This is a genomic window from Arenibacter amylolyticus (assembly GCF_002150785.1).
Classification (GTDB): domain Bacteria; phylum Bacteroidota; class Bacteroidia; order Flavobacteriales; family Flavobacteriaceae; genus Arenibacter; species Arenibacter amylolyticus.
Window position 1 is genome coordinate 57,672 of record NZ_MTAZ01000014.1, and the last position, 115,343, is coordinate 173,014.

110 protein-coding genes (2 of these 110 cut by a window edge) are annotated in these 115,343 nt (G+C 39.5%); 48 read left to right on the plus strand and 62 right to left on the minus strand.

Annotated elements, in window-relative coordinates:
* The 3 genes from BV214_RS06820 to BV214_RS06830 form a co-directional block, all read left to right on the plus strand.
* A protein-coding gene (locus BV214_RS06820) for a zinc-binding alcohol dehydrogenase family protein (protein ID WP_086476747.1) crosses the window boundary here: on the plus strand, positions 1-759 show its 3' portion. Its footprint begins 255 nt before the window's first position; the window shows 759 of its 1,014 coding nt (coding positions 256-1,014); its start codon lies off the left edge, out of view; its stop codon occupies positions 757-759.
* A gap of 475 nt (positions 760-1,234) precedes the next feature.
* Positions 1,235-1,555 carry an Hsp20/alpha crystallin family protein gene (locus BV214_RS06825; protein WP_223883330.1) on the plus strand — a complete coding sequence of 107 codons (321 nt, stop codon included), beginning with the start codon at positions 1,235-1,237 and terminating at the stop codon, positions 1,553-1,555.
* A 182-nt stretch (positions 1,556-1,737) separates the two neighbouring features.
* The gene (locus BV214_RS06830) at positions 1,738-2,262 is read left to right on the plus strand and encodes a hypothetical protein (protein ID WP_176328472.1); all 525 of its coding nucleotides are present in this window, start codon (positions 1,738-1,740) and stop codon (positions 2,260-2,262) included.
* A gap of 107 nt (positions 2,263-2,369) precedes the next feature.
* On the opposite strand, the gene BV214_RS06835 is transcribed toward BV214_RS06830, so the two are convergent.
* The gene (locus BV214_RS06835; protein WP_217868658.1) at positions 2,370-3,671 is read right to left on the minus strand and encodes an MFS transporter; all 1,302 of its coding nucleotides are present in this window, start codon (positions 3,669-3,671) and stop codon (positions 2,370-2,372) included.
* 179 nt (positions 3,672-3,850) lie between these two features.
* On the opposite strand from BV214_RS06835, the gene BV214_RS06840 reads away from it, so the two are divergent.
* Both BV214_RS06840 and BV214_RS06845 read left to right on the plus strand, forming a co-directional pair.
* Complete coding sequence (locus tag BV214_RS06840) at positions 3,851-4,390, plus strand: CIA30 family protein (protein WP_245806759.1); 540 nt, start codon at positions 3,851-3,853, stop codon at positions 4,388-4,390.
* Between the two features lie 349 nt (positions 4,391-4,739).
* Complete coding sequence (locus tag BV214_RS06845) at positions 4,740-6,122, plus strand: transglutaminase-like domain-containing protein (RefSeq protein WP_086476751.1); 1,383 nt, start codon at positions 4,740-4,742, stop codon at positions 6,120-6,122.
* Positions 6,123-6,142: 20 nt separating this feature from the next.
* Here BV214_RS06845 and BV214_RS06850 read toward each other — a convergent pair whose 3' ends face one another.
* Positions 6,143-6,391, minus strand: a complete 249-nt coding sequence (locus BV214_RS06850; RefSeq protein WP_086476752.1) for a hypothetical protein — start codon at positions 6,389-6,391, stop codon at positions 6,143-6,145.
* Positions 6,392-6,867: 476 nt separating this feature from the next.
* On the opposite strand from BV214_RS06850, the gene BV214_RS06855 reads away from it, so the two are divergent.
* The 6 genes from BV214_RS06855 to BV214_RS06880 all read left to right on the plus strand — a co-directional run bounded on the left by BV214_RS06855 (position 6,868) and on the right by BV214_RS06880 (position 14,714).
* Positions 6,868-8,181 (plus strand): DEAD/DEAH box helicase, encoded by a 1,314-nt coding sequence (locus BV214_RS06855; protein ID WP_086476753.1) that lies wholly within the window; start codon positions 6,868-6,870, stop codon positions 8,179-8,181.
* Between the two features lie 99 nt (positions 8,182-8,280).
* The gene (locus tag BV214_RS06860) at positions 8,281-9,327 is read left to right on the plus strand and encodes an ArsO family NAD(P)H-dependent flavin-containing monooxygenase (RefSeq protein WP_086476754.1); all 1,047 of its coding nucleotides are present in this window, start codon (positions 8,281-8,283) and stop codon (positions 9,325-9,327) included.
* A gap of 200 nt (positions 9,328-9,527) precedes the next feature.
* Positions 9,528-10,412, plus strand: a complete 885-nt coding sequence (locus BV214_RS06865) for a DUF4382 domain-containing protein (protein ID WP_086476755.1) — start codon at positions 9,528-9,530, stop codon at positions 10,410-10,412.
* A gap of 223 nt (positions 10,413-10,635) precedes the next feature.
* Entirely contained in the window at positions 10,636-10,827 is a 192-nt protein-coding gene (locus BV214_RS06870; protein WP_026814272.1) for a cold-shock protein, read from the plus strand.
* A gap of 433 nt (positions 10,828-11,260) precedes the next feature.
* A complete protein-coding gene (locus BV214_RS06875; RefSeq protein ID WP_086476756.1) occupies positions 11,261-11,860 on the plus strand; it encodes a DUF6642 family protein in 600 nt (199 codons plus the stop codon).
* A 916-nt stretch (positions 11,861-12,776) separates the two neighbouring features.
* Positions 12,777-14,714, plus strand: a complete 1,938-nt coding sequence (locus BV214_RS06880) for a CHRD domain-containing protein (protein WP_140157734.1) — start codon at positions 12,777-12,779, stop codon at positions 14,712-14,714.
* 116 nt (positions 14,715-14,830) lie between these two features.
* Here BV214_RS06880 and BV214_RS06885 read toward each other — a convergent pair whose 3' ends face one another.
* From BV214_RS06885 to BV214_RS06895, 3 genes are all read right to left on the minus strand, one after another.
* Positions 14,831-15,169 carry a hypothetical protein gene (locus BV214_RS06885; RefSeq protein WP_086476757.1) on the minus strand — a complete coding sequence of 113 codons (339 nt, stop codon included), beginning with the start codon at positions 15,167-15,169 and terminating at the stop codon, positions 14,831-14,833.
* A 393-nt stretch (positions 15,170-15,562) separates the two neighbouring features.
* Entirely contained in the window at positions 15,563-16,345 is a 783-nt protein-coding gene (locus BV214_RS06890) for a hypothetical protein (RefSeq protein WP_086476758.1), read from the minus strand.
* A gap of 249 nt (positions 16,346-16,594) precedes the next feature.
* Complete coding sequence (locus tag BV214_RS06895) at positions 16,595-17,674, minus strand: metallophosphoesterase (RefSeq protein ID WP_086476859.1); 1,080 nt, start codon at positions 17,672-17,674, stop codon at positions 16,595-16,597.
* 219 nt (positions 17,675-17,893) lie between these two features.
* Between BV214_RS06895 and recQ the strand changes: the two genes are divergently transcribed.
* The gene (gene recQ / locus BV214_RS06900; RefSeq protein ID WP_086476759.1) at positions 17,894-20,017 is read left to right on the plus strand and encodes a DNA helicase RecQ; all 2,124 of its coding nucleotides are present in this window, start codon (positions 17,894-17,896) and stop codon (positions 20,015-20,017) included.
* Positions 20,018-20,128: 111 nt separating this feature from the next.
* Here the strand turns inward: recQ and BV214_RS06905 are convergent, their stop codons facing one another.
* The 10 genes from BV214_RS06905 to BV214_RS06950 form a co-directional block, all read right to left on the minus strand.
* On the minus strand, positions 20,129-20,737 hold the full coding sequence (locus tag BV214_RS06905; protein WP_086476760.1) for a nucleotidyltransferase family protein: 609 nt from the start codon (positions 20,735-20,737) through the stop codon (positions 20,129-20,131).
* Positions 20,737-21,747, minus strand: a complete 1,011-nt coding sequence (locus BV214_RS06910) for an XdhC family protein (RefSeq protein ID WP_086476761.1) — start codon at positions 21,745-21,747, stop codon at positions 20,737-20,739. Before BV214_RS06910 ends, BV214_RS06905 begins: the two co-directional genes overlap by 1 nt.
* A 2-nt stretch (positions 21,748-21,749) precedes the next feature.
* Positions 21,750-22,949 carry a molybdopterin molybdotransferase MoeA gene (locus BV214_RS06915; RefSeq protein WP_086476762.1) on the minus strand — a complete coding sequence of 400 codons (1,200 nt, stop codon included), beginning with the start codon at positions 22,947-22,949 and terminating at the stop codon, positions 21,750-21,752.
* A 178-nt stretch (positions 22,950-23,127) separates the two neighbouring features.
* Positions 23,128-24,204 carry a HesA/MoeB/ThiF family protein gene (locus BV214_RS06920; RefSeq protein ID WP_086476763.1) on the minus strand — a complete coding sequence of 359 codons (1,077 nt, stop codon included), beginning with the start codon at positions 24,202-24,204 and terminating at the stop codon, positions 23,128-23,130.
* 97 nt (positions 24,205-24,301) lie between these two features.
* The gene (locus BV214_RS06925; protein ID WP_086476764.1) at positions 24,302-24,910 is read right to left on the minus strand and encodes an NTP transferase domain-containing protein; all 609 of its coding nucleotides are present in this window, start codon (positions 24,908-24,910) and stop codon (positions 24,302-24,304) included.
* Positions 24,911-24,928: 18 nt separating this feature from the next.
* Positions 24,929-25,912, minus strand: a complete 984-nt coding sequence (moaA, locus tag BV214_RS06930; protein WP_086476765.1) for a GTP 3',8-cyclase MoaA — start codon at positions 25,910-25,912, stop codon at positions 24,929-24,931.
* A 15-nt stretch (positions 25,913-25,927) separates the two neighbouring features.
* Complete coding sequence (locus tag BV214_RS06935) at positions 25,928-26,182, minus strand: MoaD/ThiS family protein (RefSeq protein ID WP_086476766.1); 255 nt, start codon at positions 26,180-26,182, stop codon at positions 25,928-25,930.
* 1 nt (position 26,183) lies between these two features.
* Entirely contained in the window at positions 26,184-28,412 is a 2,229-nt protein-coding gene (locus BV214_RS06940; RefSeq protein ID WP_086476767.1) for a xanthine dehydrogenase family protein molybdopterin-binding subunit, read from the minus strand.
* A gap of 90 nt (positions 28,413-28,502) precedes the next feature.
* Positions 28,503-28,964, minus strand: a complete 462-nt coding sequence (locus tag BV214_RS06945) for a (2Fe-2S)-binding protein (RefSeq protein WP_086476768.1) — start codon at positions 28,962-28,964, stop codon at positions 28,503-28,505.
* Between the two features lie 93 nt (positions 28,965-29,057).
* On the minus strand, positions 29,058-29,798 hold the full coding sequence (locus BV214_RS06950) for a 6-phosphogluconolactonase (protein WP_176328473.1): 741 nt from the start codon (positions 29,796-29,798) through the stop codon (positions 29,058-29,060).
* A 285-nt stretch (positions 29,799-30,083) separates the two neighbouring features.
* Here BV214_RS06950 and BV214_RS06955 point away from each other — a divergent pair, with 285 nt between their 5' ends.
* A complete protein-coding gene (locus BV214_RS06955) occupies positions 30,084-31,190 on the plus strand; it encodes a vWA domain-containing protein (protein WP_086476770.1) in 1,107 nt (368 codons plus the stop codon).
* 154 nt (positions 31,191-31,344) lie between these two features.
* A complete protein-coding gene (locus BV214_RS06960; protein WP_086476771.1) occupies positions 31,345-32,172 on the plus strand; it encodes an OmpA/MotB family protein in 828 nt (275 codons plus the stop codon).
* A 124-nt stretch (positions 32,173-32,296) separates the two neighbouring features.
* Here the strand turns inward: BV214_RS06960 and BV214_RS06965 are convergent, their stop codons facing one another.
* The 7 genes from BV214_RS06965 to BV214_RS06995 all read right to left on the minus strand — a co-directional run bounded on the left by BV214_RS06965 (position 32,297) and on the right by BV214_RS06995 (position 40,293).
* Positions 32,297-33,769, minus strand: coding sequence for a M14 family zinc carboxypeptidase (locus BV214_RS06965; RefSeq protein WP_086476772.1), 1,473 nt, complete (start codon positions 33,767-33,769; stop codon positions 32,297-32,299).
* Positions 33,770-33,773: 4 nt separating this feature from the next.
* Positions 33,774-34,433, minus strand: a complete 660-nt coding sequence (locus tag BV214_RS06970) for a peptidoglycan recognition protein family protein (RefSeq protein ID WP_086476860.1) — start codon at positions 34,431-34,433, stop codon at positions 33,774-33,776.
* 539 nt (positions 34,434-34,972) lie between these two features.
* Positions 34,973-35,590 carry a DEAD/DEAH box helicase gene (locus tag BV214_RS06975; RefSeq protein ID WP_086476773.1) on the minus strand — a complete coding sequence of 206 codons (618 nt, stop codon included), beginning with the start codon at positions 35,588-35,590 and terminating at the stop codon, positions 34,973-34,975.
* 213 nt (positions 35,591-35,803) lie between these two features.
* Entirely contained in the window at positions 35,804-36,649 is an 846-nt protein-coding gene (locus BV214_RS06980; RefSeq protein ID WP_176328474.1) for a 1,4-dihydroxy-2-naphthoyl-CoA synthase, read from the minus strand.
* Positions 36,650-36,730: 81 nt separating this feature from the next.
* Positions 36,731-37,972: a glycosyltransferase gene (locus BV214_RS06985; RefSeq protein WP_086476774.1), complete on the minus strand. Its 1,242-nt coding sequence runs from the start codon at positions 37,970-37,972 to the stop codon at positions 36,731-36,733.
* Positions 37,973-37,987: 15 nt separating this feature from the next.
* Positions 37,988-39,499 (minus strand): DEAD/DEAH box helicase, encoded by a 1,512-nt coding sequence (locus BV214_RS06990; protein WP_086476775.1) that lies wholly within the window; start codon positions 39,497-39,499, stop codon positions 37,988-37,990.
* Positions 39,500-39,783: 284 nt separating this feature from the next.
* On the minus strand, positions 39,784-40,293 hold the full coding sequence (locus BV214_RS06995; RefSeq protein ID WP_086476776.1) for a DUF6155 family protein: 510 nt from the start codon (positions 40,291-40,293) through the stop codon (positions 39,784-39,786).
* Positions 40,294-40,503: 210 nt separating this feature from the next.
* Between BV214_RS06995 and BV214_RS07000 the strand changes: the two genes are divergently transcribed.
* Positions 40,504-41,367 carry a sigma-70 family RNA polymerase sigma factor gene (locus BV214_RS07000; protein ID WP_086476777.1) on the plus strand — a complete coding sequence of 288 codons (864 nt, stop codon included), beginning with the start codon at positions 40,504-40,506 and terminating at the stop codon, positions 41,365-41,367.
* Positions 41,368-41,651: 284 nt separating this feature from the next.
* Here the strand turns inward: BV214_RS07000 and BV214_RS16655 are convergent, their stop codons facing one another.
* Positions 41,652-41,807, minus strand: a complete 156-nt coding sequence (locus tag BV214_RS16655; protein WP_217868669.1) for a hypothetical protein — start codon at positions 41,805-41,807, stop codon at positions 41,652-41,654.
* Positions 41,808-42,202: 395 nt separating this feature from the next.
* Here BV214_RS16655 and BV214_RS07005 point away from each other — a divergent pair, with 395 nt between their 5' ends.
* The gene (locus BV214_RS07005; protein ID WP_086476778.1) at positions 42,203-43,492 is read left to right on the plus strand and encodes a dipeptidase; all 1,290 of its coding nucleotides are present in this window, start codon (positions 42,203-42,205) and stop codon (positions 43,490-43,492) included.
* A 167-nt stretch (positions 43,493-43,659) separates the two neighbouring features.
* Here the strand turns inward: BV214_RS07005 and BV214_RS07010 are convergent, their stop codons facing one another.
* Entirely contained in the window at positions 43,660-44,049 is a 390-nt protein-coding gene (locus BV214_RS07010) for an acyl-CoA thioesterase (protein ID WP_086476779.1), read from the minus strand.
* Positions 44,050-44,320: 271 nt separating this feature from the next.
* On the opposite strand from BV214_RS07010, the gene BV214_RS07015 reads away from it, so the two are divergent.
* Entirely contained in the window at positions 44,321-44,734 is a 414-nt protein-coding gene (locus tag BV214_RS07015; RefSeq protein ID WP_086476780.1) for a glyoxalase, read from the plus strand.
* Here BV214_RS07015 and BV214_RS07020 read toward each other — a convergent pair.
* Positions 44,731-45,429, minus strand: coding sequence for a DUF2461 domain-containing protein (locus tag BV214_RS07020; RefSeq protein WP_086476781.1), 699 nt, complete (start codon positions 45,427-45,429; stop codon positions 44,731-44,733). The two genes, BV214_RS07015 and BV214_RS07020, sit on opposite strands and share 4 nt — an antisense overlap.
* 92 nt (positions 45,430-45,521) lie before the next feature.
* Here BV214_RS07020 and epsC point away from each other — a divergent pair, with 92 nt between their 5' ends.
* Positions 45,522-46,316, plus strand: a complete 795-nt coding sequence (gene epsC / locus BV214_RS07025; RefSeq protein ID WP_086476782.1) for a serine O-acetyltransferase EpsC — start codon at positions 45,522-45,524, stop codon at positions 46,314-46,316.
* Positions 46,306-47,190 (plus strand): cysteine synthase CysM, encoded by an 885-nt coding sequence (gene cysM, locus BV214_RS07030; protein ID WP_086476783.1) that lies wholly within the window; start codon positions 46,306-46,308, stop codon positions 47,188-47,190. Before epsC ends, cysM begins: the two co-directional genes overlap by 11 nt.
* Positions 47,191-47,219: 29 nt before the next feature.
* Here the strand turns inward: cysM and corA are convergent, their stop codons facing one another.
* Together corA and truA are read right to left on the minus strand one after the other, a co-directional pair.
* Entirely contained in the window at positions 47,220-48,326 is a 1,107-nt protein-coding gene (gene corA, locus BV214_RS07035; protein ID WP_086476784.1) for a magnesium/cobalt transporter CorA, read from the minus strand.
* Positions 48,327-48,510: 184 nt separating this feature from the next.
* Positions 48,511-49,296 (minus strand): tRNA pseudouridine(38-40) synthase TruA, encoded by a 786-nt coding sequence (gene truA, locus BV214_RS07040; protein ID WP_086476785.1) that lies wholly within the window; start codon positions 49,294-49,296, stop codon positions 48,511-48,513.
* Positions 49,297-49,718: 422 nt separating this feature from the next.
* Between truA and BV214_RS07045 the strand changes: the two genes are divergently transcribed.
* Entirely contained in the window at positions 49,719-50,195 is a 477-nt protein-coding gene (locus BV214_RS07045) for a hypothetical protein (protein WP_086476786.1), read from the plus strand.
* Between the two features lie 14 nt (positions 50,196-50,209).
* Here BV214_RS07045 and BV214_RS07050 read toward each other — a convergent pair whose 3' ends face one another.
* Positions 50,210-51,679: a sigma 54-interacting transcriptional regulator gene (locus BV214_RS07050; protein ID WP_086476787.1), complete on the minus strand. Its 1,470-nt coding sequence runs from the start codon at positions 51,677-51,679 to the stop codon at positions 50,210-50,212.
* 69 nt (positions 51,680-51,748) lie between these two features.
* Positions 51,749-52,897 carry a vWA domain-containing protein gene (locus BV214_RS07055; protein WP_086476788.1) on the minus strand — a complete coding sequence of 383 codons (1,149 nt, stop codon included), beginning with the start codon at positions 52,895-52,897 and terminating at the stop codon, positions 51,749-51,751.
* A gap of 399 nt (positions 52,898-53,296) precedes the next feature.
* Between BV214_RS07055 and BV214_RS16885 the strand changes: the two genes are divergently transcribed.
* The 4 genes from BV214_RS16885 to BV214_RS07065 all read left to right on the plus strand — a co-directional run bounded on the left by BV214_RS16885 (position 53,297) and on the right by BV214_RS07065 (position 56,134).
* A complete protein-coding gene (locus BV214_RS16885; RefSeq protein WP_217868660.1) occupies positions 53,297-53,623 on the plus strand; it encodes a hypothetical protein in 327 nt (108 codons plus the stop codon).
* Positions 53,623-54,663 carry a hypothetical protein gene (locus BV214_RS16890; protein WP_217868662.1) on the plus strand — a complete coding sequence of 347 codons (1,041 nt, stop codon included), beginning with the start codon at positions 53,623-53,625 and terminating at the stop codon, positions 54,661-54,663. Before BV214_RS16885 ends, BV214_RS16890 begins: the two co-directional genes overlap by 1 nt.
* A gap of 6 nt (positions 54,664-54,669) precedes the next feature.
* Positions 54,670-55,044 (plus strand): hypothetical protein, encoded by a 375-nt coding sequence (locus BV214_RS16895; protein ID WP_217868664.1) that lies wholly within the window; start codon positions 54,670-54,672, stop codon positions 55,042-55,044.
* Positions 55,045-55,315: 271 nt separating this feature from the next.
* The gene (locus BV214_RS07065) at positions 55,316-56,134 is read left to right on the plus strand and encodes a DUF1853 family protein (protein WP_140157737.1); all 819 of its coding nucleotides are present in this window, start codon (positions 55,316-55,318) and stop codon (positions 56,132-56,134) included.
* Positions 56,135-56,249: 115 nt separating this feature from the next.
* Here BV214_RS07065 and BV214_RS07070 read toward each other — a convergent pair whose 3' ends face one another.
* The 19 genes from BV214_RS07070 to BV214_RS07160 all read right to left on the minus strand — a co-directional run bounded on the left by BV214_RS07070 (position 56,250) and on the right by BV214_RS07160 (position 76,433).
* A complete protein-coding gene (locus BV214_RS07070; RefSeq protein ID WP_086476790.1) occupies positions 56,250-57,662 on the minus strand; it encodes a Gfo/Idh/MocA family protein in 1,413 nt (470 codons plus the stop codon).
* A 257-nt stretch (positions 57,663-57,919) separates the two neighbouring features.
* Positions 57,920-58,537, minus strand: a complete 618-nt coding sequence (hisIE, locus tag BV214_RS07075; RefSeq protein WP_086476791.1) for a bifunctional phosphoribosyl-AMP cyclohydrolase/phosphoribosyl-ATP diphosphatase HisIE — start codon at positions 58,535-58,537, stop codon at positions 57,920-57,922.
* An 82-nt stretch (positions 58,538-58,619) separates the two neighbouring features.
* A complete protein-coding gene (gene hisF / locus BV214_RS07080; protein WP_086476792.1) occupies positions 58,620-59,375 on the minus strand; it encodes an imidazole glycerol phosphate synthase subunit HisF in 756 nt (251 codons plus the stop codon).
* 74 nt (positions 59,376-59,449) lie between these two features.
* A complete protein-coding gene (hisA, locus tag BV214_RS07085; RefSeq protein ID WP_086476793.1) occupies positions 59,450-60,178 on the minus strand; it encodes a 1-(5-phosphoribosyl)-5-[(5-phosphoribosylamino)methylideneamino]imidazole-4-carboxamide isomerase in 729 nt (242 codons plus the stop codon).
* 16 nt (positions 60,179-60,194) lie between these two features.
* On the minus strand, positions 60,195-60,782 hold the full coding sequence (gene hisH, locus BV214_RS07090) for an imidazole glycerol phosphate synthase subunit HisH (RefSeq protein ID WP_086476794.1): 588 nt from the start codon (positions 60,780-60,782) through the stop codon (positions 60,195-60,197).
* Positions 60,783-60,814: 32 nt separating this feature from the next.
* On the minus strand, positions 60,815-61,993 hold the full coding sequence (gene hisB, locus BV214_RS07095; RefSeq protein WP_086476795.1) for a bifunctional histidinol-phosphatase/imidazoleglycerol-phosphate dehydratase HisB: 1,179 nt from the start codon (positions 61,991-61,993) through the stop codon (positions 60,815-60,817).
* 2 nt (positions 61,994-61,995) lie between these two features.
* Positions 61,996-63,054, minus strand: coding sequence for a histidinol-phosphate transaminase (gene hisC, locus BV214_RS07100; RefSeq protein ID WP_086476796.1), 1,059 nt, complete (start codon positions 63,052-63,054; stop codon positions 61,996-61,998).
* Between the two features lie 69 nt (positions 63,055-63,123).
* The gene (gene hisD / locus BV214_RS07105; protein WP_086476797.1) at positions 63,124-64,404 is read right to left on the minus strand and encodes a histidinol dehydrogenase; all 1,281 of its coding nucleotides are present in this window, start codon (positions 64,402-64,404) and stop codon (positions 63,124-63,126) included.
* 55 nt (positions 64,405-64,459) lie between these two features.
* Positions 64,460-65,317 carry an ATP phosphoribosyltransferase gene (gene hisG, locus BV214_RS07110; protein WP_086476798.1) on the minus strand — a complete coding sequence of 286 codons (858 nt, stop codon included), beginning with the start codon at positions 65,315-65,317 and terminating at the stop codon, positions 64,460-64,462.
* 263 nt (positions 65,318-65,580) lie between these two features.
* Positions 65,581-66,396 (minus strand): prohibitin family protein, encoded by an 816-nt coding sequence (locus BV214_RS07115; protein WP_086476799.1) that lies wholly within the window; start codon positions 66,394-66,396, stop codon positions 65,581-65,583.
* Positions 66,397-66,408: 12 nt separating this feature from the next.
* Positions 66,409-68,442 (minus strand): vWA domain-containing protein, encoded by a 2,034-nt coding sequence (locus BV214_RS07120; protein ID WP_086476800.1) that lies wholly within the window; start codon positions 68,440-68,442, stop codon positions 66,409-66,411.
* 111 nt (positions 68,443-68,553) lie between these two features.
* Complete coding sequence (fabG, locus tag BV214_RS07125; RefSeq protein ID WP_086476801.1) at positions 68,554-69,303, minus strand: 3-oxoacyl-[acyl-carrier-protein] reductase; 750 nt, start codon at positions 69,301-69,303, stop codon at positions 68,554-68,556.
* Positions 69,304-69,488: 185 nt separating this feature from the next.
* Positions 69,489-70,361 (minus strand): succinate--CoA ligase subunit alpha, encoded by an 873-nt coding sequence (gene sucD, locus BV214_RS07130; RefSeq protein WP_086476802.1) that lies wholly within the window; start codon positions 70,359-70,361, stop codon positions 69,489-69,491.
* Between the two features lie 76 nt (positions 70,362-70,437).
* Positions 70,438-71,370 (minus strand): UDP-3-O-(3-hydroxymyristoyl)glucosamine N-acyltransferase, encoded by a 933-nt coding sequence (locus tag BV214_RS07135; RefSeq protein WP_086476803.1) that lies wholly within the window; start codon positions 71,368-71,370, stop codon positions 70,438-70,440.
* Positions 71,371-71,402: 32 nt separating this feature from the next.
* Positions 71,403-71,966: an elongation factor P gene (gene efp, locus BV214_RS07140; protein WP_086476804.1), complete on the minus strand. Its 564-nt coding sequence runs from the start codon at positions 71,964-71,966 to the stop codon at positions 71,403-71,405.
* A 5-nt stretch (positions 71,967-71,971) separates the two neighbouring features.
* Positions 71,972-72,757 (minus strand): acyl-ACP--UDP-N-acetylglucosamine O-acyltransferase, encoded by a 786-nt coding sequence (gene lpxA, locus BV214_RS07145; RefSeq protein ID WP_086476805.1) that lies wholly within the window; start codon positions 72,755-72,757, stop codon positions 71,972-71,974.
* Positions 72,758-74,167: a bifunctional UDP-3-O-[3-hydroxymyristoyl] N-acetylglucosamine deacetylase/3-hydroxyacyl-ACP dehydratase gene (locus BV214_RS07150; RefSeq protein WP_086476806.1), complete on the minus strand. Its 1,410-nt coding sequence runs from the start codon at positions 74,165-74,167 to the stop codon at positions 72,758-72,760.
* Entirely contained in the window at positions 74,164-75,180 is a 1,017-nt protein-coding gene (gene lpxD, locus BV214_RS07155) for a UDP-3-O-(3-hydroxymyristoyl)glucosamine N-acyltransferase (RefSeq protein ID WP_086476807.1), read from the minus strand. The genes BV214_RS07150 and lpxD overlap by 4 nt, the downstream gene beginning before the upstream one ends.
* Positions 75,181-75,203: 23 nt before the next feature.
* On the minus strand, positions 75,204-76,433 hold the full coding sequence (locus BV214_RS07160; RefSeq protein WP_086476808.1) for an HD domain-containing protein: 1,230 nt from the start codon (positions 76,431-76,433) through the stop codon (positions 75,204-75,206).
* 30 nt (positions 76,434-76,463) lie between these two features.
* Between BV214_RS07160 and porX the strand changes: the two genes are divergently transcribed.
* The 4 genes from porX (at position 76,464) to BV214_RS07180 (ending at position 80,282) form a co-directional block, all read left to right on the plus strand.
* Positions 76,464-78,008 carry a T9SS response regulator signal transducer PorX gene (gene porX, locus BV214_RS07165; RefSeq protein WP_086476809.1) on the plus strand — a complete coding sequence of 515 codons (1,545 nt, stop codon included), beginning with the start codon at positions 76,464-76,466 and terminating at the stop codon, positions 78,006-78,008.
* A 14-nt stretch (positions 78,009-78,022) separates the two neighbouring features.
* Positions 78,023-78,448 (plus strand): tRNA (adenosine(37)-N6)-threonylcarbamoyltransferase complex ATPase subunit type 1 TsaE, encoded by a 426-nt coding sequence (gene tsaE, locus BV214_RS07170; RefSeq protein ID WP_086476810.1) that lies wholly within the window; start codon positions 78,023-78,025, stop codon positions 78,446-78,448.
* A gap of 250 nt (positions 78,449-78,698) precedes the next feature.
* Entirely contained in the window at positions 78,699-79,898 is a 1,200-nt protein-coding gene (locus BV214_RS07175; protein WP_086476811.1) for an alanine dehydrogenase, read from the plus strand.
* Positions 79,899-79,901: 3 nt separating this feature from the next.
* Complete coding sequence (locus BV214_RS07180) at positions 79,902-80,282, plus strand: hypothetical protein (RefSeq protein WP_086476812.1); 381 nt, start codon at positions 79,902-79,904, stop codon at positions 80,280-80,282.
* Between the two features lie 113 nt (positions 80,283-80,395).
* Here BV214_RS07180 and BV214_RS07185 read toward each other — a convergent pair whose 3' ends face one another.
* On the minus strand, positions 80,396-81,562 hold the full coding sequence (locus tag BV214_RS07185; RefSeq protein WP_086476813.1) for a proline dehydrogenase family protein: 1,167 nt from the start codon (positions 81,560-81,562) through the stop codon (positions 80,396-80,398).
* Between the two features lie 92 nt (positions 81,563-81,654).
* Between BV214_RS07185 and aroB the strand changes: the two genes are divergently transcribed.
* Positions 81,655-82,716, plus strand: a complete 1,062-nt coding sequence (gene aroB, locus BV214_RS07190; protein WP_086476814.1) for a 3-dehydroquinate synthase — start codon at positions 81,655-81,657, stop codon at positions 82,714-82,716.
* Positions 82,717-82,972: 256 nt separating this feature from the next.
* On the opposite strand, the gene BV214_RS07195 is transcribed toward aroB, so the two are convergent.
* Positions 82,973-83,452 (minus strand): Lrp/AsnC family transcriptional regulator, encoded by a 480-nt coding sequence (locus BV214_RS07195; protein ID WP_086476815.1) that lies wholly within the window; start codon positions 83,450-83,452, stop codon positions 82,973-82,975.
* A gap of 110 nt (positions 83,453-83,562) precedes the next feature.
* A complete protein-coding gene (locus BV214_RS07200; RefSeq protein ID WP_086476816.1) occupies positions 83,563-84,666 on the minus strand; it encodes a M14 family metallopeptidase in 1,104 nt (367 codons plus the stop codon).
* A 294-nt stretch (positions 84,667-84,960) separates the two neighbouring features.
* Here BV214_RS07200 and BV214_RS07205 point away from each other — a divergent pair, with 294 nt between their 5' ends.
* Together BV214_RS07205 and BV214_RS07210 are read left to right on the plus strand one after the other, a co-directional pair.
* On the plus strand, positions 84,961-85,329 hold the full coding sequence (locus BV214_RS07205) for a helix-turn-helix transcriptional regulator (protein ID WP_086476817.1): 369 nt from the start codon (positions 84,961-84,963) through the stop codon (positions 85,327-85,329).
* A gap of 109 nt (positions 85,330-85,438) precedes the next feature.
* Positions 85,439-85,816, plus strand: coding sequence for a DNA topoisomerase IV (locus BV214_RS07210; protein ID WP_086476818.1), 378 nt, complete (start codon positions 85,439-85,441; stop codon positions 85,814-85,816).
* A gap of 103 nt (positions 85,817-85,919) precedes the next feature.
* Here BV214_RS07210 and BV214_RS07215 read toward each other — a convergent pair whose 3' ends face one another.
* The 5 genes from BV214_RS07215 to ychF form a co-directional block, all read right to left on the minus strand.
* Positions 85,920-86,876, minus strand: coding sequence for a sterol desaturase family protein (locus BV214_RS07215; protein WP_086476819.1), 957 nt, complete (start codon positions 86,874-86,876; stop codon positions 85,920-85,922).
* Positions 86,877-86,989: 113 nt separating this feature from the next.
* Positions 86,990-87,421 carry a large-conductance mechanosensitive channel protein MscL gene (gene mscL / locus BV214_RS07220; protein ID WP_086476820.1) on the minus strand — a complete coding sequence of 144 codons (432 nt, stop codon included), beginning with the start codon at positions 87,419-87,421 and terminating at the stop codon, positions 86,990-86,992.
* Between the two features lie 17 nt (positions 87,422-87,438).
* Positions 87,439-90,096 carry a DNA gyrase/topoisomerase IV subunit A gene (locus BV214_RS07225; RefSeq protein WP_086476821.1) on the minus strand — a complete coding sequence of 886 codons (2,658 nt, stop codon included), beginning with the start codon at positions 90,094-90,096 and terminating at the stop codon, positions 87,439-87,441.
* Between the two features lie 25 nt (positions 90,097-90,121).
* Positions 90,122-91,984 carry a DNA topoisomerase IV subunit B gene (locus BV214_RS07230; RefSeq protein ID WP_086476822.1) on the minus strand — a complete coding sequence of 621 codons (1,863 nt, stop codon included), beginning with the start codon at positions 91,982-91,984 and terminating at the stop codon, positions 90,122-90,124.
* 370 nt (positions 91,985-92,354) lie between these two features.
* Positions 92,355-93,449 (minus strand): redox-regulated ATPase YchF, encoded by a 1,095-nt coding sequence (gene ychF, locus BV214_RS07235; RefSeq protein WP_086476823.1) that lies wholly within the window; start codon positions 93,447-93,449, stop codon positions 92,355-92,357.
* Between the two features lie 167 nt (positions 93,450-93,616).
* Here ychF and BV214_RS07240 point away from each other — a divergent pair, with 167 nt between their 5' ends.
* The gene (locus BV214_RS07240) at positions 93,617-96,292 is read left to right on the plus strand and encodes a TonB-dependent receptor (protein WP_086476824.1); all 2,676 of its coding nucleotides are present in this window, start codon (positions 93,617-93,619) and stop codon (positions 96,290-96,292) included.
* A 127-nt stretch (positions 96,293-96,419) separates the two neighbouring features.
* Here BV214_RS07240 and BV214_RS07245 read toward each other — a convergent pair whose 3' ends face one another.
* Positions 96,420-96,770, minus strand: coding sequence for a 4Fe-4S dicluster domain-containing protein (locus tag BV214_RS07245; RefSeq protein ID WP_086476825.1), 351 nt, complete (start codon positions 96,768-96,770; stop codon positions 96,420-96,422).
* An 84-nt stretch (positions 96,771-96,854) separates the two neighbouring features.
* On the opposite strand from BV214_RS07245, the gene BV214_RS07250 reads away from it, so the two are divergent.
* The 8 genes from BV214_RS07250 to BV214_RS07285 all read left to right on the plus strand — a co-directional run bounded on the left by BV214_RS07250 (position 96,855) and on the right by BV214_RS07285 (position 104,854).
* Complete coding sequence (locus BV214_RS07250) at positions 96,855-97,916, plus strand: acyl-CoA reductase (RefSeq protein ID WP_086476826.1); 1,062 nt, start codon at positions 96,855-96,857, stop codon at positions 97,914-97,916.
* A gap of 101 nt (positions 97,917-98,017) precedes the next feature.
* Positions 98,018-99,082, plus strand: a complete 1,065-nt coding sequence (gene serC / locus BV214_RS07255; RefSeq protein WP_086476827.1) for a 3-phosphoserine/phosphohydroxythreonine transaminase — start codon at positions 98,018-98,020, stop codon at positions 99,080-99,082.
* 100 nt (positions 99,083-99,182) lie between these two features.
* On the plus strand, positions 99,183-100,133 hold the full coding sequence (locus BV214_RS07260; protein ID WP_086476828.1) for a D-2-hydroxyacid dehydrogenase: 951 nt from the start codon (positions 99,183-99,185) through the stop codon (positions 100,131-100,133).
* A gap of 150 nt (positions 100,134-100,283) precedes the next feature.
* Positions 100,284-100,919 (plus strand): DUF937 domain-containing protein, encoded by a 636-nt coding sequence (locus BV214_RS07265; RefSeq protein WP_086476829.1) that lies wholly within the window; start codon positions 100,284-100,286, stop codon positions 100,917-100,919.
* Positions 100,920-100,983: 64 nt separating this feature from the next.
* On the plus strand, positions 100,984-101,442 hold the full coding sequence (locus BV214_RS07270) for a DUF6146 family protein (protein ID WP_176328475.1): 459 nt from the start codon (positions 100,984-100,986) through the stop codon (positions 101,440-101,442).
* Between the two features lie 32 nt (positions 101,443-101,474).
* Positions 101,475-101,795 carry a DUF6787 family protein gene (locus BV214_RS07275; RefSeq protein ID WP_086476830.1) on the plus strand — a complete coding sequence of 107 codons (321 nt, stop codon included), beginning with the start codon at positions 101,475-101,477 and terminating at the stop codon, positions 101,793-101,795.
* 54 nt (positions 101,796-101,849) lie between these two features.
* On the plus strand, positions 101,850-102,176 hold the full coding sequence (locus BV214_RS07280; protein WP_086476831.1) for a hypothetical protein: 327 nt from the start codon (positions 101,850-101,852) through the stop codon (positions 102,174-102,176).
* Between the two features lie 395 nt (positions 102,177-102,571).
* Positions 102,572-104,854, plus strand: a complete 2,283-nt coding sequence (locus tag BV214_RS07285) for a TonB-dependent receptor (protein WP_086476832.1) — start codon at positions 102,572-102,574, stop codon at positions 104,852-104,854.
* 23 nt (positions 104,855-104,877) lie between these two features.
* Here BV214_RS07285 and BV214_RS07290 read toward each other — a convergent pair whose 3' ends face one another.
* The 5 genes from BV214_RS07290 to folE form a co-directional block, all read right to left on the minus strand.
* A complete protein-coding gene (locus BV214_RS07290; protein WP_086476833.1) occupies positions 104,878-105,762 on the minus strand; it encodes a sterol desaturase family protein in 885 nt (294 codons plus the stop codon).
* A gap of 14 nt (positions 105,763-105,776) precedes the next feature.
* Positions 105,777-106,256, minus strand: a complete 480-nt coding sequence (locus tag BV214_RS07295; protein ID WP_086476834.1) for a monoheme cytochrome C — start codon at positions 106,254-106,256, stop codon at positions 105,777-105,779.
* A complete protein-coding gene (locus tag BV214_RS07300; protein WP_086476835.1) occupies positions 106,257-107,477 on the minus strand; it encodes a sulfite oxidase in 1,221 nt (406 codons plus the stop codon).
* A 236-nt stretch (positions 107,478-107,713) separates the two neighbouring features.
* Complete coding sequence (locus tag BV214_RS07305) at positions 107,714-108,019, minus strand: hypothetical protein (protein ID WP_086476836.1); 306 nt, start codon at positions 108,017-108,019, stop codon at positions 107,714-107,716.
* Positions 108,020-108,084: 65 nt separating this feature from the next.
* Entirely contained in the window at positions 108,085-108,684 is a 600-nt protein-coding gene (folE, locus tag BV214_RS07310) for a GTP cyclohydrolase I FolE (protein ID WP_086476837.1), read from the minus strand.
* Between the two features lie 338 nt (positions 108,685-109,022).
* Here folE and BV214_RS07315 point away from each other — a divergent pair, with 338 nt between their 5' ends.
* The 8 genes from BV214_RS07315 to BV214_RS07350 all read left to right on the plus strand — a co-directional run.
* Positions 109,023-109,685 carry an ABC transporter ATP-binding protein gene (locus BV214_RS07315; protein ID WP_086476838.1) on the plus strand — a complete coding sequence of 221 codons (663 nt, stop codon included), beginning with the start codon at positions 109,023-109,025 and terminating at the stop codon, positions 109,683-109,685.
* Positions 109,686-109,687: 2 nt separating this feature from the next.
* The gene (locus tag BV214_RS07320) at positions 109,688-110,245 is read left to right on the plus strand and encodes a CPBP family intramembrane glutamic endopeptidase (protein WP_086476839.1); all 558 of its coding nucleotides are present in this window, start codon (positions 109,688-109,690) and stop codon (positions 110,243-110,245) included.
* A complete protein-coding gene (locus tag BV214_RS07325) occupies positions 110,242-111,006 on the plus strand; it encodes a TIGR02757 family protein (RefSeq protein WP_086476840.1) in 765 nt (254 codons plus the stop codon). The genes BV214_RS07320 and BV214_RS07325 overlap by 4 nt, the downstream gene beginning before the upstream one ends.
* A gap of 203 nt (positions 111,007-111,209) precedes the next feature.
* Positions 111,210-111,707, plus strand: coding sequence for a hypothetical protein (locus BV214_RS07330; RefSeq protein ID WP_086476841.1), 498 nt, complete (start codon positions 111,210-111,212; stop codon positions 111,705-111,707).
* A gap of 99 nt (positions 111,708-111,806) precedes the next feature.
* Entirely contained in the window at positions 111,807-112,499 is a 693-nt protein-coding gene (locus BV214_RS07335; protein WP_086476842.1) for an SGNH/GDSL hydrolase family protein, read from the plus strand.
* Between the two features lie 98 nt (positions 112,500-112,597).
* Positions 112,598-113,692: a family 20 glycosylhydrolase gene (locus BV214_RS07340; protein ID WP_086476863.1), complete on the plus strand. Its 1,095-nt coding sequence runs from the start codon at positions 112,598-112,600 to the stop codon at positions 113,690-113,692.
* Entirely contained in the window at positions 113,658-114,725 is a 1,068-nt protein-coding gene (locus BV214_RS07345; RefSeq protein WP_317045169.1) for a glycosyltransferase family 2 protein, read from the plus strand. Before BV214_RS07340 ends, BV214_RS07345 begins: the two co-directional genes overlap by 35 nt.
* Before the next feature lie 134 nt (positions 114,726-114,859).
* A protein-coding gene (locus BV214_RS07350) for a BatA domain-containing protein (protein ID WP_086476843.1) crosses the window boundary here: on the plus strand, positions 114,860-115,343 show its 5' end (the start). The gene runs 1,436 nt beyond the window's last position; 484 of the gene's 1,920 nt are visible here — the first part of the coding sequence; the start codon lies at positions 114,860-114,862; its stop codon lies off the right edge, out of view.

Here is a 115,343-nt window from a genome sequence, read left to right on the forward strand (position 1 = left end):
GGGGACCAGGTGTATTATGCGGGGGACCTAACCAGAAGTGGAAGCAATGCTACTTATCAATTGGTAGATGAGAGAATTACTGGTTTTAAACCACAAAAGCTAAGCCTTGCAGAAGCTGCTGCAATCCCATTAACCGGATTAACGGCATGGGAAACGCTATTTGACCGTATAAGGGTAGACCCAATAACCGATCAGGGGAAAACTGTATTGATAATAGGAGGTGCCGGTGGCGTAGGGTCTATTTGTATACAATTAGCCAGAAAGGTGGGAAATTTAACCGTAGTTGCTACCGCATCTAGGCCCGAGTCTGCACAGTGGTGTACAGCTCTAGGCGCTAATCATGTAGTAGATCACCGCTCGTTACAGGAAGAGTTGGACAAATTAGGGCATAGCCAAGTAGATTATATTTTAGATTTTGTTGATCTAAAAGCCTATTGGGAAGTGGCCGCAGAAATTATTAAGCCTCAGGGACATATAGTGTCCATTACCGGTAGTACTGAACCCTTGCATTTAAATCTGCTGAAAAATAAAAGTGTTACTTTCTCTTATGAGTTTATGTACACCCGCTCTATGTACCACACCGATGATATGGACAAGCAGCATCGGATTCTTAATAAAATTGGCCGACTATTAGATGCTGGTAAATTAAAGCCCACCTTAAATACTACCCTAACAGGTTTTACTGTTGCTAATCTAAAAAAAGCACATCAACTACAGGAATCTGGTAAAAGTATCGGAAAAACTGTGATTCTATACTAATATAAAGCCATCTTCTCTATTAAGGTAGATGGCTTTTTTAATCCTATCATTCAAAGAAGTTTAGCCTAGAAAGGTTAGGTATACGACAATATCTCAAATAGGCAAATTGTTTAGAGGAAGAAACTGTAAAGGCGTCAAAATGACAGTGTTACGAGGTTTTTATGCCTTAATTACACCGGTGTTTTCTGCAATTAAGTCAGCTCAACTCTAAAGAAATATTAAAATCCGTATCCGTTTCCGTCCTATGCCAATTTGGTATTTATTTTGCTTGTAATAGTAATGAATTTATTGTTTAACTTAAATCTTAATTATTATGAGCACTTTAGTTAATGTTCCTAAGAACGGAGGTTTGACAAGCAGAAATTCATCTAAAACTTCAAACCTTCCAGTCTGGTCTTCTTGGATCGACGAATTTTTTAACGGTGGGTTACCTTCAGTACTTTCCCAAAATTTCAATTCGGGTATAAGTCTTCCTATGGTAAACATCAAAGAAACTGCTGAAGCATATTTTGTTGAGATGGCCGTACCTGGTCTAAATAAATCCGATTTTAAAATAGACATCGATAATCAAGTACTTTCCATTTCCGCTGAACTAGAAGAGGAGAGTGAGGATAAACAAGAGAATTACACCCGTCGTGAATTTGGTTACTCCTCCTTTAAGCGAAGTTTTAACTTGCCCGAAACTGTAAACGAAGAACATATAGAGGCTAAGTATAACGAGGGAATCTTAAGCGTTCATCTCCCAAAAAAGGAAGAGGCAAAACAAAAACCTGTAAGAACTATCAAAATCTCCTAAGAAGAGAGGATTCAAGGGAGCTACTGAAGCTCCCTTTCCCTCTTTTATAAAATGTTTTACCCTAATCGGTACTAATTTTAAAGGTGACAAGGAAGTAATTGGGGAGTTTAGTCCACCTGCTTCACTCGTTTAAAAGTATATCGAAAAGACCCCTTTGATACGTAATGCTAAAATAATTTATTATGAAAAAATTAATCGTACTAATAGTATTCGCATTGTTAACTACAGCTTGTAAAGGACAAGAGAAAAACAAAATTGCCGACCACAAAAAAGAACAAATCGAAAAAATTACTGAACAACCAAAAGGAACTTGGAGGGTAGATAAGGAATTTGATGAACATGGAAACCTAATACGATACGATTCCATTTATTCTTGGTCGTCCATAGATAATTATGGAGGCTGGCCCCAAACCCATCCGGATAGTATATTACAGTCTTTCCGTTCCAAGTTCAATAGGAGCTTTAAAGAGTGGGAGGGATTTGGAAACCTATTTGTTGAAGATTCCCTCTTTACCAATCAATTCTTTAACGAAGGGTTCTTTGAAAGCGAATTTGGTAAAGATTTCATGGACTTGGATAGGGTTAGGGAGCGTATGGAGACTTTGCAGCGTCAATTCATGAAAAGATATGGGGCTCAATTAGATTCCATCCAAAATATTGAGTCTCAAACTGGGGATAAACATTCAAAGACATTTTTGGGCATCTGATTAATTGCACCTATTCCTTAGGAAGATCAGGTGCACCCATCAATGTTAAGGGAAGGGATAAGGTTAACATAGGTCATTCCTTAAATAAACAAGTTAGCTGACTTCACTTATTCTACGTTTGGAAGTTTATAACTTTTATAGGCGCCTAAAATTCCGAACAAGGAAAGAACTAAAACCACTCCTTCTGTGGAAATTATAGATGCTAAAGCACTAATTCCCCCTGTTACCAAGAGAATAAGGCCTATAATGGTATTACTTACTGATACATAGTCGGTACGTTTATTTCCTCCTGCCATGTCCACAATATAGGTCTTACGTCCCAGGCGTACTCCACTATGTGCTATTCCCAATAAAAAAAATGCCGTAGGATATAGCCAAGAGGCATTTCTTAGGAAGGGAACATAAGAGATTAGGAAGAACATTATTACTCCTAGCATGGAAGCAATTATGGCAGAAACCACCATTACATTCTTACTGGAAACATCGGCCATCCTTCCCCAGATAGGAGCACTTAATATGGAAGCTAGTCCATTTACCAAGATAAATAACCCCAATAAATAGCCTTCCTTTCCCAATATTTCTTGTGCAAGCAACACATAAAAGGGCGCGGTTAGCGCAGAACAAAGTAAAAGCGATCTTGCAATGATAAAGTTTCTGAAGTTTTTATCGCTGCGTACAATATTCAATCTTTCCATAGCTTCTTTCCATCCGTTTTTCCCTCCTGAAGTTTCTCCGGGAAACTCCCTGATCATGGCATAGATTATTGCAGCAATCAACCACATACTAGCTGCGAAAAATAGGGTGTAGCTATAAAAGGTAATGTCTGCGCCATTTTCGGATTGATACATTAAATAGAGTCCGGCCAACAATACCAAAATCCCAGAGGCGGAAGCGGTATATCCCTTTAGCTTCCCTCTTTTTTGTTTCGGAATGGTCTTTCCCAATACATCTTTGGAGGCAACAGAACACAGTCCCCTGGACAAACTGAAAAGGATTAGAAACAACATAATTATCCAACCGGCCTTGCTACCCGTAGTATAAAGTGTAACTAAACCAATAGCCGTTACACTAAGACATTGCAAAATACTACCCATCACATAGACCCACTTTCTTCTTTCTTTGGTTCTAATATAACTTGCAATCACAATCTGAGGAAGCATAGAACCCGATTCACGTACTGGTACAATAAAACTGATTAGATAAACCGGGGCATTCACATAGCTCATTACCCAAGTTAAGACCGTTTTGGGATTGCTTAGGGTATCACCAAGTTTGGTAAAGGTATTGCTGAGCATTATTAAAAAATAATTTTTGGGCGTGTATTGACAAGCTTCCTCATTGATCTCTTTACAAGATCGTGCATCCTCCTCGTTATTCAAGTAATCATATAAATCTTCGGTCCAACGCATTTTGTTCATTTGATAAGTAAAATGGTAAAGTAGCTATATTTTAAATTCGCCCTAAAATTAATGCATTTGACCCTTACCCGTACGGTAGAAACTTTAAATGCACATATAGACGCATTATTCAAGTAAATATGTTATGATATCTTTCTAGTAATCAATATATTAAACTAATCAAAGTTCAGATGAAAATTTTAATAGTTCTAATGGTTAGTATCATGTCTCAAGTAACCTCCATGCTTATCTTTGATTTTAAGAACACCAAGGATCTTTCAAATTGGGTTGTAGTAGATGATGGGGTTATGGGCGGATTGTCGCAGGGGTCAATAAAAATGAGTGCTGCGGGGAATGCAATTTTTACAGGTACGGTTCGCTTAGAAAATAATGGCGGATTCTCCTCTATGCGTTATGAGTTTACCTTAACGGAAGCTTCTAACTTTAAGGGGGTTAAACTTAGAATTAAGGGAGATGGAAAATCCTTTCAGTTCCGGATAAAGGAAAAAAGCTCCCAACGATATTCCTATATCCAAAACTTTATCACCTCTGGAGAATGGGAAACTATTACTATCCCTTTCTCTGAATTTTATCCGGGTTTTAGGGGAAACCGATTAGACATTCCTAAATATTCCGGAAAGGAAATGCAAGCGATTTCAATTTTAATCGGTAATAAAATTGAGGAGTCCTTCTCACTGGAAATTGAGAAAATATTGCTGTATGCCCACTAGCTGTTCTAAAAAGAGATTTAAATATAAAGTATTACCATCGCAAGGGGAATCCATGAACTAGACGCGGTTGTGATGCCATAGAATTAGTTTATTACAGGATAGAGTAAAGACCTTCTACCAATTTTAGAGGACCTTTATTGTAGTTTATATCTTGATTAATCCATTCAAATAATTCATTTTTCGGTAGTTATAATAAACAAAACTTCACAAAATACTTCTGCTAAACTTCATCGTACCCACCTTCAAATTCAGCGGTTTATGAATAGCGCCAGCAAATGAAGCGGTTGTAACCTATTTCTATTGGGAGAACCGTAGAATTATTGTAAATTCAGACAAATATCTATCGCTTATGAAACGTCATCCACTATTTTGGGCATTGTTCCTTGCCATTTTCACTGCTTGTAATTCCTCCGAAAAACAAAAAAAAGGCGATAATCCGACAGTAGTAAGGGAGGCTCCCAAGGTGGTTACAGCAGATATAGAAGAAGGAATTAAAGCGAATATTGCTAAAAAAGTGGCCGAAGGGGATGGCTATTTTCATATGTCTACAGAGGATAAGGAGTTACGCCTACAATTGGTACGTGTACATACGGAATATCTTTCTAATTTAGGTCCCCAGCGGCATTTTGCTTGTGTAGATCTAGCCGATATTAACGGGGATGTATACGATGTTGACTTCTTTTTGGACGGGGATCCGGGAAATATGTCAGTAACAGAAACCACCTTACACAAACTAAATGGAAAACCATTTTACAGTTGGAAACAGCGGGAGGATAAAACTTGGTACAGGGTTCCGGTGCAAGATGCCTCTCCAGATTTATTGGGTGTAAAGGAAGGTAAAGATCAATTTGAATTTCATTACGAAGTAACATTTCCAGAGATTAAGGAGGCTGCTAGAATATGGGTACCTATGCCCCAGACAGATCGCTTTCAAACGGTAAAATTGCTACGTATAGATACTCCAGTAGAACCCCAGCAATTGCGTGATAAACAGTACGACAACTCCGTGCTTTTTTTAGCCTTGTCCCCGGAGCATAGCGGAAAGACGATGAAAATAGTCTATGAGGTAGAAAGGCTAGAGAAAATGCCTTATGAAGAGAGTGCGTCTCCCTCTAGATATTTAAATCCAAGTTTATTGATGCCGGTGGGTGACCGATTCCAAATCTTGGCCGATTCTATTATTGGAAGCAAACGTACGGAGGGCAAAATAATGCAGGCCAGAGCATTGTACGACTATGTTATAGATAATATGCGTTATATGAAGTCGGGCACCTATGGTACTGGGGATGCCGTATATGCCTGTGACGCCCTTAGTGGAAATTGTACAGAGTTTCACTCCTTATTTATATCCTTGGCACGCTCTGCAGGAATTCCATCTAGATTTGCTGTAGGAGCTTCCATTCCATCAGATCGGGATGAAGGAGGAATAGACGGGTATCATTGTTGGGCAGAATTTTTTGCGGAAGGAAAATGGTGGCCTGTAGATATTAGTGAAGCTAATAAATACACAGCACTTGCCACCTACTACTTTGGCCGACACCCAGCCAATAGAATCGAATTCAGTAAGGGACGGGACCTTCTTTTGGAACCTGGACCTTCTTCTGGCCCCATTAATTTTTTGGCATATCCAGTTATGGAGATAGGCAATAGCCCCGCTTTCCCTAAAACGTTTTTCTCATTTTATAGGAAAGTGGTGCCAGATGCCACGGCCAAAACATTAAGCCTAAGATAATAAATCAGGATGGGGTTTTCCTAACCTTCTGGATGCTCTCCTTCCTCTTTGGTAGGATGATCTGTACTATCTTTTGCGGGATGCTCATCAGCTTTTTTGGCGGGGTGTTCGTCCTCCATGTGCTGCTCTTCACCTTCAGGGTGATCTGACTGCACTTCCGTGTTTTCCTTCTTCTTTTGGTCTCTGCAAGAGCTTAAGGATACTGCAGCAACAAAAGTGAATAAGAGCATTACCAAAAGGTAGGATTTAAATTTTTTTAACTGGCTCATAACATTTAAGTTTTAGTAATAAATTCTTCAGGTACCTCCTGAATTAAGCACTTAATTATGTTAAATATAGGGAATTTTAACAGATTCCGGGTAGAAGTGATGAATTAATAATAGTCTGACCTCGACTAGGGTACAGCACTTATTTTAATATTTTCCATATTATTCAAGTTAGCTCGGGCGGGGAGTATATCTTTGACTAAATTTAGTTCTTGTAAAAATAATCATTAGGTTGGTCAGATTAGTAGAACTTCCGTTTATCTAGATGCTCAATAGGGTTTGGTTGACGCTATGAAAATTGGATATCTTCCATGTCCTAAATTAGTAAGAGTATAAACTTAAGTTAGATTCCCTAGTTATCCTTTTAATGGGAAGAAGCGTGGGAACAACTAAGAGGGGAGGGAGCCTGTAACCTATGGGCAAGTTGGTAATTTAATAATTTAAAAAGTCCTCCCAGAAATTTAATATAAATAAGCAGTATGCTAATTAACCAAAAGACACAACAAGAAATTTTATCGAAATTAAATATACCTGCCTTGAACCCTATGCAGCTAGAAACGATTTCAGTAATTGATTCAACCGCTAACACGCTGTTATTATCTCCCACAGGAACAGGGAAAACAATCGCTTTTTTGTTGCCTTTATTAAAGGGTTTAAAGCCGGAAGCACAAGAGATCCAAGCCTTGATACTGGTTCCTTCTAGGGAGTTGGCCATACAATTGGAACAGGTAATCCGTTCCATGGGGTCTGGGTATAAGGTTAACGCAGTATATGGGGGAAGACCCATGTCTAAGGACAAGATAGAGTTAAAGCATCTCCCTGCAATATTAATTGGTACCCCAGGTAGGGTTTTAGACCATTTTGACGCCAATAGATTTTCCAAAAAATCTATTTCAACCCTTGCTTTAGACGAGTTTGACAAGTCGCTTGAAGATGGTTTTGAAGAGGAGATGAGAGCTATTATCAATCAATTGCCTCATATAGAAAAAAGAATATTAACATCTGCCACACAGGCAGTTAAAATCCCAGGTTTTGTAAACTTTGATAAGCCGAGCACAATAAACTATTTAACAGTAGGTACTCCCTCAAAATTATCAATTAGCACGGTAGTATCCCCAGACAAGGACAAATTACAAACCTTGGTAACTTTGCTACAACATATCGGAAATAAATCCGGAATAGTATTTTGTAATTTCAGGGATAGCATAGATTTGGTGAGTAGCTTTTTAAACCAACACAACATTGATCATGCTTGTTTTTCCGGTGGGTTAGAGCAAAAAGAACGGGAACGGACGCTTATAAAATTTAGAAACGGAACTGTTCAGTTACTAATTGCCACAGATTTAGCTGCTAGGGGATTGGATATTCCGGAGTTAGACTTTATTATCCACTATGAACTACCGGTGCATGAGGAAGAATTTACGCATAGGAATGGAAGAACAGCAAGGGTTAATTCCAAAGGAACAGCCTATGTGTTAAAGTGGAAAAACCAGTTGTTACCACTATTTATTAAAGCGTCCACCGGTATTGATATATCCAATAAGACTGCGTACATCCCTCCGTTTTGGGAAACGTTATTTATTTCTGGTGGGAGAAAGGATAAAATCTCCAAAGGGGATATTGCAGGTTTATTCCTTAAACGGGGAGGCTTGAAAAAAGAAGAATTGGGAACTATAGAATTAAAACAAGACTGTGCTTTTGTTGCTGTACCCGTATCTATGGCCAGGGAATTAGTGACAAAACTAAATAATACCCGATTAAAAAATAAAAAGGTACGTATCTCGGTTTTGTAATACGGTAGGGTAGGTAGATGCCTCCTAGCTTCACATACACCTTACCATCCGTACATTCACTAAAACAATATTTCAAAATATTTAAACAATACAACAAGCTTGAAAATCTATGATACCATTATCATTGGTGGGGGGCAGGCCGGACTTTCGGTGGCTTACTTTTTAAGAAGGAGCGGTCTAAACTATCTCATTTTGGACGATCAAGAAAAACCAGGAGGGGCTTGGTTGCAGACCTGGGAGCGTTTGGTGTTATTTTCTCCTACCCAATACAACTCATTATCTGGATGGCAAATGCCTATGGGAAAACGGGAATACCCCACTAGAAATGAGTTTATCAATTATCTTACGGCCTACGAGGAGCGCTATAAGTTTCCAGTAGAAAGACCTAATAAAGTGAGGTTGATTGAAAAGGAAGAAGGCACCTTTAAACTACATACCCAAAAAGGGCACTTTTATGCTAAAACGGTGGTAAGTGCAACCGGAACAGCCCAAAACCCATTAATCCCCCAGTATCCAGGACAGACTGATTTTAACGGACTGCAAATCCATTCAGTGGATTATAGAAATACGCAACCCTTTATAGGAAAAAAAGTTTTGGTGGTAGGAGGGGGAAATTCGGGAGCTCAAATATTGGCGGAAGTATCCAAGGTAGCAGAAACGAAATGGGTAAGCTTGCAACCGCCACATTTTCTTCCTGCAGATATTGATGGCCACCACCTATTTAACCAAGCCACCCATAGCTACCTTAACAAGGATACGGATACGTTTAGGCAACAAGTATCTCTAAGCGATATTGTTCAAGTAGAAAGCGTAAAAGACGGATTAAATAGAGGCGTTTACCAGTCGGTAAGACCATTTAAAGTTTTTTATAAAGAGGGAGTAGTATGGGAAAACGGGGAAAAAGAGAAATTTGATGCGGTCATCTGGTGCACTGGATTTAGACCATTCCTACCGCATTTAAAAGGATTAAATGTTATGGAAAATAATCGCGTAAGAACCCAAAAAACCCGCTCCGTAATAGAACCTAGCCTCTGGTTGGTTGGCTATGGCAATTGGACCGGCTTTGCCTCTGCTACCATTTATGGTGTGGGAAAAACAGCCAGGGACACGGCAAGGGAAATTGAAGCTTACTTAAAATCGGTTTGATGCTATAAGCCATAGGGAGCATCTTCTTACATGCTGTATAATACTACACATAAAAAAGATTCTATAAACATCTAGCATAACAAGGATTTTTCTGAATTATAAGTACTATTTCCTATATGTTACTTATCGAATAAAACCAAAACTGAGTAGGGTTTAATTACTCCTAGTTGTTTAGGGTGTAACACTACACTATAAACCTTATGGAAACTAAACCAACCAATTTCATCATATGGTCAATCGTATTAGTTACTTTAAACCTCTTTTACATAGGATGCTCAGAGAACCCTCAAGAAAAAGTAGGTTATGGTCAACTTAACATTCAATTAACGGATGCCCCGTTTCCCCATCATTTAGTATCTGAAGTTAATATAACCATTTTTAAGGTAGATGCCAGGTACAAGGAAGACAGTGGGAAAGGGGAGCAAATAATGGCTAAGGATCAAGTTGATAATTTTGTAATACTGATGACCGAGGAAATACCCATAAACTTGTTAGAGTTTACCAATGGTATTACCAAACCACTTGTAAATACTGAGGTGATGGCAGGCTATTATGATATGATCCGGGTATTTGTTGCCGGGGTTAAGGTGGTACTTACGGACGGTACAGTCTTCAATCTAGAAGTTCCCAACGGCATACATACCGGAATTAACGTAGCCGTTACACCTGGCTTAAGAATTAAGGACGGACTTACAGCTGATCTTTTACTGGATTTTGACCTAAAAAGTTCGTTTGTTCCTAAATATAATTCCAGGAACCTAGATAGCATTACAGGATTTAATTTTAATCCAGAAATAAAAGCAAGTAATAGAACTACTTCGGGCCCACTCATGGGGGTAATCACAGAAAACCGGAACGGAGTACAAGTAGGTGTTAGGGAAGCTAAAATATCGGTTTATGCTGCCGATACGATCCATGCTTCCACTAGTTCCGATGTAGGTGGTAGTTATATGATGATGGGCTTGGAGGCTAGCAATTACACCCTTAAAATTGAAAAAGAAGGATTTAGAACAACATCCACCCAAGAAGTTATAATAAACCCAGCCAACATAACGGTAAAAGATTTGGAGCTAGGTTCGGAGTAAATGCAACATATGAATTTCATTTATTTGAAAGATTCTAAAGAACTTATGACGCCTCTGGTCCCCGTAGTAGTTTTGATACTATCTATAATAATTAGATGCAAATAAACCGCCAATATTTAGTGGTTGAAAAGCGAATCTGAATTATTTTAAAAAAACTTAAAATAAAAGCTTGTTTATTGAAAAAATCGCATCACCTTTGCACTATAATTTAATAAATATTAAGATGAATAAAGGAACAGTAAAATTTTTCAATGACACTAAAGGATTTGGATTTATCACTGAAGAAGGAGTTGAAAAAGATCACTTTGTACACATCTCAGGATTAATTGACGAAGTACGCGAAGGCGACGAAGTTGAGTTTGATCTTCAAGAGGGTAACAAAGGCTTAAACGCAGTAAACGTAAAAGTTATCTAATACATATACTTCAAGTTTTATAAAGCCCATCTATTTATTTAGATGGGCTTTTTTACTATGGGGTAAGTCAACTTACCTAGATCACAGTAGGAGGGGAGTGAACCCCAAAAGAGGATCACTTATGCTAATATTTAGCTTTAGCCTTTATATTTTTTACTCAGCCTCGTTAATTCGTTTAAAGAATATAACCATTTACTAAAATTATGGCACTAGTAGCCAATGCTTGAAAACGGGCAAAGATTCAGCCAGACTTAATCTTTGAGGTTTACTTCCTATTTGACATAATAATAGATGCGTATCTAGAATGTGTTGATACAAAGGAGAGTGCTAAAAAAGGATACAGATGTTTTTCTTCTTTATATGAAAAACACAGAAAAGAATAGAAGAGTTACATTAATTTTGTATTTCGTATATTTTACATAAAATCAGAAACTTGTTAGAGAAAAGACAACAATTACCCCAAGAACAATTTACGGATGCAGAGTATTTCATTTATTGTTTAGAAGGGGTTCATGAAATAGAAACAGACAAGGTTACCGAAGCCCAAAAAAACTTGGAACAATTGGCCATGAAATATGGAATAGCTAGTATATATAAAACATGCGACACCATAGAAGGGCTGGAAGATAGCTTAAATGCACTAATTCTGGATGATCATAATTTTAAAGACTATGAAATAATCTACTTGGTTATAACAGGTGAATCAAATAGTATTTGTTTAAATGACTACTATTATAGTTTACAGGAAATTGCAGAAATTTTTGAAGGAAGGTTAAAAGGAAAGATTTTACATTTTTCAAATGCAAAAATTCTAGATTTAGACGAAGAGGAATCACAATATTTTTTAGATATCACAGGCGCAAAAGGTGTTTCTGGCTATGGAAATGAATTTAATGGAATAAGCAGCTCAAATCTTGATATAGCATTCTTTAACTTATTTAAAGAAGATGACAATATGTTGGATGTTGTAGAAGAATTGCATCAAAGACATTACAATATCTGCAAATTACTTGATTTTAGATTATATTATTAAACGTTTAAAGCGACTGATATATAAATAGAATATAAAAAGCTAACTATTATTTTGGCGCCCGCTAGAATGTTGTTTTAATGTACGAGCAGGATGTCGATCTTTGGATAATTTCTTTCTGAGGATAAATTTATCCTATTAATTGCCATCAAAATAATCTCATTCAAAATCCTAAATTTTATAGATCCTCCAAATTTTTGCCTTCCTGAGAATCGCGTATTTGAAAAATTATGGGCGTTGGTACGGAATAAGAGAATTATGAGCAGCGTCTTATTTAAGGATTCTTAAAAGATCTGAGGTGATGTTTCATGGAATTATAGCTAACACGTGTTAAATAAAATTATCCGGCGGATGATTTTATTTGACGGCGAGACGGCGTGCTGGCAAAAGAACATTCTAGTAAAACGGCTTTTACATACGCGATAAAAATTGATGACCCTGTGGGTGATTAATTTTTTCGGCGGGTTGATGCCGTTGGCCTAGTATACAAAATGTTTAATGGAAACGAACACTCTAGTAAAACGGCTTTTACATAATGGCTGACGATATAGAACACTGGCGTGTCACTATATCTGCAATTATGTAAAATGCAAGCATACGCCGTTTTACGCCATAAACATATTTGCACTATAATTTACATTATGTTAAATAGAGTTGATTATTACCTTCTAGCTACATTGTCCGCCGCTTCATCTCGCCGCCCCTTAAAATTATCCATAGGATAATCTTAATGGATTGCGTATGTAAAATAGAAAATGAACAAAACAGCTAACTACCTTATTTCCAAGATTGGTAACCGCATCGTTTCGCCGACTCCAGTACACGTACATGATTTGCGTTAATAATTCTTTTTTCTCAACTAATCCGGGGAATTCATTAAGAGTAGCTTTACTTCATTAATTAACGTAAAACCCCAATTATGAGAAAGATTCTTTATTTATTTATGACAGCTACGGCAATTTTTGCCACAAGTTGTAGCAACGATGATGACGTTATCCCAGAGGATTTTAATGGTGATAACAAAGTATACCAATTAGAAGCCCGTTCTAATTCTTCTATCACCGGGACCGCAACTGTAGTTGAAAACTCAGATGGTACCGCTACTATTAACCTAAAGCTTAATGGTACTACTTCTGGTAGCCACCCAGCACATATCCATGCTAATTCTGCTGCGGAAGGCGGAGATATTATTGTAGATCTAAATCCAGTAGATGGAGCTACAGGAGAAAGTTCTACCACAGTTTCTACCAGGAAGGATGGTAGTAACATAACTTTTGCCCAGATTTTGGAACTAGACGCCTATATAAACGTGCATCAAAGCTCTAGCGATTTGGGTACACTTATCGCCCAAGGTGACATTGGTATTAACGAGCTTTCTGGTGAGTCCAAGGAATATGAAATAGACGGCGGGGATGATTCCGATATTGAAGGGACTGCTACCCTACGTAAGCGAGTCAGCGGAGCAGCTCTTTTAGAAATTAACCTGGAAGGTACTCCCGAAGGTGGTGAACATCCTGCGCATATTCACGTCAATTCTGCTGCTGAAGGTGGTGATATTGCTATCTCCCTTAGTTCCGTAAATGGTGACGATGGGAAAAGTTATACCCATATTGAAGCTTCAAATGATGGTACCGCGCTTACCTATGAGGATTTGTTGGAGTTTGACGGTTATATAAACGTTCATTTATCTGCCGAAGAACTTGGGGTGATTGTAGCTCAAGGTGATATAGGTGTTAACGAGCTTTCTGGTGAATCCAAGGAATACGATCTTAATAGCGTGGCATCACCTTCTATTAAAGGATCTGCCACCTTCTATAAGCGTGTTAGTGGTGCTACCCTTTTAGAGATTGAATTGGAAGGTACTCCTAATGCTGGTGAGCATCCTGCACATATCCATGTCAATACAGCCGCAGAAAGTGGCGATATTGCTATCTCCCTTAATTCCGTAAATGGTACAAACGGGAAAAGTTATACCCATATTGAAGCCTCAGATGACGGTACCGCGCTTACCTATGAGGACTTGTTGGAATTTGACGGCTATATTAACGTACACTTATCGGCCGAAGAACTTGGGGTGATTGTAGCTCAAGGTGATATAGGAACTAATGCACTAACCGGAGAATCTAAGGAATATGCTCTTAACAGCGTAGCCCTTCCCTCTATTAATGGTACCGCTACTTTTCACCAACGCGTAAGCGGGGCTGCCCTTTTGGAGATCGCATTAGAAGGAACTCCCATAGAAGGGGTGCACCCTGCCCATATCCATGCCAATACGGCCGCCGAAGGTGGTGATATTGCCATCTCCCTAGCCTCTGTAATTGGAGAAACTGGGAAAAGCTGGACTCATATAGAGGCTTCCGATGACGGTACGGCCCTTACCTATGAAGAGTTGTTGGAGTACGACGGGTATATAAACGTACACTTATCGGCCGAAGAACTTGGGGTGATTGTAGCTCAAGGTGATATTGGTGCAAATGCTCTTACTGGGAATAAAAAATCCTACGACTTGGCAAGCGTAAGCAATACTGCTATTTCTGGGACCGCTACCTTTTATGAAAGGGTTAATAAGGAAACCTTGGTTACCTTGGAGTTAACTGGTACCACTACTGGTGCAGTTCACCCGGCGCATATCCATATGGGAAGTGTTGCCGATGCTCCAGGAGCAATTATGGTTACCTTAAACTCTGTTGTAGGAGAAACAGGAGTGAGCCATACAAATGTAACCCAACTTAATGGAGGTGATGCTTTGGATTACGAAGCAATGTTAGCCATAGATGGGTATATAAATGTGCACTTAAGTACCGACGATCTGGGAACTATAATAGCCCAAGGAAATGTGGGTGTAAATGTAGAATAAGTCCCCTCCCTCCCATTAATTAATGAGCCTTGAATCCAGCTGGATTCAAGGCTCACTTTTTTTATAACTAATCAATACTCGTTACTATGAAGAACTTGGTTATCCCTGTACCCCTCTTAATACCTTAATTGCTTGGTGTAATCGTCAAACAGTTTTTTAAGCTCCATAAAAGAATAGATCTGTTCCTTTGTTTTATGAATTTGTTGAATTTTTAATGCTTTTTTCTTTTGCAAATTAGCCAATAACTCAGCATTCCCTTTTTTTAAATTACTCAAACTGGTTCTTATAGTCTCCAGTTTAGTAAATAGGCTATACGTATTTGGTTCATATATATAAGAGGAAAACTGCCTTTCCATTTCCTGTAAGGCCTTATAGTTCTTTTCCAGTTTTTTAATACAGTAGTTTTTTGTGTATCTAGTGGATAGGTTTATGTAGGTAGCCTGCGTCGTTTTCATAGGGAAGAATATTGAAGTTAAACATGATTCATATTCATAAGGATAAACCATTACAAATGCTATATAATATACGATAAAAATTTCATTACCATGAGTTCACACCGCCTTTTAACATTCATTTTGAAAATTCACAATTACAAACATTGTCACCATTAACCCCCTAAAAATTAACCATTCAATTCTAAAAACCGTGATTTTTGTCACTCACCCCCTATTTTTTATCCCATTTTGGTATTTAATATGATTTTTAAGAATTGAGGCAATTACACAAAATCCCATGTTTTTGGTACCCTCTTCCCTTGCTATGCTTAGTGGGCATAGAGAGAATTTTGGTTAAATAAATAAAAAAACCCGAGGCAATGCTCGGGTTATAAATTCGCTTACATTTTGAATTTACCAGCTTACATCCTTGGTATCTCCATTGGGGAAAATAATGGTGCCTGCTTGGTCACATTCTCCCGTTCCAAAGTCTAAAGAAGCTTTCAATCCGTGTACCTCCAAGGCAACTACACCACTTATAATGTAGGGGCAGTGCAATTTCCCTCCTAACGGGGAAGTAACCTCAAATTGATAAGTAATGTCTTTATGCATAATGTCCCATGCTCCCACACAGGTAAAATCTGGCTCCTCTGTGTTAAAATTATCCATATGCCAGGTAAATATCTTACTTCCTTTATGTGTAGTAACCACTTCGTCTTGGTCTACAAAGGCCATATCGGTATCTATAGTGATAGTAGGTTTTCTAGGTTCAGAAAAATCAAATACCATACTTTTGGTACCTTCCAATACATAATTATTATAGGTAAAGGCCTTAAAGCTAATGGCGAAACGCCCCGTAGTTCCTTCCTCATCACCTTCCATGGCGGTGAGTATTATACTGCCATTAAGGGTCTTGCCGTCAATAACACATTGATCGTAGACTACAGAAATGTTGTTTTCGGTAAAAGTAATACTAACACATTCGGAACTGGTTTTATTAGTAGACCCAGATTTGTTGTTAATCAATAGTTGGGCAAGCATTTCATCTAACCCTTCGGTAGTTTCATTTACTTTCATTTGAGCCTGTACCTCCTGGGAAGATAGACTTTCATTATTTGGGTCGTTCATAGCATCTTTGCTACAACCAATAAATAAGAGTATCCCTAATCCCAGAAGTAAACTAGAATATTTTTTCATTGCTTTTTGGTTTTATACTTCTTTAAACGTGTGAAAATAAAATGAATTATAAATCTTCTGTCAAAAACTAAAGATATTCGACCTAATGCGTTATTTTGTCCGATTATACCTGCAAAACAATTCGCTATACTTGGTTCTTTTGTAGGCATCCCTGGTACAAATAGAGTAATTCCTACTTGGGTTTACGGAGTGCCAGTTATCCCCTAGCCTACGCTCCATTTATTCAATAAAAGTGACGGGCTATAAATGTTAGTCGAGTTGAATTTCAAAATTATTATAAGCCTCTTTACTATATGACAGCTTTTGGGTGCTGGGCGACAGGGCAAAATGCGGAGAAAAGGTGCGCATAATCACTGTTTTTCCATCGGGCAAAAATTCCATAATTCGCAGCCATCCATCTCCGCCGTTCCCATGCCATCCTCCGCCCATCGCTTGGGCATTAAAGGTAATCTGATTCACCTTTTTTCCAGCTGCATTCCTATCCAACCTGTAGGCGGTATGAGCCTTAAAATCATCCACCGCTCCAATATGTCCAGAAAAAACCATTTGCACATTCTTGGAAGGTGCTACCAATTTTTTCCAAATAGCTTTTCCATAATTTCCATCCTGTATAGGATAGTTTTCTTTTTCTATATGTTGGTGTTCTGCATTTAAATAGGAATGGGTTAATACCACTGCAGTATGCTCTTGAAAGCGATCTTGTGCAAGCACTTCCTTAGCCCATCCCAAGATGGTATCACGAGGGGCAAATTCTAAGTTCAAAAACAAAAATTTACGATTGTGTGGAGAAACAAACTCGTAGGCAGCATTCTCCACGGAAGGCATTTCATCCTTGTTTTTGCCAACCACCCTTAGGGCTTTCTCATTTAATAAATTTCTATGGGCTGGGAAATATTTGTTATAGTTAGTATTTCTATTTTCCACATTTTTATATCCGTAATCGTGATTTCCAGCAGCTAAAATATAAGGAACTCTCCCATCTAGGTTTTCAAAGGCTCGGGATATCGCCCGCCATTGGTCCCTACTTGGAAGGTTCCCATTTTTTCCATCGGGAACCAGTAATTCATTTTGCTCTACAAGGTCGCCCGTACACAAGACCATTTTAATATTTAGTTCATCAATATTTTCACTTATCCACCCAGTCATGCTCTCCAAAATTCCATGGTTTCTTTTAAATTTCACATACGTTTGGGTATCTGGAAGTAAAATAATGGACCAGGAGTCTGGATGTGACAATTTTGGAGGAGCGTAGGATTCTTGCCCTAGGGCAGATTGAAAAACAAAGAGTATTGCCAAAAACAGCAGGGAACCGGAGTGAATTAACTTCATTATTTTCATCGATTAAGTGAGGATTATTATAAAAGTATCTAAACATACAATTTTTTGCAATTACAACATTCCTAACACAGCGGAAGCTTGTTCCCAACCAACCCTTTGTAAATGATAATGGGGTAGCAACTCCTATAAATTAAATCCCCTCTTTTATTAGGGCTATAAGCTTATATAATTTATATTTTTGTCCACTTGTCCATTTCTAAACTTTATATGATGTCTATTACCCCATCCAAGGACGTTTTGCATTCCCATTTAAAAAAATATTTTGGTTTCGACCATTTTAGAAGCCAGCAAGAAGCCATAATAACCACTCTTTTGGAAAAGCGTGATTGCTTGGTGATTATGCCCACAGGTGGGGGTAAATCCATCTGTTTCCAATTGCCTTCCTTGTTATTTGAAGGTGCTACTTTAGTAATTTCACCTTTAATAGCACTTATGAAAGACCAGGTAGATGGATTGCGTGCCAATGGTATTCCTGCCGCCTTTTTCAATAGTAGCCAATCTGCCGAAGAGCAGCAGAAAATTTTAGATCAGGTAGCTAAAAAAGAATTGAAATTGCTGTATGTGGCTCCAGAAAGTTTAGCCGGACTCTCCCCTGTTCTTAATCAGTCCTATATCAGTGCCATTGCAGTAGATGAAGCACACTGTATTTCTTCTTGGGGACACGATTTTAGACCGTCTTACCAACAGTTGGGTTTTTTAAAGAAGAGCTTGCCAGAAACCCCGATTATAGCGCTGACTGCTACGGCAGACAAGGCAACTCGACAAGATATTTTGGAACAACTTAGTATTCCAGAGGCCCAACAATTCCTTTCTTCCTTCGACCGAAAAAATATATCCCTAGAGGTACGGGCAGCACACGATAGGGTGTCTAATATATTGCGTTTTATACAAAGGCGTCCTAACCAATCTGGGATTATCTATTGTTTAAGCAGAAAATCGACAGAAAACTTAGTTGCTAAATTGAAGAATAGTGGCATAAAGGCCAGTGCTTATCACGCGGGACTCGATTTTGATAGTAGAAACAAGGTGCAGGAAGACTTTATTTTTGATAAGGTACAGGTGGTATGTGCTACCATAGCCTTTGGGATGGGAATAGACAAATCTAATGTGAGATGGGTAATACACTATAATATGCCTAAAAATATTGAAGGCTATTACCAGGAAATTGGTAGGTCTGGGAGGGACGGATTACCGGCGCACGCCCTACTTTTCCATAGCTATGCCGACGTGATACAGCTTCGAAAATTTGCCGAAGGGGCCAGCAATGAAGAGGTTCAGATAGCGAAGTTAGAACGAATGAAACAGTTTTCGGAAGCACCTACCTGTAGAAGAAAAATTTTGCTAAGCTACTTTGGTGAATTTTTACAAGAAGATTGTGGCAATTGTGATGTCTGTGAAAATCCACCTCAGTTCTTTGACGGTACTATTCTGGGCCAAAAAATATTATCTACCATTGCACGCTTAAAACAATCAGAGCCTACGGGTACTATCATTGACGTATTGCGGGGAGCACAAAATGCAGCCATCTTGGACAAGAATTATCATCTACTAAGCACTTTTGGAATTGGTAAGGATATTTCATGGAATCATTGGCAGCATTATATTATTCAAGTGATTAATCAGGGATTTGCCGAAATAGCCTTTCATCAAAACAATGCGCTGCGACTAACTTCTTTCTCCAAGCCAATATTATTTGGTAAGGCTAAATTACAACTTAGCAAACCCATGGAGAAAGAAGCTAGAACAGTAATTGATAGAACCAAAAAAGCTAAACCAATTGGGGAGAACTCCTTGTTTGAGCGTTTGCGAAAATTGAGGTTTCAAATTTCCTTGGAGGAAAATATTCCAGCCTACCTGGTATTTAACGATGCTACTTTAAAGGAAATGGAGGCAGAACGCCCTAGCTCGGAAGAAGAGTTTAAACAGATTAATGGGGTGGGCCAACGAAAACTGGAAGTGTATGGGGATCTCTTTCTTCAGGAAATAAGGGATTTCCAAGCTGAGAAGACCAAAAAGAAGCAGCGTAAATCCAATACCGTGAACGAGACTTTTGAGTTGTATAAACAAGGGAAAAGTATCGCAGAAATTTCAAAAATCAGAAAATTGAAGTCGACCACTATATTTTCTCACCTTGCAAAATTATATACCGATGGGAAGGAGGTAGACATCTACCAGTTTGTGGATAAGGAGGAAGTAAAAAAAGTGGCCAAGGCAAAAAAAGATTTGGAAAGTCCGGATGCCTTAAAGCCTTATTATGAATATTTTGAGGAGAAAATGGAGTATTCCACCATCCGATTGGCTCTAAGCGTAATAGAGAAGGAAAAGTTAGGATAATGGCCACAATGAACTCCCCTGATTAAGGTGATTACAATTAGCAATTAACAGAAATCGGTCAACGCTAATCAGGGAAGTTCATACACAATACTAACTACTTAATACGTTGTACTATATACTCTTTCCCCCCATCCTTAGATATTCCTCATAGGTGTCCACATCGGCAGTCTTCCCCTTGGGGTCTAGGCTTAGGAGTTTGTTTTTATTAAGTCTAATAATGTCCTTTGCCCCATGTTCGGAATTTAATTGTTGTAGTTCTAGAAAATGTGAGGCTCCAAAAATGGCAGGAACGCCATTTCCCTGTTTGTATTTGGTAGCTATTATACTAAAGTCCGAATAATAAAATTCGGTAATCATTTGGTTTAGATAGGACGCATCAATCAATGGTTGGTCTGCTAACATCACTAAAACTCCATCATAATCCTCCGATTGTGTCAAAATAGCTTTGGTGGCATGCGATATGGAACTGCCCAATCCAGATTCCCAGTCCTTATTATAAATAAGGTCTTTTTCCTTTAGTCCGATGCTTTTTTTAATGACATCGGCATACGCGCCCAACACTACAAACACCTCGCATGCATCGGAAGCTTTGGCATTTTTAATGGCGTTTCCTATTAAGGTAGTCGTCCCCCAAGGCAAGAGCTGTTTTGTCCTTCCCATACGGGAGGATGCCCCGGCAGCCATAATCATTATAGCAATTTTGGATTTATCCTGTTCCATTAGTCGTGAATCCCTGTTTTTTTATCCTTTAAAGGAATCGGATCTTGTTTTCTTTTCACCGACAATATTTCGGCGATTATAGCAACTGCTATTTCTTGGGGTGTTTCTGCCCCTAAATTGAGTCCGGCCGGACCGTGGATACTATCCAAAAACTCAAAAGAAAGTTCGGGACTGCGCTCCAATAATTCGTTAAAAAGCTTCTCCCTACGGCTATGTGGTCCTAAAAGGCCAAGATATATGGGCTGTGTCTCTTTTAAGACCATAAGATAGTTTAGGTCCTTGGAGTAGCTATGGTTCATTAAAACAATTGCGGTGCGGTCATCAATACTATGGATGGGAAATTGTTCGGGGACTATTCCTAAAAATTCATGAGCACCCTTAAAATCAAGAATATTCTTTTCTTCAGCGGGAGGAGCAATTATAGTGACTTCCCAACCAATTTGAGAGGCCAAGGCATTTAGCTGCACGGCATCGTGCTCTGCACCAATAATAAAAAGCTTAAAACAGGGTTCCATTTCCTGTTTAAATAATTCCAATCCCTCCCCTGGTTCAAAATTAGGATGCATTGGCAGCACCGTATCCCCAAAATCTATCGTAGAGCCAAACTGCTTATTGGAAGCTTCCTTCTTCTCAAAATAGGAGGTTACCTTAATTCCTCGACGTTGTTTTAGGATTCCTGTAAAGGCTTCTAAATATTTTAGGTCAGGGCGAAAAGGTTCCAATAAAATATAAAGAACCCCTTCACATCCCAGTCGATATCGGCCATCATACGTCATAATTTTGGCCGTATGATCGTTAAACACCGATTGTGCCTGTCTTACCACCTCCTTTTCTACACACCCACCACTAACAGCCCCTACCATATGGCCATCTTGTAGAATTAACATTCTAACCCCTGGTCTGCGGTAAGAAGAACCGTCTAAGGCCACTACCGTTGCCAATACGCACTCTTGCCCCTTTAAAGTGGCTTGCTGATACTCCTTAATAATATTTTTGAGTTCGTGTGTCATAATCACCAAAGTTGTTTTGTTGGGACAAACAAAACTGGTGTTCCAGCTTTGTAAACTTCCTGCTCTGGATCTAAAATAATAAAACCATCCGTAAGCGCTAAACTTGTGAGGTCTCCAGAGCCATTCTCCCTAACCTCGGAAGCCAATAGTTGTCCGTCTATACAATTTACTTTCACCCTTAATAGGAGAGTTAAATCGCCCTTTAAAGGTATATCCTCTTCCAAAACCACAGTGAATATTTGATTGGGAAGACCTAAAGAACTTTTCAGCCATTCTTTAAAATACACCTGATAATTGGCAAAGGTAGATGCCGGATTCCCAGGAAAAGAAAACACCAACGTTTCCTTTTTAGGCTGTTTACCAAACCAAAAGGGCTTTCCTGGTCTTTGCAGCACCCTATGGAACACTTTTTCTACTCCCAACTCCGCTAACACTTCTGGAATATAATCGTACTTACCCCTAGACACCCCACCACTAAGCAGTACCACATCAAAATTATTTAGGACAATGTTGAGCTCCTTCCTAATTATATCTTTATCATCCCTAAGGTGAAATTCACCCGGAACAATGCCCTCCTGCGACAAGGCGCTATAAAGTGTATGTATATTGGACTTCCGTATTTGATATGGCAAGGGCTGCTCCCCTACCTCTACCAATTCGTTCCCAGTAGATATAATCGCAGTTTTAGGAAGCTTTTTCACCACAACGGTAGATTTCCCCACAGAGGCCAAAACTCCTATCTCCGAAGCGGAAATCTTGGTGTTTTTTTGCAACACTGTCTCACCCATTTTTCGATCGCTGCCTTGTCTGTGGATATCCTGGCCTTTAGTTGGATTTTTAATTAAGGATGCCCAACCGTTTTCAATAACCAAATGCTCATACATTACTACGGTGTCGGCATTATCCGGAACAACGGCACCAGTCATAATTTCTATTGCCTGCTCCTCGTTGCTCAATAACTTTGGTGCCACGCCCGCTGGAAGTATTCCTTCTAATTTAAAGGTGGTCTGCCCACTAGCAATAGCTTCGTAATTTATGGCAATGCCGTCCTTGGTTGCCCGGTTAAATGGTGGGAAATCCCTATCGGCAGTAATTTCTTGGGCAAGAACCCTTCCCATGGCGTTTTTTAGTGGGATTTCCTCTGTTCCATAATCTTGTTTATGATCTAGTACTTTTTTGAGGGCTTCTTTAAATGAAATCATAGTTGCAATTTACTCACTAAATGAATTTTGATTGTTCTACACCTGCCCGTTCCGTTCAGGCAGGCCTGCCCGTCCTATCAGGGCGGCGGATTGAATATTATCACTAACTCCTACCTAATACCTCCTGGGTATGCCCTTAGAGAATTCACAGCTTCTTATCCAAGGCTTTACCCCCATATTATTCCTGATGCATCCATATTTTATTCATTCCCCCTTCTACATTATAGAAGGAAAGATTTTCATATTTTTTATCTAGGAGTTTCAAGGCAATTCTACTTCTTTTCCCTGATTGACAGACCAGGTAAATGGGTGTATTAGGATCCATACCCAATGGAACCTCCAACAGTTCATCCAAGGGAATGTTTATCGCCCTGACTACAGCCTGTTTATCATTCTTAAACTCCTCCTTTGTCCTTACATCTATAAGTTGAATTTTGCTGTTGGCTTCCATCAATTTCAAAAAGGCTTCACTACTTATGGTGGGTATAGCATCACAACTTTCGTTTCCGTAACTGGCTTTTAATTCGGTGATGTTGATGTTTTCCGGATTTGCTTTAAATTTTACAGTTTGAAAGCTATGCATCAACCCATTGAACAATAGCAGCTTACCTGCCATAACCTCACCTATCTGTGTAACTATCTTGACGGCTTCCAAGGCTTGGAGCGACCCGATAATTCCTGGAATAACCCCAAGCACCCCATTTACATTACAGTTAGGGATTTCATTTGGGGACGGCATATTGGGAAACAAACATCTATAAGTAGGTCCGCCCAGATAGTTGTATACGCTAAGCTGTCCCTCAAAACCCTGAATAGCGCCAGAGACAAAGGGTTTTTTAAGAATAACACAGGCGTCATTAACTAAATATCTTGTAGAAAAATTATCCGAACCGTCTATTACAAAATCAAATTTTGAAATAATTTCCAAGGCGTTATCCTTGCTGAGAAAAGTTTCAAAGGTTATAAAATGGGTTGCAGAATTCTGGGATTTCAAATGGGCTACCAAGGTTGCTATTTTAGACTTCCCTACATCTGCTTCTGTATACAGTACTTGTCGCTGTAGATTGGTAAGTTCTATGACATCCTCTTCAATAATACCTAGGGTTCCCACTCCCATGGCATTGAGGTAAGACAGAACCGGAGTTCCCAGTCCGCCAGCCCCAATGACCAAAATACGGGCATCTTTTAATTTTTGTTGCGCTTGGGGACCAAAATCCGCTAAATTGGTCTGCCTTAGATATCTTTTGAATTCCATTTATAGCAATACTTGTGGTGTTTTAATGGGCGAAATGGGAAGGAGAATAGCATAGTTACTGCTCAATTTTCATTCTTTTTCCCATTATCCGAATTGATTATTTATCGGTTGGAATCTGTGATAATTTTGTCATTACTTTTTCGTAATCATCCTTGTAATTGGCATTTAATAACACCTCCTCATTTTCAGGGTATAGCAAAAGGATGTCCTCGTTGATTAAAAATTTACGCGGACAAGATCCATTCCCAGCGTTTAAGTAGGCTATGGATTTTTCTAATCCTGTAGGTTCCCAAATGGCGCAAAGTGGTTCGGGCAAACCGCTATCTCTGGTAGCAAAAGCAGTAGCCAGTTTATTGGAATCTCTTTCTTGGATTAAGTATTTCAATGCATTTTGGTCCATTAATGGCAAGTCGCAGGCCAAGACCAACCAACTTGCCGTAGGATCCATATGATAAGCACTTAGGAGCCCATTATAAGGTCCCTTATATTCATCTCTATCTACAATTAGTTTATATTCTTCAGAGAATTCGGGTACTTGCTCCTCCCTAACACTCATATAAGTAGAAGTACACAGTGGTTTTAGTAAGTTGTAGAGATATTCGCGTTGTGGCATCCCATGATAATCTATCATACCCTTATCCACACCCATTCTAGTACTTTTACCTCCGGAAAGTACAAGTCCGTAAATTTTATCGACTTTTAACATAGTATTCTTATTCAATAATTACCCCCCAATGGAGGTCATGGAATTTTGGAATATTCCAGTGTATCTTTCCTGTTCTTCAAAGCCCGTCTTAGACCTGCTTCCAATAGCCTTTAGGATGTGTTCTTTAATTTTCTCCTCCACATTGTCGCCTCTCATTATATCCCTTAAATTAAGTCGAGGTTTTCCGTAAAGACAGGTAATTACATCCCCGGTAGCTGATATCCTTAGTCGGTTACAACTCCCACAGAAAGTTCTAGAAAAAGAAGGAATGAGTCCGAAGGTGCTTTTATGCCCTTTAATTTGATAATTGATGGAGGTAGAAGTTTTTGGCGATTCCAATTTAGTGATCTCAGGAAATTCCGTTTCTATATGGGCCAGTATTTTTTTATAATCCCATGCAATGGTATTAAAGGATTTACTCCCCCCGTTAAAAGGCATTTCTTCCAAAAATCGAACGGATACCGGATAATGCCGCATCAAATTTAACATTGGAATAATATCTTGTGTATTCTGTCCCTCAAGCGCTATAAAATTGATGCGTACGTTAAAACCCTCGGCAATTAACCTGGTAAGGTTATTATAAACCGTATCATATTGATTTCTACGCGTAACCTTTTCAAAAGTATCCTTATCTATAGCATCTAGGCTAACGTTTACATTAAGAATACCCAGGGTCTTTAGCTCTTCAATATAAGGCCCAATCAAAGTGGCATTGGTGGTGATAGAGATATCGTTTAGCCCCTTTAATTGTGAAAGCTTACGCAACAGCACCATTAAATCTTTCCGTACAAATGGCTCCCCTCCCGTAATTCGAATTTTATCTATGCCCTGAGCTACCATAATTTCACATAATTGGCATAATTCCGCAATGGTGAAAAGGTGATCTTTCTGGGCAAAATTTATTCCTTCGGAAGGCATACAATAATTACAACGCAAGTTACAACGGTCTGTAACTGCCAGCCGTAAATAATTGATTTTCCTATTATGATTATCTATTAACATGTATTTGCTTTTTTCTTATCCCCCACTTACTGGCGGAATGAGGGCAATTTCATCAAAACTATTGATAATAGTATCATCATCCGCATAGGAATTATTTACCGCAACGGCCAAAGAGGATAATTTATTTAATTCCGGGTACATTTTACCCAAATAATCTTTTAATTCTTTAACGGTTTTGGTGTCTTTTGCACCAAATTCACTGGAACTAGGCATGGATAAAGTAGCACTACCTACGATGTCCTTGGTAATTCCAAAAAGTAATATCGTCATTTTAACCAATAATTGATTTTTCCGGGACTTTCATTAGTTCCGGGAATTTTGAAAATGGCTGCGCGGTAAATCTATTACCTGTTGCAGCCTTTAAAGCGTTAGCTACTGCAGCTCCAGCTGGTGGTAAAGTAGGCTCTCCCAACCCTGTGGGCGCCACATCACTTTTAATCATATGTGTTTCTACTATAGGCACTTCTTTCATTCTTATTAAACGGTAACTATCATAGTTTTGTGAATTAGGTTTCCCATCCAAAAACTCCAAATCCCCGTACATTGCATGGCCAACACCATCTATTACGCCACCTTCAATCTGGTTAATGGCCCCTAGTGGATTTACCACTATCCCGCAATCTACTACACAGGTTACTTTCTTTACAACGGGAATTCCATTTTCTATTGCTACATCTGCCACCTCGGCAACATGTGAATTATGGCAATAATAGGAGGCAAATCCTTGATAGATTCCAGCTTCTTTTTTTCCCCAACCGGATTTCTCAACGGCTACATTAATCACATTTGCTAAGCGTTCCGGCGAATACTCTATACGCTGGTCGGTAGTCCCCTTTACTTTTTGCAAAAGATCTAATCGCAATTGTATAGGGTCTACCTCCATGGTTTCTGCCAATTCATCAAAGAAGCTTTGCTCTGCAAACGCCAAGAAATTGGTGTAAGGCGCCCTCCATGCCCCCGTAGTAATATTACTCTTATAATTGGCAACATCTACCTGGTAATTATCTATGGCCCCTGCAGGAAAGAAATTGGGAATTAATCCGTACATATTTGCATTGATAGCAGCTTCCTTTAAATAATAGGCAGTAACCGCTCCATCTTTAATAGCCGCCTTTATTCTATATTTTATTGCAGGGCGATAGGTTCCGGCTGTCATATCATCTTCCCTAGAATAGATCAACTTAACCGGTTTCTTAATAGCATTGGAAATTTCTGCTGCTTCATAAACGAAATCGCCATACAGCCTTCTTCCAAATCCGCCTCCCATACGGGTCATTTCTAGATGCACATCCTTTACATCCCTTCCCAGCATACCAGCTACAGCGGTGGCAGCGAACTCAGGGGTTTGTACCGGACCCACCAAATGAATTTTTTCATCGGTAACATTGGCAAAGTAATTCATAGGCTCCATACAGTTATGGGGCAAGAAAGGAGACTCGTAGGTACGCTCAAGAATCTGATCGGCTTGGGCAAATGCTTTATTTATATCGCCGTCTTTCCTTAAGGTCTCAAATTTTTTCCCATCTAACAATCCCAGAAGTTGTTTGTCCTGATATTCCGTACTTTCCAAAGGGGTGTTTTCAATCCATTTTGCTTTTATAGCTTCCTTGGCCTTAAGGGCTTCCCAAGTAGTTTTTGCAATAACAACCACTTTGTCGCTATTTGCTAAGGCCACGGTCCAGTTATTACTTTCGCCAGAAGTTAATTGTTTCGCCTTCTCTCCTATTCTGATTACATCTATAACTCCCGGCATTGCTCTTGCAGCTGTATCATCAAAGGATTCCAATTGCTGACCAAAAGCAGGTGGTCTTAACACTGCTGCATATACCATCCCATCTACCTTATAGTCTAGACCAAACAGTGGTTTCCCGGTAATAATGGCGTCTAGGTCCACATTAGGAGCATCGGTTCCAATAATTTTGAAGTCCTTATAATCTTTTAGGGTAACGTTTTCTGGCACCTCCAACAGGGCTGCGTCTTTTACTACGTCGCCATATCCCAAGGTTTCCCCTTGGCTATTGGTAATTACTCCTTCGGAGGTTGTACAAGTGGATGGATCTACTCCCCATCTAGCAGCAGCGGCATTTACCAACATTTGTCTTGCTGTGGCCCCTGTCTGTCTTAAGGGATCCCAACCAAGTCGGATAGATTGACTCCCTCCAGCGAGTTGGCGGGTATAGTTTTCAGTATCCAATATTCCCTGTTGTACGTATACATTTTTCCATGCCACATCCAATTCCTCCGCAATTAGCATAGGCATAGCCGTTTTTACCCCCTGCCCAATTTCTGGATTGGGAGCAAAAATGGTTACGGCACCATTGTCTGCAATTTTTATATAGGCATTAAAATCATTGAAATTAAGTTGTGATATGTCTATGGGCGGTTTTACTTTAGGCTTACAGGCCGTAAAAAGGTTGAAACCTATTAGGAGTCCGCCACTAGCTAGGGAAGACGTTCTAATAAAGTCCCTTCTATTAAATGATATTGCAGATTTTGACATAGTGCTTAGATTTATATCCCCTGGTTAAAAAGGATCTATGATTTTGAAGTTATTGATTGCGCAAGAATTAACAATTGCCGTATCTTGATTTTAACCCATTTTACTGGCTGCTAGTGCTACCGCCTTTAGAATTCTGCTATAAGCGGCACATCTACAAATGTTTCCGTGCATTGCAGTTTTTATTTCTTCTTCGTCCGGACTCGAGTTTTTACCTAAAAATGCAGAGGCGGTCATAATCTGTCCAGCCTGACAGTAGCCACATTGGGGTACATCAACTTCTTTCCAAGCCAATTGAACCGGATGATCGCCATTTTGGGACAAGCCTTCTATAGTAGTTATTTCTTTTCCGTCTAAACTAGATATGGGCAGGGAACAACTCCTAACGGCATTCCCGTCCATATGAACAGTACAAGCACCACATTGGGCTATTCCGCAACCAAACTTTGTGCCTACTAAATTTAAATGATCCCGTAGCACCCAAAGTAAAGGGGTGTCACCTGCTACATTTATACTCTGGGGGGTTCCGTTTACTGTTATGTTGATAGTTGGCATAGCTTTTAGTTAGTTTTCATCAATACCTTACAAGTTACCAAATTTAAAAATAAAAATAACCAATTTAACAGATTCTTATATATGGCATAATTTCTACTTATTGTTGTAAGGTGTTCCCTCCCATTGTACGCTATCCCTATCCAAATAACAATGTACGTTGGGATGCAGCCATAAAAAGGAGGCTGGCAAGTATGGCGTAACTTCTTTTTTTAATAGCTCTTTAATGGCTTCTTTTTTGCCTTCACCGCTGAGCAGAAATATGATTTCCTTGGATTGCAGAATTGCTGCCATTCCCAATGTAAGTCCATAATTTGGTGGGTGGGTCATGTTTTTTGTCATGCTGCCCATAAGGGAGGTGGGACTTAGTTCTGCAATATGACAATGTGGAATAAGATGTTTTGCTGGTTCATTAAACCCTAGATGACCATTTTTTCCCATCCCCAAAATACACACGTCTATAGGGCCCCTTTCCTGTATTTCATTATCCATCCGGTTCGATTCCTTTTTGGCATCTACAGGACTGCTTTCAAACGAGATGTACCTATCCTCAGAAATCCCTAAAGGCTCTATAAGAAGGGTCTTTAGATAGGTTTCACAGGAATTGGGATCGGAAGCTGGAATACCGCCCCATTCGTCTTGTTTAATAATGGCTAATTCCTTAAATATATGCGGATCCTTTTTGTAATGGGCTACTAGTTGGCGGTAGAATCCCATGGGAGAAGCTCCCTTTGTGGGACAAAGAAGGGTATTCGGTTTATCTTTTAGTACAGTTATTAATCGGTCGCAGGCGCGTTGACTCATTTCATCATAGTCGGTACAATAATGTATTTCCATAGTTGGTCCATGATTTAATGTCCAGCAATGTACTGGTGAAATTACCCCAATCATTAAAAATAGTCTTCCGTTACATCATAAGGACAGGTTGATCAATTATTTAGCTTTTGCTTATCGCTACAGAAAGTATGGCCTTGTAGTTAAGACATACCGCCATTGTGTATGTAAGCTACAAAAAATTATGCGAATAATCGTCTTAACAATTATTAACACCGTATTTTTATTCGATTATAATTTTAAATAATTTTGATCGTTGTGCTAGATGAACCTAATACGTATTTGAAAATGAAATTTTACACTAAAATTGCTGCTATAAGCTTTATTATAGCCTTGTTTATATCCTGCGGAAATGCGGATGATGATGTTAGATACGGAGTAAACCCGGGAGAAGATGAGGTTAGTGGTGACCTAGGCCTGGGGAAGCCCGTAGATGATTGTTTAAATCTAGAGGATGGGGAATTGGTGCTATCAATTCAGGATCAATACACTACCCTCCCAGGAAAGATCTCTATTTTCTTCAGGGTATCCGATACTGAAGGAAAACCGGTGGCAGGCTTAGAGGCCAATCAGTTTACTATTTACGAACAAGGAAGGAACGATGCTTGTTTCAATACCATTTCTACCTCCGAATCTTTTGCTCGGATCTCCCCTAACACACAGATTTTTTCCAATAATACTGTTTTGGTGCTCGATTTAAGTAATAGTGTATTGGATAATAGTTTGGAAGAGTTGAAGCAAGCCTCCATCAGCTTTATCAATAATACAATGCCTACTGAAGATTCTGAGGCTATTAAAATGGCTATCTATTGGTTTAATGGAGAGGATAAGCTTCATTCCCTAACTCCTTTGACCCATGTGAGGCAAGACTTGATCAGTTCTATCGATGGTATTACCAAAGACATTAGTAAGGATCCATCCACCGATCTTTATGGCGCAGTAATAAAATCGACGGACATTGCCGAAAAACTTTTAAAGGATAGCAATACCAACAATAAGATTGGAGCAGCTTCCGTAGTTATATTCACGGATGGATCGGACCAAGCGGCACGTTACACCCAAAACGCGGCACTTCAAAAGGTGAATGGTGCTAATAAAAACATCGCGTTTTTCAGTATTGGTCTTGGGGATGAGATAGAACCTACCGTTCTTAAAAGTATTGGAAAGACCTATAGTGTATTTGCCAGGGATAAAGAGGAGCTGGAAACTACCTTTAACGAAATATCAGATCGTGTTTCCGAAAGGGCCAATAGCTTCTATCTTTTTGAGTACTGTAGTCCAAAACGAGATGGAAGTGGAGAGAATAATTTGGCCATAAAAGTGGAAAGTGGTAACAGACATGGAGCGGTACAGACAAAATTTAACGCAAAAGGCTTTACCGGAGGTTGCAAATAATAGCGCATTAGTTTACTGATACTCAAGAAATAGGGCACGTAATTAGAACGATGCCCTATTTTTTTGTCCGATTTTACGCCAAGTCCAACAACTATTTTGGCAAAGTGTACGTATAACTAGACAGAGAACAATTTGTAAAATTTAATTAAGTAAAATGAAAAAGACGATCTTAGTAGGTGTATTGGGAACAGCAGTACTAGCTTCCTGTGTATCCAAAAAAAAGTATGTAGCCTTGGAAAGTGACCTTTCCAATACAAAAAGTGTTTTAATGAAAACACAGGTGGAAAAAGAGGAGCTACAATCTAAAATGGCCAAAATTGAAGCAAGGGTTACCGAATACAACGAAAAAATAAATTCTTTACAAGAACTAAACGATGCGCAACTTACACCCGTTGGTGATGTTGCTGTAATGAGCAACAATACCAAAGCTAAAATGAGAGCTACCCTAGCCAAGGTAGATCCAAGCTTATTGGCTGAAGCAAAAACGTTGGAAGACTCTATTAACCTTGCAATTTCCTACAACCTAAAACAATCTATCTCCGATGAGGAAGACGATGTGGTAGTGGATATCAACAAAACGGTAGTGATGATCAATATCTCCGATAAGCTATTGTTTAATACAGGGAGCTACAGAGTAAGCAACAAAGCCCATTCTATTTTAGGGAAGCTTGCAGAAGTGATCAACTCCGAACCCAGTATGGAAGTTATGGTAGAAGGTCATACCGATTCTAGATCCATTAATACGGCTATGTTTCAGGACAACTGGGATCTTAGTGTAAAAAGAGCCACTTCCGTAGTAAGATTGTTGCAGGATAAATACAAAGTGAATCCGGCTAATTTAATTGCTGCAGGGAGAAGTAGTTATTTGCCTTTGGTAGATAACGACACCAAAGAAAATAGAGCTAAAAACAGACGCACTAGAATAGTTATCATTCCTAATTTAGACAAATTCTTTGCCTTGTTGGACTCAGAAAGTATCTAAATTAAATTATACCAAATTAAGTAGGGAGGACGCTTTGCGCATCCTCCCTTTTTTTATGCTTTTCCAGAATTATTTTCTAGATCATAGGTTCTCTTACAAGCCTGAGGGAAATAAAAGTAGTAACCTATCTATATATCAAGGCATTTTTGACCTCTCCTTCCCCAGTATTTAGATCTATTAGGAAGCCATTGATCACCGCATAATCTATATTTCCATTCTTTTCCAATAAAAAGGTGGGGTTAATTCCCACTTGCAAATTAAAATTTGGCAGCTGGTACTTGGGACCTAGAATATGAATTGGCCATTGCCCAAAGGGTTTGTCTTTTGGGATGCTATTGACGCGAACGTAGGTATATCCCGCTTTTAAAAGATCCTTAACTTTTAATTGGTCCAGTTCTTTGATGTGCTGCAGGGTGTCCGTATATACTTTACCTGGTTTAATAGTATAGCCTTCCGCTTCCAAAACATCGTAACCATAGAAGGTGGAGAGGTCCCCCTGGTCTGCTACCCTACTGCTGTAATAAAAATCACTATTGCTGGCGTTATCCACTTCTAAGCGATGGATACCAATATCCAGGGTATATTTCCTACCCAATAACTCATAGCTAACCCCTCTTAACTTAAGATCGAATAACTTTCTATCGTTCTGCGGAATCTCCTCATACTCCGCTAGGGGAATTTCCCTGTAGGTTTCTTTGGCTATGGTATAAATTGCTGAAAGGATGGAAACATAATTTAACTTCCTTATAAACTGTTTCTCCACATCGTCCTTAAAGCCTCCAGATTCGATTAAAATAGCACTGGTTCCCCATTTCTGGATATTATCCCCAAAGGCTCTAGGCTCAAAATCATCATTGTACCTACCTACCTGTCCAGGGGCATATTTTTGGATAATGCGATTCATAAAGACAATTACCTTCATGGCGTCTCCCCGTACCTGGTTAATATCCTTTTCATAATTAAATGCTGGTGCTAAATAGGATATCGTAGCAGGCTTATCGGTACGCTCTGCATTGTAATAAGTACTTTGATCGTGCAAATTAAAGCCAAATCTAGCATCTAAACTGTCGCGAACCCTTTTTAAGGTCTCTCCTTCCGGGGACTGTAGCATTAAGGCGTCCCTATTAATATCTATCCCCAAGGCATTTCTGCGATTATATTTTTCAGCTCCATCAGGGTTTAACATGGGCAAAAAATGAAGTTTTAAATTCTTAAGAATCTCCTCTTTTTCGGACCGTAGGTCGTCACTGGCCAAAAAATTAAGGATGTCAAATATAGCTTGGGTTGCCGTTGGTTCGTTTCCATGCATTTGCGACCATAAGAAGACATTAGTACTACCTGTCCCTACACTTATCAAGGAAAGACTTCTACCCTCTATGGACTTCCCTACTTTACGGACTTCAAACCTTGGGTCCTCCCCTATCTTGGCGATAAGAGGCTGAATGTCCGCATGTTTTATACGTCTTTCGCCTAGGGAAGGTTCCTTATAATTTTCATAGCTAGAGAAGAGCTTATCAGTAATATCTCTTTCCTGCCCCAGGACAGAAAAAAAAGTAAAAATCGTCAAGATACTGATACAGTAGAATTTTTTTTTCATGGTATTATTTAGTGTTGGGTAATGATTTTAGATTAAGTGATTTTGTGCCTCTTCTTACTCTTTTCATAAATTTGTCACCAGGGTCTGTTTTAATGGTGCGATAGTCGGCATTTTTCTCCAACCAGAGCGGAGTTTCTTCAAAAAGAGTGTATTCTAAATGCCCGATTACATAATCGATGTCGTATTTTTCTTTTAAATATTGAACCAACCATATGTTAGATTTCAACTGCGCCTTAGTTAGTTTTTTCTCCTTGGTTCCTCCTACATTTTCTACCCCTATAGCACAGTGGTTAAGCCCTATCACATGCCTTGCCATTACCGTTTCTGGCATTAACCGATAAATAGTACCATCCTGATCTACCAAAAAATGGGCAGATACATTTAAGGCACCTGCCGAAGCAATTTCGGGCCGCCAATTGGGTAATTTAGGGTTGTTGAAAGCCTGAAACGATTTTTCCAGCGTAGGGATTACCGTCCAATGTAGCACTACCATTTTGGGGACTATGGTAGGTTCATTCTGATCCAATCCATACCTTTCGGATAAATACTCCAAGCTAAGGGCTTTGCGTTCATCGTTAAAAATAATGGGCGTGTCTACAATTTCCCTTTTTACTGCACAGGACATCATTAGCAGAGCCCCAATACTCAAAATTATATATCGCATAGTATTTATCATTTTGCTGTGGTTAAAACTACAAAATCATTCCAGTTTTAGGGAATCTTTCTTAACTCATTAAAAATCAAAGTAGTTTATAGTTATTTCAGACTACAAAAAGTCCTATTAGCTAGAAACCGCTTTTAAATAGAGAAGGAGGTAGCCGTTGCACTAGCACCTCTATTTATTTCTAGGTCAAAATGGTCCTTAATAGAATAAAAATTGTTAATGGTATTGGGGAGTTTCGCTCTGAAGGCAGGGTATAATTAGAAACAACCTACTTAAAAAAGATGGAAAATGTTGAGTGCTTACGCCTGTTTTAGAATCACTCACCACAGCAAATGGCATTTTCACCATCATTTTAGGTGCTTACGCAACATTATTTCAATATAGATGGGATTGAAACCTATATTCACAATGTAGTTAAAAAATAAGATTTTTCATTTTCATATAGTGTTCTCGTAAAAGAGCCTTGTCTTTACAGATAAGGCTCTTTTTAGTTATTCACTATATATAATAAGGGCTTCTATTGAGACCTCTGCTTCCCTCTAACTTTTTTGTTCAATAAATTGGGCGTTTGGCATAAATAGCTCCTGCATCCGTTCCATACGCTTATGTCGTTCAGAGGAGAAAATAGCATATTGACATCGATTTAAGCTTTCCGGAATACGTGCCATAAAAGAAAACTCCTTGGGATTCGATAAAAATTCAGCATCGTCTACCATGAATAGTTTTAAACTACCCAGGTTAATACCGTTGAGATAAAACAGCTTGTTTAATCTCTTTGGAGTTGCAATTACAATATCGGTACCTGCAAAAATTTCGCTTCGCTGCGTATCTATGTGCATTTCTTCATACACGGAGTAAACCCTCAGATCCATCCGAAAAGTAAACCGCTCAAACGCCTCTTGCAACGCCAGAACAGCAGCTTTATCCTTTACAAGTATTAAGGCACGAGGAGCATCCTCAAATTGAGCGCAGTTAAGTTTTTGCAATGTTCCAATGATCATGGCGGTAGTTTTCCCTGCTCCGTCTGGCGCAATCCCAAAGAAATTGGCCCCTCCCTTAATTTTAGGGAGTACTTTTTTTTGAAATTCCGTTGGGGAGGTAACCTCTAAGCGCTCCAAGGCTTCGTTTAATGGGGGCAGTAATTTTTTAAATGCCATTTTCCTTTATTTTTTGTGAACTATCAGTTTTCTCTCATTACACCACAGACTTTCACCTTTTGACAACAATTTCTTTCAAAAAGTGGAATTGTAGCCTACTTTGGTAGGGAAGCTAACGATAAGCAGCTTTCATTTTCATGTAGTGTTCTCGGAAAAGAGCCTACTCCTAAGGGAGGGGCTCTTTTTTTATTGTAATTAACTAAACCTCAAGGGTTATGGAATCCAATTATCTTTTCCGAAATTGGGTTTTCTTTTTTCCAAAAATGCATCCCTTCCTTCTTTGGCCTCCTCTGTCATATAAGCCAATCTAGTAGCCTCACCTGCAAATACCTGTTGCCCTACCATTCCATCATCGGTAAGGTTCATAGCAAACTTCAGCATCTTTATAGAAGTGGGTGATTTCTCCAAGATTTCTAAGGCCCATTCATAGGCGGTATCCTCCAATTCGTCGTGAGGAATCACAGCGTTTACCATTCCCATCTCGTAGGCTTCCTGCGCGGAGTAGTTGCGTCCTAAGAAAAATATTTCCCTAGCCTTTTTCTGTCCCACCATTTTTGCCAAATAAGCCGATCCATACCCTCCATCGAAACTGGTAACATCGGCATCGGTCTGTTTAAAGATGGCATGTTCCTTACTAGCCAAGGTTAAATCGCACACAACATGCAAACTATGTCCGCCTCCAACTGCCCAACCTGGGACAACGGCTATAACTACTTTTGGCATAAAACGAATTAACCGTTGTACTTCCAATATATTTAAACGATGCATTCCATCCTCTCCTACGTAGCCCTTGTGTCCCCTTGCCTTTTGATCTCCACCGCTACAGAAAGAATAAACTCCGTCCTTGGTAGACGGACCTTCGGCCGAAAGAAGAACTACCCCGATACTAGCGTCTTCCTGAGCATCATAAAAAGCTTGATATAGCTCACTGGTAGTTTTAGGCCTAAATGCATTCCTTACATTAGGTCTGTTAAATGCTATTCTTGCTACCGCGCCACATTTTTTATAGGTGATATCCTCAAATTCCTTTGCGACTTTCCAGTCGATTTTATTTTGCATGATTACATTGGTTTAATATTTTTCAAAGATAATACACTTTCACAAACCACTAGGCGGTAATAAGGATAGCTTGATCCCTATTTAAACCTTTTTATTTTTCTCCGCTATCCATTTGGAAAGATATTTGGTGCTGGCCATACTATGATGACATAACATAGACCCAATAAAATTCTGTGCCCGATGATTCTTTAAATTCAGCTCTATTTGACAAATCCTTGTTAACAATCGCTTTTGAAGGAGTTTTTTATCATAAAACGTATTAATTATAGCCACCCCATTCTCCTGCGCCTCCTCCCATTTCAATTTATTGCTATATAGGTCAATAGCAGCCTCGGCAAATGAAAGATCATCCTTGGCGATTGTTCCGCTCCAGGGTAAATCCTTGCAAATTCCTTCGGCACCAATGGAAGTGGTGATGCTTGGAGTACCACAGCGCATTCCCTCTAAAAGCTTTCCTTTAATACCAGCACCAAAACTAATGGGAGCCAGATTTAGTCGGGATTTAGATACCACCTCCCTACTGTCTTTGGCATGTCCCATAATATAAAACCCCTCTTTAGGTTTGTGCAATTGCGAAATTCCTATAGGCATGTAGGCTCCGTAGATATATAGACTGGTATTGGGAAGTTTTTTACGTATTAAAGGCCATATTTCCTTCTTTAGCCGTTTAATTGCATCAACATTTGGAGCGTGCTTTCCATTTCCCAAACAAATAAAGTCTGACCTATCATTGAAATCCAGCCACTGGGCACGATCTTGATTTTCTATGGTCTGAAACATCATGGGTAGATGAAGAAGGATGTCTGCACTCACCTTAACTACTTCTTCTAGAAGCTCCATTTCATAGTGAGAGATAATGAGACTGAGATCGGACCTGTATATACTAGCTATTTCCCTTTTGGTGATTTCCATTTCTAACCAATCCTCTTCCGAGAAGGCTCGCTTTTTCTTATGAGCATGCTCCCTAGCCGCTCGTAAAGAATGTAAATCTTCCGTATCTAAGATCCTTAAGGCATTGGGCAGCTGTTGGGCTACTTTCCAACCAAATTGTTCTTCGGTAATAAAGCGATCAAAAAGGACAATGTTAGGATTAAGAGTTGTTATAAATGTTTCGAAACTGGGATCGTTCAGTTGTATTTCCTCCCTATCTATCCCTAAAGATTCCAAATTAAAGGAGTATTCACTTTTAGCGGCCGTACTGGCAAAGGTAATTTTATACCCCTCTTTCAAAAAAAAGTGAATTAACTGGAGCATTCTACCGCCGGCAGCGGTAGTGTTTGGCTCTGGCCAAACATACCCAATAATCAATAAGTCTTTTTTCATTTAACTAGAGGTGCTCTATATTTTTTGGGCAAATTTCTGAGAAATGCGAGAACGCAGTTTACGTTGGTAATCCTCTTCTAGCCATTCCTTATAGTTCTTTGTATTGTTCATAATACAATACGAATATTGCCTCACCCTATAGGCAATCTCCTCCTTTAGTTCCTTGGCCAGCATACGGGCATCGAATACATCTTCACTATTTTCCACACAAATGGTAGCGTGTTGCTCTATACTATTTTCTAGCACGGTCTTGGACTTTTTCCCTTGGGCAAAGATGCGTTTGTATTCTGCCTTAACATCAAAATCGATGTTTTTAGAGTTTCTAAAAAGCTTTTTTATTTCGGGCGGCATTTCATACACAAAATCACGCTCTATTTCCTCATCATTCTTAATGTTTTCTAAATAGAAATCGGGAAAATGAAATATCTCCTGCCAATCTATAGGGGCATTCCAAAGGCCAAACCTTGCAACGTTATTCCCCATATCTATCACGTTAAATTCGTTTTTGTTAGGCAGTACCCTAGACCCCCTACCGATCATTTGGAAATATAAGGTGAGCGATTTTGTAGCTCGGTTCAATATAATGGTCTCTACAGTAGGCTCATCAAAACCAGTGGTAAGAATACTTACCGAGGTTAAAATGGCATCTGGGGTCTTGGAAAACCATTTAAGGATCTCCTTTCTCTCCGAAGCACTACATTTATTGTCTAGGTGCCGAATATTATAGCCCGCTTTTTTAAAGGTTTCATATACGTAAATAGAGGAGCTAATACCGTTGTTAAAAATAAGTGTTTTGGTACCCTTGGCAATTTCCTCATAGGCGTTCACCAATTTAGAAAGCATATTGTGGTTCCCATAAAGTTCATCTGAGGATTTTACGGTATAATCGCCATTAATCCCTAGTTTTAAACTTTTAAGGCTTACGTCATAATTATACATATTGGCCTTAGCCAAAAACTGCTTTTCAATTAGAGAAGGAATAGATTCTCCCACAATCAATTTCTGATAGTGGTCCTTCATAGGTAGTTTTATATTAGAACTCAGCGGTGTAGCAGTAACCCCTAAGATAATGGAGTTTTTAAAGTACTTAAAAAGTTTTCTAAACGAATTGTAGTGGGCCTCATCTATAATAACCAATCCAATATCATTTATTTTCACCTTATCTTCTTGTAGCCTATTGTTAAGGGTTTCCACCATGGCTACAAAACACATAAATTGATCTTGATCTTGCAGTTCCTTTACCTCACTGTTAATAATCTTGTTCTTAACCCCAAAGCCATGCAGCATCCTTGAAGTTTGATTGCTCAACTCTATTCTATGGGTAAGAACCACCACTTTCTTGTGGTGTTTCTGAATATATCTTTTCGCTATTTCGGAAAAAATAACGGTTTTCCCCCCACCCGTTGGCAACTGGTACAGGAGGTTGAAATCTGGCGGGGAGGCATCTAGACAGTCAAATATCTTTTCAAGATCCTCCTCTTGGTAATCATAAAGTGTTTTATCTATATTCTTTTTAGCAATCTCCAAATTGGCATGTAATTTTATTGTTGAAAAAACTCAAATCTTCCAAAATTAAGCGTTTTTTGACCTTGTATGAAATTATTGAGGCAAAACATCCGTAATGAGGTCGATTTTAACCTAGAAAAAATAGAAGTTACTCAAAAAAATGATTCCTAAATCATCTAATTTAAGAAAGGAGAAGGAATGGAGGTAAGGTTGATACCTTATAAAACTGGGGCATGACTTAATTATGATTTGATGGAAACGGTAAGCAGATTGCTCTTTCCATCATGGCCAACGGCCCTAATTATTTAATCTAGAATGTCTAAGCTTTTGGAAAAATCTTCTAATAAGGGCCATTCATTTTCCTCAACAAAACGATAGCACCCCACAATGCGCTCTTTAAATTCGGGTAACAACCCATTGATAGAGATATACTGAACCAATTCGTTAAAAGATTTCTCCATACTCTTATAGAAAGCCAATGGCAAATTGTTTTGCATGGAAAAGGTTTGTGCAATTTCCAAATTATACAACATAAGATCGGCAGTAATAGGCGGATCTACGCCTAAAGTGATAAAGTGTTTGATGAATTTATGGGCTACAGACCTCCTTGCCTTGGCCCGCCTTCTCTTCTGAGGGAAGTACTCATTAGAGATTTTTATTTTAGCGTCCTGCAACAACTTATCTTCCCTAGGATTAAATACAAAGTTGTAATATTCCTTAACGATGGGAAACCTAGTGTATAAATCCATCACCTGCAGCTCTAGCTCCTCTTTATTTAATTCAGACAAATACTTTGTCAATGCTCTTTTGCTCATTAATCACAAATTGATTTCGTACAAATTAAGAGAATCTTTTTGGTATTGTAAACTGCACAAGAAAGGAAATTAGCAAAAAAATTGATGATATAACGCATCAAACTCTTAAAGTTGTCACAAATTAGCATATACACCCCCTAAATACTTGGAAAATAGGTAATAATAACGTATCATGAGAGATTAACAGCTTAATTTTTAAGACAGATATATATGAGGCAACTAAAGATTATCAAGCAGGTTACCAATAGGGAGTCAAAATCATTGGATAAGTATCTGCAGGATATCAGTAAGATTGATTTAATTACGGCCGATGAAGAGGTAGAATTGGCTCAAAGAATCAGAAATGGGGATCAATTGGCGTTGGAAAAATTGACCACTGCAAACCTAAGGTTTGTTGTTTCGGTGGCAAAACAATATCAGAATCAAGGGCTAACCTTGCCCGACTTGATCAACGAGGGAAATTTAGGATTAGTGAAAGCGGCTAAAAGGTTTGATGAAACCCGTGGATTTAAATTTATTTCCTATGCTGTTTGGTGGATTAGACAGGCAATTCTACAAGCACTGGCAGAACAGTCGCGAGTGGTAAGACTGCCGTTAAACAGAATTGGCTCTATCAATAAAATTAAAAGGACTTTTTCCTATTTGGAACAAGCCCATGAACGTCCACCATCTGCAGACGAAATTGCTAAGGAATTGGATATGACTATCGCCGAAGTGGAACAGTCCATAAAAATTTCTGGAAGACACGTATCTATGGACGCTCCGTTGAAGGAAGGTGAAACCTCTAATCTATACGACGTATTGCGATCTGGGGAATCGCCAAAGCCAGACAAGAAATTATTGTTACAATCCCTAAATATCGAAATCAATAGAGCATTAGATACCCTCTCCCCTAGGGAAGCGGATGTTATTAAATTGTATTACGGTATTGGAGATCAACAATCCATGACCTTAGCTGAAATTGGTCTTACATTTGATCTTACAAGGGAAAGAGTACGGCAGATTAGGGAAAAGGCAATTAGAAAACTACGCCATAACTCAAGAAACAAAATGCTGAAAGCCTACCTAGGATAATGCTTTAATACAAAAGACTATCTAAAGAAGATAAGCTATTACTACGGTTTAAAAGAGGATTTAATTTATGCCAGTGAAGAATGTATCTTCCAACGGCGCTCCCCCTCAAGGTACCACTAGCTCTTTTTTAGATAGTCTTTTTTTTCAACTACAGGTTGGTTAAGTTTCTGATATTGAAATCCGATAAAATTTGGTTTAAATCATCAATAAAGTCCATATAGGCTGCATTGTCATAATGTTGATTTGCCATAATAAGGGGGTTTTAGATTTAATGTGGCGCTAAACTACATATAGTCTAGTTCTACCAACTCATTTAAGCTTAAAATTTCATTTAAATCCTGAAGAAATGCTAGGTATTCTTCTCCGTAGGTGTCATAGAGCATGGTAAGACAGGTTTTTGTTAATACTAGGTTTAGGTTGATTATTACTATAGTAAACATATCACTATTCCACAATACTTCAATTGAAATGTGGTGAAAATGCCATTTTCTGTTGTCAATTGTACTTCCCTTATACATTATCTCCAAGGTAACCGATCCCCATTAAGGTATTAGGGCCTCATTTTAGCCATCAAAACAGCTTCTAACAATGGGAATATGCAACCTTTTCATCCTATTACTCCACACCATGTATTGCCTACTACTCGTAAATTAACCCCATTCTATTTAGGTTCTCATTATGGGGTTTTCCCTAGAACTAGTCCTATTGTTGCCCCAGGTTGCAAAGGAAGAAAAATTAAAACTCTAGGAGCCCTTTATGCTCCCAATTAAATGTTCCCTAGGTTTCGTTTTGTGTTTTCAATTGGCGTTATTTGTAGGTCTTAAACCAAATTATTATGAAAAAAACAATCGGACTATTATGCTTACTGGCTATAGTAGGCTGTAAGGAGAAACAAGTGGAAAAAGAAGTTTCCCTGGAAGAAAAAGCCTTGAAAATTCATGACGAGGTAATTACCATTGATACCCATATAGATATCAATGTTGCCAATTTTACAGACACCGTTAACTATACGCAGCGGTTAGACAATCAGGTAAACCTACCAAAATTGAAAGAAGGAGGCGTAGATGTTTCTTGGTTAATTGTATATACCGGTCAAGGAGAATTAAATGCTGAAGGCTATGCCAAGGCAAAGGAGAACGCCCTGTCAAAATTTGATGCTATTCATAAGCTTTGCAACGAAATTGCACCAGATGAAATAGAGCTGGCCTACAATACCGAGGATGTAAGAAGAATTGTTGCTTCGGGAAAAAAAGTGGCCATGATTGGGGTAGAAAATGCCTATCCCATAGGGGAGGATCTATCCGAATTTGAAAATTATTACAATATGGGGGCTAGATATATATCCCTTTCCCACAACGGACACAGTCAGTTTTGTGATTCTAATACTGGGGAATCAGACAACGTATGGCTCCATAATGGCTTAAGCGAACTAGGCAAGCAAGCGGTGGCAGAAATGAACAGGTTGGGGATAATGATAGATGTATCACATCCTTCCGCGGAGGCCATGAAACAAATGATAGCCTTGTCCAAGGCTCCACTAATTGCTTCACATTCTTCCGCTAGGGCACTATGTGATCATAGTAGAAACCTAGATGACGAGCAGTTATTAATGATAAAAGAAAATGGCGGGGTGGTACAAACCGTTGCTTTTAGCGCCTACCTTCATACGGAAAAGAACGAAGCACACCGTGACTATACCAGAAATCTAAATAGACAGGTAGCAGATTCTCTAGGTGTAAATTGGTATGAGAGATGGCAATTGTCTGGCTTATCGGAAGAAGAGCGAGCCAATTATAGAAAACACTATCCCACAGTAGTAGAAATTGCCAAGGCTAAGGCCGCCAAGGATCCAAATGCTCCTGAAGGTGTTAGTGTGGCCGATTTTGTAGACCATGTAGATTATATGGTAGATTTAATAGGAATAGACCATGTAGGTATTAGTTCTGACTTTGATGGTGGCGGAGGAATCATTGGGTGGGCCGACGCCTCGGAAACCAAAAATGTGACGCTAGAATTGGTGAAAAGAGGATATACCAAAGAAGAAATTGCTAAACTCTGGGGAGAAAACCTACTAAGGGTAATGGATGAGGTTCAGAAAGTGGCTGAAGCTAGCTCTAATAATTAAATAGCATTATACCATAAAAGGTGGAAGAATAAAATAAAAAGGGTTGGACTTTAAGTAAAAGTTCAACCCTTTTTATACATCGATATATAAAAAACTCATTTCAGATGAAGGTGAGCGTTAAGCCTCATCCTTATGTATTATTTACAGCATCAGAATAAAATTTATTGTTAAGAGGATAAACGATCCCTTACATATTCTACTTTGGTTTTTCCATGTGGTTTGGGTTTCCCATCATCCCCTAAATTTACCATAATAATATTTTCTACAGTAATTATAGTTTCCCTGTTCATCTTATTTCGGACTTCACATTTTAGAGTTAAGGAAGTTTTTCCAAATTTAACCACTTCTATACCTATTTCAACAATGTCGCCCGTTAAAGCGGTACTAGTGAAGTTAATTTCTGACATATATTTGGTTACTACCCGCTTATTCTCTAATTGAATAATACTATATAGAGCGGCTTCTTCATCTATCCACGCCAAAAGCCTCCCTCCAAATAAGGTATTATTAGCATTTAAATCTTCTGGTTTAACCCATTTTCTTGTGTGAAATCTCATTTTTTCAAATTTTTTATTAAAAATAGGTAAAGTAATTAGTTTAAGAGAAGTGCAAGGAAGAAAAGTATGGAGATTTAGAAATAGCTCAATTACACCTCCTTATTTTATTGGTAATGAAGATTTGTCGGGAACATAACTAAGAAAATAATAAGCTTGTTAAGCTTTAGATAGTTATCCTATCCTAAATGTTTACAACCTCGTTAAAAACTATAACGCTCCTACCCTTTTCCCATCAAGGTTTAACCCTATCTTTATAAAAAACACCCTTGCTATGAAGTATAGATCGCATTATCTTTTGGAGATTAGACCAGTACTCCCCAACGCTGTAGTAACCGAAAATATGAGTATGGGCGAGAAATTTCAAAATAAAACCTTACGTCCAATCCTTAAATTGCAAAACCCCTTGCTGGTATTGGTTCTTAAAAATTACATTGCCAAACACAAGAACGGTTTTTATGACCTAAGTCCGGAGAAACGACTCCTTTTTATAGAAAATTCCATTCAAAAGGACATTAAATTCAGAAATTCCCTAAAAGGCATCCTAATAGGGCAATTTACAGAGGAGGAATACGAGTTATATATCCAAAACTCATCTGCTCTAAATAAAAGGATGATGAATATGGTCATTGCCCGATTGCAGGATCAGATACAACAATTTGACCATCAGCCTTTACCTTATGTCTAATGATTTTGGTCTATTAAGGATTCCCCATTGAGATTAGTGGTTAAAACCTCGCTCATATAGTTGAAGAAGGGCCGTATTTTTTGGAAGGAATCATCAATGAGATTCATAAAGTTATCGGAGAAAACTTCCTTATCCTCTATCTTTCTAAGGAAGATAAACTGCTTTCTTTTTATTAAATCGATGTTTTCATGCTCCCTGTCAAAACCCATTGGGGCTGTTTTTAAAGCTTCCCCTTGCAGGGGCCCCCAAACCTCTTTTAAGGTAGGCTGATTAATAATAGCCCTAATTTCTGAACTATCTTGTTCAAATTCCTTTCTTATTCGAAGTAGATCCTCTTTATTGGGATTCCAGAAGCCAACTGCCAAAAAAGAATTTCCTGGAGTAAGCTGTACGTAATACCCCCCTCGTAAATGGAGTCCAGCACGTGAATAAGAGGCTGCAAAATGGGTCTTATAGGGGGTTTTATCTTTGGAAAAACGCACATCCCTATAAATACGGAACATCTTTAGTTTTTCAATATCATCGTGTTGTTCCAATCTATTTTTAAGGAGCGCGAAAAACTCCTTGGCCACAGCTTCCTGCTTTTTAAATACTATTTTGTGTTCGGCAAACCACTCTCTAGAATTATTATTTGTAAGGTCTTCTAAAAATTGAAATACTTCTTTCGTAATTACGGCCTGTTGTGTACGACTCATTTGATGTTAACTTTGTGCTAAAGTTAACCTTTTTGGCATCAAAGGGTTTTGAAATAATAGTTAATTTTGAGTTTCTACAATCAAACTAGCAAATGGATAAAGCAGTAATCATAAAAAATATTAAACAACACAAAAAGCAACCCAACCTACGTTTTGTTCTAAAGGAGAAAACCGAAGAGTTTACGGATCGGCTGTTTTATACCTTGTTCGATATTGACACTCCTGTAGAAAAGAACCTAGATCTTCTAGAGCAGGATTTTAAGGAATTGGTAGAGTTGGCTTGCTGGAAGACAGATAAACCATGTAAGGAAGTCTGGGAACATTACGTTAAACGACTACCAGAAGTCCTTGAAAAATTAAATTTGGACGCCCAAGCAACCGTAGATTGCGATCCCGCCTCCTTATCCATTGAGGAAGTATATTTGGCCTATCCTGGTTTCCATGCCGTTGCCATCTATAGGTTAGCCCATGAGTTATACAAGAAGGGATTTCCGTTGGTCCCCAGATTAATGACGGAATATGCGCATAAAATAACAGGAGTGGATATAAATCCCGGGGCAAAAATAGGAAAGTCATTTTTCATTGATCACGCAACAGGCGTGGTTATTGGGGAAACCGCTGTTATTATGGATAACGTTAAGATTTATCAGGGGGTAACCTTAGGTGCTTTATATGTAGCCAAGAATCTTCAAAAAACGAAGCGTCATCCCACCATAGAGGATAACGTTACCATCTATGCGAATGCCACTATTCTCGGAGGGGAAACGGTTATAGGGAAAAACTCTATAATTGGAGGTAACGCATGGATAACCGACTCTGTACCCGCCAACTCCACCGTATTTCACACACCAGAAATTAAAATAAAAACTACACCACATGTCTCATAGCTTGTTGGACACCATTGGGAATACCCCTTTGGTATTGTCCAAAAATATCAATCCCAATCCCAACGTGTCCCTATATTTTAAAATGGAAAGCCATAACCCTGGTGGCAGCGTAAAGGACCGGCCCGCTTTTAACATGATAAAAGCTGGTTTGGAAAGGGGCGATTTTAACCCTACTTCCAAATTAATTGAAGCCACTAGTGGAAATACTGGGATAGCCTTGGCTATGATTGCCGGACTCTATGGATTAAATATAGAGTTGGTGATGCCAGAAAACTCTACGAAAGAACGAATTCAAACAATGAGGGCCTATGGAGCCAAGGTAACCCTTACCCCAGCAGAGGTAGGTATTGAAGGAGCAAGGGATTATGCAGAGTTAAAAGTAAAAGAGGAAGGTTACCATATGATCAACCAATTTTCTAATCATGACAATTGGAGAGCTCATTATAATAGTACCGGACCAGAGATTTGGGATGCTACCCAGGGTAAAATCACACATTTTGTATCATCTATGGGGACTACGGGAACCATTATGGGGACGTCTACCTATTTAAAAGAGCAGAATTCTAAAATCCAAATTGTAGGTGTACAGCCCACTGATGAGGCCAAAATACCAGGAATACGAAAATGGCCGGAAGCCTATCTGCCTAAAATATTTGACCCTAATAAGGTAGATACCGTACTGGAGGTAAGTGAATTGGAAGCTATAGACGTAACCAAACGCTTAGCTAAAGAGGAAGGAATTTTCGCTGGAATGAGCAGTGGAGGCGCCGCCGCAGCTGCCATACGATTGGCAGAAACATTAGATAGTGGGGTCATTGTTTCCATAGTCTGTGATAGAGGAGACCGTTATCTATCTTCGGATCTTTTCCTGTAAATTAATAAACATTAGGTGGCTGCATATTATTACAACCACCGCTTTCTTTTAAAAAAAACTAGTAAGCCAACAAAAACCAGAAGCATTAACCCCCATACATAGAAGTAGCCATATTTAAATTGTAATTCTGGCATATAGTCGAAATTCATACCATAAACACCTGCTATAAACGTAATAGGGATAAAAATAGAGGCCATAATGGTAAGTACCTTCATCACCTCGTTCATTTTATTACTGATATTACTTATGTACATATCCATAAGGCTCATGGACATTTCCCGGTATACTTGAAGCGTTTCGTTTATTTCGGTACTATGGTCCATGGCATCCCTTAGAAATAGCTTGGTGTCTTTAGTGATTAGCGGGTGTTCTGAATCTATGAGTTTACTTACCATTTCCTTTACTGGGAAGATCCACCTCCTTATTTTAAGAACTTCCTTTTTTAATTCTAAGATATTCTTACCGTGATCGGGCCTAGGATGTTCATAAACCTCGTCTTCTAATATTTCAATTTTCGCGTTTAAATTCTCTAAAACCACAAAATAGCTATCTATAATGGCGTCTAACAGCGCAAAGAATAAATAATCGGCTCCCCTTGCCCTAATCCTACCCATCTTATTTTTTAACCTATTATAGACACCATCAAAAACATCGTCCTTAAGTTCTTGTAAAACGAGTACGGTATTTTCCATTAAGATAATGGCCACATGTTCTTGAACCAATTCATTGTTATGATCTAAATAGAGCATGTTAAACACACTAAAAATGTAATTATCGTACTCGTCTACCTTAGGTCGTTGATTGGTATTCACGGCATCTTCAATAGAAAGCATATTAAGATCAAAGGATTTTCCAAGATTCTCTATCAGCGCTTCATCGCTAATACCAATAACATCTATCCATGAAATGGAGGGACTATCTTTGAGCGCTATAATTTTATTGTATTCCTTCTCTTGATACACATCTAAATCTAGCTCCTCAATTTGATTTTCATTGTATTCCAACACATGGACACTGCTTTTTGCCCCTTCCCTATTTCCCATATAGATGACGCTTCCAGGAGCTTTCCCCATCTTTTTTGAGCGTTTGGAGGTTCGTTTTGGTGGTGCCTTTTGCTGCTTTTTCTTTTTACTCATAAAATTCCTTAGTATATAACCTAGCTTATGCGGGTCTTTGGATTACTAATGTAAGCATTTCAATATAGGAATTCGATTATAAATACGACATTAATGACCGAAGTACTACAGCGAGATGGTACGTATTAAGGCTTACACATCTTTCAAGGCTCCTCATAATAAGCTAAGTATTTGGATGGGGCTATTAAGTGAAATCCAAATTGTAAAGCATTAATCCCGAGCCTGGAGCTACGAAAGTTAAGGGTTTTGAATGCTTGTTTTGGAGCGCCTCTTCCAAATCTGATGGGAGAAGTTCCCCTTTACCTAATTGGATTAAGGCTCCCATAATCATCCTAATCTGGTATCGCATGAATCCAGCTCCGGTAATATGTAAGGCGTAGCTTATCTCTGGAAAAAAGTTAGCCTTTAAAATGGTGTTTTCTTTTATTACACAGCTGTCAATAGTCCTAACCACCTTGGTATGGGGCTGTAATCTAGCGGTAAAGGCAGAGAAATCATGGGTGCCAATAAACATCTCAGCGCATTTCTTCATCAATTCAATATCTAGATCCTCTATAATATTGGTGAGATATGGGGCGCAATAAGGGTGGTTTTTATCACCAAACGAAAAGAGATAAACATACTCCTTGTGGGTCCCATCCTTAATTATATTAAACTCTTTGTCTACCTCTTTAAGAGCAACTACTCGAATATCGGAAGGCAGATTTCTATTAAAGTCCTTAATGAAATCCTCCTCATTGTCAATTGGGGCATCGTACAAAAACAACTCAAAGGCCATATCCAAGGCCGAAACCTTGGCATCCGTTCTCCCAGCCCCCAAAATTTTAAACTTGGTATCCGGTAAAATAAATTTCAACGTTTTAGTCAGCATCCCTTCTACTGTCTTATGTTGGGGTTGTTTTTGCCACCCACTAAACCTAAATCCTAAATACTGTATGCGAATTAGGTAATAATATCTCTTAGTATGCATATTAACCTTTAAATAAACTCTTGTCCAATTCCTATGGGTAATATTCCATAGGGCCAGATTACAATATTACTACTAATCAATCTAAGGAAACCTATATAATAAAGGAAAAACCTTTAGTAAGAACTACTTTCAATCAAAAATTTTACACATTTAAACGGTGAGCTCTCCTCCTCATTCGTAAAGGCAGTTCTTAGACTAAGACATTGTTACAATATTCTTTTATCATCTATCCAGTGGTTTGTAGATATTTCTTAACTAGCATATTAATTAAATTACCTATTTTGTAGGAAGAAATATGAATAGAGTAGCTGGGAAAAGGGAATATTCTGACTTTAATTTTCGTCATTATGTCGATATTTTAACTGTCAGCCATAATTATACCGTAACTATGCCTAAAATATTCTAACAAGCATTACACCTATATGGGAGTTAAAATAAAAATAGGGGCTATAAGGCAAAATCTCATTATATCGATTAGTATTTTATTTGTATTGATGATATTTAGTTTTTATGGTTTGTACAGCAACCACTTTCATTTCAATCAATTAGAGCGCTTTTTATTTCCTATAATATCCGTGATTCATTTTATCTATCTCTATATTCTATGGTTTAAAGTATCGGAAAACGAATATCCAGATACGATAATGAGAAATATAGAGTATACAATGTACGGGGTAGTGTTATTCTATATCTTTAAAATAATTGAAACAGCATTACTCTTGGGTACATACACTAAATTTGAAGGCTATATAATTCCAACTACCTTTTTACCCTTGGGAATTATTAAGATTAGCCTTCAAATTCTTCTTCCTGTATGTACTATTTGGTCTTTTTCCATCAGGAAAAAGAAAGTAGGCAACTATAATTTTGACTACCTAAACGAGCATTCGGACCATTAAGATTTTATTTTCCTCTAAAGTCCGCGAATAAAACTTCCGTATACATCCTTAATTTGATATCCTTTTACAAAGCGCTGTTTGCTTAGCTTCTTATAACCCACCAGCCCCCAAAGCAGTAGTTCTTTAAGGAAATAGATATCTTTTTCTTCCATTTCTGGTTGGTATTGCTGTATTAATTGGTTTAGAGCGGGAATGCTATCCAATTTCTCTTTATAAACATGATCCTTGTCGTCATCCATCAACTCAAATCCATCACCATCAAAGAACCAGCTAACTAGCTGGTCGTAGGGTCCTTCTTCATCCTTGTGTTCTAGTTTTTGGATTATAGGGAAGTACTGCGCAAAAAGGGTTTTAATGGCCTCTTCTATCAAGATTTCTGCAACCTTGCCGGCGCCCTCCTGTTCGCCTTCATATACCAGCTCGATTTTACCGGTTATAGCTGGAATAATTCCCATAAAATCCATCAATCGGACTTGGGTATAACCATCGCCATTTTTTAAGGTTCTTCGCTCAGCTGTACTTAATAAATTTTCCAATGCCGTGATGCTCATCCTGGCACTAATTCCGCTTTTGGGATCTACATACTCGCTTTTACGGGCTTCTATACTAATTTGCTCTAATAGGTCCTTTGCCATATCGGGAACATACACCATTTCTTTCTGTTGTTCGTCCAGTTTAGCTTCTTGTTCGGTAATCTTACGTGCGGTTTCCAAATCCTCTGGATAATGGGTAAGAATCTGTGACCCTATCCTATCTTTCAATGGAGTTACAATACTACCTCTATTGGTATAATCCTCTGGATTTGCAGTAAACACAAACTGCAGATCTAGGGGTAAACGCACCTTAAATCCTCGGATTTGTATATCTCCTTCCTGTAAAATGTTAAATAGCGACACTTGTATCCTGGCTTGTAAATCTGGCAATTCATTGATTACAAAAATACTTCTATTAGCCCTTGGGATCATTCCATAATGGATTACCCTTTCATCTGCATAGGACAACCTTAAATTTGCTGCTTTTATAGGATCTACATCCCCAATTAAATCGGCAACGGTTACATCCGGGGTGGCCAATTTTTCAAAAAAACGTTCACTACGGTGAATCCAGCTGATGGGAGTATCTTCCCCATGCTCTTTAATTTGTTCTAAAGCGTATCGCGATATTGGTTTTAAAGGGTCATCATTGATTTCAGAACCCGAAACTATGGGAATATATTCGTCTAGTAATCCAACCATTAGTCGCGCTAAACGGGTTTTCGCCTGCCCCCTAAGTCCAAGTAAATTGATGTTATGCCGAGATAGGATGGCGCTCTCTAGTTCGGGAATTACGGAGTTTTCATAGCCCCATACCCCTGGAAAAGCATTTTCGTCCGATTTAATTTTTTGTAATAGGTTATCCCTTAATTCATCCTTGATGGATTTTGTTTTATAACCCGATTTTTTAAGATCTCCTAAGGTTAGAATTTCCTGGTGATTCAATTTCATATGTTTAAGTAATTATTTTATTGGTTTAAATAAATCCTTTTATTATCCAGATTGGTTTTCTAAGAATATTTAACCTTTTAATCTTTTTCTTCTATTCTGTTCATAATCCTCAAATATCATTTCCCCCAGACCCTTTAATCCTGTGAAGAACGCCTTGCCTCTATTTGCCTCTGTAAAATGCCTAACAAATTGCGTTAAATATGGATCTTTGGCAATCATAAAGGTAGTGATGGGAATATGTAATTTTCTGGCTTGTTGCGCCATATTATAGCACCTTTCCACAATATAATCGTCCAGTCCAACACTGTTTTTATAATAGGTGCCATCAGGCAATTTAATGCAACTTGGCTTACCATCGGTTATCATAAAAATCTGTTTATTGGTATTTCGTTTTCTACGGAGCATATCCATAGCCAACTGTAATCCGGCAACGGTGTTGGTATGGAAAGGACCAACTCTTAAATAGGGTAATTCCTTTATGGAAATAGGCCATGCATCGTTCCCAAAAACCAACACATCTAACGTATCCTTGGGATAGCGAGTGGTAATTAGTTCGGCAAGCGCCATGGCTACTTTTTTAGCAGGCGTAATCCGATCTTCCCCATAGAGGATCATACTGTGGCTTATATCGATCATCAGGACCGTACTCATCTGGGCTTTGTATTGCGTGTCTTCCACAACCAAGTCCTCCTCCGACAAATTAAAATTCCCGATACCGTGGTTTATTTGGGCATTCTTTAGACTTTCGGTCATGGAGATACGTTCTAAACTATCCCCAAAGCGAAATTCTCTATATTCCCCGGTATGCTCATCTCCCCTACCCGGTTTTCCCGTTTTATGGTTTCCAGAGCCACTGCGTTTAATTTTACCGAAAATCTGATCTAGGGCGGCTTGACGGATTACACGCTCCATTTTAGCGGTAATGGCCAAGTCTGCCTTAGAAGTGCCTTCTCCAGTGCCGTCTGTGTCCCCAAGCTCAAACTCCTCACGTAAATAACCCTTGGCTTTAAGGTCTTCTATAAAGTCTTCTATTGTATAATTCTCATCGGTTAGGCTATATTCCTTATCCAATTCGCGTAACCAATCTAAGGCCTCATCTACATCCCCGGAAGTATGGGTGATTAATTCCTTGAAAATCTCAAAGAGTTTTTCGAACGGACTTAGATCTGGTGCAACATAATTGGAAAAACGAAAGCCTCTTCTTTTTTCTATTGACATATCATAAATTTAATACATTTGGGATACATCCATTGCTATTTTAAGAAAACTTAACTATTAAGGCGCTTTGGCCACAATGATCACCCTAACTTTTAAATATTCCGTTGGCTTTCTTTGCTCACGATTGTCTTGTTAAAAACCTTCTACCTTCGCCCTCCACGAGGTAAACTTCTTTGCACTAACCCACTAGGTTTCCTGCCATAAAAATTGAGAAATTTGGGATCTACAGTAAATAGGGTATCTTCATCTTTTAATTATCGTAAGCTATTATGGACTACAACTAAGCTTATGGTAACTATTGATCTCAGCTATTAATTTATTGGTGGATTCCCTAGTGTTTTTCAGCAAAAAATAGCACTAATACAAGGCAGGGAATCACCTTCTAAAATCAAATATCAAATGGAGCAAGAAATGATGCTAACAAAGAAAGGCATGCTTGGTAACTATCCCCAGCAGCCACATGGAGGTAAATTGGTCGATTTAGTATTAAAAGGAGCGGAATTAGATGAGGCACTTAAAAGAGCTGCACAGTTACCTGCTATAATGATCGACATGGAGGCGGTGATTACTGTAGAGATGATCGCAACCGGGGTTTTATCTCCCAATGAGGGTTTTATGGATGAAGCCAACTATATGTCGGTCCTCAGTAAAGGTCGATTAACGAATGGTCTTATCTGGCCTGTACCCCTTAGTTTTGCCCCTACAGGCGAACGAAACCGAGTGTAGTGAAATCTTTGGCCATAGGGGAAGAAGTAACCCTAATTGACGAGAAAAGGAACCCAATTGCCATTCTTACCCTAAACGATATATTCTCCTATGATAGGGAGTATAGGGCTTCACAGCTTTTTGGCACCACGGATAGAAACCATCCGGGGGTAGATGCCATCTACCGTAGAATGGGCGATACGGCTTTAGGAGGTTCCCTTAAATTGTTAGGACGAATGGATTGGGGTCCCTTTGAAAAATTACGACTAGAACCCAAGGATACTTGGAAGATGTTTTATGAAGGGAAAAATTTCCGGTCTGTAGCCGGATTTATAACCGGTGCCAATCCGCTTCATAGAGGGCACGAGTTTATCCATAAGAATGCTTTGGAGGAAATTGATGGCCTACTTATACAACCTCTCGTGGAAATGGCGAAAAGGGAATATACGCGTCACGAATTTAGGATGTTATCCTATAGAAGTGTCTTGGACACTTATTACCCTAAAGGTAGATCCATGCTTTCTCCCTTACGGGTAACCTATATTTTTGCCGGACCCCGGGAAACGGTATTGCATGCACTAATTATGAAAAACTATGGCTGTACCCATGCGTTAATTGGACGGGACCATGCCGGAATAGGTGAATTCTATGACAAGTATGCCAGTCATACCGTCTTCGATGAATTTGACCCGAAGGAATTAGGGATAGCTATAAGACTATTCCATGAAGTTTTTCATTGTACCCGATGTAGTAATTTGGCAACAGGCCAATCCTGTCCACATGACGAAAAATACCGAGTACATATATCCGGAACAGGAATTAGGGAAATGCTGCGTCATGGAATATTGCCGCCAAAGGAAATTATAAGGCCAGAATCGGCACGTATCGCCATACAGGGTATACAATCCAAGGGACTGGACGAAAATGACCAATCTATTTCCCCTGTGGGGCAAACCATTAAAGCCATATTTCCATTTTATTCTGAGAGGAAGAATTTAGGGGGGTTAAAACGAAGTGAGCCTCTAGATTGGGATTCTTTAACCAAAAGGGATCTGGAATAGGTTAATTTGGATATCCGATTAAATGCAGACCGAATCTATAGGGACATATTTAATGAATACAGCAGTCTTGGGGACAGCAATCGCAACTTACAGCCTGCTTGGATTACAGAGGCCCGGGAAGCAGCACGATCTCAACAAAATATGGTGATACAAGACCTGGAGGAAAAGTTAGAGCAAGCCCCGCCCGTGGCGTCCGATGAATTTATGTATCAAGATAAAGAGGAAGCTGTTCGCGAATTGGAGGTAGCCCAAAGAATATTAAAAGACATTCCCTATCCGGTAAAAGCTAAAGACTTGAAATATAGAACATGGAACCCAATACCTTATAAACGCTTTAGGGGTAGTGATGAACCATCTAAAAAAGACGAATCCGATTTTTAAGAAAACGTTTTAACGGCCAGTTCTTTTGACTTTGGATTGGATTCATTTCTGCATACAAGGTAGCCCTTAGTTTAGTGGACAAAACCTAGGGGCTACCTTTATTTAATAAAAGAGTTCCATTTTGTTAGGTAGTTTTATTGAACCTTTTTGCGGGAACCCAGGCCTCCACGGGGCGTTTAGTAATTTTAGTGAGCTCAGATTGGTTTAGGTACAAAATGTTTTGCAGGCCCATTATACCAACTTATTTTTAGAAGCTAAGAAGGTAACAAGCATGAAAACACTTTCTATTTATGATGCTTTTCAAAAAACTCCTCCTTTGTGGTATGATAACTACGAGGGGTTGGAGCAATTTGTTTTTCCAGGGATCAATCTTCAGGACTTTTCCCCGCTTCCCATTCCGAAGCAGCTTAGGCTAGGTCATCAATTGGAGTTTGTATTTCATCAATTGCTATTGCATAATCACAGGTATAAGGTACTTGCTACCAATGTGCCCGTTAGGAAGAATAAAATAACGCTTGGGGAGTTCGACTTCATTCTCCGGGATTTGATTACGGGAAAACCTATTCACTTAGAGCTCACCTACAAGTTTTATATAGTAACGGGAGTCCAAAACACTCCCATGGAAGAACAACTGCTTGGCCCTAATTTTAGGGATACCTACATGCAAAAGAAGGAAAGAATAATAAGTCACCAATTACCTTTATCTTCCCATAAGGAAGGGAGAAACACCTTAAAGGAATATGGAATTGATGCCAAAGACTTAAGTAAGCTGGTATGTTTTAAATCTCAATTATTCACTCCTTACTATAGTACAAAGATGGATGTAACCCCATTTAACTCCGACTGTATAAGGGGCAGCTGGATTAGCAATGTGGATTTTGAAAGGGAAGAGTTTACATCCTATCAGTATTATTTACCCACCAAAATAGAATGGCTTTTACCACCCTATAATGAGGTGGAATGGTGTTCCTATAAAGATATATTGGATAGCATTTTACCCCGTTTGGAAAATAACAGTGCGCCCATGTTATGGGTTAAAAAAAGCGCCATGGAATTGTCTAAGATTTTTATTCTTTGGCGTACTCCCTAGATATCCCCATAAACAGGGTGCACTGCTGGCGGACTTTATAGGTATTGGAAATAAAAAAGCCGTTTACTTCCCTTAGGAAATAAACGGCTTATACTAAAAAAAAACACTTAAACTATTAACTTATAATATCTAAGGGCGCCGTAGTTTCCCATCTTCCTCTTGTGAAATCTGGAAACTCTTGCGGTGCTCCATTTTGAGCTACAGAGGCCTCACTCAAAGTACCTACGGCACTCCAATAACAACCTTCGTATACGTTTTGGTCTAATGGCTGGCCATTACGTAGACACTCTACAATTCGGTAGAGCATCATAAAATCCATTCCACCGTGTCCGCCCATTTTCCTAGATAATTCTCCTAATCTAAGGTATAAAGGATGCTCATACTTCTCATAAATCTTTGCGAGCTGCTCACCTTGTCCCCAAGAGTGGTGGTCCTTTGGACCTCCTTCAAATCCGCCTTCTAAGGCAATTCTTGTTGGGAACCCTTGCATAGTACCTTTTGTACCTTGTATTAAATTATGTCTGGTATACGGTCTAGGGCTAGTCTCATCCCACTGTACCATAATGGTCCTACCTAGGTGGGTCTTTACAATAGACGTGTTAATATCTCCTCCCTTATAATCTAACTGATTCCATTTATGATCAGCTGGGAAATTTTTGGCAGCATACAATTGTCGGCCTTTCGCTGGTGAGGAAAAGGAGTTTATAAATTTAAAGTTGTCCTCGCCTCTTGCTAAATTCATGTATTGGGCAACTGGCCCTAAACCATGTGTAGGATATAAATTACCATTACGATGTGCATAGTGTGGTGTACGCCAAGAACCGGTTCCACGCTCTACCTCATTCATTTGAAAACGAAGTTCATGGATATAGGAAGCTTCCCCATGTAAAAGTTCTCCAAGAACGCCTTGCCTACACATATTTAGATATAAAAGCTCCTCCCTACCGTAGTTAACGTTTTCCATCATCATACAGTGCTTCTGAGTCTTTTCGGAAGTATCTACAATCTCCCACATCTCCTCAATGGTCAGGGCAAGTGGGACTTCTACAAAAACGTGCGCTCCACTTTTCATAGCCTCAATGGCCATAGGGGCGTGTAATTTCCAAGGAGTACTTACGAAAACTGCATCGGGCTTTTCCCTTTTCAGCATTTTCTTCCAGTCGTTTTCTCCTTTGGTATATAATTTAATCTTTTGGTGACGGGTACCTTTACCATTCTCCTTGCATTTATCTGCAGATCTTTGAGCGTTATCCTCATAAAGATCGGAAATAGCAACCACCTCAGTACCTTCTATAGAAGCAATTTGATGTGCGTGACTAGAACCACGAGCACCTACTCCAATAAAAGCACATTTAACTGTATCCAATTTAGGAGCAGAAAAACCACCCATATACTTAGCACCTAAACTTGGCGTAGGTGCTTCATTAAAATTTTTATTAGACAAAGAGCTTGCCCATCCTTGTGCCATTGCCAATCCCATACCAGCAATGGATGATTTTCTTATAAAATCTCTCCTATTTGACTTCATTTCCTATTTATGTTGTTAATTATTCCAAAATTCCAAGTGCTCAAGATAGTATTAATTTTTAATTTAAAATTTATCCTGTTATAAATTAAACAATTTATAACAGGTTTTTGATAAGACTTAAGAATTATAACTAGTCCAGATGGGCCTCCAAGATGAGCTTTAGAGTCTTTTAAATATTAATACCCCTAGGGTGTGGACTATTGAAGGATTATAGCGTTAGCCAAACCTAGACCGTGTATGGCCCCCTTTGGATATTGCTAGTGGCGTGTCTCCAATACTTTTACAATATCTTTCAATTGGTAGCCTTTTGCCTGCAGCAATATGAGATAATGAAAAAGCAGATCGGCACTTTCATCCAGGAAGAGTGAGTCGTTTTTATCCATGGCCTCTATCACCACTTCCACGGCTTCCTCACCCACTTTTTGGGCTATTTTATTGATGCCGCTTTGATATAGGGAGGAAACATAACTAGCTTTATACTCAGGATTAGGTTCCTTCCCTTCTGCTTGTGCCTTTCTATCTGCGATAACTCCCTCTAACTCACTCAAAAATCCATAGCGCTCCAAATTCTCCTCACCCCAACAGGTGTCCGTCCCCTTATGACAAGTAGGCCCCACTGGTTCTACAGTCACTAAAAGCGTATCATTGTCGCAGTCTGACTTTATGGTTACCAAGTTTAGGAAATTACCGCTTTCCTCTCCCTTGGTCCACAGTCTATTTTTAGTGCGACTAAAGAAGGTGACTTTTTTGGTCTCTATGGTGTGCGCATAGGCTTCTTGGTTCATATAGCCCAGCATAAGTACATTCTTTGTCTTCGCGTCTTGTATGACGGCTGGCACCAATCCGTCCTTGTTTTTATTGAAATCTATGGTCATTGTTCTATGCTTGTTGTAGTGGAGATAACGATAAAGAGTACACGTACTTGTATATCCCTTTATGGCATTGCCCCTTTACGATTTATAATCTAACGGGAATGTCTTTGCTATGCAATTCTTCCTTTAATTCTTTTATGGCTATTTCCTTAAAATGAAATACACTTGCTGCCAAAGCGGCGTCTGCTTTCCCTTTGGTGAACGCGTCGGTGAAATGGGCAATTGTACCCGCTCCTCCAGAGGCAATTATCGGGATGTTTAATTCCGTGGACAATTTTGCCAAAGCCTCATTGGCAAATCCGTTTTTGGTTCCGTCGTGATTCATACTAGTGAATAAAATTTCACCTGCACCACGCGCTTCCACTTCCTTAGCCCAATCAAAAAGATTAAGCTCGGTAGGGACCTTTCCTCCTACTAAATGCACAATCCACTCCCCATCTACCTCTTTTGCATCAATGGCCACTACAATACATTGTGAACCAAACTTAGCCACCAAATCATTGATTAACTGTGGATTTTTCACAGCGGAGGAATTGATGGATACTTTATCGGCACCATTCTGCAGTAGGATGTCCACATCTGCTACGGAAGAGATTCCCCCACCGACAGTAAAGGGTATATTCACTTTTTCGGCAACCCGTAAAACAAGGTCTGCCATGGTGCGCCTACCTTCTTCTGTTGCAGAGATATCTAAGAATACCAGTTCATCTGCACCGGTCTTGGCATAAATCTCTGCCAATTCTACCGGATCTCCAGCATCACGTAGGTCTACAAAGTTAACCCCTTTAACGGTCCTCCCATTTTTGATATCTAAACAGGGTATGATTCTTTTTGTCAGCATTTTAAAATATTATGGTTGGCCTACCCATTATAACTTTTTAGGGTGAATATGGCCATAGCTTTTTATTATACGTACTAATTGGCCAAAATAAATTCTTCCAATTGTTTTAGCGAAATCTTGTTTTCATAAATTGCCTTTCCAATGATGGTGCCTTCGCATCCCAATTCAGCCAATTTGGGTAGTTCCTCAAAGGTAGCGATGCCACCGCTCGCAATAAGTTGTAGTTGTGGCCCACAAATTGAAATTATTCTTTCGTACAGCTCAAAAGAAGGCCCTTGCAACATACCATCCTTACTGATATCTGTACAGATAACCGACTTTATTCCTTCCTTCTGATAGCTTTGTATAAACGGGATTAATTCCTCGTTGGACTCTTCGGTCCATCCAGAAACAGCCACCATTTCATCCTTAGCATCGGCACCTAAAATAATTTTATCGCCCCCATAGGTCGTAATCCATGTTTTAAATGTTTCGGGATCCTTCACAGCGATACTTCCCCCTGTAATTTGATCGGCCCCACTTTCAAAAGCAATCCTTAGATCCTCATTGGCTTTTAGTCCACCACCGAAATCGATTTTCAAGCTGGTTTTGGAAGCGATCCGCTCTAACACCTTATAGTTGACAATATGATTTGCCTTGGCACCGTCTAAATCTACCAAGTGGAGGTGTTTTATCCCATGGGCCTCAAATTCCTTGGCCACTTCCAATGGATATTCATTGTAAATTTTCTTGGTATCGTAATCCCCTTTGGAAAGACGAACACATTTTCCGTCTATTATATCTATTGCCGGTATAATTCTCATGTTATTGTTTTATTCACTAATTGATATTTACAAGAAAGTTTTTCAATATCCGCTCACCCACCACGCTACTTTTTTCGGGATGAAATTGAGTTCCATAAAAGTTATCTTTTTGCAGAGCCGCGCTATAATCCAGTCCATAGTTAGACTGGGCAATAGTTGCTTCACAAACTGCTGCATAAAAGCTATGGACCATATAAACGTGTTCGTCTTCCCTCACCTCACTGAATAGGTCCGACTTAAGTTGACTAATCTGATTCCAACCAATTTGGGGAACTTTTACCGAATTAGGAAATTGGGATACTTCTACGTCAAAAATTCCTAGTCCCTTAGTATCGCCTTCTTGAGAATGGTTACACATTAGCTGCATACCCAAACAGATACCCAACACAGGTTGCTTTAATTGTGGAATTAAGCCATCCAATTTACTTTCCCGTAATTTATTCATGGCACTACTAGCCTCCCCAACACCTGGAAAAATAACTTTGTCTGCTGCCACAATTTCTTCTACATCGGAACTAAGTACCGCCTGGTACCCCAGGCGTTGAATAGCAAATTTAATGCTTTGAATATTCCCAGCCCCGTAGTCTATTATTACAATTTTCATTCTGCTATTCTTTAGATGCTTGGTTTTATGGCTTACAGTACGCCTTTGGTACTTGGAAGTACCAGTTTCTCCACATCGCGCTTCAATGCCATCTTTATGGCCTTGGCAAATGCCTTAAAAATAGCTTCTATCTTGTGGTGTTCATTGGTTCCCTCTGCCTTAATATTTAGGTTAGCCTTTGCCCCGTCCGTAAACGACTTAAAGAAATGGTGAAACATTTCCGTAGGCATTTTACCTATCATTTCCCGCTTAAAATCGGCCTCCCATACCAACCAATTGCGACCACCAAAATCTATAGCTACCTGAGCCAAGCAATCGTCCATAGGTAAACAGAAGCCATAGCGCTCCATTCCTAATTTATTACCCAATGCTTTGTGGAATACCTCCCCCAAAGCAATTCCAGTATCTTCAATGGTATGGTGCTCATCTATTTCCAGGTCCCCCTTTACCTTTATATCTAGATCCATATGACCGTGTCTAGCCAATTGATCCAACATATGATCAAAGAAAGGTAGTCCGGTATCAATATTGCTTTTCCCGGTACCGTCTAGGTTCAATTTTATATAAATATCGGTTTCATGGGTTTTTCTATAAGTTTCAGAAACCCTGTTTTCTAATTTTAAAAACTCATATATCTTTTCCCAGTCATTGCTTTCTAACGCGATATAAGGGTCTAGATCTTTACGTTGCACGCTTATCTCTCCCACCCCAAAATTAGTTTCGTCATTTATGAAAATACCCTTTGCACCAAGGTTTTTGGCTAGTTCTATATCCGTTAAACGATCTCCAATCACAAAGGAGTTAGTGAGGTCGTAGGCCTCTGTGAAATATTCGGTCAATAGCCCTGTACGAGGTTTACGGGTTTCCAAATTCTCATGTGGGAAACTCCTATCCATAAATACCTTATCGAAAACAACGCCCTCCCCTTTAAAGGTCTCCATTATGAAATTGTGGATGGGCCAAAAGGTATTTTCGGGGTAAGATTCTGTCCCCAGTCCGTCCTGATTGGTAACCATCACCAATTCATAATCTAGCTCCTTGGCTATCTTAGCCAAATAGGTAATTGCCTTCGGATAAAACTCCAATTTCTCAAAAGCATCTATCTGCTCATCTGCAGGTTCTTTGATCATGGTACCGTCACGATCAATAAAAAGCACCTTTTTCCCTGTCTCGCCAATTTGGGCAGCATCTTTACTTATTTCAATACTCATAATTAAGCGGTTGTTATATTTTGTAATACTGTTATTAACTTTAAATTCTCTTCTTTGGTTCCCACGGTAAAACGCAAGGTGTTTTCACAGAGAGGATCTGTTGTTCTATTCCTTACTACAATTCCGTTTGCCAATAATTGATTATATCTTTTGTTGGCATTATCTACCTTCGCCAAAATAAAGTTTGCATCCGAGGCGTATACCTTTTCCACAAAGCTCAATTGCCCCAATATTCTGGATAAAGCAGCTCTTTCAGATAAAATATCCTGAATCTCCCTATTCACCGTCTCCTCGTCCAAGATGCGTTGTAAGGCCCGCTTCTGGCTTAATTCATTTACATTATAGGGCGCTTTTATTTTATTGAGAACATCAATAATATCCTTAGAAGCGTAACAGATCCCTAATCGCACCCCTGCCATGCCATAGGCCTTAGATAAGGTTTGGGTAACTACTAGATTTGGATAGTTATCTAATTCCTTCATCCAACTCGCTTCTTTGGAAAAGTCTATATAAGCCTCATCAACGACCACCAAGCCATTGAATTTCACTAATAGCTCCTCTACCAGCCCTCTGTTAAAACTATTGGCGGTTGGATTGTTGGGAGAGCATAGGAACAGCAATTTGGTGTTCTCATTTGCTTCCTTTAGAATTCCCTCTACATTGGGCTCAAAATCCTCCTTTAGCAAAATTTGCTTATTCCCTACGTTATTAATACCTGCCAATACCTTATACATTCCGTAGGTAGGGGGCAGTGTTATGATGTGGTCTTCCTTTGGTTCACAAAAGGCACGGAACAAAAGATCCAAAACCTCGTCACTGCCATTTCCCAAAAGGATTTGATCTACATGTATTCCTTTATGGGAAGCCAAAGCTGCCTTAAGGGTTCTTTGATGGGGGTCTGGGTATCTATTTACCCCACTCTCAAATGGATTTTCATTGGCATCCAAAAAGACCATTTGGGATCCATCGGAGACATATTCGTCCCTTGCTGAAGAATAAGGGCTTAGCGCCTTTACATTCTCACGGACCAGCCTCGTAATATCAAAAGTATTGTAATTCATTTCTATTTGTTAATACGAAGGGGAAGCGGTATTTCATTTTTTACCTGCCCTTCTAATCCCTTCCAATATCTATAAACTCTTTAATCTTAACGTTACCGCATTTTTATGGGCAAACAATCCTTCGGCTTCGGCCATCAACTCTATAGTATTTCCAATGTTTTGGATTCCTTGCTCCGATATTTTCTGAAAGGTTATGGCTTTCATAAAGCTATCTAAGTTCACCCCACTATATTGTTTAGCGAATCCATTGGTTGGCAAGGTATGATTGGTTCCGGAGGCGTAGTCCCCAGCACTTTCCGGGGTATAGTTGCCTATAAACACAGAGCCCGCATTATAGGTCCTGTCTAAGAAAAACTTTTCGTCTTCTACACAGAGTATATAATGCTCCGGACCATATTCATTAATGAGTGCTGCGGCGGTTTCTTGGTCCGATACATAGATTAGTTTGCTATTTGCGATGGATTTTTGAGCAATTTCCTTTCGTGGCAATGCCTCTAATTGAGATTCCACCTCCTCTTCTACCTCATTAATAAATTGTTTGGAGGTAGATACTAAAATTACCTGGCTATCTATTCCGTGTTCTGCCTGACTTAATAGGTCGGAAGCTACAAAGGCAGCGTTGGCGGAGTTATCTGCCATTACCAATAATTCACTGGGACCAGCAGGCATATCAATAGCAATGCCATATTTGGTAGCAATTTGCTTAGCCACCGTAACATATTGGTTTCCTGGTCCGAATATTTTATATACCTGAGGGATTGTTCCCGTGCCAAAAGTCATACCAGCAATAGCTTGCACGCCTCCCACCTTAAATATTTTATTAACCCCACAGAGTTTGGCGGTATACAGGATAGCTGGGTGTAACTTCCCTTCCTTATTGGGTGGCGAACACAGTACAATTTCCTTACATCCGGCCAAGGTAGCTGGGATGGCCAGCATTAAAATGGTAGAAAACAACGGCGCCGTACCTCCAGGAATGTAAAGGCCTACTTTTTGAATAGGTCTTTTTTCCTGCCAACATTTAACTCCTTCAGTAGTTTCTACTTCCACCCGATGCGTACGTTGGGCGGCATGAAACTTTTCTATATTGCCCTTAGCCAGCTCTATAGCAGACCTTAATGCCTGTGGCACCTGTACTTCTGCTGCTTCCATTTCTTCTTTGGAAACGGAAATATTGTCCAATAAAACCCCATCAAATTTATTGGTATAGCTTTCAATGGCCTTGTCTCCCTCCTTTTGTACATCTAGGAAGATGTTGTTTACCAATTCCTCTATGTCTGCAACCGATTGTGTAGGTCTCTTTAATAGGGAAGCCCAATCTACTTTTTGGGGATTGTATATTTTTTTCATCCGATGCGTATACTAATGTTCTTTATAATTGAAAGGCAAAAATTAATGGGATTTATTAGAGTACCATCTTTTCTATAGGACACACTAAAATCCCTTCGGCCCCTGCCTCTTTAAGCTCCTGTATTACTTCCCAAAATTTATCCTTGTTAATTACGGTATGTACAGAACTCCAACCTTCCTCGGCCAAGGGAAGTACCGTGGGGCTACGCATTCCCGGCAACAAATCTATGATCTCGTCCAGTTTATTGTTGGGGGCATTCAACAGCACATATTTACTTTTTCTGGCAAGTAAGACCGATTGAATTCTAAAGTGTAGTTTTTCCAATAACTCGGTACTTTCTGCAGATATTTTGGGCGATACAGCCAAAACCGCCTCACTGGTATGCATCACCTCTACCTCTTTTAGGTTGTTTTTAAATAAGGTACTTCCGCTAGAAACAATATCACAAACAGCATCTGCCAAACCAATATTTGGTGCAATCTCCACCGATCCATTAATAATATGAAGATCGGCCTGAACCCCTTTACTTTTTAAGTATTTCTCTACAGTATTGGGATAGGAGGTGGCTATTCGTTTTCCTTGAAAATCTTCTACGGAATTATATTTCATGGTTTTAGGAATGGCCAAGGAAACTTTGCATTTGGAAAACCCCAATTTCTCAATAACAGAGATATCGTGCCCCTTCTCTACTAAAACATTTTCCCCAATAATTGCAATATCTACAACCCCATCCCTTAAATATTGAGGAATATCCCCGTTCCTAAGAAAAAAGACCTCTAAGGGGAAGTTTCTCGAACTAGCCTTTAATTGGTCTTTTCCATTGTCGATGGAAATTCCGCAGTCCTTTAAAATTTTTAAGGAATCTTCATTTAACCGACCACTTTTTTGAATAGCAATTTTAATTTTTTTCATTCTGGCTCTTTAATTTTTTTGGTCTGAACAGATCAAACAGGCTTATTTAAATGCAAAACCCGTTTGATTGCTCAAACGGGTTAGAATATAGTTTAGGTACAACAATACATTCCTAGCTCGCTTGAACGCAAGTAATGAAATGATGATGATGTGCCTTGTTGTTTAACATAGTGCTACAAAAGTAAAAATTAATTTTCAACCTTAAAGAATTTATGCTAAACAAATTGCTCCAATATTGTTATATTATCACCTTTTGCCATGATTTACTGATTTCCAAGAATGATAGGCAGTCCAGATTCACCACTGCCAATAACAATTACTTTTGCATTAGGGGATTCGGACAACTTTATAGTGGCATCTATCCCTTTGTCTTGAAGAATTCTATCATTCAGAGATGCACTTAAAATCTGGTTAGCATCTGCCTTACCTTGCGCTTCAATCCTTACCTTTTCGGCCTCCTTCTGAGCTGTAACCAGCCTAAACTCGTATTCCAAGGATTCTTGCTCTTGCTTCAATTTACGCTCAATAGCCTCTTTAATAGTAGCTGGCAAGGTTACATCCCTAACCAAGATATCGTTTAACTGTATGTATTGGTTTTCTACTATTTTCTTAGACTCCTCAAAAATCTCATGCTGAATAGCGTCCCTTTTGCTGGAATATAGTTGCTCTGGGGTATACCTTCCCACCACTGACCGCGCAGCAGAGAAAACCGCGGGCAATAGTACCCTACGTACATAATCTTCCCCTTTTTCCTGGTGTAACTTCCCCAATTGGTTTCGCTTGGGCTCAAACCAAATAGAAGCTTCCAGTTTAATATCCAAACCATTGGAAGACAATACGTTCATTTTTTCAAAGGCTTCTTGTTGACGCACTTCGTAAATAGTAATATTGTTCCAGGGAGCAACTAGGTGAAAGCCCTCTCCCAAGGGTGGTTGATCGGTAACAACACCGCCTCCGAATGTTTTGTAAAGTACTCCTGCTTCTCCGGAACCGATGGTAACGGCAGATTTAGAAACTAATATTACAGCAACGATTAAAACGAATACTATTGGTAATGTAATTTTTGGTAATTTGTCCATTCAAGTTATATATTAAGTTAATCCATTAAATTTTCTAATGATCCATTCCAGTGTCAATGCCAACACAATGATTCCCAAAATTATTCTGAAATCGACCAAAGATACAATAATTAGTTTGCTTATCTGAGTAGGGACATAGCTTTGGTCTGCCGCTAGTGTTTGCACCAAACTGTCTAACTGTTCGGGAAAGAAAAGCTTCCCTCCTGTGTGGTCTGCCAATCGCTGCAGCTTTAAATAGTTACTGGAAGTAAATTGCTTTTCTACCTCAAAATCCAGGATGGTAAAACTTCCTTTTTCATTTATATTTTCATTTTCTACAGTAGTGGTAAAACTATAGGTTCCGGGCCCTAAACTCCTTAAGTCGGCCTCAAAATAGTTGCCTTTTAGCAGCATTGGCGCCTCATGCTGTTGGTTAGTGACGCTATCCTTCACTTTAATGTTAATCGATGCGTTAGGATCTAACCTAAATGCTTTATCGTAATAGGTGGCCTGTATTATTGCCTCATTACTATGGTTATAAATGGGGGAAAAGTTCAGGCTAAACCTTTCCTTTGCAGTATTGGTGGATAAGTAAAAAATTAACTTCCCGAAAAAATCGTCAAAATTTTTAAAACTACCTTCTTCTCTATAAGCGTGCAACCGCCATTTCCAGAGGTTCTCCCCTAACAACAGGGCAGATCTTACACCTTGATCTTCCATTACGGTAAGCAGCGGACTTTCTAACACTATCCCCTTACTGCTCATCGTTAACAAACCTTCCTGTTCTAATGAGATGCTAACAGGACCTGCAGAACTTTCCAAGGGAGGGAACCCATCAAAAGAAAAATTGGCGATATCATACTTGGTGAACCCTGGATTGGAAATAGCAAAAAGCTCCTGAATAGGATAACCGCTTTCCACTTGTACCCCTTCTTGGTTTCTAGTTAGTACTCGCCAATTGGTTTGGTTGCCACCGATAGTCAGGTAATTGGCTTTTCGCAAGGCTAGCTGTTTATAAATCTCTTCAAAGGACGCATCCGGTTGATAAAGAATAAAAAGATCTACCTTATCAAGTTCTGATATATCTATGGAAGATTTATAATGTTCAAGGGAGCGTTGTTCATTGCTTTCCACTATTTTTTTAAGGGCCCCAAGATCTGGATGCAACATATTGGATATCAGGGCAATTTTAGTGCCTTCATCCAAAACCTCCATAGCCACACGTCTTTCATTGTTCCCTGTGTTTTTCTCATTGGAAAGGGGAGCTATTTTAACCCTAATATCCTTTACCCCCACACTTTTGGCCTGTAGTTGTACCTGTACGGTTTTAGCACTATTGGTATTGGAAAGGGATATACGCTCTTGATGTACTAATCCGTTATTTAGAAAAATTTGCAATTGGGAGGTTACCGAATTCCTTCCCTTATAGGTTACAAAGATTTCTAAAGGAAATTTACTGTTGAGAAAACCGTAACGATTGTTGTTGACTCGGGTTATGGCTAGGTCTTCATAGGTAGTGGTATCGCCAACCACCATGGGATAAATAGGGAGATTTTGCCTTTGCCCATAAAACTCATAGTCTTCCCCCAAGGTTTGATTGCCATCAGTAAGGAGAAGTACTGCGGTGTTAGTTTTACCAAAGACCCCATTTATTGCGGACAGGGCTTGGGATATATTGGTGTTGTTTTCACTAAAGGTAAGGCTATCCCCTTCCTTTAGCTGGTTTCCAAACGTATAGGTGAATACGCTAAACTGTTCCTGTAAGCTGTTCTTGGCAGCCTGAAGATGGGATATTACAGTTTTGATCTTATCGCCTTCCCCTGGATGTATGGAGGAGGAATTATCTGCCAAGACCACTAAATTTGGTTTTTCGGTAGTAAGGCTTCTCCGTTCAAATTTAGGGTTTAAGAATAATAATAAAATACCAAATACAGCTATAAAACGAAGCAGGGAAAGCCCCCAGAGGATTTTTTTATCTCCCTTAACCCTGTATTTGTATTGAAACAGTACAAGTGCTAACGAAGCAATTGCTGCAAGCAATATGTATAGAACTGTAGCTGTTTGCATTAAAAAAGAAGTTTAAGCATCGTTTTAAAACGTTTACGGAATAAAACGATGCTTTTTAATTGAATATAACTGCGTTATACTGAAGGGCAACTATTCATAGCCCAAACAGACCTAAGTAAGCATACCTCCATCCACATTCAGCACCTGTCCTGTGATATAGGCCGATAGATCTGAGGCTAAGAATAAACAAGCATTGGCAACATCTTCAGGAGCACCACCACGCTTTAAAGGAATTCCGTCTCTCCATCCCTGAACAACCTTTTCATCCAATTTATCGGTCATTTCCGTTTCTATAAATCCTGGAGCAATGGCATTACAACGGATATTTCTAGACCCCAACTCTAAGGCAATAGATTTGGTAAATCCGATCATTCCTGCTTTGGAAGCTGCATAGTTGGCTTGTCCGGCATTTCCTTTTACCCCAACCACGCTACTCATATTTACAATAGAGCCTTTTCGTTGTTTTAACATGGTGCGTTGTACGGCTTTGGTCATGTTAAAGACCGACTTAAGGTTAATTTCAATCACAGAATCAAAATCGTCCTCCCCCATTCTCATAAGAAGGTTATCTTTGGTGATACCGGCATTGTTAATCAAAATATCGATTACCCCGTCAAAATCCTCCAATACTTGGGCTACCAATTTTTCGGAATCTTCAAAACTTGCTGCGTTACTCTTATACGCTTTGGCTTTAACACCCAAGGCCGTAAGTTCCTTTTCCAAGGCTAGTGCTGGGGCTTCACTGGAACTATAGGTGAAGGCCACGTTTGCTCCATGTTGAGCGAAAACCTGTGCTATTCCCATTCCTATCCCCCTACTGGCACCTGTAATAATTGCATTTTTTCCTTCTAGTAGCTTCATTTTTATAATTTCTTAGTTATGTATCAAATATAAGTTTTGTTTTTCCAGATTGGAAATATTTGTCCAAAATGCGTTTAGGTTTCTACAAACCAGTCCCTATGGACAAAAAAATCCGTTTATACTGAGACTTTCCATAGGAATGGAAAAACGCAGCACAAACGGAATTTCATATCGTTAAAATGGGATTATCCCATTACTTCCTTAACTTTTAATCCTATTTCTGCGGGAGAGTCTACCACGTGGATACCACATTCCCTCATAATAGCTTTTTTAGCCTGGGCAGTATCATCACTACCACCAACTATAGCTCCTGCGTGACCCATGGTTCTTCCTGCAGGGGCAGTTTCACCAGCAATAAAACCAACAATTGGTTTCTTGCTTCCACTGGCCTTATACCATTTAGCGGCATCAGCCTCCAATTGGCCACCAATCTCACCGATCATAACCACACATTCCGTTTCGGGGTCATTAATCAACAATTCTACTGCTTCTTTAGTAGAGGTTCCAATGATAGGATCTCCTCCAATTCCGATAGCCGTGGTAATACCCAATCCTTGACGAACCACCTGATCTGCGGCCTCATAGGTTAAAGTTCCAGATTTGGAAACAATCCCGACAGATCCTTTTTTAAACACAAAACCAGGCATAATACCTACCTTGGCTTCGCCTGGAGTAATTACTCCAGGACAGTTAGGTCCAATCAATCGGCAATCCATATGCTTAATATAATCATATGCCATCACCATATCGGCAACTGGAATACCTTCTGTAATAGTAATAATCACCTTAATACCGGCACTAGCCGCTTCCATAATAGCATCAGCTGCAAAAGCTGGAGGTACAAATATAATGGAAGTATCTGCTCCCACTTGTTGCACGGCTTCCTCAACGGTGTTGAACACAGGTCTTCCCAAATGTTCTTGTCCTCCTTTGCCAGGAGTTACACCTCCAACAACATTGGTACCATATTCAATCATTTGTTCGGCGTGAAAAGTACCTTCGCTACCTGTAAAACCCTGAACAATAATCTTGGAATCCTTATTTACTAAAACGCTCATTATATTATTTTTCGTTAAATTGATTAAAGCAAAAATATAGATTTGAATAGATATACTAAACTATTCCCTTGCTTATTTATTTATCTAATTTTCTCAGCAGGTCTGGAAGCTGTTTTATATAAGCCAATTGCTTTAACTTTTCCCTAGCTTCCTCTACCGGACTCCCGAAGTAGTTTTTACCTCCTTCCAAGGATTTGGATACTCCGGTTTGGGCTAAAACGACTGCTTTCTTTCCTATGGTAGCTGCGCTGGTGACCCCAACTTGACCCCAAAGGGTAACTTCATCCTCTATAATAACACAACCCGCAATACCGGTCTGGGAGGCAATTAAACAGTTTTCTCCAATGACCGTATCGTGCCCCACATGTACTTGGTTATCTAGCTTGGTGCCTTTTTTAATTAAGGTATCTCCCGTTACCCCTTTATCTATAGTACAAAGGGCACCTATATCCACATTATCCTGTACTACTACCCTACCTCCCGATATCAGCTTATCGAAGCCTTCAGGTCTCTTTTTGTAATAAAACGCATCCGAACCTAGGATAGAACCTGCATGGATCACTACATTATCCCCAATAACCGTGTCGTCATAAATAGAAACATTGGAGTGGATTAGGCAATTTTTGCCAATTACTACATTGTTTCCAATAAAACAATTGGGCTGTATCACCGTATTCTCCCCAATTATTGCAGTATTGGAAATGGCAGAATCCGACTTTGCAAAGGGCTTAAAAAAAAGGGTTAGGGCATTAAAATCCCTAAACGGGTCTTCGGAAATTAAAAGAGCCTTTCCCGGGGGACAGTCCACTTTTTTATTGATCAATATTACGGTTGCATTACAATTCAATGCCTTTTCGTAATATTTTGGATGATCTACAAATACAATCTCTCCCTTTTGAACTACATGGATCTCGTTCATTCCCAATACGGGAAATTCATCAGGCCCCACATATTCCGAGTTGATTATGGTTGCAATTTGTTTTAGGGTATATGGGGACGGAAATCTCATATATACAATACTTTATACTGGAAGGCGGAATATTATTTAACCCGCTCTAAATAAGCTCCTTTTTCTGTATCTATTTTAACCTTATCACCTTCGTTGATGAATAGCGGGACATTTACGGTAGCCCCAGTTTCCAAAGTTGCAGGCTTAGTTGCATTGGTAGCGGTATTTCCTTTAACTCCAGGCTCCGTATAGGCGACTTCTAGAATAACACTTGCGGGCATATCCACAGATAAGGGCATACTGTCTTCCGTATTAAAGAGAATGGTAACCACTTCCCCTTCCTTAAGTAGGTTGGGTGCATCCAAAGTACTTTCCTGAAGGGAAATCTGATTGTAATCGTCTGTATTCATAAAATGATACATCTCCCCTTCGGCGTATAAAAATTGGTATGAACGAGTTTCTACTCGCACATCATCCAATTTATGACCGGCAGCAAAGGTGTTCTCCAAAACTTTCCCAGTACTAACGCTTTTTAGTTTAGTTCTAACAAAAGCTGGACCCTTCCCTGGTTTTACATGGAGAAATTCAACTATTTTATAAATGTCGTTGTTGTACCTAATGCACAAACCTTTTCTTATGTCTGATGTATTTGCCATAAATTCTAATTATTACTAAAGTATCCTTTCATAATTCCTCTTTGCGAGTCCCTGATAAATTGCAAGATCTCGTCCCTTTCTGGAGTGGCCTCCATCTCGGCCTCTATGATTTGTAAGGCCTGGCTATTATTGTAGTTTTTCTGATATAATATTCTATAGATGTTCTGTATCTCCCTAATCTTTTCCGAGGTAAATCCACGTCTCCTTAAGCCAACGGAATTGATTCCTACGTAAGATAATGGTTCCCTAGCGGCCTTTACAAAAGGAGGAACATCTTTCCTTACCAAGGACCCACCGGTAACAAAGGCATGGTTACCTATGGACACAAATTGATGCACGGCCACCAGACCGGCAAGAATAACATTGTCTCCAATACTCACATGTCCTGCAAGCGTAGAATTGTTGGAAAAAATACAATTATCCCCAACAAGGCAATCGTGGGCAACATGGCAATATGCCATAATTAGGCAATTTTTTCCAATTACCGTTCTCATTCTATCAACGGTACCCTTATGGATAGTGGCACACTCTCTAATGGTAGTATTATCCCCAATTACAACGGTTGTTTCCTCCCCATCGTACTTTAGGTCCTGTGGAGGTGCAGAGATAACCGCACCGGGAAAGATATTACAGTTTTTCCCAATTCTAGCCCCGTCCATTATGGTTACATTAGATCCTATCCAAGTTCCCTCTCCAATAACTACATTATTATGGATGGTGGTAAACGGGTCTACCACTACATTTTTAGCGATTTTAGCGCCTGGGTGTATATAAGCCAGCGGTTGGTTCATCTATTCTTTCTTTTTAACTATTTGCGCCATCATTTCTGCTTCGCACACTAATTTATTGTTGGCATACGCGTACGCCTGCATGTGACATATTCCTCTACGAATGGGCGAAATAAGACTGCAATGGAAAACCAAAGTATCTCCTGGCAATACTTTTTGCTTAAACTTCACATTATCGATCTTCATAAAGAAAGTTAGGTAGTTCTCTGGATCTGGAACCGTACTCAAGACTAGAATACCTCCTGTTTGTGCCATAGCCTCTACCTGAAGTACCCCAGGCATTACAGGGGCACCCGGGAAATGCCCAACAAAGAACTGCTCGTTCATCGTAACATTCTTCATCCCAACAACATGCTGATCCGAAAGCTCCAATATCCTATCAATCAACAAGAACGGAGGCCTGTGCGGCAACATATCCATAATTTTATGAATATCCATCAATGGAGGCTGACTAAGATCGTATTGAGGAACGGCATTCCTTTTTTCCAATCTAATGATCTTGGATAGTTTTTTAGCAAACTGGGTATTTACAAAGTGTCCAGGCTTATTGGCTATTACCTTTCCCCTGATTCTTGTTCCCGTTAAAGCCAAATCCCCAATCACATCCAACAATTTATGTCTGGCTGCCTCGTTAGGATGATGCAGGGTTAAGTTGTCTAGAATCCCATTAGGCTTAATGGACAATTTTTCCTTATTAAAGGACTTCTCCAATTTTTTCATGGTGTCCTCGGAAATCTCCTTGTCTACATAAACGATGGCATTATTAAGGTCACCGCCCTTAATTAGCCCGTGATCCAATAACATCTCTAATTCATGCAAGAAACTAAAGGTCCTGGCATTTGCGATTTCTGTTTTAAAATCACTTAGCTTTTCCAAGGTGGCGTTTTGAGTACCTAAGACTTTAGTGCCAAAATCTACCATAGTAGTTATTTGATAGCTATCTGACGGAATAATCGTAATCTCGCTTCCCGTTTCTTCGTCCTTATAAGATATAACATCTTTAACGATGTATTCTTCTCTGGCTGCCTCTTGCTCTTTTATGCCAGCACTTTCCAATGCTTCCACAAAATATTTTGAAGAACCGTCCATAATTGGAGGTTCTGGGGCATCCAATTCAATAATGACGTTATCGATCTCCATACCCACCAATGCAGCAAGAACATGCTCTGAGGTATGAATTTTAACGCCGCGTTTTTCCAGGTTGGTCCCTCTTTGGGTATTAACCACAAAATTGGCATTTGCCTCAATCAAGGGCTCCCCTTCCAAATCTACACGTTTAAACGCGTACCCGTAATTCTCTGGGGCAGGTACAAATTTCAATGTAACATTTTCCCCTGTATGCAAACCAACGCCTGTTAGCGTTACTTCTTTTGCAATTGTCCGTTGTTTAATCTCTGTTTTACCCACCGTCAATCCTTTTTTTCGATATGTTCTAATCTATTAATAATTTTAGGTAAATTTTTAAAGTGGACGTACGACTTGTTAAAATCGCCATAACTCAATGCCGGTGACCCCTGAAGGGTTTCATTGTCGTCTACATTTCTACCGACACCGGACTGGGCCTGTACTTTCACATAGTCACCTATAGTAATATGCCCCACTATGCCTACCTGTCCACCTATTTGGCAATACTTACCAATCTTAGTAGATCCGGCGATGCCAGTTTGCGCGGCAATTACGGTATGTTCACCTATTTCCACGTTATGGGCAATCTGGATCTGATTATCCAACTTTACCCCTTTCCTTAAGATGGTAGATCCCAAAGTAGCTCTATCTATAGTTGTACCGGCACCTACCTCCACGTTATCTTCCAAGATAACATTTCCGGTCTGTGGAACTTTTGAGTATTCATTATGTTCATTGGGTGTAAATCCAAAGCCATCTGCCCCCAGGATTACTCCGCTGTGCACTACACAATTCTTACCTATAATGGTTTCAGAATATATTTTGGCACCAGCAAACAACACCACATTGTCGTCTATCTCTACATTATCCCCTATATATACGTTAGGATAAATTTTAACATTGTTTCCAATCTTCACATTGTTACCCACATAAGCGAAGGCTCCCAAATAGAAATCCTCCCCATGTTCTGCGGTATCCGATAAGAAAACCGGACTTTCAATGCCAACTTTATTATTTTTTACCTGATTGTAATACTCCAACAGTTTGGAAAAAGAATTGTAGGCATCATCTACTTTGATGAGCGTGGTTGTGATTTCATGCTCCGGAACGAAATCTCGATTCACTATTGTCACAGATGCTTTGGTAGTATATATATAAGAGGTATACTTAGGGTTAGCCAGAAAGGTTAATGATCCTTCCTCTCCCTCTTCAATCTTAGACAATTTATGAACAGCGACATCCGGATTACCCTCCACATCCCCTTCTAAAATACCTGCAATTTGGCTAGCTGTAAATATCATGGGCACAAAAGTAAGAAAAATAGTTAAACCGCCACTTTAGGATAACATATATAATATTTGACCACCGTTTTTGAAAGCGCTTTCAAGTACCGCTGATCCGATGCCTTAGCTATATCCGTTATCTTCCCGTTAGACCGCAATATACCTATATGCTGACCTTCTGCGTCATAGGCTTGATTATGGGTTTCCCCGGAAAACACAAAATAAGCCGTCTCTTTATCCGTTAGGCTATATTTGTTTTTAAATTTTAAAAAATGTTTTTGAAGTCTTTCCTGATTGATTGGTTTATTTTTCAGCTTAACATGGAGCAATCGCCTGTTAACGATCATTTTACACAAGGTTGAAAGTACAAAATCATCCTCATCTTGCCAACATTTAATAGCCCACATGATATCCACATCGTCCAATTTGGCAAACTGATCCAACACCGCCTGATTAAAATCCTCTTTAGATATTTTATGCTCCATAAAAAATCGTAAAGCACCACTACAAGGTAATTGCTCTCCCGCTTCCAATAGTTCTTTAGCCCTTTTTAAAATACGTATCAAAAGTTGTTCTGCCACCAAACCGGTTTTGTGCAAATAAACCTGCCAATACATAAAGCGCCTGGCCATTAGAAACTTCTCTACGGAATAAATCCCCTTTTCCTCTACTACCAATTCCCCATTGTAAACATTCAACATGGTAAGTAGTCGTTCGGAGTTTATGTTCCCTTCTGCCACTCCCGTATAGAAGCTATCCCTCTTCAAATAATCCATACGATCCATATCAATCTGACTAGATACTAGTTGGTTTAAATACTTTTTGGGATACTGCCCCTTAAATATAGAGATAGCTACGGACAGTTTGCCTTTGTATTTACGATTTAGCTCCTCCATAAACATCAAGGAAATATACTCATGGCTAACCCCTTCCACAATGGAATGCTCCATAGCATGGGAAAAAGGCCCATGACCAATGTCGTGCAGCAGAATAGCACACAGTAACCCTTCTTCCTCCTCTTTGGTAATGGAAACTCCCTTAAATCGTAAACTTTGAATGGATTGCTGCATTAGATGCATACTTCCCAATGCATGTGGAAAGCGCGTGTGATGAGCACCTGGATACACTAAATAGGAAAGACCCATTTGCGAAATCCTCCGGAGCCGTTGAAAATAGGGTTCCTCGATCAGATTAAAAATAAGTGCACTGGGTATTCCAATAAATCCGTAAATTGGATCATTGAAAATTTTTAGTTTCTTTGATTTGATCAATATCACAATACTTTTACGCCGACAAATATAATGAACAAGATAACAATACTTTGGGTAGATGATGAAATAGATTTGTTAAAACCACACATTCTTTTCTTAGAAAATAAAAACTATGAAGTTGTTAGCTGTTTAAGTGGTCGCGAAGCGTTGGAAGTACTAAAAGAGCAACGAGTAGACATTGTTTTTTTAGATGAAAATATGCCGGGGATTTCCGGACTAGAGACACTTAATGAGATAAAAGCCACCCATGGCTCCCTTCCCGTGGTGATGATTACCAAAAGCGAGGAAGAGATGATTATGGAAGAGGCTATTGGTGCTAAGATTGCCGATTATCTCATAAAGCCCGTAAACCCCAATCAAATATTACTTTCCTTAAAAAAGAATTTAGATCACTCCCGACTGGTATCGGAAAAAACCACTTCTAACTACCAACAGGAGTTTCGGAAAATAGCCATGGACCTAAGCATGGTTAATAGCCATGAAGAATGGACCGACCTTTACAGGAAACTGATTTACTGGGAATTGCAATTGGAGGAAATTGAAGATTCGGGAATGTTCGAAATCTTGGAATCCCAAAAAACAGAAGCCAATAGACATTTTGGAAAATTCATAGACCAACATTATCCACAATGGTTCCAAGACCAAGACGCCCCCATCATGTCTCACACCCTGTTCAATAAATTGATTAAACCGGAAATAAAGGACCGAAAAACCTTGCTGTTAATTATCGATAACCTTCGATATGATCAATGGATGGCGTTTGAGGACACCTTAAATACCTACTATAGAAAAGAAAGTGAAACTCCTTATTACAGCATCCTCCCCACAGCCACCCAGTATGCAAGAAATGCCATGTTTTCTGGGCTAACACCTCTTGATATGGAAAAAAAGCACCCCCAGTGGTGGAAAAACGACACCGACGAAGGAGGAAAGAATCTACATGAATCCCAGTTTTTCGAGGCTCAACTGAAACGGACGGGATTGGATATTAAATGGGAATATCACAAAATCAGTAGCCTAAAGCAGGGCAAGCACATGGCTCAAAACCTCAGGTCCCAAAAAGACAATGACCTCACTATAATTGTTTACAATTTTGTAGATATGCTCTCCCATTCCAAAACGGAAATGGAGGTTGTAAAAGAGTTAGCTTCCAATGACAAGGCCTATAGGTCCCTTGCCTTAAGCTGGTTTAAGAATTCTCCCTTATTGGAAATCATCCAACAGGCCCAGGCCATGGGATTAAAACTAATTTTAACCACGGATCACGGCACTATAAACGTTAAGCAACCTTCAAAAGTAATTGGGGACAAAGAGACCAGCCTCAATTTAAGGTATAAAACAGGAAAAAGCCTTACTTATGATGAGAAAGACGTTTTAATGGCAAAAGATCCAAACAAAATATATTTGCCTTCCATCAACGTAAGCAGTTCTTTTATATTTGCAAAAAATGATTTATTCTTCGCCTATCCCAACAACTACAACCATTACGTTAGTTATTATCGCAATACCTATCAACATGGAGGAGTATCTTTAGAGGAGATGGTGATACCATTTGTTGTATTAGAACCTAAATAATATGGATTTTCAATATGAATAAAACCTATACCTTGGCACAATTGGAGTCTATTGTGCAATACATAATAAAGGAGACTAACTCCAAGACGCTCTGCTTCCACGGAGATATGGGGACTGGAAAAACAACCTTAATCAAAGCCTTGGTTAAGGAACTGGGCGGGGGAAATACCAGTAGTAGCCCCACTTTTGGCATTGTTAATGAATACCACAACAAGGATGGAGAGGTATTAGGATACCATTTTGATTTTTACCGTTTAGAGGATGAAAGCGAGGCCTTGGACTTAGGTTTGGAGGATTACTTATATACGGACAGCTGGATTTTTATGGAGTGGCCAGAAAAAATTCAGTCGTTAATACCAGAACACGCCACCCATATACATATTAATCTAATTGATGAAAATACCAGAAGCCTAAAAATTTCCAAGGACGAGACATCCTAGAAGCAGTACGTCCCTAAGCATTAATCATATAGTGCTTAGTACTTATCACCCCCTTTAACTATGCAGTTTAGCTATGCATTTACACTCGGAGAATCCACACTGTACAGGCAAGTTGAAATAGGCAAGGTAAAAAGGCGAGACCAGAAAAGAAGTCACTAATAAAGTGAAATCACCTAAAGAAAAAATATTGTAATTTTGGGGCACAAAGTTTCAAAGCAATTCTGCGCCTACCAAGACAGCACTACAACCTATGAACCCACAATCCTCACCATTTAGTAAGCAGCAATTGCTTCCGCAGGAAGAAACCTTGGAAATCCTAAAACAAAAAGGAGAACTTTTTATTGGAATTCCCAAGGAAAACCAATTTCAGGAAAAGCGCATTTGCCTCACTCCCGACGCGGTAAACGCCATTACGGCTAATGGACATCGAATTCTTATAGAATCTGGAGCAGGATTGGGCGCCAATTACCTAGACGTAGAATACACTAATGCGGGCGCAGAGATTACCAGGGATGCTAAAAAAGTTTTTGGCTGCCCTATTATCTTGAAGGTAGAACCCCCTACCCTAGAAGAAATTCAATTAATTAACCCGCAGTCCACCATTATATCTGCCTTGCAAATTAAAACCACTAGCAAGAAATATTTTCAGGAGCTAGCAAAAAAACGAATAACAGCCATTGCATTCGAATATATTAGGGACGATGAAGGCAAGTTTCCCGCAGTACGATCCTTAAGTGAAATTGCAGGAACCGCTTCGGTCTTAATTGCCTCCGAAATTATGGCTGCTACCAATAATGGGAATGGATTGATGTTTGGAAATATCAGCGGAGTACCCCCGGTAGAAGTTGTGATCATTGGTGCCGGGACGGTTGGTGAATTTGCAGCAAGATCTGCCTTGGGCTTAGGTGCCAACATCAAGATTTTTGATAATTCTATAAGTAAGTTGCGAAGCATTCAGACCAATCTCAGACAAACGGTATACACCTCTACCATACAACCAAAAAACCTTTTAAAGGCCTTAAAGCGTTGTGATGTAGCCATAGGAGCAACCAGAGGTAAAGATCGCTCCCCGGTGGTGGTTTCCAATACCATGGTAGAACACATGAAGAAGGGCGCCGTAGTCATAGATGTAAGTATTGATACCGGTGGATGTTTCGAATCTAGCGAACTAACCTCGCACGACAAACCCACTATTGAAAAAAATGGCGTGCTGCATTATGGGGTTCCTAATATCCCGTCTAGATACCCCAAGACAGCCTCTATATCCATTAGCAATATCTTTACCCCTTATTTGTTAAAGATCGGGGAAGATGGCGGATTTGAAAATGCGCTGCGTTTTGACAAAGGACTTCGTAGTGGATTGTATCTTTACCACGGCATATTGACCAATAAATCCGTTGGGGAATGGTTTGACCTTTCCTACAGCGATATTAATTTTCTTATTTTTTAATTTATGGCTTTTTTAAAACGCTTGGGCTTTTACCTAATAGGGCTAGCCATTGGCATTGTTTTTTTAACTGTTTTTTTCAAGAAAAAAACTGAAGGAACCGATACGGAGTTCTGTTATTTTCCCAACTGCCGGACTTTAAAAGATATTAGGTCCAAGGAAGTTACCTATTCCGATGCGATCAATAAACTACTAGAGGAAAATAAACTAGACAGTACGGATATCAACCATTTTTTAAGAAATGGCAATGTAGATTTCAGGAATAGTGACACCAAATCCACCCCATGCAAAACCTATTTGATAGAAGCACCAATAAACGACAAAAAGGCCATTCTAAGGGTTAGTAATTGCCCAGAGAAAAGTATTTTGGAAGATATAAGCTTTTAGGGATTACCTACAAATACAATAAAAGCAAAAGGCAGGCTTGGAATATTTCCGAGCCCGCCTTTTATTATAATATTAAAATAGGTTCAGCAAACTATAGTAGCTACCAGAACCACTTAAATTTTTCTTCTTTTTCGCTCCTTCTTCAATAGTGTTAGCTCCCTACTGGTTTGTCCGGCTACAGAGGTGTTCTCCTCAGCCCTTCTAATCAAATATGGCATCACATCCCTTACAGGGCCAAAGGGTAGGTATTTTGCAACATTATATCCTTTTGCAGATAGATTATAGGAAATATGATCGCTCATCCCATATAGCTGCCCAAACCAAACCCTTGGATCGTTCACCTCAATACCTTTTTCTTCCATCTTCTCCATAACCAGATACGTGCTATTTTCGTTATGGGTACCAGCAAAAAGAGAAATTCTATCCAAATGATCTAAAATATAGGCAGCTACCTCGTCAAAGTTTTCATCTGTAGCTTTTTTGGAAGAGCATATTGGAGTAGCATACCCCATTTCTTCGGCTCTTTCGTTTTCCTTTTCCATATAGGCCCCTCTTACCACCTTCACTCCAATAAAATACCCCTCACTCTTGGCATGTTCGTGAATTTTTTTCAGGTACTCTAAGCGATCCCACCTATAGGTTTGCAGGGTGTTGAAAACAATTGCTTTGTTTATGTTGTATTTCTGCATCATTTGCTCCACCAATGCATCTGCTGCTCCTTGGATATAACTCTCTTCAGCATCAATAAGCAGGGCCACATCTAGGTCATGCGCTTTTTTACACACGCTATTAAACCTATTAACCACTCGTTGCCATTCTTCCTCCTCCAGGGTGGTTAACTCCTCCCCTGCAGTAATTTTTTGATACAACTTAAATCGACCAAATCCGGTTGGCTTAAATACCGCAAAGGGAATTGCTTCTTTCTCCTTTACAAAATCTAGCGTCTGCATGGTTTTCTCAAAGCAATAATCCAACTGATTTTCCACTTGCTGACCTTCCACAGAGTAGTCCAAAATAGTACTAACTCCCTTTTCGAACATCCTGTTGGCTACCACAAGACATTCCTCTTCATTGGTTCCACCACAAAAATGGTCAAAAACGGTTGCCCTAATTAAGCGCTCTACCGGTAAATTGGCCTTAATGGCGAAGTTGGTAACTGCGGTACCTATTCTTACTAAAGGTTCATTTCCTATTAACTTGAATAAAAAATATGCCCTTTCTAGTTCTGAGTCGGTTTTTAAAGCAAAAGCCGTTGCAGTATCCTCAAAAAGATCCCTCATTTATACGTATTTATTAAGGATCCAAAGATAAGTACAGAATTTGTATTCAATCACAATAAATAGTCTTTATTTTGCATCAAACTATTGCGATTATGGACTCCATTATTACCGACACCTACGCGGTACATTTTAATGAAAACGGCTACAAAGTTATCAATGATCAGTTGGCCAGTAAAAACTACTCCAAACTGTTTATTCTAGTAGACGAAAACACCCATAACCATTGCCTTCCCAGATTTATGGGAAACATTGAAGGGGATTACGATTTTGAGATTATTGAGATAGAAGCCGGGGAAATAAACAAAAATATTGAGACCTGTACGCAGGTCTGGGAAGTGCTCTCAGAATTGGATGCAGATCGCAAGAGCGCCATGATTAATTTGGGTGGCGGTGTAGTAACCGATCTCGGTGGATTTGTGGCCTCTTGTTTTAAGAGAGGAATAGACTTTATTAATGTCCCAACTACCCTCCTCGCTATGGTAGATGCATCAGTTGGAGGCAAAACCGGAGTAGATCTGGGATCCCTAAAAAACCAAATTGGCGTAATTAATCAGCCAGAATTAGTGTTGGTTGATCCCCTGTTTTTAAACACCCTGGACGAAAGACAACTACAAAGTGGGTTTGCCGAAATGCTAAAGCATGGATTAATCTCTGATGCCAACTATTGGAGCACCCTAAAAAATGTCGCTGGATTTAAGGAGATAGACTCCTTAATCCACACATCGGTTTCTATAAAAAATGAGGTGGTAGTTAAAGATCCTACGGAGCAACATTTAAGAAAAATATTGAATTATGGGCACACCCTAGGCCACGCGGTGGAGTCCTATTTTCTGGAGCACCCAGACTACGAATTACTATTGCATGGAGAAGCAATTGCAGTTGGAATGATTCTGGAAGCCTACCTGTCCCATAAATTAACAGGACTGCCACTAGCTGAATTGGAAGACATAAAAGAAACTTTTTTAAGCAGATACAAGAAAGTTTCCTTTACAAAGGCCGACATTGAATCTATTCTCTCCTTATTGAAGTTTGACAAGAAAAACTCTCACGGGAACATTAACTTTGTGCTACTACACGCCATTGGGGAACCTGCCATCGATATTAAAGTGAGCCCGGAACTAATGTTGGAAGCTTTTGATTATTACGCCAACTAAATACCTCTAGCTACACTATAAGGATCCTGGATTTATAGAGGTTTCCGAATGATGGGCGAAGGAAAGAGGACCTATTGATTTCAACTGAATGACGGAAGCCAGACACTAAGAAACTTAACCTTTAGCGGCTAAGCATTTTGTTGATGTTAAGAAATCGGAAACAGGAGATATACCGCTTATTCTACCCCTAGAATTAAGACCAAAAAAAATCCCATTCAAAAAAACTTGAATGGGATTTTATATTTTAAGAACCAATCTACAGCTCATTAAATATAGTGTGCATCAATCGCTTTTTATCGTTTATGCTTTCCTCTAGGGAAATCATGGTTTCAGTTCTACTTATTCCATCGATATCATCTATTTTAAAGATGATGTTTTTAGCGTGATTGGTATCCTTGGCTCTAATTTTACAGAAAATATTGAATTTTCCAGTTGTAATATGTGCTACGGTAACGTTCGGAATCTGATTTAAGCGCTCCAATACAAATTTTGTTTGATGCGTCTTTTCAAGAAAAATTCCCACATAGGCAATAAATGAGTATCCCAACTTTATATAATCTAGCGTAAGGGAAGACCCTCTTATGATTCCCGCTTCCTCCATTTTCTTTACTCGCACATGCACGGTACCTGCAGAAATCAATAGTTTCTTAGCAATATCCGTAAAAGGTGTCCTAGTGTTATCAATTAACATGTCTAAGATTTGGTGGTCTATTTCGTCTAATTTTACTTTACCCATCAGTGTTAAATTTAAATGCAAAAATAACAAAATATCGAATTAAATGTAATGAAAGTGTCATTTTTATATGAATTGTGTAATGATTTTGGAATTAGGGAACGTATTTCCATTTATTTTAAAAGATTAGACAGTTTTGGGGTAGCTTGCACATCCGCTAAATCATTAACACTTAAGCAATTATAGGTTTTATGACCAAAAAAACCACTTAAATCCCCAATTTTTTCCAATTTTGGAACAAATTCAATTTTATTTTCCACCAAGGTTTCCACATATAAAATTCCTGCGCTGTCTCCAGCCTTATAACTAGGGTTTATGGTTTCCAAATGATGGATAATCACATCCAGAAAAAGCTTGTTGTTTTCTGGAATATCCAAGTAAGAATCCAATGAATAGGCATCCGTTTCATCGTTGGCGACTACCTGTAAAGCTTTCATCAACGCTAAAAATATATAATACCTGGTTTGTTCGCGTTCATAATCGTCCGGATAATGTCCCGCTTCAAAGAGGATGGTAGGCGTGTTAAGCATTTGAAAGGTATCCCCCACACAATTTTTGTTAAACCCATCATCATACCTCCCTACTTGTCCCGGAATAAAGTCTTGCAGCTCATTATTCATTGCTACGATTAATTTCATGGCTACCGCCCTATTCTTAGAAACACTCCTTTCTGGGTCACTAGCTGGAGCCAAAAAGGAAACGGTAGCTGGTTTGTTCGTATCCCCTACATTAAATATAGTACGTTGGTCGTGTAGATTAAAACAAAAATGAGGCTTAAAATTTTGATAAGCCTCCCTTAACACCTCACTTTCTGGCTGAGTCCTTTCTTGAGCATCCCTATTTAAATCTACCTTATTGGCATTTACCCGAGTATACGCTAAAGCGCCATCCGGATTCAACATAGGTAGTATTCTTATAGTACAGGCTTCTAAAATTAGGACCGCAAGATCTGATCCTGCATTTAAGAAACTAATAAGATCCAAAACTGCCTTGGTGGTGGTAGACTCGTTTCCATGCATTTGAGACCACATGAGAATACGCGTATTTCCAGAACCCAAATCAATAGATTCTATATCCCTCTTTTGAACGGATTTCCCTACTTGAGAAACTGAAAAATTGGCAGCTACTGCATCCATAAAAGGAGCAATATCCTTTAGGGTAACATATCTTCCTTGAACCTCCTTAACCTTTATTGCATTGTAATTGTATTTAAACATCTGACTTGATAGTATGGAATGAAGCACAAATATACTTTCAAAATAATTTACACTTGTCAATTCTTAATTTACATTTGTAAATTAACATGAAGAGGGGGTGGATGCGGTAGTTTACTTTTGTAACCCAACCTTCAGGACCTATATGCAAAAACTATAGTTGAGACTTATTTCACTCAATTTCAACTACTTACGTAATAATACTTAAACGTTAAGTTAAACTCATTTGACGACCTAACTGAGAATTTATATTAATATATAATTATATTTCATTAGCTTTGAATCAATGAATTTACAATGATAAACAACCAGGAATTTACAAAAAGACTCGAGCAAGTCTTAAAATATTACGACCTCCCCGCCTTTGTGTTTGCCGATAAAATTGGAGTGCAAAGATCTAGCATCTCCCACCTCTTGTCTGGAAGAAACAAACCTAGCTTAGATTTTGTGATGCGAGTGGTATCCTCTTTTCCAGAGGTAGATTTATACTGGCTACTGTATGGTAAGGGAAGTTTTCCCAAGAGATCAGAATCCGAAGCACCTACCGCAACTCAAGCTCCCCTTCCCAAAGAAACTTTTGAAGCGAGCCCCGAGCCTGCCTCAAAAATTGAAAAAATAATTATTTTCTATACGGACGGCAGTTTTAAAGCCTACACGGATAATTAGATTTCACCCTTGCATATCCCAGACATAAAGCATTGAAATCCCTTTTATATTACCGTTATAATGTGGTATTTTTGACGTTTCATACCCTCTAATTTTTATATTTTGAATTATGATCAAAAGAATACCCCTTGTTTTAGTAGCCTTATTAAGCTTGAGTGCATGCTATCAACCCGAGCGAAATTGCGCAGATTTTAAAGACGGTAAATTCTCCTTTACCGCAACAATTGACGGGGAAGAACACACCACCATCTTTGAAAGAAGAGGAGATATCGAAATAGAACACTTTGGAGGAAAGTCTGATACCTCTTCCGTTAGGTGGATCAACCCTTGCGAATACGTAGTGAGGAAACTTCACCCCAAAAACATGGCCGAGGAAAAGTCTATCCACATGAAGATTTTATCCACTACAAAGGACTCCTACACTTTTGAATACCGATTAGTAGGCAGCCCCAACAGATCTACCGGAACCGCCATTAAAGTAGATTAAGCAACCATCACTTATCGGACTCACACACAAGAAAGAGCCTCTAAAAAACACTACAAAAAAAAACCGCCATTATGACGGTTTTTTTGTTGCTAATAATCAGTATTTAATTTGGCCTACTAAAAGCCACCTCGGGATTTAACTTCTTTTGCCCCTCGTACAAACGCTGCTGCTGCTTCACAGTTAAGGTGCTTCCATCCGGACTCCATCCTGGCGGACCAAAGATATACATAAGCGCATGAGAGAGTTTCTTAGCGCTCTTCACATCCTTATAGATATCCTTATACTCATGCGTTAAAATAATCAAGGGATTGTGGGAGTTTGGAGCGTTGGTAACACCAAACTTCACATCTATATCCTCATCGTACTCCTTCCAAGTACCAAACATCTTATCGAATATGTTTAAAAATCCACCGTGGTTTTTATCCAAATACTCCACATTTTGCGCGTGATGCACCTGATGCATGGTGTGGGTATTAAAAATCTTTTCCAAGAACCCTAATTTAGGTACGTAAACCGTATGCAATTGAAATTGCCACAACGCTTCTATTCCTAAGCACACCACAACCATTTCCGGCGGAAATCCAATCATAGGCATCCACATGTAAAATAAAGGCTTATAAAGGATGGTGAACCAACCATTTCTCACAGCGGTTCCCAGGTTGTAGTTGTCGGAAGAATGATGTACTATATGAGCTGCCCATAGAATACGTATTTCATGATTAGCCCTATGAAACCAATAATAGGTAAAATCGTCGGCAAGCTGACACAGTATCCACACATACCAAGCATAACTAAAGGAGGCATACCCCAAAATATTGGTCCGCACCCCATCAGTAATAGGATTAAATAGCTCGTAAGCGAACTCAAAAATAACTATAGCAGATACCACCTTAATCAGCGGGGCAATAATAGCAGACCCTACTCCCATAAAGCCGCTTGCTGCAAAATCTTTCCAATCATACAACTTATCATCGCCATGCGTTTTGCTATATGTAAGCTCCAGCAATATAAAAGCGATAAAACAAGGCACTCCATATACTAGGGGGTTGGTAAAATCCATATTTAAACTAGTTTGGGGTAAATATATAACAACACAAAGGGAAACCTAAGAATCCCTCTTATTTAACATTAATAAAATATCATAGCTGAGAACAACTTCCAGGGAACCATCTTTTATTTGGATTGCCGTCTCAGCAACTCATTCTGCTCTTGCATCAACTTCTCCATATTAGACAACAGCTCTATATTTCTTGGCGTGGCCACTTCCTTATTCTTAGGATCTTCTGCCTTCGCCTTAAACCTATTGATAAACTTAACAATCACAAAGATGGTTAAGGAGATTATAAGAAAATCCACCAACACTTCAATTAGCGCTCCGTAACCAATTGCTATTTCCTCTACCCCCTCGGCACCTGGCCTTAAAACGTATTCCTTATCGGCGAAATGTACATCATCCGTTAAAAGGGATAGGGGAGGCATTAACACTTGATTCACCAGCGTGCTAACCACCTTATTAAAGGCAGTTCCTATAATAACTCCCACCGCCATGTCTATCATATTGCCTTTTACAGCAAACTCTCTAAAATCTTTAAAAAACTTTCCCATGAACTCGGTTTATAATCTTAAAATAGTTTGGTTTGACCTTCATCATCATCTAGATTCTTGCTATCTGCGCCTTTCTTATTAGCGCCTTCCGCAGATGAATCCAATCCAGCTACCTTTTCCTCGTCTACCACCTCTATTTCACTTGGCTCAAGCTCCTTAGGCTCCTCGTAAGGGATGGGATCTAGAATATTTATTTTCCTCACCCTATCCGGAGTGAGCTGATTGCCTAAAGCTTTAATTCCCTTAATGGATATAAACTCCTCCAGCTCAACCACTTGATTAGGCTTCGCATCTTTACCTCGAGGTTTAACAAACTCCACTTCTATCACCGGTTTCCAATCCGTACTCACATATTCCAAATAAGATTTTGGATGCTCGGTAATTATTAAATCCTCCCTATTTTCGCTCTCAATCAAAAAGCGCTTTACATGAAATCGCTCTTTCTCCCCTTCATAATACACTACCGAAACAGGCTTGTCTGGATTCCATTTTTCCAAGATCAACATATCGTCATTAAAGTGCGTGGATAGATTAGGGGTAAACGTTTTTGCGATCCCTTTCCGGGTTACCACCAATAGCAGATCGTCCCCTTTAAACTCACCCAGTAATTCCCCACGACCATCCACATTCAGCCTACGCACAACCTTGTCAAACCAAATCTTTCTTGGCTTTAGAGTTGAAACGCCTTTCTCCTTCAGTTCAATTCGCTTTACAGAGTATTTGGTAACCAAGTTTCCTTTTGCACCACGACCTTTAATCAATACATCGGCAAAATCTATATCCCATTTCAATTTCTTAATACTTCCCACCTGTCGCAGTTGCACAGAAATCACCTCTGCCTCCCCGTTTGGGTTGGCAGAGAAGTACAATACCGCTGACTGAGGCTTACCTTGCGTTAGATCGTACTCCCTATCCCTAGTTACACTGGTCACATTAAACCTTTTTATAAAACTGGAACCTCCCTTACCATCCTTGTAAATTAGGTTATAGATAGTTCGTTTGTCCTTTTTCTTAAAGACCGCAACGTGAATAATATTTTTCCCCACAAAGGTTTTACTGTCCACCTTGGTGACCATCATCTTTCCATCCCGGGTGAACACTATAATATCATCAATATCACTACAGTCGGTCACATACTCATCACGCCTCAAGGAGGTGCCCACAAACCCTTCTTCCCTATTTACATAAAGTTTCGTATTTCTGATCACCACCTTAGTAGCTTCAATATCATCAAATATTCGGATTTCCGATTTACGCTCCTTGCCCTTCCCGTATTTTTCTTTAAGGGATCTAAAATAAGCAATGGCATAATCGATTAGATTAGCCAAATGATGCTTCACCTCTTCAATACTCTTCTCTAAGTTATCCAAATGCTCCTGAGCCTTGTCCAGGTCGAATTTAGAAATCCTTTTAATCCTAATTTCTGTTAGTCGACCAATGTCTTCCTTGGTTACTGCTCTTTTAAGATGTTTGGTATAAGGAGCCAAACCTTTATCGATTGCCTCTATCACCCCTTCCCAAGTCTCCTCCTCTTCAATATCACGATAAATCCTCTTCTCAATAAAAATCCGCTCCAAAGAAGCAAAGTGCCACTGCTCCTCCAATTCTCCCAGCTTAATCTCCAATTCTGCCTTTAACAAGGCTACCGTATTATCGGTAGAGTGCTTTAGCATTTCCGTTACCCCAACAAAAAGAGGTTTGTGGTCTTCTATCACACAACCTAAGGGTGAAATGGAAGACTCGCAGGAGGTGAAAGCGTAAAGTGCATCTATTGTCTTATCTGGTGAGATACCGTTAGGCAAGTGCACCAATATCTCTACATTTTCTGCCGTATTATCTTCTATTTTACGGATTCTAATCTTCCCTTTTTCGTTTGCTTTAAGGATAGAATCTATTAAAGAAGAAGTGTTAGTGCCGTAGGGTATCTCATTTATAACCAGCGTGTTCTTATCTAATTGCCGAATGCGAGCGCGGACTCTTATTCTTCCTCCACGCATCCCATCGTTGTAATTACTCACGTCTATGATACCCGCAGTAGGAAAATCTGGATATATCGTAAAACGCTGCCCTTTTAGGTGTTTTATAGAACCGTCTATTAATTCTATAAAATTATGAGGCAGGACTTTGGTGGATAATCCCACTGCAATTCCCTCTGCCCCCTGGGCCAATAATAACGGGAACTTAACCGGCAGGTTTACCGGTTCTTTTTTTCTACCGTCATAAGATAGTTGCCATTCGGTGATTTTTGGACTAAAAAGCACCTCCAAAGCAAATTTTGTGAGTCGCGCTTCAATATACCTAGAAGCCGCCGCACTATCCCCTGTTAGAATATTTCCCCAGTTCCCCTGTGTGTCTATCAACAGGTCTTTTTGGCCAATTTGGACCATTGCATCTGCTATACTAGCATCCCCATGCGGATGATACTGCATGGTGTGCCCTACTACATTCGCTACTTTGTTATACCTACCATCGTCTAGCTCCTTTAAGGCATGCATAATTCGTCGTTGCACCGGCTTAAAGCCATCCTCTATTGCTGGGACCGCACGCTCCAAAATTACATAGGATGCGTAGTCCAGAAACCAGTCTTTATACATCCCTGTTACTTTGGTCAGGGCATCTTGAGGTTGTTCGTTATTATCTTGTGATAGTTGGTTTAGATCTTCATTTTCCTCCATTCAGAAAAACTCGTATTAGCTTGGTTTATAATTGGTTGTCCTCTATAAGATCAACCTCTGCTCTAAGGTTTTTAATGATGAATTCTTGGCGGTCCGGAGTATTCTTTCCCATATAAAATTCCAGTAGGCTTTCTATGGACATGGATTTATCTAACATCACAGGCTCCAATCTTATATCCTCACCAATGAAATGTTTGAATTCATCTGGGGAAATTTCACCCAATCCCTTAAATCTTGTAATCTCCGGGTTGCTACCCACCTTCTCCACCGCTTCCTGCTTTTCTTCATTGCTATAGCAATAAAAGGTTTTCTTTTTATTTCGAACACGGAAAAGTGGTGTCTGTAAGATAAACAAGTGATTCTCTTTAATTAGCTCGGGGAAGAACTGAAGGAAAAAGGTAATAAGCAGTAATCGGATATGCATACCGTCCACATCGGCATCCGTCGCAATCACAATTTTATTATACCGTAAATCCTCTATAGAGTCTTCTATATTTAGTGCTGCCTGTAGTAAATTAAACTCCTCATTTTCATAGACTATTTTTTTAGTCATTCCATAGGAATTTAATGGCTTCCCTCTCAGACTAAATACAGCCTGAGTATTTACATCCCTGGATTTGGTAATGGAACCCGATGCGGAATCTCCCTCCGTTATAAAAAGAGTACTTTCTAGACAACGCTCGTTCTTGGAATCTCCCAAGTGTATTCTACAGTCCCGCAACTTCTTATTGTGGAGACTCGCCTTTTTGGCTCTATCCCTGGCAAGCTTCCGGATTCCGGATAATTCCTTACGCTCGCGCTCTGCCTGAACAATCTTCTTTTGAAGCAACTCTGCCGTTTCAGGATTTTTATGCAGATAATTATCCAAGTGAGTCCCCACAAAATCATTGATATAGGTTCTTACGGTAGGAAGATCTCCCCCCATTTCCGTAGACCCCAATTTTGTTTTCGTCTGGCTCTCAAATACCGGCTCCATCACTTTAATAGCAATCGCAGCGATGATAGATTTTCTAATATCCGAAGCATCGTAATTCTTTTCATAAAAATCACGCACCGTTCGCACCACAGCTTCCCTGAAGGCCGCCAGATGCGTTCCACCCTGAGTGGTGTTTTGCCCGTTTACAAAGGAGTAATACTCCTCACTATATTGTGTTTTACTATGACTAAGGGCAATTTCAATATCGTCCCCTTTCAAATGAATGATGGGGTAAACCATATCATCCACACTGTTGTTATCCTCCAACAGGTCTTTCAATCCATTTTCTGAGTGATACTTTTCGCCATTAAAAATAATTGTAAGCCCTGGATTTAGGTACACGTAGTACTTCAGCATACGCCCCACGTACTCGTTCCGATACTTGTATTTCTTGAATATCTCCTCGTCCGGAACAAAACTTACTTTTGTTCCTTTTCGCCTAGACGAATCTTCGGGACCTGCTTCCTCTACCAGATTCCCTTTTGAGAATTCGGCAACCTTTAATTTATTCTCCCGTGCAGATTCTACTTTAAAGAAGCTGGATAAAGCGTTTACCGCTTTGGTACCCACCCCATTTAAACCTACCGATTTTTTAAAGGCCCTAGAATCGTACTTACCCCCAGTATTCATTTTGGAGACTACGTCTACCACTTTGCCCAAAGGTATTCCACGGCCATAATCCCTAACAGTTACAACATTGTCCCGAATTCCGATTTCGATCGTTTTTCCGGATCCCATTACAAACTCATCGATACTATTGTCTATGACCTCCTTTAATAGGATGTATATACCATCATCGGCTGAGGAACCATCCCCCAACTTTCCTATATACATACCAGGACGCATCCTAATATGTTCTTTCCAATCTAGCGATCGGATATTGTCTTCTGTATACTGGGTATTTTCTAACATTTTCAGGGCTTTAAATGTAAGTGTTGCTAATATAGCAAGGGTTATAAAAAGATGAAACCCATAGCTGTTAAAGTAATTAACAATAAAAGCTAAAGTTTGTTGATAGCAAGCCTACCAAGATACATAATTTATACCCCAGATTATTATCGGCTCATAATCCTTGACTGCAACACGTGACTATTATACTAAAAAAAATCTACTTTCCAGCCTTAAGACCTATATTAGTCCCTAGGGAGCATTAGGCAAAGCTAACCACCTAGCTTCCGATGGAAAGTTAAAATCGATTTCTCACAGTACGGACATCAAGATTGACCAATGTCCCAAAAGCAAAAATACTAGATTATTACGAAGAATAAAATCGAAGTCCTACCTACACATTAAAGCGGAAGTGCACAACATCACCGTCCTTTACAACATACTCCTTACCTTCTACCCTCATTTTTCCCGCTTCCTTCACCTTTGCCTCACTACCGTAAGCGATAAAGTCTTCATAAGCAATTACCTCTGCCCTAATAAACCCTTTCTCAAAGTCAGTATGAATTACCCCAGCTGCTTGTGGTGCGGTAGCTCCTACAGGAATGGTCCAAGCGCGGACTTCCTTAACGCCTGCGGTGAAATAAGTTTCTAAATCCAATAATTTATAAGCACCTCGTATCAGCTTTGCAGAGCCGGGTTCGGTTAACCCTAAGTCTTCCAAAAACAGCTGTCGCTCCTCATAACTCTCCAACTCGGTGATATCGGCCTCTGTACCAACCGCCAAAAAGATAACCTCGGCATTCTCTTTGGCAACGGCTGCCCTCACCTGCTCTACATAGGCATTACCTGTAGTTGCAGCGTCTTCATCCACATTACAAACGTACATCACTGGCTTATCCGTAATAAACTGCAAGGGCTTCACAAACTCTGCCCTATCTTCTTTGGATATATCCAATGCACGCACGGAGGTACCTGTTTCCAAGCCTTCTTTTATAACTTGAAGTACTGCCTCTTCTTTCTGAGCATCCTTATTCCCAGTTTTTGCGGCACGTTTTACCTTGTCTAGCTTTTTCTCAACGGTTTCTAGGTCTTTTAACTGCAACTCCATATCAATGGTCTCCTTGTCCCTTATAGGGTCTATGGAACCATCTACATGCACAATATTATCATTGTCAAAACAGCGAAGCACATGAAGAATAGCATCCGTTTCCCTGATATTCCCCAAAAACTGGTTCCCCAAACCTTCTCCCTTACTGGCACCTTTTACCAATCCTGCAATATCTACGATCTCTACAGTGGCAGGCAACACTCTTTCTGGCTTTACCAGCTCCTCCAGCTTTTCCAATCGAGTATCCGGTACATTCACCACCCCTATATTGGGCTCTATGGTACAGAATGGAAAATTGGCGCTCTGTGCCTTGGCGTTGGACAAACAATTAAAAAGGGTTGATTTGCCTACATTGGGCAATCCTACAATACCTGCTTTCATGGTTCTAAATAATTATAAAAGAGTAAGAAAACCGAATAGCTTTCCAACCATTTTTTTTGACAGCGGCAAAGATACTATTTCTAGGACTTTTAGCATCTATTTTACCGATTATAAATTAAGTAGACATTAAATTCATTATTTTTAAAGGAACCAATAAATCAACCATTATGAAACCAATAGGACTATTAGCATGCTTCCTTGTTTTTAATTTTTCTCTTGTATCTTCCCAAACTCCCGTAAATGGTACTGTGACTGACCAGGATGGACTCCCTTTAGTAGGGGTGAATATTGTGGAAAAAGGAACTTCCAATGGTACCACTACCGATTTTGATGGAAAGTATCAGCTTTCCGTATTTGCCAATGCCACTTTGGTATTTAGCTATATCGGCTATAATACCGTAGCGGTTGAAGTCTCTGGAAGAGAAACCATCAATATTTCCCTATCTGAAGGGATGATGTTAGATGAAGTTCAATTAGTAGGCTCCAGAAGCCCCAAACGCACAGCTACCGATACGGCGGTACCAGTAGACGTGATAGATATAGCAGAGGTTGCTACCCAAAGTGGGCGTATAGAGGTCAATGAACTCTTACAGTATGCAGCTCCCTCGTTTAATGCTAATAAACAATCTGGATCGGACGGGGCAGATCATATAGACCCGGCAACGCTTAGAGGGCTAGGTCCAGATCAGACCCTAGTACTCATCAATGGTAAGAGAAGACATCAATCTTCCCTTATCAATATTTTTGGTACTAAGGGCCGAGGTAATACTGGCACCGACCTAAATGCTATTCCCACTTCCGCCATTAAGAGAATAGAAATCTTAAGGGATGGCGCAGCCGCACAATATGGCTCCGATGCTATTGCAGGGGTAATTAATATTGTACTAAAAGATCAAACGGACAAGGTAAGCGGATTTGTGTCTTATGGCGCTTATAACACCAATGCTCCTGGAGATTTTCCTCCCGGAACCCCAAATACCGACGGCAATAGATTAGACACCAAGCAAGACGGAAATGTAATAGGGGAAGATAAAAGCTTAGACGGAGGGGCTGTAAAAGCAGGGGTAAACTTTGGTGCCGCAATCGGAAATAATGGCGGCTATGTTAATGTAACCACGGAATACCTTAAGAAAAACAAGACCCTTAGACCTGGATTCGATTTTAGACGAGGATTCGGAGAGGCTTCCATTGAAGGTTTCAACCTAATGGCCAATGCCTCTATCCCCTTATCAACACAATCAGAATTCTACGTATTTGGCGGTAGGAACTACCGGGATACAGACGCCTTTGCCTTTACGAGAAATGACGGGAACAGGGTAATACCTTCTATCTATCCCAACGGATTTAATCCTCGGATCACTTCCAATATTATTGATAATTCCCTTTCCGCAGGATTTAGGACGGTACTGGAGAATGGTTGGAAAATGGACATGAGCAATACCTATGGGAAGAACAAATTTCATTATTTCATAAAAGGAACCTTAAATGCCTCTTTAGAGGATGTTTCCCCTACAGATTTTGATGCAGGTGGTCATAGTTTGATGCAAAATACGGTGAATCTAGATTTCTCCAAATTTTTTGAGGATACCCTAGAAGGAGTAAACTTAGCTTTTGGGGCTGAATACAGAACCGAAAACTTCATCATATTTGCGGGTGAAGAAGGCACTTGGGGAACCTATGACGTTAAAGGCAATTTAATTACCGATCCCTCTACCCAAACCCAGCCAACAGATCCAGAGAGTGGAGAACTGCGTCCAGGAGGCTCCCAAGGGTTTCCAGGGTATGGCCCGGCCAATGAGGTAAATAGAAGCAGAAGTAACATTTCATTATATGCAGACGGCGAGTTTGAGTTTTCCGAGCCTTTCCTTCTAAGTGCAGCAGCAAGATTTGAGAATTTTAGCGATTTTGGCAGCACCTTGAACGGGAAATTGGCAGCCCGACTTAAGGCTTCGGATAAGGTTAATATTCGCGGCTCTGTAAGTACAGGGTTTAGAGCTCCGTCCCTAGCCCAGATTTACTACAACCTACGGTTCACCAATTTTATAGGGGGCGATGCCGTGGATCAGTTGCTGTCCCCCAATAACAGCCCTGTTACCGCTTCTTTTGGAATTGGACCATTAAAAGAAGAAAAAGCGTTTAACGCGGGATTAGGTTTTACGGCAACTTTTGGGGATTTCACTGCAACGATAGATGGTTACTACATTAAAGTAAATGACAGGATAGTGCTTACGGGGAATTTTGATGCCCCACAAATTCCCAATGTGGAAGCAGCCCAGTTTTTCGTTAATGGGGTAGATACCAAAACCACTGGTTTAGATATCGTACTTAGCTGGATGAAGAATTTTGAGGACAGCAGACTATCGGCCACCTTTACCGGAAACATCAATGATATGAAGATAGATAAGGTTAATAATGGCGGATTGGATGCTGAAACTTTCTTTGGCGAAAGAGACAAAGGCTTTTTATTAGCTTCTGCCCCTAAAAGTAAGCTCACCTTAAACGTTAACTATCGTAAAGATAAATTTGATGCAGGCTTGGGCTTTACCCATTTTAGTAAGGTAGAGCTATTAGATTTTCAAATGCTAGAACCCACTTCGGATTATGCCAGTTTTGCAGATAAAGTGATGCAGGCTACGGATACCTATGACTCAAAAATGGTAACAGACCTAGTTTTGGGGTACCAGTTTACCGATGGGCTAAAACTAAATATCGGGGCCAACAACCTATTCAATATTTACCCGGACCAGCAGGATGACTGGGTAGAAGGTGGTGGCTACTGGGATGCGGTACAAATGGGCTTCGGAGGCGCCTACTACTACGCTAGGCTTTCCTTTAGCTTTTAATAGCCCCCTTCCAACACTAGCCTTTAACCAAAAAGACCTGTCATTAATAAGACAGGTCTTTTTTATTATTGGTGAAAATTCTAAAAATCTTACCGTTTAGTTATCCTTAAAAAAGCTAGGATACTTCTCATTCTGGATGCATAAATCTTTGTTTCGCCAGAAGCTGCTCTTCAGTCTCTACGTGGTCCTCATCGGGAACACAGCAGTCTACGGGACACACAGCAGCACATTGTGGCTCATCGTGGAAGCCCATACACTCCGTACACTTATCAGGAACAATATAATAGACCTCGTCACTTATTGGCTCTTGGGACTCATCAGCATCTACCTCCTTACCATCAGGCAATTTCACGGTCCCTTCCAAAAGTGTACCGTCACTATATCGCCAATCGTCCGCCCCCTCATAAATTGCGTTATTTGGACACTCAGGTTCACAAGCTCCACAATTTATACACTCATCTGTTATTATAATTGCCATTTTTCTATTCTTTTATGCTGAATTAAATTAAGGATCGATACTTTTGCACAAATATAAAGCCTAATAAAATCTTTTACAAATATAATGACTAAGCACGCAACAAGATTAAATGCTTTGGTTAAGCTGGGCAGTTTTTTTAAAGATTACTGCGAATATGCTAAAAATAAGCCCCAAAATAATCAGAATTCCAATCCACGGTTTACGGCATTTGATGAAGCCATCACCTTAGCCGGACATAAGAATGGTTGGTTTACACCAGAAAATATACTTTTTAGCATAGAAACCTGGGGGGATCTTTTAGATAAAGAAAAACTGACCAATTGGCTATCCAATTACCATTTAGACAATAAAACCTCTAAGTCTGTGGCGGTGATTATGGCTGGAAATATTCCTCTAGTAGGTTTTCACGATTTTTTGAGTACCCTTATTACAGGCCACAGGATTATTATTAAGCTTTCTTCCAATGATAAGGTATTACTACCCTTTATTAGCAGTTACTTATGCGAAGTGGAACCAAGCTTAAAAGAAGCCATTGTTTTCTCGGATGGTAAGTTAGAAGGATTTGACGCAGTTATTGCTACCGGAAGTGATAATACTTCCCGATATTTTGAGCACTACTTTAAAAAGAAACCCAATATTATTAGAAGAAACAGGAACTCCGTAGCCGTTCTAACCGGGAAAGAAACTGAGTCACAGCTACAAGCCTTGGGCGAAGATGTTTTTAGATATTACGGCCTAGGATGTAGAAGTGTTTCCAAACTCTTTGTCCCAAAAGGCTATGATTTTGATGCTTTTTTTAAGGCTATTTACCCTTACCACAACATCGTGGATCAAATAAAATATGCCAATAATTACGATTACAATAAAGCGGTGTACTTAATGAGCCTGTTCCCTATTTTAGAAAACGGATTCCTTATGCTTAAGGAGGATACTAGCTATGCCTCCCCTATCGCAACCTTATTTTATGAGACCTATGACTCCTTAGAAGAATTAAGAGAACTGTTGGAGAAAGACAAGGACAAGTTGCAATGCATTGTTTCAGATGGATTTTCCACTGATGAAGTTCCGTTTGGACAAACACAAAAGCCTGCCTTAAATGCATATGCAGACAATATGGATACGGTGGATTTCCTGTTGAAACTTTAACGGAAGTTTTTCATGAAGCAAGGACATCCGTTTCAAATTATTTATGATATTTAGACGCCTTTTTTACACAGGCACAATTAAAACTGGAAAAAGTAAAACAAATGAAAAAACATAATTTTAGCGCTGGACCATGCATCCTCCCTCAGGAAGTAATGAAGAAAGCATCAGAAGCTGTACTGGAGTTTAACGACCTAGGACTGTCTTTAATAGAGATCTCACACAGGAGCAAGGATTTTGTAGAGGTGATGGAAAATGCTCGTTCCTTAGCCTTGGAGCTTTTGGGCTTGCAAGGAAAAGGATATCAGGCTTTATTTCTACAAGGCGGTGCCAGTATGCAGTTTTTAATGGTGGCCTATAACCTCTTAGAGAAAAAAGCAGGTTACCTCAATACAGGTACTTGGGCAGATAAGGCTATTAAGGAGGCTAGAATATTTGGAGAAGTCGTAGAAGTGGCTTCTTCCAAGAGTGATAACTTTAACCATATTCCCAAGGGGTATAAGGTCCCTACAGACTTGGATTACCTTCACATCACCTCCAACAACACCATATATGGGACCCAATTCAAGGAATTTCCCACGGCTTCAGCACCTTTGATCTGTGATATGAGTTCGGATATTTTTTCTAGACAACTCGATTTTTCCCAGTTCGACCTTATTTATGCGGGAGCACAAAAGAATATGGGACCAGCGGGAACAACCTTGGTAATTGTTAAGGAAGAAATCCTTGGTAAGGTTTCCAGGGAAATTCCGTCTATGTTGAACTATAAAGTCCATATAGATAAAGAAAGTATGTTTAACACACCAGCAGTTTTTCCGGTTTATGTATCCATGCTTACTTTGGAATGGTTAAAGGAACTGGGAGGCATTGCTGCCATAGAAGAAATTAACGAGAAAAAAGCCCGACTCCTTTATTCGGAAATAGATTTAAACCCAGTGTTTAAAGGATATGCAAAGAAAGAAGATCGCTCTTTAATGAATGCTACCTTTACTTTAACGGATGAGAAGCTGAAAGAAGATTTTGATCGTTTGTGCAAAGAAGCTGGCATTAGCGGAATAAACGGTCACCGATCTATTGGTGGGTATAGAGCCTCCATGTACAATGCCCTATCCTTGGACAGTGTGGGCACCCTTGTTGACGTTATGAGCGAATTGGAGAGAAAAGGCTAAAACTCTCCCTTTACCTCCTAAAAAGCTTAACAATCAAAAAAAGAGATAACCCCCAAAATACCCTCTCGCATGTTGGAGAGCGGGGATAAGAAATAGAAATATGAAAATACTGGCAAACGACGGAATATCAGAAAATGGAAAAAGCGAATTGGAAAACGCAGGATTCCAAGTAATGTCCATTCGCGTGGCGCAAGAGCAGCTTATTCCCTACATCAATGAAAATGAGATTACGGTATTGGTGGTAAGAAGCGCCACCCAAGTAACCAAGGAAGTAATAGATAACTGTCCTAGCCTTAAGATTATAGGACGTGCAGGAGTAGGCATGGATAATATTGAGGTAGAGTATGCGAAATCTAAAGGCATACATGTAATTAACACCCCAGCTGCATCTTCTTCCTCTGTGGCAGAACTGGTTTTTGCCCATCTATTTAGTGGAGTTCGTTTTTTACATGACGCAAATAGAAATATGCCCTTGGAAGGCGATAGCAATTTCAGCAAATTAAAGAAGGCCTATGCCAAGGGAGTGGAACTCCGCAATAAGACCCTAGGAATTATCGGTTTTGGAAGGGTGGGCCAAGAAACGGCCAAAATAGCCCTAGGATTAGGGATGAAAGTTTTATTTGTAGATCCAAAATTAGACAAGGCAACGGTTAACATTCCTTTTTTTGATGGAAGGTCCATAGAATTTGAACTAGCGGGAACAACTTTTGAAGACCTCCTTAAAAATTCTCACTTCATAAGCCTACATGTACCCGCCCAGAAGTCGTACCTCATTGGCAAAAAAGAATTTGAAATGATGAAAAATGGCGTGGGAATCGTAAATGCTGCCCGTGGAGGGGTGTTAGACGAGGTAGCCTTAGTAGACGCATTGGAAAGCGGTAAGGTAGCCTTTGCCGGATTGGATGTTTTTGAATCCGAGCCCATGCCCGAAGTAAGAATCCTAATGCATCCAGACATATCGCTTACACCACACATAGGCGCAGCTACTTCGGAAGCACAAGAGCGGATTGGACGTGAATTGGCATCACAGATTATTTCTCTGCACAATTAATAGGGGGATCCCTAAATAGGTTCCAGGCTAAACTACGATCCATGGAATTTAGCCTGGACCTACCTTTCTATTAGGTGACGATAGCACCATTTAAAACTGATTTTTTTGTACCTTGTGCTAAGCAGTTATCACAAAATAAAATAATACAAAATGTCAGGAATATTAAATTTACTAAGTAGCCCCATGGGAAAGCAATTGGTTAATGGTGTAGCTAACCACACAGGGCAACCAGAAAACAAAACAGCCGAAGTTTTAAGTATGGCAATGCCACTCCTCTTAGGTGGAATGAAAAAGAATGCGTCCTCTCCTCAAGGTGCAGCCAGCCTATTAAGTGCATTATCCGATAATAAACACGATGGGAGCATGCTAAACAATTTAGGAGGGTTATTTAGTGGAGGCGTAGATTCATCCGTTATTAAGGATGGAGAAGGCATTTTAAATCACATCTTTGGTGGAAAAAAGACAGTTGTAGAAAACACCCTAAGTCAAAAATCAGGCTTAAATACAGAAGCTGTAGCGCAAATATTAAAAATTGCAGCTCCCCTTGTCATGGCATACCTTGGACAGCAAAAAAAACAAGGCGATGTTAAGGATGCTGGAGGGCTAAACACCCTCTTGGGAAGCATGTTAGGCGGACAGCCAGATCAGAACAAAAGCCTTATTACCACCCTCTTGGATGCCGATGGAGATGGCAGTGTGCTAGACGATGTTGCTGGCATGGTCTTGGGTGGCGATAAAAAGAAGGGCGGAATTGGCGGAATGCTAGGCGGACTCTTTGGCAAATAACCACTTTAACATAATTTAAATATAGCTATTTGTAATATAAACTAGCTTTTTGTATCTTAAAGGTATGGGAAGAATACTAGCTTATATCATGTTACTATCTTTGTTGCTCTCATCTTTTCTTATTGGATGTGGAGGGACCAAACAAATAGTGGCAGCCTCTGAGGAAGAGAAAATGGCCTTCTCGCAGACGGAAGCAGATACCGTTGCAATTGCCAGTGATGAGACCGAGTATGAGATTCTAATTATAGAACCGGGGTTCGATTTCTGGTTACAAAGCGTCGCCAAACCCGAAGGTTATTACTCTCAATCATTCCTAGAAAATAGAAATCAAATTTATGTAACCGAATGGAACATACGCGTTACTCAACCTTTCACCTATAATCCCAATCTATACGAAGCACAGATAGATTATAATCCCAGTATTGACTACGGCTATGAGGTAAATTATAAGCTGTATAATTACTTTATATATTTTCAGCGTAAATACAATCAGCGTCTAGGCCCCTTTGTTCCCCGCATTTAAAAACTTATATTTGCCATCGATTAACGAAATGTATGAAGAAGTTAAAAGAACGATGGGGAGTAACCTCTAATTTTCAATTGGCAATAATCTTTGTGGTTTTCTCAATTACTGGCTCCTCTGCGGTTTTTATAGCAAAGCCCTTTTTGAATTTTGTAGGTTTACAGCGCGATAGCTTTTCCCCCGAATTTCTATGGGGAGGTCTCATCTATCTTTTCTTTAGGATTATTTTAATCTTCCCTTTTTACCAAATCCTTCTGGTTATATACGGGTGGCTCTTTGGGCAATTTAAATTTTTCTGGGAATTTGAGAAAAAGATGCTCAGTAGAATGGGCCTTGGGTTCATTTTTAAATAAATTATACTTTCTTTAACACCCCTTGTGTAAGTATAAGGATAGATTTGAGCTGTGATGAACCTCCGAGAACATATCTTATCTTTTTTCTCCATCCTAATGGTGGCGCTATTTGCCTTGCCCGGAACTCTAAAGGCAAAACACGCATTATTGGAGCACCACAATTTTGTGTGTAAGGAAAAAGGTAAGTTACACTACCATGAAATAGAAGTTGAATGTGAGTTCTATAAATACAACATTTCACATTTTATTACTCCAGAGTATGTTGAGCTGAATGATAATAGCTGGACATTTAAAACCGAGAATGTCACCGACTATTACCAGTTTTTAAGTAAATATCAAAAACTACACTTTTCTGAAAGAGGACCACCGGCTTTGGCTTAGTCCACCTCCACATTTCCATACTCATAGCAATTCCTTAATGCCAGAGGCAACATTTATTTAGGCGGGAGAATACCTTTTAATAAGCTTCCTTCCTAATTCACTAAGCTTCCATTAAGGGTAAGGTTCTATAAGCCAACTGTTATGTACTTGGTTGTGGCAATCAACTCTCCTAGGGACCAATTATTTTATAGTAAGTAGTACCTAAGCCTATTTGTGATTGCTATGGTTTGGTGGAATACCAATACAACTTAAATCCAAAAATTAAATAATTATAAAAACTTCACCCCAATACGGGTGATACCCTTATTGTCAATTAGTGTATTAAGCATATCGTATTCAACGGACATACAATACGCTTGGCAACGATTTAAATACCAAAAAACAACATTCTAAACATGAGAAAAACATTATTATCCATCCTCTGCGCCATGGCAGTCTTTAGCATGCATTCCCAGAATTCTTTGGGAGGACAGATAATCGAAAAAGCTACCAATGAACCCTTGGAGCAAGTATCTGTTTATTTCCCCGATTTGGAAAAAGGAGGGATTACCACTGTAAATGGCGAGTATAAGTTGAATAATTTGCCACTTGGCACCTATAAATTGGTGGCTTCCTACATTGGCTTTCAAACATTCTCCCAAAACATCACTATTAAACCTGGGGAAAACACCTTAGATATAGCCCTCGCCCCCAGTGCCATTGAAATGGATGAAGTTATTGTCTCTACCCCATTTCACAAACTTCAACGCGACAATGTGATGAAGGTAGAATATGCTAAAGTAGCAGCATTAAAATCTACAGGAGCCCCTACTTTGGTAGAAGGTATTGGAAAAATTCCCGGGGTAGATGTAGTCTCTACCGGCGTAGGTATTGGAAAACCTGTCATTAGAGGACTCACCTCCAATAGGGTTTTGGTATACACCCAAGGAATACGTCTAGAAAATCAGCAATTTGGGGCAGAACACGGCTTGGGCGTAAATGAAGCGGGCATAGAAAGTGTTGAAGTCATAAAAGGTCCCGCTTCCCTACTCTATGGTTCCGATGCCATGGGAGGAGTACTATATTTAAATCCTGAAAGATTTGCTCCTGCTCAAAGTACGGAAGGTGAGGCAAACTTTAACTACAACACCAATACGAGGGGATTTACCACCGGCGCGGGCATTAAGTCTTCTGGTGAAAAATTGAGATTCCTTGCAAGGGTCGCTGCCAATAGTCACATAGATTATACCGGGGGTGATGGAGTTAGAGTAACCAATACCCGATTTAACGAGAAGGATTTAAAAATGGGACTGGGTTTTCAGAACACTATTTTTAGAACGGAAGTTAGGTATAACTATAACGAATCAGATCTAGGGATCCCGGAAGCCATTGGCCTACAAACCACCTCAAGAACGCCAGAAATGCCGCATCAGGAAATAAACAGCCATATTCTTAGCTCCAAGACCAAAATATTCTTTGAGAACTCTAGTTTGGATGTTACGTTGGGATATGTTGGAAATGGTAGGAAAGAGTTTGAAGAACACCACCATCATGAAGGTGAGGAACATGGTCACGAGGAAGAAGAACATGGCCATGAGGAGGAAGAGCATACGGAAGCAGCCCTTAATATGGACCTTAAAACTTTTAGCTATAACGTACAATACCAACTTCCTAGATGGAAAAAATTTGAAACTATTCTAGGGGTACAAGGAATTTATCAGACCAATACCAATTACGGAGAAGAAGTCTTGATTCCGGATGCAACCACCCAAGATTTTGGTATTTTGGGAACCTCCCACTATCATGTTAATAGAAACAACGATTTCCAATTCGGAATTCGGTTTGACCGCAGAAGGATAGAAAGCAGCCCTTACGGACAAATGGGGGAAGAAGGACATATTGCAGCTATCAATCGTAGCTTTAACAGCTTTAATGGTGCGTTTGGGTATAAAAACAATATTTCCGAGTCGCTCACCGGTCGTTTTAATATCGCGACAGGTTTTAGGGCCCCCAATTTAGCTGAACTTACCTCCTACGGTGGCCATGCTGGGGCCAACAGGTTCGAAATTGGGAATGCTGATTTAAAAAATGAGCAGAATATTCAATTAGACCTAGCCTTGGAGTTTAAAAATGAGCATGTGGAATTATTTGTAAACGGTTTTCACAATAGTGTTAAGGATTACATCTTTATCGCTCCAGACGGAACTTTTCTTAATGGACGCTCTGTCTACAGGTATGTCCAGCAAGATGCTACCTTATACGGAGGTGAGATTGGCTTCCATTTTCACCCACACCCTTATGATTGGTTACATGTAGAAAGTAGCTACCAGACGGTGTTGGGAGAATTAAAGGGAGGAACTAAACTACCGTTAATTCCGGCTAATACGCTAACCAATACCTTTAGGGTAGAGTTCTCCAATGAAGACTCTTGGCTAAAAAAATCCAACGCTTTTATCACTTTGAACAACACCTTTAAGCAAAGTAGAGTTGCCGAAAACGAAACCGTATCACCGGCATATGCGCTGTTAGACGCTGGTTTTGGAGGAGAAGTTTCGCTTATGAAACAGGCGGTTCAATTTAACCTTAGCGCCAATAACATATTGGACAAGAAATATATTGCCCATCTGTCTCGCTTAAAACCAGACGGTATGTACAATATGGGAAGATCTATAACCCTAGGAGCAACTATTCTTTTCTAAGATCCGCTCCTAAAACACAATGCCTATGGCTTGCTTTTTCGCAAGCCGTAGGTTAATTGTTTAAAAAATGACTTCGGAATTTCTTCATCCCCTTTAAAGCCCAAGGGAAGTTTCCCACTATCTTCAGGAATATAATTGGTCTTAAAAATATAATCCCAGACACTTAAACTTATACCATAATTAACCCCATTCTTTTTGCCTTCTGGCAACTCGTAAGCATGATGATATAAGTGCATTACGGGGTTATTTAGCAAATACTTTAAAGGCCCATAGGTTATTTTAATATTGGCATGGTTAAGATGCCCAATGGTAATCGCAAAAAAATGGACCAAATAGGCTTGCTCTGGTTCAAACCCTCCTAAAATCATTACACCAAAGGTCTTTAAAGGCTTGTATAATACATTTTCCATCCAATGGAAGCGCAGGTGCGCCGCAAATCCCATTTCCTTCACACTGTGATGTATCTTATGGAACTGCCATAAAAAGGGATGTTTATGGAGTAGCATATGCGTGTACCATTGTACAAGATCTAATACCAGAAAAAACAACACCAATTGCAACCAATTGGGCAAGGAAGACAAATCTAAAATGGTTAAGCTGCTAGTTTTAATGCCCAAATCACTGAATAACACCTCCAATACCTTATAAAATCCGCTAATTGCAATGGCAAAAAGGAAGAAATTAAAGAACATATAAAATCCGTCTAGCCAAAAATCCTTTCTAAAAATCTTCTGATTTTTACGCCACGGAAATGCAATTTCTAACCCCCATACGATGAGGGAAATCACTATAAGGCCCCAGAAATAATTGGTATACCAAGGCACATCAAAAGTAATGGACCTCCAGGTCCAATTTACCATCCCGAAAAATGAGGAAGTAAAGGCATTTATATATTTTTCAAAAAACATAATCCCTTAATTATTTATTCATCCAGGGAGTACCACTCTATTTCGTTGAGATTCTCCCTCCTACCCTTATTTATTATCGGGTAATTGGTAACCAAATAATCCACAATAATTTTTTCATTTTTCCCTAGGTCCCAGAGGTTCTGTGTTTCCTGCATCCATCTTATGGTCTGGATCCACCTTTCCTCGTTCATCCTATTTTCCATCACCAATTGGGCAGAGTGGCAGTTAGTACAATTATTAACCACGGCCATTAGTCCTTCGGCGTCCTTTAAACCGGTTCTTATATGAATACCATTTTCAATTTTATCCCAATCGTCCTCCTCATCAACACTAACCATTTTAGTAGTAGGCTTGTTGGATTCAAATGAAAAGGAGTTGGGAGATACCATATAAATAACCCCTAAAACCCCTATAAGAAATACCATGATACAAGATACTATTAGCACCTTGTAAATAGCCATGACTTTTTCCCTAAATTCGTCTTGCTTCTTCATTTATACAATTTTCACAGCAATTCTATGGCATGCATTGTTCAAATACCCCTTAGGGTTCCACCCTGGCACTAGCATAGGCTGGCTGTCCCCATTGGCATCAACGGCACGGGCCCATACTTCATAATAACCTTTTTTAGGGAAATCTATACTTGCATTAAAATGTTGCCAAGCCAATCTATTTACAGGTTTTTCCAGATTACATTCGGACCAGGTAACACCAAAATCAATGGAATAGTAAACTTTAGTCACCTCTAGCTCACCTGCCCAAGCATGTCCCCTTATAGTAAGTTTCTTTCCCTCTGCCAATTGCGCCCCAGTTTTAGGATAGGTAATTAAGGATTTAACGGGCATGGATTCTATAATACACATATCCTCATCCTTAACCTTTTCTCCCGGTGCTACAGGATTACAGGGTACTCTATAAGCCGTCCCCATCATTTTTTCCCCATCGTGCACCTTGTTTCTTACACTTATCCTATTCACCCATTTTCCGGAGGCAGATGCGGGCCATCCACCACAAACCAATCGCAATGGGAACCCATGTACCAAGGGAATATCTTTTCCGTTCATTTGGAAGGCCAACAAGGTTTCGTCTTGATAGGCCTTGGCCATCGGCACCCCTCTGGAAATGGAGGCCTTAGTAGGATCGCCACTTAGGTGCTGATCTATTCCATGGTATCCTATATACACCGCATCGCTTTTTATCCCTACTGCGTCCAAGACATCCCCTAACCTAACACCAGTCCAATTGGCACAAAACACCGCACCAATATCCCACTGATTTCCTTTCGCAGGCGGATCAAATTCCCGTCTCCCATTACCACCACACTCTAAGGTGAGCTGATAGGTATATTGTTTAAATTTGGTTTTCAACTCTTCCAAGGTAAAGGTTTTCTCTTCCTTAACCGACTCGCCATCAAAAGTAAGGGTCCATTCTTTCTCGTTAATGTTTTCGGGAACCTTACCGTTGTTACGTACAAATATATAAGGATTGGGAGTAACCCTGTCATCCAACTGGTGTGCAAGCGCCTCCATGTTCCATGGATTGCTGTTTAACACCTTCATCTCCTTGTCCTTACCAAATAATTTAAATGGATCCGGATCCTGTAAACCCAACAAATCATAATTTTCTGGCATATTAGCACCGAAAACAATTTCGGCGCCCAATAATCCAGCCAAAGACCCTAAGGCCGTTCTTTTAACAAAATGTCTTCTCTTCATAAGATACTACTAATATAAAATTGTAAAGGCAAGATAGTGCAATAAGAAATTCTTTAGAAATATCACCAGACCATATTCGTTTACTACAAAGGTGTTGGTTTACCGCACTACCCATCCACTGCAATCGGTAAATGTATATAATAATATAGAGTTTAGGCAACCCTATAACTAAACTTTAGGATAGGTGTTTCTGACTACCCTAACTAGTAGAATCACTTCCTCTTTATGATAAAGCGCTATTTATTTGATTGAATGAAGTTGTCTACCTTAGAAGCATTAAATAGGTAGGTATAACACCACATTAGGGTGAAAGAAGGAATAATATCTAAACCGGGGGTTATTTCTTCCAAAAATGCGACTAATCCGGCTGCCTTGCCCATGCTTCCCTTATACATTCTAGTCATCAACCAACCCGCAATTGGGGCCCAAATTATATCGGAAAACTCTCCTATTCCGGGGATTACATAGGAAATCATCCCTATAGCATCAAAAAGCAACCCTAAATAAAGGTTTTTAAATTTTTGGTTCTTGGAAATCGACATGATTAATAAATAAGATTGGTGTAATAAATTGTGTGCCTACCATAAAGGCATTCTATTCAATGAGATTAGGATAGGTCTGAACTGATCAGTTTTAAAAATTCGCTTCTAGTCTCTATTTTCTCAAATTGCCCCCTAAATCCGGAAGTAGTAGTTACCGAGTTTTGTTTCTGTATGCCCCGCATCATCATACACATATGCGATGCTTCTATAACCACCGCTACCCCTTTGGGTTTAAGAGTGTCATTTAAACATTCAAGAATATCGTGAGTTAGTCGCTCCTGTACTTGTAAGCGCCTAGCAAAAATATCTACCACTCTGGGAATTTTACTTAGCCCTACTATCTGTCCGTCTGGGATATAAGCAATATGGGCTTTTCCAAAAAAAGGCAGCATATGGTGCTCGCACAATGAATAGAGTTCTATATCCTTTATAATAACCATATCGTCATAAGACTCCTTAAAAATGGCCCCTTCCAATATTTCTACGGCATCCTGCTTATACCCTTGGGTTAAAAACAACATTGCTTTTGCTGCCCTTTCTGGTGTTTTTAATAAACCTTCCCTTTCTACATCTTCTCCTATTTCCGTTATTATAGACCTATAACGCATTTTTACCTCATCGGTAATCTCCAGGTTATATTCCTCTAAATTTTTATATGGTCCCATACCCGTACTATTCTATTTTAAGTTCATTGTAAAGTCAATCCCCTATCTAGGAAACCCACTTAAGGTATTGATTATTTCATTTTTCCATGGTTAAGTTAAAGTAAAATTGTCATATAATAATCAAATACCTTGGAAACCGATTTAGAATTATTAGATCTACCTAGCCTCCCAACCTTGAAAAATGATCAAATGGAAATGAAAGTCCATTTTATTATATTTTTAATACACCCTCCTTTATTTTCCCTTAATTTTGATTTTTCAAAGCTTCAGTCCCCTAGACCCAACTAGGTTTTGCAGTTGCAAGGGGAATGTTTAGTTTAGAACCATATTTATATAGGATGATCAGAGCTACGAACATAAATAAATTCTACGGAAACCTTCAGGTACTAAAAGAGGTAGAACTCCACATAGAAAAGGGGGAAGTAATTTCTATTGTTGGCCCTTCTGGGGCTGGTAAGACCACCTTATTACAAATTTTGGGCACTTTGGATGTACAAAGTAATAAAAATGAAAGTGATCTTCTGATCAATGGTCAGGCAGTAAATAAACTATCAGAGAAGGCTTTGGCCAAATTTCGAAACAACCATATCGGATTTATTTTTCAATTTCATCAACTCTTGCCAGAGTTTACAGCCCTGGAGAATGTATGTATACCTGCTTTTATCAAAGGCACCAAAAAACAGGAGGCCGAAGAAAAAGCAACCGAACTTCTAAAGTTCCTTGGGTTATCCCATAGATTGCACCACAAGCCCAATGAACTCTCAGGTGGGGAACAACAACGGGTTGCGGTAGCTAGGGCACTGGTAAATGATCCCGCAGTTATTTTTGCCGACGAACCAAGTGGAAACCTAGATTCTGAAAGCGCGGATAACCTCCACAAATTGTTTTTCGACCTAAGGGATAAGTTTGGGCAGACCTTTGTAATAGTAACCCACAATGAGGAACTCGCCAATATGGCCGATAGAAAGTTGACCATGGTAGATGGATCCATAACCAAATAGCCATGCTTAAAAGAGTATGGCGTTTTATTAAATCCCCAGATGGCATTCAATGGCGCCACGCCTCCTTGGATCTAAAGCTTAAAGTACTACTCCACCTATTGGTTCTTGGGTTAGTGCTGGGGATGTCTATGAGCTTGATTATTGGTTGGCTTACGGAAATACTGAAGCTAGACTTGGGTCCACATGCCAGTCAACACTTCTTTGAGAAATCCTCTGCCCTTACCCTATTATTTTTCGCCGTTATTATGGCACCGGTACTAGAAGAACTCGTATTTCGAGGTCCATTAAGCTGGTTTAGGGAAAAAACTTATTTTAAATATACCTATTACGCATCCATTATATTATTTGGATATGTACACCTGTTGAATTTCGATCTTTTTAAGGAAATTCTAATCCTATCCCCAATTTTAATAGGCCCACAACTGATATTAGGTTCTTTTTTGGGGTATGTTCGTGTTAAAATGGGCTTGGGTTGGGCCATTATTTTACATGCCTCCCACAATGCGGTACTCCTTGTGCCTATATTGATGATGAAACTAGCAAAGCTCCCCTTAGTATGACAAAGAAAGAATTAAAGGAATTTTTAGATGCTAAATCCCAACAATATAACAATCCGGAATTTCTAGACACCGATCCCTTACAAATCCCCCACAGATTTACTAAAAAGGAAGATATAGAAATCAGCGGATTCTTAACGGCAACCATCACTTGGGGCAATAGAAAGAGCATTATAAAGAATGCAGAAAAAATGATGGAGCTATTGGATTTCTCTCCCTACGATTTTGTTATGAGTCACCAGGAAGCAGATTTAGATAGGTTTCACAATTTTGTGCATAGAACTTTTAACGGAGAAGATCTAAGCTATTTTATCCGTAGTTTAAACAATATTTATAAAAATCATGGAGGGATGGAGCATCTTCTTCACCAACACAGTGATTCCCACTCCCTTCAAACCTCTATTTCCAATTTTAAAGCCACCTTTTTTGAACTACCCCACCAGCCAAGGTCTACTAAACACGTTGCAGACCCATTAAGGGGATCCGCGGCTAAAAGAATCAATATGTTCCTGAGGTGGATGGTACGAAATAACGACACTGGGGTAGATTTTGGGATATGGAAAACTATAAAGCCCTCCCAATTATCCTGTCCTTTGGACGTCCATTCGGGTAATGTAGCCAGAAAACTGGGGTTAATTCAAAGGAAACAAAACGATGCAAAAGCCTTATTGGAATTGGATACGCAACTGCGTAAACTAGACCCCACAGACCCAGTAAAATACGATTTCGCCTTATTTGGACTAGGGGTGTTTGAGAAGTTCTAAACTATTTTTATAGCTGAGAATACTATTTGCCCATCCAATAATGCCCACTTATTTGTTTTATTTGCGAATAAAACCCAGGCACCGTGAAAGGCCATCATCCCAGCCTGCCTATAAACCTACGAGGTGTGGGATCTCTTAAAGCACTTGCATTGGCTTATAATTATTGCCTATTTTTAAGCCCTATAAATTGATATTATTTAACTATGAACAAACCGCCTAAAAAGCAATGGTCTCCTAAGAAGGACTTAAAATTACTCTCCGTTATTCACGGGCTTTTTTTATTGGGGATCCTAATATTGGGATCATTTATCTATATGCAAGGAACAACAATTGTCTCCGGTGTATCTGCTAAAGATGGTATATTTATCTACCTAGTACCCCTGACAGCCATGTTCGCTTATTTTGGTGGAGAGTTTGTATTCAATAAAATGCTTTCCCCCATTAAGCGAGAAGCTTCCTTAAATCAAAAATTTAAAGTATATTTAAAAGCCAGTGTGTTGCGTATGGGGTTGTTGGAAGGTGCTTCCCTTGTTGGAATTTTTGCATACAGTAAACACAACAACATCTTTTACCTAGTAATTACAGCCGCATTAGCTTTATACTTGCTTAAAATTAGACCAAATAAAAAAAAGGTCGTACAAGATTTATCCTTAAACAGTGAGGAGGAAAGGCAATTTATTGCGAATGATAAAAAGGCATAATTAGCGATAGGGATAGTCCTATTAGTCTAATTCTTTTTTAGGATACTAAAAGCACCTAAAACCGAGATATAGCACCACCATAACCAACACCATAGAAATATGAGGAATTTATCTACCGCCACAATTTATTTTACATTAGCAATGCTTTTCACCCTGCCTACCCTGGCTCAAGATTGGGCTGGACTTCAACACTTTGCGGAACAAAACAAAAACCTTTCCCCACCTACTGCAAATGAGAATAGGGTGGTTTTTATGGGTAATTCCATTACCATTGGATGGCTAAATTCTCGCCCCGAATTCTTTGAAGGAAAACCCTATATCAATAGAGGTATTAGCGGACAGACCACGCCTCAGATGCTCATTAGATTTAGACAGGACGTGCTAGACCTAGGTCCTAAGGCTGTGGTGATATTAGCGGGCACCAATGATATTGCTGGTAATACAGGCCCTGCTAGTTTGGAAATGATAGTGGATAATATTAAATCCATGGCTCAATTAGCCAATGCAAACGGTATAAAGGTTATTATTTCATCGGTACTACCGGCCTACGATTATCCTTGGCGTCCAGGATTAAAGCCAAATGAAAAAATACCTGCATTAAACAAGCTATTAAAAGAATACGCAGAAAATAATGGGTTTTATTATTTGGATTATTTCTCGGCAATGGCCGATGAAAGAAACGGATTGCCAAAAAAATATGCCCATGATGAAGTCCACCCTACCGCCCAAGGCTATGCAGTGATGGAACCTTTGGTTGAAGAAGCAATTTCCAAAGTGTTAAATATGAGATGATTATTTTTAAAGTTGCCGTTAATTATTCTTATCTTCCTGTAATTATATCTACTTGAAAAATTATGATAGGAACTCTAAAAATATACACGGTAAATACTATGAAAAACGTCTTGCTAACCATTCTATTACTAGGAACCCACCTGGCTTCGTCCCAAGATATTTTTTCAGTAAAAGGATTGTGTATAGCCGCTCCTACTTCCGATGGTGTTGAAGAATTTGTAAGATTTATTGATAAGGAATTGGGGCCCAACGGCATTAACACCATGGTATTGAGGGTAGATTACAACTATGCTTATGAGTCTAGACCAGAATTAAGAGGTAATGCCCCACTATCTAAAAGTCAGGTTAAAAAAATAGTTACCGTGGCCAAAAAGCATGGCATACAACTAATCCCACAAATAAATCTTTTGGGACACCAAAGTTGGGCAGAAAAAATTTCCAAACTTTTAGAAGTTTACCCTCAGCTAGACGAGACGCCTCATATAGACCTTCCTGAAAAATATGAATGGCCCAATGACGATGGACTTTATTGTAAGAGTTATTGTCCCTTACATCCAGAAGTACATGATATTGTCTTTGATCTTGTAGATGAAATTGTAGCCGTTTTTGAAGCCGAAGCTTTTCATGCAGGGATGGACGAAGTATTCTATATAGCCGATGAGCATTGCCCCAGATGTAAAGGGAAAGATCCAGCTACACTATTTGCAAAAGAAGTAAACACTATAAACTCACATCTTAAAGACAAGGGAGTTCAGCTGTGGATATGGGGAGATAGACTCATTGATGGAGCCACCTCGGGAATTGGTATGTGGGAAGCCAGTATGAACAATACTGCTAGAGCGATAGACATGATAGATACCTCAGTGGTTATCTGCGATTGGCACTACGAGCAAGCACTGCCAACCCCTGCCCTATTTGCCCTTAAGGGTTTTAATGTTATAAGCTGCCCATGGCGAAAACCAGTTGTGGCCAATGCGCAAGTAGCCATGATGCATCAATTTAAACAAAATTCCACCCCACAATTGCAAAATCGATATTTGGGCGTAATGCAAACCGTCTGGTCATCTGCTAGCGATTTTATTAAAAACTACCATCAATCCCAGGACCTTAATCCAAACACCCAAGAGGCCTCCTTTAAAGCCATGTTGGCTGCCATCAATGAATTGGAATCAGAATTTAAAACCACTGAGTGAACCACACACTACTGAAGCCAATGAAATGCAGGTGAATAAAGTAAGCATACTAATACCCGTTAAAAACACGGAAGCCTATTTAGCGCAATGTATTCAATCCATACTGGATCAGACCTTCCCGTATTGGGAAGTGCTGGCGGTAGACGACCATTCAACCGATTCTTGCTTACATATTTTGACAAGCTATGCCCAAGGGGACGCGCGAATTAAAGTGTATAAAAACCAAGGGAATGGGATTATAGATGCCCTAAGAACAGCTTTTTCCATGGCAACAGGAACATTGATCACCAGAATGGATTCCGATGATAGGATGGCCTCCCATAAGTTGGAGGTAATGGTCCAAAACCTGGAAAACACTGGGCCAGGACACCTAGCCTTAGGAAAGGTAAAATACTTCTCGGCTAAAAAACTTGGAAAAGGATACAAAAGTTATGAGAAATGGTTAAACAGCCTAACGGAACAGGCAGACAATTATACCGAGATTTATAAAGAATGTGTAATACCATCCCCCTGCTGGATGGTATATAAAACAGACCTAGATCTTGTTGGGGCCTTTACACCCAATCGTTACCCCGAAGATTATGACCTAGCCTTCCGCTTTTATCAGCACGGTATAAAATGTATTGCCTCTTCCGAGATTTTACATCATTGGCGAGATTATGAGCAACGTACCTCTAGGACCCATGAACATTATGCAGAAAACAGCTTCCTTCACCTAAAACTCCACTACTTCCTTAAACTGGATCACCATAAAGAAAGACCACTCTTGCTTTGGGGAGCAGGAAAAAAAGGTAAGAGAATTGCCAAAAGATTGATTAGCCGCCACATAAGCTTTGGTTGGTTATGTAATAATTCAAATAAAATTGGAAAAGTCATTTATGGAAAAACGATGCAGCACTACAAGTGTTTGGAGAATTATAAAGACGCACAAATCATAGTAACTATCGCCAATAAGGAAGCACAAGAATTTATTAGGGATTACTTAAGTGATTTGGGTAAAATACCTTCCAAAGATTATTATTTCTTTTGCTAAAATCCATCAGAATAAAACATCCTTGCACAATGTTAAATACAAAGTATCATTTGGAACCCCATCACCTTTAAATCAAAGAAAAATTTGGAGCGACCTTTAATAACTTTCTTATATTTGAAAAATTAAATTTGGGAATGCTGTTTAAACATCCGGAAGTCCTTTGGTCTCTTTTCTTATTGGTCATCCCTATTTTAATCCATCTCTTTCAATTACGTAGATTTACCAAAACCCCCTTTACCAATGTTAAGCTGCTACAAAAGGTAGTAGCAGAATCCAGAAAGAGCAATTCGCTAAAAAAATGGCTGTTGTTGTTTACGCGACTTTTACTGCTCAAGGCTTTGATTCTTTCCTTTGCACAACCCTTCCTTCCGGGTAAGTCGGCCTTAAAACAGGGGCAATTTATCATATACTTAGACAATTCCTTTAGCATGCAGACTGCGGACGAAAGGGGGACACTTTTAGAAAACAAAGTACAGGAATTGTTGAGATCAGTGCCGCCCACACGCACTATCACCCTTTTTACCAACGAACGTACCTTTAGGGATGTACACATTAACGAGATCAAAAATGAGTTGTTATCCTTACCCTATACGGGAAAACAAAGCTCCTTGGATGAGA

What these genes read in the sequence shown, in the direction of transcription:
- BV214_RS06825 (WP_223883330.1), top strand. Translation starts at nt 1,235, where the DNA reads ATGGTAAACATCAAAGAAACTGCTGAAGCATATTTTGTTGAGATGGCC.
- BV214_RS06830 (WP_176328472.1), top strand. Translation starts at nt 1,738, where the DNA reads ATGAAAAAATTAATCGTACTAATAGTATTCGCATTGTTAACTACAGCT.
- BV214_RS06835 (WP_217868658.1), bottom strand. Translation starts at nt 3,671, where the DNA reads ATGCGTTGGACCGAAGATTTATATGATTACTTGAATAACGAGGAGGAT.
- BV214_RS06840 (WP_245806759.1), top strand. Translation starts at nt 3,851, where the DNA reads ATGAAAATTTTAATAGTTCTAATGGTTAGTATCATGTCTCAAGTAACC.
- BV214_RS06845 (WP_086476751.1), top strand. Translation starts at nt 4,740, where the DNA reads ATGAAACGTCATCCACTATTTTGGGCATTGTTCCTTGCCATTTTCACT.
- BV214_RS06850 (WP_086476752.1), bottom strand. Translation starts at nt 6,391, where the DNA reads ATGAGCCAGTTAAAAAAATTTAAATCCTACCTTTTGGTAATGCTCTTA.
- BV214_RS06855 (WP_086476753.1), top strand. Translation starts at nt 6,868, where the DNA reads ATGCTAATTAACCAAAAGACACAACAAGAAATTTTATCGAAATTAAAT.
- BV214_RS06865 (WP_086476755.1), top strand. Translation starts at nt 9,528, where the DNA reads ATGGAAACTAAACCAACCAATTTCATCATATGGTCAATCGTATTAGTT.
- BV214_RS06870 (WP_026814272.1), top strand. Translation starts at nt 10,636, where the DNA reads ATGAATAAAGGAACAGTAAAATTTTTCAATGACACTAAAGGATTTGGA.
- BV214_RS06880 (WP_140157734.1), top strand. Translation starts at nt 12,777, where the DNA reads ATGAGAAAGATTCTTTATTTATTTATGACAGCTACGGCAATTTTTGCC.
- BV214_RS06885 (WP_086476757.1), bottom strand. Translation starts at nt 15,169, where the DNA reads ATGAAAACGACGCAGGCTACCTACATAAACCTATCCACTAGATACACA.
- BV214_RS06890 (WP_086476758.1), bottom strand. Translation starts at nt 16,345, where the DNA reads ATGAAAAAATATTCTAGTTTACTTCTGGGATTAGGGATACTCTTATTT.
- BV214_RS06895 (WP_086476859.1), bottom strand. Translation starts at nt 17,674, where the DNA reads ATGAAGTTAATTCACTCCGGTTCCCTGCTGTTTTTGGCAATACTCTTT.
- recQ (WP_086476759.1), top strand. Translation starts at nt 17,894, where the DNA reads ATGTCTATTACCCCATCCAAGGACGTTTTGCATTCCCATTTAAAAAAA.
- BV214_RS06905 (WP_086476760.1), bottom strand. Translation starts at nt 20,737, where the DNA reads ATGGAACAGGATAAATCCAAAATTGCTATAATGATTATGGCTGCCGGG.
- BV214_RS06910 (WP_086476761.1), bottom strand. Translation starts at nt 21,747, where the DNA reads ATGACACACGAACTCAAAAATATTATTAAGGAGTATCAGCAAGCCACT.
- BV214_RS06915 (WP_086476762.1), bottom strand. Translation starts at nt 22,949, where the DNA reads ATGATTTCATTTAAAGAAGCCCTCAAAAAAGTACTAGATCATAAACAA.
- BV214_RS06920 (WP_086476763.1), bottom strand. Translation starts at nt 24,204, where the DNA reads ATGGAATTCAAAAGATATCTAAGGCAGACCAATTTAGCGGATTTTGGT.
- BV214_RS06925 (WP_086476764.1), bottom strand. Translation starts at nt 24,910, where the DNA reads ATGTTAAAAGTCGATAAAATTTACGGACTTGTACTTTCCGGAGGTAAA.
- moaA (WP_086476765.1), bottom strand. Translation starts at nt 25,912, where the DNA reads ATGTTAATAGATAATCATAATAGGAAAATCAATTATTTACGGCTGGCA.
- BV214_RS06935 (WP_086476766.1), bottom strand. Translation starts at nt 26,182, where the DNA reads ATGACGATATTACTTTTTGGAATTACCAAGGACATCGTAGGTAGTGCT.
- BV214_RS06940 (WP_086476767.1), bottom strand. Translation starts at nt 28,412, where the DNA reads ATGTCAAAATCTGCAATATCATTTAATAGAAGGGACTTTATTAGAACG.
- BV214_RS06945 (WP_086476768.1), bottom strand. Translation starts at nt 28,964, where the DNA reads ATGCCAACTATCAACATAACAGTAAACGGAACCCCCCAGAGTATAAAT.
- BV214_RS06950 (WP_176328473.1), bottom strand. Translation starts at nt 29,798, where the DNA reads ATGGAAATACATTATTGTACCGACTATGATGAAATGAGTCAACGCGCC.
- BV214_RS06955 (WP_086476770.1), top strand. Translation starts at nt 30,084, where the DNA reads ATGAAATTTTACACTAAAATTGCTGCTATAAGCTTTATTATAGCCTTG.
- BV214_RS06960 (WP_086476771.1), top strand. Translation starts at nt 31,345, where the DNA reads ATGAAAAAGACGATCTTAGTAGGTGTATTGGGAACAGCAGTACTAGCT.
- BV214_RS06965 (WP_086476772.1), bottom strand. Translation starts at nt 33,769, where the DNA reads ATGAAAAAAAAATTCTACTGTATCAGTATCTTGACGATTTTTACTTTT.
- BV214_RS06970 (WP_086476860.1), bottom strand. Translation starts at nt 34,433, where the DNA reads ATGCGATATATAATTTTGAGTATTGGGGCTCTGCTAATGATGTCCTGT.
- BV214_RS06975 (WP_086476773.1), bottom strand. Translation starts at nt 35,590, where the DNA reads ATGGCATTTAAAAAATTACTGCCCCCATTAAACGAAGCCTTGGAGCGC.
- BV214_RS06980 (WP_176328474.1), bottom strand. Translation starts at nt 36,649, where the DNA reads ATGCAAAATAAAATCGACTGGAAAGTCGCAAAGGAATTTGAGGATATC.
- BV214_RS06985 (WP_086476774.1), bottom strand. Translation starts at nt 37,972, where the DNA reads ATGAAAAAAGACTTATTGATTATTGGGTATGTTTGGCCAGAGCCAAAC.
- BV214_RS06995 (WP_086476776.1), bottom strand. Translation starts at nt 40,293, where the DNA reads ATGAGCAAAAGAGCATTGACAAAGTATTTGTCTGAATTAAATAAAGAG.
- BV214_RS07000 (WP_086476777.1), top strand. Translation starts at nt 40,504, where the DNA reads ATGAGGCAACTAAAGATTATCAAGCAGGTTACCAATAGGGAGTCAAAA.
- BV214_RS16655 (WP_217868669.1), bottom strand. Translation starts at nt 41,807, where the DNA reads ATGTTTACTATAGTAATAATCAACCTAAACCTAGTATTAACAAAAACC.
- BV214_RS07005 (WP_086476778.1), top strand. Translation starts at nt 42,203, where the DNA reads ATGAAAAAAACAATCGGACTATTATGCTTACTGGCTATAGTAGGCTGT.
- BV214_RS07010 (WP_086476779.1), bottom strand. Translation starts at nt 44,049, where the DNA reads ATGAGATTTCACACAAGAAAATGGGTTAAACCAGAAGATTTAAATGCT.
- BV214_RS07015 (WP_086476780.1), top strand. Translation starts at nt 44,321, where the DNA reads ATGAAGTATAGATCGCATTATCTTTTGGAGATTAGACCAGTACTCCCC.
- BV214_RS07020 (WP_086476781.1), bottom strand. Translation starts at nt 45,429, where the DNA reads ATGAGTCGTACACAACAGGCCGTAATTACGAAAGAAGTATTTCAATTT.
- epsC (WP_086476782.1), top strand. Translation starts at nt 45,522, where the DNA reads ATGGATAAAGCAGTAATCATAAAAAATATTAAACAACACAAAAAGCAA.
- cysM (WP_086476783.1), top strand. Translation starts at nt 46,306, where the DNA reads ATGTCTCATAGCTTGTTGGACACCATTGGGAATACCCCTTTGGTATTG.
- corA (WP_086476784.1), bottom strand. Translation starts at nt 48,326, where the DNA reads ATGAGTAAAAAGAAAAAGCAGCAAAAGGCACCACCAAAACGAACCTCC.
- truA (WP_086476785.1), bottom strand. Translation starts at nt 49,296, where the DNA reads ATGCATACTAAGAGATATTATTACCTAATTCGCATACAGTATTTAGGA.
- BV214_RS07045 (WP_086476786.1), top strand. Translation starts at nt 49,719, where the DNA reads ATGGGAGTTAAAATAAAAATAGGGGCTATAAGGCAAAATCTCATTATA.
- BV214_RS07050 (WP_086476787.1), bottom strand. Translation starts at nt 51,679, where the DNA reads ATGAAATTGAATCACCAGGAAATTCTAACCTTAGGAGATCTTAAAAAA.
- BV214_RS07055 (WP_086476788.1), bottom strand. Translation starts at nt 52,897, where the DNA reads ATGTCAATAGAAAAAAGAAGAGGCTTTCGTTTTTCCAATTATGTTGCA.
- BV214_RS16885 (WP_217868660.1), top strand. Translation starts at nt 53,297, where the DNA reads ATGGAGCAAGAAATGATGCTAACAAAGAAAGGCATGCTTGGTAACTAT.
- BV214_RS07065 (WP_140157737.1), top strand. Translation starts at nt 55,316, where the DNA reads ATGAAAACACTTTCTATTTATGATGCTTTTCAAAAAACTCCTCCTTTG.
- BV214_RS07070 (WP_086476790.1), bottom strand. Translation starts at nt 57,662, where the DNA reads ATGAAGTCAAATAGGAGAGATTTTATAAGAAAATCATCCATTGCTGGT.
- hisIE (WP_086476791.1), bottom strand. Translation starts at nt 58,537, where the DNA reads ATGACCATAGATTTCAATAAAAACAAGGACGGATTGGTGCCAGCCGTC.
- hisF (WP_086476792.1), bottom strand. Translation starts at nt 59,375, where the DNA reads ATGCTGACAAAAAGAATCATACCCTGTTTAGATATCAAAAATGGGAGG.
- hisA (WP_086476793.1), bottom strand. Translation starts at nt 60,178, where the DNA reads ATGAGAATTATACCGGCAATAGATATAATAGACGGAAAATGTGTTCGT.
- hisH (WP_086476794.1), bottom strand. Translation starts at nt 60,782, where the DNA reads ATGAAAATTGTAATAATAGACTACGGGGCTGGGAATATTCAAAGCATT.
- hisB (WP_086476795.1), bottom strand. Translation starts at nt 61,993, where the DNA reads ATGAGTATTGAAATAAGTAAAGATGCTGCCCAAATTGGCGAGACAGGG.
- hisC (WP_086476796.1), bottom strand. Translation starts at nt 63,054, where the DNA reads ATGAATTACAATACTTTTGATATTACGAGGCTGGTCCGTGAGAATGTA.
- hisD (WP_086476797.1), bottom strand. Translation starts at nt 64,404, where the DNA reads ATGAAAAAAATATACAATCCCCAAAAAGTAGATTGGGCTTCCCTATTA.
- hisG (WP_086476798.1), bottom strand. Translation starts at nt 65,317, where the DNA reads ATGAAAAAAATTAAAATTGCTATTCAAAAAAGTGGTCGGTTAAATGAA.
- BV214_RS07115 (WP_086476799.1), bottom strand. Translation starts at nt 66,396, where the DNA reads ATGGACAAATTACCAAAAATTACATTACCAATAGTATTCGTTTTAATC.
- BV214_RS07120 (WP_086476800.1), bottom strand. Translation starts at nt 68,442, where the DNA reads ATGCAAACAGCTACAGTTCTATACATATTGCTTGCAGCAATTGCTTCG.
- fabG (WP_086476801.1), bottom strand. Translation starts at nt 69,303, where the DNA reads ATGAAGCTACTAGAAGGAAAAAATGCAATTATTACAGGTGCCAGTAGG.
- sucD (WP_086476802.1), bottom strand. Translation starts at nt 70,361, where the DNA reads ATGAGCGTTTTAGTAAATAAGGATTCCAAGATTATTGTTCAGGGTTTT.
- BV214_RS07135 (WP_086476803.1), bottom strand. Translation starts at nt 71,370, where the DNA reads ATGAGATTTCCGTCCCCATATACCCTAAAACAAATTGCAACCATAATC.
- efp (WP_086476804.1), bottom strand. Translation starts at nt 71,966, where the DNA reads ATGGCAAATACATCAGACATAAGAAAAGGTTTGTGCATTAGGTACAAC.
- lpxA (WP_086476805.1), bottom strand. Translation starts at nt 72,757, where the DNA reads ATGAACCAACCGCTGGCTTATATACACCCAGGCGCTAAAATCGCTAAA.
- lpxD (WP_086476807.1), bottom strand. Translation starts at nt 75,180, where the DNA reads ATGATATTTACAGCTAGCCAAATTGCAGGTATTTTAGAAGGGGATGTG.
- porX (WP_086476809.1), top strand. Translation starts at nt 76,464, where the DNA reads ATGAACAAGATAACAATACTTTGGGTAGATGATGAAATAGATTTGTTA.
- tsaE (WP_086476810.1), top strand. Translation starts at nt 78,023, where the DNA reads ATGAATAAAACCTATACCTTGGCACAATTGGAGTCTATTGTGCAATAC.
- BV214_RS07175 (WP_086476811.1), top strand. Translation starts at nt 78,699, where the DNA reads ATGAACCCACAATCCTCACCATTTAGTAAGCAGCAATTGCTTCCGCAG.
- BV214_RS07180 (WP_086476812.1), top strand. Translation starts at nt 79,902, where the DNA reads ATGGCTTTTTTAAAACGCTTGGGCTTTTACCTAATAGGGCTAGCCATT.
- BV214_RS07185 (WP_086476813.1), bottom strand. Translation starts at nt 81,562, where the DNA reads ATGAGGGATCTTTTTGAGGATACTGCAACGGCTTTTGCTTTAAAAACC.
- aroB (WP_086476814.1), top strand. Translation starts at nt 81,655, where the DNA reads ATGGACTCCATTATTACCGACACCTACGCGGTACATTTTAATGAAAAC.
- BV214_RS07195 (WP_086476815.1), bottom strand. Translation starts at nt 83,452, where the DNA reads ATGGGTAAAGTAAAATTAGACGAAATAGACCACCAAATCTTAGACATG.
- BV214_RS07200 (WP_086476816.1), bottom strand. Translation starts at nt 84,666, where the DNA reads ATGTTTAAATACAATTACAATGCAATAAAGGTTAAGGAGGTTCAAGGA.
- BV214_RS07205 (WP_086476817.1), top strand. Translation starts at nt 84,961, where the DNA reads ATGATAAACAACCAGGAATTTACAAAAAGACTCGAGCAAGTCTTAAAA.
- BV214_RS07210 (WP_086476818.1), top strand. Translation starts at nt 85,439, where the DNA reads ATGATCAAAAGAATACCCCTTGTTTTAGTAGCCTTATTAAGCTTGAGT.
- BV214_RS07215 (WP_086476819.1), bottom strand. Translation starts at nt 86,876, where the DNA reads ATGGATTTTACCAACCCCCTAGTATATGGAGTGCCTTGTTTTATCGCT.
- mscL (WP_086476820.1), bottom strand. Translation starts at nt 87,421, where the DNA reads ATGGGAAAGTTTTTTAAAGATTTTAGAGAGTTTGCTGTAAAAGGCAAT.
- BV214_RS07225 (WP_086476821.1), bottom strand. Translation starts at nt 90,096, where the DNA reads ATGGAGGAAAATGAAGATCTAAACCAACTATCACAAGATAATAACGAA.
- BV214_RS07230 (WP_086476822.1), bottom strand. Translation starts at nt 91,984, where the DNA reads ATGTTAGAAAATACCCAGTATACAGAAGACAATATCCGATCGCTAGAT.
- ychF (WP_086476823.1), bottom strand. Translation starts at nt 93,449, where the DNA reads ATGAAAGCAGGTATTGTAGGATTGCCCAATGTAGGCAAATCAACCCTT.
- BV214_RS07240 (WP_086476824.1), top strand. Translation starts at nt 93,617, where the DNA reads ATGAAACCAATAGGACTATTAGCATGCTTCCTTGTTTTTAATTTTTCT.
- BV214_RS07245 (WP_086476825.1), bottom strand. Translation starts at nt 96,770, where the DNA reads ATGGCAATTATAATAACAGATGAGTGTATAAATTGTGGAGCTTGTGAA.
- BV214_RS07250 (WP_086476826.1), top strand. Translation starts at nt 96,855, where the DNA reads ATGACTAAGCACGCAACAAGATTAAATGCTTTGGTTAAGCTGGGCAGT.
- serC (WP_086476827.1), top strand. Translation starts at nt 98,018, where the DNA reads ATGAAAAAACATAATTTTAGCGCTGGACCATGCATCCTCCCTCAGGAA.
- BV214_RS07260 (WP_086476828.1), top strand. Translation starts at nt 99,183, where the DNA reads ATGAAAATACTGGCAAACGACGGAATATCAGAAAATGGAAAAAGCGAA.
- BV214_RS07265 (WP_086476829.1), top strand. Translation starts at nt 100,284, where the DNA reads ATGTCAGGAATATTAAATTTACTAAGTAGCCCCATGGGAAAGCAATTG.
- BV214_RS07270 (WP_176328475.1), top strand. Translation starts at nt 100,984, where the DNA reads ATGGGAAGAATACTAGCTTATATCATGTTACTATCTTTGTTGCTCTCA.
- BV214_RS07275 (WP_086476830.1), top strand. Translation starts at nt 101,475, where the DNA reads ATGAAGAAGTTAAAAGAACGATGGGGAGTAACCTCTAATTTTCAATTG.
- BV214_RS07280 (WP_086476831.1), top strand. Translation starts at nt 101,850, where the DNA reads ATGAACCTCCGAGAACATATCTTATCTTTTTTCTCCATCCTAATGGTG.
- BV214_RS07285 (WP_086476832.1), top strand. Translation starts at nt 102,572, where the DNA reads ATGAGAAAAACATTATTATCCATCCTCTGCGCCATGGCAGTCTTTAGC.
- BV214_RS07290 (WP_086476833.1), bottom strand. Translation starts at nt 105,762, where the DNA reads ATGTTTTTTGAAAAATATATAAATGCCTTTACTTCCTCATTTTTCGGG.
- BV214_RS07295 (WP_086476834.1), bottom strand. Translation starts at nt 106,256, where the DNA reads ATGAAGAAGCAAGACGAATTTAGGGAAAAAGTCATGGCTATTTACAAG.
- BV214_RS07300 (WP_086476835.1), bottom strand. Translation starts at nt 107,477, where the DNA reads ATGAAGAGAAGACATTTTGTTAAAAGAACGGCCTTAGGGTCTTTGGCT.
- BV214_RS07305 (WP_086476836.1), bottom strand. Translation starts at nt 108,019, where the DNA reads ATGTCGATTTCCAAGAACCAAAAATTTAAAAACCTTTATTTAGGGTTG.
- folE (WP_086476837.1), bottom strand. Translation starts at nt 108,684, where the DNA reads ATGGGACCATATAAAAATTTAGAGGAATATAACCTGGAGATTACCGAT.
- BV214_RS07315 (WP_086476838.1), top strand. Translation starts at nt 109,023, where the DNA reads ATGATCAGAGCTACGAACATAAATAAATTCTACGGAAACCTTCAGGTA.
- BV214_RS07320 (WP_086476839.1), top strand. Translation starts at nt 109,688, where the DNA reads ATGCTTAAAAGAGTATGGCGTTTTATTAAATCCCCAGATGGCATTCAA.
- BV214_RS07325 (WP_086476840.1), top strand. Translation starts at nt 110,242, where the DNA reads ATGACAAAGAAAGAATTAAAGGAATTTTTAGATGCTAAATCCCAACAA.
- BV214_RS07330 (WP_086476841.1), top strand. Translation starts at nt 111,210, where the DNA reads ATGAACAAACCGCCTAAAAAGCAATGGTCTCCTAAGAAGGACTTAAAA.
- BV214_RS07335 (WP_086476842.1), top strand. Translation starts at nt 111,807, where the DNA reads ATGAGGAATTTATCTACCGCCACAATTTATTTTACATTAGCAATGCTT.
- BV214_RS07340 (WP_086476863.1), top strand. Translation starts at nt 112,598, where the DNA reads ATGAAAAACGTCTTGCTAACCATTCTATTACTAGGAACCCACCTGGCT.
- BV214_RS07345 (WP_317045169.1), top strand. Translation starts at nt 113,658, where the DNA reads ATGAATTGGAATCAGAATTTAAAACCACTGAGTGAACCACACACTACT.